The 115,343-nt window shown below is 40.6% G+C and carries 66 protein-coding genes and 1 pseudogene (1 of these 67 running past the window's edge); 40 read left to right on the plus strand and 27 right to left on the minus strand.

The annotated features are described in order from the left end of the window. Nucleotides 1–211: 211 nt before the first annotated feature. Nucleotides 212–998, plus strand: a pseudogene (locus B4U84_RS26780) (transposase); the annotation flags it as partial. A gap of 136 nt (nt 999–1,134) precedes the next feature. Here the strand turns inward: B4U84_RS26780 and B4U84_RS26785 are convergent. The 13 genes from B4U84_RS26785 to B4U84_RS26845 all read right to left on the minus strand — a co-directional run bounded on the left by B4U84_RS26785 (nt 1,135) and on the right by B4U84_RS26845 (nt 23,198). Then, on the minus strand, nt 1,135–4,716 hold the full coding sequence (locus B4U84_RS26785) for a WD40 domain-containing protein (RefSeq protein WP_510650815.1): 3,582 nt from the start codon (nt 4,714–4,716) through the stop codon (nt 1,135–1,137). A 1,049-nt stretch (nt 4,717–5,765) separates the two neighbouring features. Next, nucleotides 5,766–6,110, minus strand: coding sequence for a hypothetical protein (locus B4U84_RS26790; protein WP_017308693.1), 345 nt, complete (start codon nt 6,108–6,110; stop codon nt 5,766–5,768). Nucleotides 6,111–6,384: 274 nt separating this feature from the next. Further along, nucleotides 6,385–7,575, minus strand: coding sequence for an MFS transporter (locus tag B4U84_RS26795; RefSeq protein WP_131121207.1), 1,191 nt, complete (start codon nt 7,573–7,575; stop codon nt 6,385–6,387). Between the two features lie 359 nt (nt 7,576–7,934). Next, the gene (locus B4U84_RS26800; RefSeq protein ID WP_131121208.1) at nt 7,935–10,622 is read right to left on the minus strand and encodes an MGH1-like glycoside hydrolase domain-containing protein; all 2,688 of its coding nucleotides are present in this window, start codon (nt 10,620–10,622) and stop codon (nt 7,935–7,937) included. A gap of 261 nt (nt 10,623–10,883) precedes the next feature. After that, nucleotides 10,884–11,651: a glucose 1-dehydrogenase gene (locus tag B4U84_RS26805; protein ID WP_044450362.1), complete on the minus strand. Its 768-nt coding sequence runs from the start codon at nt 11,649–11,651 to the stop codon at nt 10,884–10,886. 138 nt (nt 11,652–11,789) lie between these two features. After that, on the minus strand, nt 11,790–12,371 hold the full coding sequence (locus tag B4U84_RS26810; RefSeq protein ID WP_017308689.1) for a flavodoxin domain-containing protein: 582 nt from the start codon (nt 12,369–12,371) through the stop codon (nt 11,790–11,792). A 35-nt stretch (nt 12,372–12,406) separates the two neighbouring features. After that, nucleotides 12,407–13,327 carry a class I fructose-bisphosphate aldolase gene (locus B4U84_RS26815; protein WP_131121209.1) on the minus strand — a complete coding sequence of 307 codons (921 nt, stop codon included), beginning with the start codon at nt 13,325–13,327 and terminating at the stop codon, nt 12,407–12,409. Continuing rightward, a complete protein-coding gene (locus B4U84_RS26820; RefSeq protein ID WP_131121210.1) occupies nt 13,327–14,256 on the minus strand; it encodes a Cof-type HAD-IIB family hydrolase in 930 nt (309 codons plus the stop codon). The genes B4U84_RS26815 and B4U84_RS26820 overlap by 1 nt, the downstream gene beginning before the upstream one ends. Before the next feature lie 60 nt (nt 14,257–14,316). Continuing rightward, nucleotides 14,317–15,831, minus strand: a complete 1,515-nt coding sequence (gene zwf, locus B4U84_RS26825; RefSeq protein WP_131121317.1) for a glucose-6-phosphate dehydrogenase — start codon at nt 15,829–15,831, stop codon at nt 14,317–14,319. Nucleotides 15,832–16,137: 306 nt separating this feature from the next. Beyond that, nucleotides 16,138–17,121 (minus strand): phosphogluconate dehydrogenase (NAD(+)-dependent, decarboxylating), encoded by a 984-nt coding sequence (gnd, locus tag B4U84_RS26830; RefSeq protein WP_131121211.1) that lies wholly within the window; start codon nt 17,119–17,121, stop codon nt 16,138–16,140. A gap of 24 nt (nt 17,122–17,145) precedes the next feature. Continuing rightward, nucleotides 17,146–20,001, minus strand: coding sequence for a bifunctional transaldolase/phosoglucose isomerase (locus B4U84_RS26835; protein WP_131121212.1), 2,856 nt, complete (start codon nt 19,999–20,001; stop codon nt 17,146–17,148). A 382-nt stretch (nt 20,002–20,383) separates the two neighbouring features. Further along, nucleotides 20,384–21,430: a hypothetical protein gene (locus B4U84_RS26840; protein WP_131121213.1), complete on the minus strand. Its 1,047-nt coding sequence runs from the start codon at nt 21,428–21,430 to the stop codon at nt 20,384–20,386. A gap of 64 nt (nt 21,431–21,494) precedes the next feature. Continuing rightward, entirely contained in the window at nt 21,495–23,198 is a 1,704-nt protein-coding gene (locus B4U84_RS26845; protein WP_242677725.1) for a multicopper oxidase domain-containing protein, read from the minus strand. Nucleotides 23,199–24,850: 1,652 nt separating this feature from the next. Here B4U84_RS26845 and B4U84_RS26850 point away from each other — a divergent pair. From B4U84_RS26850 to B4U84_RS26955, 22 genes are all read left to right on the plus strand, one after another. Further along, nucleotides 24,851–25,243, plus strand: coding sequence for a carboxymuconolactone decarboxylase family protein (locus B4U84_RS26850; RefSeq protein ID WP_131121215.1), 393 nt, complete (start codon nt 24,851–24,853; stop codon nt 25,241–25,243). 192 nt (nt 25,244–25,435) lie between these two features. Continuing rightward, nucleotides 25,436–26,002: a hypothetical protein gene (locus B4U84_RS26855; RefSeq protein ID WP_017308680.1), complete on the plus strand. Its 567-nt coding sequence runs from the start codon at nt 25,436–25,438 to the stop codon at nt 26,000–26,002. Between the two features lie 68 nt (nt 26,003–26,070). Next, on the plus strand, nt 26,071–26,700 hold the full coding sequence (locus B4U84_RS26860; RefSeq protein WP_044446591.1) for a DJ-1/PfpI family protein: 630 nt from the start codon (nt 26,071–26,073) through the stop codon (nt 26,698–26,700). Nucleotides 26,701–26,832: 132 nt separating this feature from the next. Then, the gene (locus B4U84_RS26865; protein WP_017308678.1) at nt 26,833–27,087 is read left to right on the plus strand and encodes a DUF1830 domain-containing protein; all 255 of its coding nucleotides are present in this window, start codon (nt 26,833–26,835) and stop codon (nt 27,085–27,087) included. A 224-nt stretch (nt 27,088–27,311) separates the two neighbouring features. Then, nucleotides 27,312–29,432 (plus strand): glycogen debranching protein GlgX, encoded by a 2,121-nt coding sequence (gene glgX / locus B4U84_RS26870; RefSeq protein ID WP_131121216.1) that lies wholly within the window; start codon nt 27,312–27,314, stop codon nt 29,430–29,432. A gap of 111 nt (nt 29,433–29,543) precedes the next feature. Further along, nucleotides 29,544–31,715, plus strand: coding sequence for an AGE family epimerase/isomerase (locus B4U84_RS26875; RefSeq protein ID WP_131121217.1), 2,172 nt, complete (start codon nt 29,544–29,546; stop codon nt 31,713–31,715). A gap of 284 nt (nt 31,716–31,999) precedes the next feature. Beyond that, on the plus strand, nt 32,000–33,658 hold the full coding sequence (locus B4U84_RS26880) for an FAD-dependent oxidoreductase (RefSeq protein ID WP_044446550.1): 1,659 nt from the start codon (nt 32,000–32,002) through the stop codon (nt 33,656–33,658). Between the two features lie 20 nt (nt 33,659–33,678). Next, nucleotides 33,679–35,103, plus strand: coding sequence for an ATP-binding protein (locus B4U84_RS26885; protein WP_131121218.1), 1,425 nt, complete (start codon nt 33,679–33,681; stop codon nt 35,101–35,103). Nucleotides 35,104–35,125: 22 nt separating this feature from the next. Continuing rightward, nucleotides 35,126–35,413 (plus strand): UBP-type zinc finger domain-containing protein, encoded by a 288-nt coding sequence (locus B4U84_RS26890; protein ID WP_131121219.1) that lies wholly within the window; start codon nt 35,126–35,128, stop codon nt 35,411–35,413. A 186-nt stretch (nt 35,414–35,599) separates the two neighbouring features. Then, the gene (locus B4U84_RS26895; protein WP_131121220.1) at nt 35,600–36,763 is read left to right on the plus strand and encodes a low temperature requirement protein A; all 1,164 of its coding nucleotides are present in this window, start codon (nt 35,600–35,602) and stop codon (nt 36,761–36,763) included. Nucleotides 36,764–36,823: 60 nt separating this feature from the next. After that, on the plus strand, nt 36,824–37,420 hold the full coding sequence (hxlB, locus tag B4U84_RS26900; protein WP_131121221.1) for a 6-phospho-3-hexuloisomerase: 597 nt from the start codon (nt 36,824–36,826) through the stop codon (nt 37,418–37,420). Nucleotides 37,421–37,721: 301 nt separating this feature from the next. Next, nucleotides 37,722–38,363 (plus strand): 3-hexulose-6-phosphate synthase, encoded by a 642-nt coding sequence (hxlA, locus tag B4U84_RS26905; protein ID WP_017308668.1) that lies wholly within the window; start codon nt 37,722–37,724, stop codon nt 38,361–38,363. Nucleotides 38,364–38,955: 592 nt separating this feature from the next. Beyond that, the gene (locus B4U84_RS26910; RefSeq protein WP_131121222.1) at nt 38,956–42,867 is read left to right on the plus strand and encodes an amino acid adenylation domain-containing protein; all 3,912 of its coding nucleotides are present in this window, start codon (nt 38,956–38,958) and stop codon (nt 42,865–42,867) included. 287 nt (nt 42,868–43,154) lie between these two features. Then, nucleotides 43,155–43,613, plus strand: coding sequence for a DMT family transporter (locus tag B4U84_RS26915; RefSeq protein WP_131121223.1), 459 nt, complete (start codon nt 43,155–43,157; stop codon nt 43,611–43,613). Between the two features lie 638 nt (nt 43,614–44,251). Continuing rightward, nucleotides 44,252–45,028, plus strand: coding sequence for a ParA family protein (locus tag B4U84_RS26920; protein ID WP_017308664.1), 777 nt, complete (start codon nt 44,252–44,254; stop codon nt 45,026–45,028). Continuing rightward, nucleotides 45,025–46,008, plus strand: a complete 984-nt coding sequence (locus tag B4U84_RS26925; protein ID WP_131121224.1) for a ParB/RepB/Spo0J family partition protein — start codon at nt 45,025–45,027, stop codon at nt 46,006–46,008. Before B4U84_RS26920 ends, B4U84_RS26925 begins: the two co-directional genes overlap by 4 nt. Before the next feature lie 1,300 nt (nt 46,009–47,308). Then, nucleotides 47,309–56,722 carry a non-ribosomal peptide synthetase gene (locus B4U84_RS26930; RefSeq protein WP_131121225.1) on the plus strand — a complete coding sequence of 3,138 codons (9,414 nt, stop codon included), beginning with the start codon at nt 47,309–47,311 and terminating at the stop codon, nt 56,720–56,722. Beyond that, nucleotides 56,719–70,653 carry a non-ribosomal peptide synthase/polyketide synthase gene (locus B4U84_RS26935; protein ID WP_131121226.1) on the plus strand — a complete coding sequence of 4,645 codons (13,935 nt, stop codon included), beginning with the start codon at nt 56,719–56,721 and terminating at the stop codon, nt 70,651–70,653. Before B4U84_RS26930 ends, B4U84_RS26935 begins: the two co-directional genes overlap by 4 nt. 107 nt (nt 70,654–70,760) lie before the next feature. Next, nucleotides 70,761–71,558 (plus strand): 2OG-Fe(II)-dependent halogenase WelO5 family protein, encoded by a 798-nt coding sequence (locus B4U84_RS26940; RefSeq protein ID WP_131121227.1) that lies wholly within the window; start codon nt 70,761–70,763, stop codon nt 71,556–71,558. A 55-nt stretch (nt 71,559–71,613) separates the two neighbouring features. Beyond that, on the plus strand, nt 71,614–72,720 hold the full coding sequence (locus B4U84_RS26945; protein WP_131121228.1) for a zinc-binding dehydrogenase: 1,107 nt from the start codon (nt 71,614–71,616) through the stop codon (nt 72,718–72,720). A 44-nt stretch (nt 72,721–72,764) separates the two neighbouring features. Further along, nucleotides 72,765–73,628, plus strand: coding sequence for a pyrroline-5-carboxylate reductase (gene proC / locus B4U84_RS26950; protein ID WP_131121229.1), 864 nt, complete (start codon nt 72,765–72,767; stop codon nt 73,626–73,628). Between the two features lie 212 nt (nt 73,629–73,840). Beyond that, nucleotides 73,841–75,868, plus strand: coding sequence for an ABC transporter ATP-binding protein/permease (locus B4U84_RS26955; RefSeq protein ID WP_131121230.1), 2,028 nt, complete (start codon nt 73,841–73,843; stop codon nt 75,866–75,868). A gap of 292 nt (nt 75,869–76,160) precedes the next feature. On the opposite strand, the gene B4U84_RS26960 is transcribed toward B4U84_RS26955, so the two are convergent. The 3 genes from B4U84_RS26960 to B4U84_RS26970 are packed head-to-tail and all read right to left on the minus strand — an operon-like array spanning nt 76,161 to nt 79,802. Continuing rightward, nucleotides 76,161–78,266: an acylase gene (locus B4U84_RS26960; protein ID WP_131121231.1), complete on the minus strand. Its 2,106-nt coding sequence runs from the start codon at nt 78,264–78,266 to the stop codon at nt 76,161–76,163. Nucleotides 78,267–78,309: 43 nt separating this feature from the next. Next, nucleotides 78,310–79,101: an ABC transporter permease gene (locus tag B4U84_RS26965; RefSeq protein ID WP_131121232.1), complete on the minus strand. Its 792-nt coding sequence runs from the start codon at nt 79,099–79,101 to the stop codon at nt 78,310–78,312. Then, entirely contained in the window at nt 79,101–79,802 is a 702-nt protein-coding gene (locus tag B4U84_RS26970) for an ABC transporter ATP-binding protein (RefSeq protein ID WP_131121233.1), read from the minus strand. Before B4U84_RS26970 ends, B4U84_RS26965 begins: the two co-directional genes overlap by 1 nt. Nucleotides 79,803–80,160: 358 nt before the next feature. Here B4U84_RS26970 and B4U84_RS26975 point away from each other — a divergent pair, with 358 nt between their 5' ends. The 10 genes from B4U84_RS26975 to ssuD all read left to right on the plus strand — a co-directional run bounded on the left by B4U84_RS26975 (nt 80,161) and on the right by ssuD (nt 92,011). Continuing rightward, entirely contained in the window at nt 80,161–81,192 is a 1,032-nt protein-coding gene (locus B4U84_RS26975) for a FecCD family ABC transporter permease (RefSeq protein ID WP_044446525.1), read from the plus strand. Continuing rightward, nucleotides 81,189–82,229, plus strand: a complete 1,041-nt coding sequence (locus B4U84_RS26980; protein WP_131121234.1) for a FecCD family ABC transporter permease — start codon at nt 81,189–81,191, stop codon at nt 82,227–82,229. Before B4U84_RS26975 ends, B4U84_RS26980 begins: the two co-directional genes overlap by 4 nt. A gap of 3 nt (nt 82,230–82,232) precedes the next feature. Continuing rightward, nucleotides 82,233–83,048: an ABC transporter ATP-binding protein gene (locus tag B4U84_RS26985; protein ID WP_131121235.1), complete on the plus strand. Its 816-nt coding sequence runs from the start codon at nt 82,233–82,235 to the stop codon at nt 83,046–83,048. Nucleotides 83,049–83,628: 580 nt separating this feature from the next. Then, a complete protein-coding gene (locus B4U84_RS26990; RefSeq protein ID WP_044446517.1) occupies nt 83,629–84,816 on the plus strand; it encodes an acyl-CoA dehydrogenase family protein in 1,188 nt (395 codons plus the stop codon). Nucleotides 84,817–85,208: 392 nt separating this feature from the next. Next, a complete protein-coding gene (locus B4U84_RS26995; RefSeq protein WP_044446515.1) occupies nt 85,209–86,366 on the plus strand; it encodes a sulfate ABC transporter substrate-binding protein in 1,158 nt (385 codons plus the stop codon). A 60-nt stretch (nt 86,367–86,426) separates the two neighbouring features. Next, on the plus strand, nt 86,427–87,428 hold the full coding sequence (locus tag B4U84_RS27000) for a PstS family phosphate ABC transporter substrate-binding protein (protein WP_044446514.1): 1,002 nt from the start codon (nt 86,427–86,429) through the stop codon (nt 87,426–87,428). Between the two features lie 212 nt (nt 87,429–87,640). Next, complete coding sequence (gene pstC, locus B4U84_RS27005; RefSeq protein ID WP_044446512.1) at nt 87,641–88,582, plus strand: phosphate ABC transporter permease subunit PstC; 942 nt, start codon at nt 87,641–87,643, stop codon at nt 88,580–88,582. A 6-nt stretch (nt 88,583–88,588) separates the two neighbouring features. Further along, nucleotides 88,589–89,485: a phosphate ABC transporter permease PstA gene (gene pstA / locus B4U84_RS27010; RefSeq protein ID WP_044446510.1), complete on the plus strand. Its 897-nt coding sequence runs from the start codon at nt 88,589–88,591 to the stop codon at nt 89,483–89,485. Nucleotides 89,486–89,672: 187 nt separating this feature from the next. Beyond that, complete coding sequence (pstB, locus tag B4U84_RS27015) at nt 89,673–90,500, plus strand: phosphate ABC transporter ATP-binding protein PstB (protein ID WP_044446509.1); 828 nt, start codon at nt 89,673–89,675, stop codon at nt 90,498–90,500. Nucleotides 90,501–90,850: 350 nt separating this feature from the next. Beyond that, nucleotides 90,851–92,011: an FMNH2-dependent alkanesulfonate monooxygenase gene (gene ssuD, locus B4U84_RS27020; RefSeq protein ID WP_017308644.1), complete on the plus strand. Its 1,161-nt coding sequence runs from the start codon at nt 90,851–90,853 to the stop codon at nt 92,009–92,011. 312 nt (nt 92,012–92,323) lie between these two features. Here ssuD and cax (B4U84_RS27025) read toward each other — a convergent pair whose 3' ends face one another. Further along, entirely contained in the window at nt 92,324–93,433 is a 1,110-nt protein-coding gene (gene cax, locus B4U84_RS27025) for a calcium/proton exchanger (RefSeq protein ID WP_044446574.1), read from the minus strand. Between the two features lie 40 nt (nt 93,434–93,473). Between cax (B4U84_RS27025) and B4U84_RS27030 the strand changes: the two genes are divergently transcribed. Then, nucleotides 93,474–93,692 carry a hypothetical protein gene (locus B4U84_RS27030; RefSeq protein ID WP_131121236.1) on the plus strand — a complete coding sequence of 73 codons (219 nt, stop codon included), beginning with the start codon at nt 93,474–93,476 and terminating at the stop codon, nt 93,690–93,692. 15 nt (nt 93,693–93,707) lie between these two features. Here the strand turns inward: B4U84_RS27030 and B4U84_RS27035 are convergent, their stop codons facing one another. From B4U84_RS27035 to B4U84_RS27065, 6 genes are all read right to left on the minus strand, one after another. Further along, on the minus strand, nt 93,708–94,208 hold the full coding sequence (locus tag B4U84_RS27035; protein ID WP_131121237.1) for a universal stress protein: 501 nt from the start codon (nt 94,206–94,208) through the stop codon (nt 93,708–93,710). A 135-nt stretch (nt 94,209–94,343) separates the two neighbouring features. Beyond that, nucleotides 94,344–94,781, minus strand: coding sequence for a universal stress protein (locus B4U84_RS27040; RefSeq protein ID WP_044446506.1), 438 nt, complete (start codon nt 94,779–94,781; stop codon nt 94,344–94,346). Between the two features lie 279 nt (nt 94,782–95,060). Next, nucleotides 95,061–97,859 carry a heavy metal translocating P-type ATPase gene (locus B4U84_RS27050; protein ID WP_131121238.1) on the minus strand — a complete coding sequence of 933 codons (2,799 nt, stop codon included), beginning with the start codon at nt 97,857–97,859 and terminating at the stop codon, nt 95,061–95,063. A 1,260-nt stretch (nt 97,860–99,119) separates the two neighbouring features. Then, entirely contained in the window at nt 99,120–99,347 is a 228-nt protein-coding gene (locus tag B4U84_RS27055) for a Nif11-like leader peptide family natural product precursor (protein ID WP_044446503.1), read from the minus strand. 431 nt (nt 99,348–99,778) lie between these two features. After that, nucleotides 99,779–101,080, minus strand: a complete 1,302-nt coding sequence (locus tag B4U84_RS27060) for an SUMF1/EgtB/PvdO family nonheme iron enzyme (RefSeq protein WP_242677726.1) — start codon at nt 101,078–101,080, stop codon at nt 99,779–99,781. A gap of 223 nt (nt 101,081–101,303) precedes the next feature. Then, on the minus strand, nt 101,304–103,601 hold the full coding sequence (locus B4U84_RS27065; protein WP_131121239.1) for a heavy metal translocating P-type ATPase: 2,298 nt from the start codon (nt 103,599–103,601) through the stop codon (nt 101,304–101,306). Between the two features lie 1,388 nt (nt 103,602–104,989). Between B4U84_RS27065 and B4U84_RS27070 the strand changes: the two genes are divergently transcribed. Beyond that, on the plus strand, nt 104,990–106,306 hold the full coding sequence (locus B4U84_RS27070; RefSeq protein ID WP_044446499.1) for a ParB/RepB/Spo0J family partition protein: 1,317 nt from the start codon (nt 104,990–104,992) through the stop codon (nt 106,304–106,306). A 742-nt stretch (nt 106,307–107,048) separates the two neighbouring features. Further along, entirely contained in the window at nt 107,049–107,312 is a 264-nt protein-coding gene (locus B4U84_RS27075) for a hypothetical protein (protein ID WP_044446497.1), read from the plus strand. 97 nt (nt 107,313–107,409) lie between these two features. On the opposite strand, the gene B4U84_RS27080 is transcribed toward B4U84_RS27075, so the two are convergent. Beyond that, complete coding sequence (locus B4U84_RS27080; protein ID WP_131121240.1) at nt 107,410–107,835, minus strand: DUF1345 domain-containing protein; 426 nt, start codon at nt 107,833–107,835, stop codon at nt 107,410–107,412. A gap of 558 nt (nt 107,836–108,393) precedes the next feature. Here B4U84_RS27080 and B4U84_RS27085 point away from each other — a divergent pair. After that, a complete protein-coding gene (locus B4U84_RS27085) occupies nt 108,394–108,702 on the plus strand; it encodes a DUF5132 domain-containing protein (RefSeq protein WP_131121241.1) in 309 nt (102 codons plus the stop codon). Nucleotides 108,703–109,409: 707 nt separating this feature from the next. Next, nucleotides 109,410–109,610: a hypothetical protein gene (locus B4U84_RS27090; RefSeq protein ID WP_131121242.1), complete on the plus strand. Its 201-nt coding sequence runs from the start codon at nt 109,410–109,412 to the stop codon at nt 109,608–109,610. Here the strand turns inward: B4U84_RS27090 and B4U84_RS27095 are convergent. Next, a complete protein-coding gene (locus B4U84_RS27095) occupies nt 109,589–111,562 on the minus strand; it encodes a P-type ATPase actuator domain-containing protein (protein WP_131121243.1) in 1,974 nt (657 codons plus the stop codon). The genes B4U84_RS27090 and B4U84_RS27095 overlap by 22 nt on opposite strands. A 242-nt stretch (nt 111,563–111,804) precedes the next feature. Beyond that, on the minus strand, nt 111,805–111,933 hold the full coding sequence (locus B4U84_RS31990; RefSeq protein ID WP_278248359.1) for a hypothetical protein: 129 nt from the start codon (nt 111,931–111,933) through the stop codon (nt 111,805–111,807). 697 nt (nt 111,934–112,630) lie between these two features. Between B4U84_RS31990 and cax (B4U84_RS27100) the strand changes: the two genes are divergently transcribed. Next, nucleotides 112,631–113,713, plus strand: coding sequence for a calcium/proton exchanger (gene cax / locus B4U84_RS27100; protein WP_131121244.1), 1,083 nt, complete (start codon nt 112,631–112,633; stop codon nt 113,711–113,713). Between the two features lie 178 nt (nt 113,714–113,891). Continuing rightward, on the plus strand, nt 113,892–114,884 hold the full coding sequence (locus tag B4U84_RS27105; RefSeq protein WP_131121245.1) for a hypothetical protein: 993 nt from the start codon (nt 113,892–113,894) through the stop codon (nt 114,882–114,884). A gap of 194 nt (nt 114,885–115,078) precedes the next feature. Here the strand turns inward: B4U84_RS27105 and B4U84_RS27110 are convergent, their stop codons facing one another. After that, nucleotides 115,079–115,343, minus strand: the end of a protein-coding gene (locus B4U84_RS27110) for a carbonic anhydrase (protein WP_131121246.1). 548 nt of this gene lie beyond the right edge of the window; the window shows 265 of its 813 coding nt (coding positions 549–813); its start codon lies off the right edge, out of view; its stop codon occupies nt 115,079–115,081.

Here is a 115,343-nt window from a genome sequence, read left to right on the forward strand (position 1 = left end):
GGTGGCGTGTTTTTATACAGGATTTTGGCGATGGCTTTTACGTGTGCATCTAATTCTTTTTTCTCTTCTGGGGTCATTGGCCTTTCTWCTAGGGATGGAACACAAGTCATTGTCTCTTGAAGGGGTGCTGATGTACAGTCCCCCCTTTTATTCGCGAGAAACAATCGCGAATATTTTCCCCTTCTCCCCATCTCTTTGCAAAATTGGGATGCTCCCAATTTGGTTTGAAGAAAATCCCAAGGCATCTGACACTAAACTGGAAGAAAATATTCTAAATTTAGTCACAGCAAGAACTTTACTTTTATTAGATAGAGGGTTTTATCACTTTAACTTTTGGCATCAATTAATTGAGAAAAAAGTTGATTTTATTACGAGAATAAAAAAAGGAGCAGTAATCAAGGTAGAACAGGTATTTACAGATAGCTATGGACTTAGGGATAGAAAGATATGTCTGGGTTCTGGCACAAAAAAGACTCCATTCATCACTTTACGTTTGATTGAAGTGCGGTCAGGAAAAACATGGCATTCTTATTTAACTAGTGTCCTAGAACCTCAGATTTTACCTCCTTATGTGGTAGCAGATTTATATCGGCAAAGATGGCGCATTGAAGATGCTTTTAATACAGTAAAAAGACTCTTGGGGTTAAGTTATTTATGGACGGGTTCAATTAATGGAATTAAGTTACAGATTTGGGCAACTTGGCTATTTTATGCGGTTGCGCGTAGATTTAGGTGATGCTGTAGCCGATGAACTTTCTCTCCCTTTTGACGATATTTCATTAGAAATGATTTATCGCGGTCTTTATCATTTTACAATGGCTGCTCAAAAAGGTCAGTCCACAGACCCTGTTGAGTATTTTGCTGACCCTCAAAATCGAGATTTAGGTATTATCAAACAGAAGCGAAAACCAAACGTTAAGTTAATTGTCGCTCCTTTCCCTGATCTCCAACGAGGGTCTGACCAGTTTTTTTTCAACAATTCTCTCAAAGCCTCTTGACAAAAGACTTACAGCCTTAACTTGTCACCAATGAAATGGATCTGATTGTGATCACAGCGACTCAAAACCTTCCCAGGCAAGCCTTTTTAGTACAAATACACGGGGTAACTTCAGGTTAGTGAAACATTTACCAGTTTCACATAGCTGCTTGCGAAGGCTGTTTTTCTGCAACAATTGCCCCCAAAACTTTCAGATCCGCAATAGTCGCCATAGTTAAATCTATAACTCCCATAATGTTCATCCGCTCATAGGGTTTCTCTGCTTTCAAAATTTTTAAGCATTTACCTGTTGTAATATCCCACAGTCTAATTGTCTCATCTTCACCGCTGCTTGCCAAAGTTTGATTATCCGGACAAAAGGTAACTGACCTGATCCAACCCCCTTCATGTCCTTCCAAGACTTTGAAGCATTTACCAGTCCTAACATCCCACAATCGAACTGTATGATCTTGACAACTACTCGCTAGTATTTGGTTGTCTGGACTAAAGGCAACTGAGAGTAACCACCCCGTATCTACCTGCAAAAGTCTAAGACATTCACCAGTGCTGATACTCCATAACCTTAACGTTCTATCTGTACTGCTACTCGCTAACAGATCACCATCTGGACTAAAAGCAATTGACCAAACCCAATTCGTATGCCCCTCTAGGGTCTTAAGGCACTCACCAGTGTTGACATCCCACAACCTGATTGTTTCTTCCAATGCGCTACTTGCTAGCATCATCCCTTTAGAACTAAAGGCAACTGACCAAACCTGATTTCTATGTCCTTGGCAAGTTCTCAAAGCTTTACCCGTGTTGACATCCCATAACCTAATAGTTCGATCTTCACTACCACTTGCTAGAATCTGACCGTCAGGACTAAAGGCAACTGACCGAATCGCAGCACGATGTCCTTGGAAAGTTTGCAAGGCTTGGCCCGTACTGACATCCCACAACTTCACTGTTCGATCTTCACTGCCACTTGCTAAGGTGTGACCATTAGGACTAAAGGCTACTGACTGGATCGCAGCACAATGTCCTTGGAACGTTTTCAGACATTGACCTGTGCCGACATACCACAATCTCACTGAAGAATCGTGACTGCCACTTGCCAATGTCTGCCCATCCAGACTGAAGGCGACTGAAAGCGCCTGATGAGTATACCCCTGGAGAGTTTTGAGGCATTCACCAGTGCTAACACTCCACAGTCGTACCGTCTGATCGTAACTGCCACTAGCCACTAGATCCCCTCGCGGACTAAAGACAACCGAATATACCCAACTGAAATGTCCATAGAATATTTTGAGACATTCACCAGTGCTAATGCTCCATAGCCTCACTGTCTGGTCAAAACTGCCACTGGCTAAAATATCACCTTGTGGATTGAAGGTAATTGAGTATACTTCACTGCAATGTCCTTGCAAAGTTTTAAAGCATTCACCAGTACTGACATTCCATAACTTTATTGTCTGGTCTTCACTGCCACTCGCCAGCATTTGACCGTCAGGACTGACGGTAATTGCCCGTATCCCATCATGGTGTCCACGTAAAATTTTGAGGCACTCACCACTACTGACATCCCAAACCCCGACTGTATGGTCATCACTGCCACTAAAAAGCGTTTGCCCATCTGCACTAAAAGCAACTGAACATACCCAGCTTGTGTGTTTTTGAAACGTTTTGAAACATTGACCAGTACAAACACTCCATAACTTTATTGTCTGGTCATCACTGCTACTTGCTAGCATTTGTCCGTCAGGACTAAAAGTAACTGACCAAACCTCATCATTATGTCCTTGCAAGTCTTGCAGACATTGACCTGTACTGATATGCCATAGCTTCAGAGTACAGTCAATACTCCCGCTAGCAAGAGTTTCCCGATCAGGACTAAAGGCTACTGATGTTACCCAATTACTATGACCTTTAAAGACGAGGACTTGTTTCCAATCCGAAACTTGGTACAAGCGAATCTCACCATTCGTATCACCCAAAGCCAAAAGTTTACCATCAGGGCTAAAGGCTACCGATATCACACCACCGAAGGTTTCAGCAAAAACAGACTTAGCTAAATTAGCATTTTGGAAATTCACATCGTGTAATTTCACATTCCGCAAATCCGCTTGCCAAACACTCAAATTAGAAAAATCATAGCCGGTTAAATCTACTTGTAGTTGACGAAGCAAATTGAGAATATTCCCAGCCGTATATGCTGGTTCTAGTGGAGATTCTTTTCGCTGTCTTTCTATAATTTGAGTTAATTGATTTATGAGGTTTTTTTCACTTCTAAAAACTGTGGTCAGGGCGTTAATTAGTGGTTTGACAATCAGGCGAATTTGACTTTCCATGACGTAGTCTTTCGCTGTCGCCTTCATTAAAGCATGGCATCTGAAAAGATCGATATTCCCAGTTTCTATTTCTTCACAAACCTGATCTATCAATCGATTAGTTACATACTCCATAACTACAGGTTGTAGCGTAAATAGAGGTGTACTTTTTTCAGCAATTGTAGGTATGGCTTTTTCGATGAGAGATCGTCGTGCTAAAGATTCGAGTGCTTCTAGTAATTTTTTTGACGGGATTGACGAAACAATATCTGCTTGCAATTCTGAGCGCGAAACTGGCTCACGATTAATTGCCAGCCAATACATGATATCTATTTCTAAATTTGATAAACGCTCAAATTGCTGCTCTAAAAGATCGTTAATGTCACCAAAAACGGCTGCTTCTTGTTGCAAAAATTCTGTAACATTACCATCAAATAAATCTTTAATAGATGTAGCTACTACTTTCAAAGCTAAAACATTACCTGCATAACGTTCGATGAGTTTTTTGAATTCTAACTCAGAAGCAGATATTCCTTTGACTTTAAAAATTTCTTCGCCATCTACCGATTGTAAACCTCTGACTACGAATGAGCGGACTGGTAATGCTTCTCCTTCTAATGAGACGATATCTTTAGGTTTCTCTCTACTTGTCACCATCAAGCAGCTTTGATGAGCTGTTTCTCCCACCCGTTTAAGCAGCTCCCCATACCCCTCGTATCCTTCTCGATAAATTCCAGCTCGACGACCACTGCACAAAACCGACTCCATATTATCTAGTATCAGCAAACAGCGCTGCTGACGTAGATAATCAATCAACCGCGATATTTTGTCGCCTACAGTTTCTGGTAAATAGGCTTCCGTTTCTTGACCGTCGGATAAAAACCCGATCAAGTTAGCCAGAATAGCGTTTGTAGGTGGAGCTTCTCGGAGCGATCGCCAAATGATATACTCGAAGTGATCTTTAATCTTTTCTGCAAATTTTACAGATAAGGCAGTTTTACCAATGCCTCCCATTCCCAATACTGCCACTAATCGACAGTTTTCTTCAAGTACTAATTGCTCTAAGGTAGCAATTTCTTCTGTACGTCCATAGAAAGCTGATACACAAACTGCTTCTCCCCAATCTTGGCGCTGGGATGGATCTGAATTTGTATAGCAAGTTTTATCAAGTTCTATGTTGAAAGCCTGGAAAAAAAGCTCAAGTGTTCGTTTATCAACCCCTCCTTCTCGACCTAGAACTTTGGAAATTGTAGCAGTGTTTATTCCAATCCGTTCACTTAAGTCTTCAAGGGTGTACCTATTTCCGAAATTATCGTTTGACTCAGACGCAAGCTTGGCACATTGGAGCTTTTGTAATCCCTCTGGAGTCAGGATAAGACCGCGTTTACGTTTCTGCTTTGGTTGTTTGATCACAATTACCTACTTTTTAGATGTAATTTTCACTACTGCAAATATCATAAGTAAAACTTATAATCCTTAGTTTTCAATACATCTAAGGAGTAATTCTAAAATCTCAAAAGTTAGTTTGTATTTGAAGCAACACCAAATAGGACACAAGTAAGTCAGCAACAATTGTAGAGACATGCCATGGCACGTCTGGTACTATCACCAGAGAACTCTGAGTATTTTCCTATATATAAATGAATTTGCTATGCTTTTTAATTAAGTATCAATATTTTGCAAAATATTATGGTATCATTGTAACATAAAAAGTCTCTAGTCACCGAGGTACTCGATTTTGTTGTAAAAGAAGCTTAATAATTTTGTATCGATTTTACCAAGTTAAGAGGAAAAACACTGTATACTCATTCAATAAGTGTAGCAAAAATAGCTATATTAATCATTTTAATTCCGCAATATTATCTATTTATCTGATGCAAAAATAATGGTATAAGTAATTATTGGGAGAGTAGAAAATACAATCATTGATAGATTCAAAATCAACAAAGTAATAAAACAGTACTGTGTAGTTGGCAAACATATTTGTAAATCGTGATTTATTAATGATAACTATGTTTATGACTGCATGAATCATAAAAATATAGATAAGTTATGATGTTAACAAGAATTGTGCAGTTGTGTCAGCTAAATATAATTTAGCTCACGGACTTGACCCAATTTTAAAGAGTTAGTTACTGAATTTGTAATGTAACTAATGTAACTCAAAGTCAATCTTTAATGCTCCCAGACCAAGTTTCTGGGGATTATTTATAGAGTATTGTGTTTAATCCAAAAATTGGTGAGTGCTGCGTTTTTTAGAAGTAACGCAAAGGTTGAATATTTTATTACTAAGACGGGCTTATGAAGACAACACAATTAGCGCAGCTTCTCTAAAAGAAAATCTTTAACTTAGAAATAGTGTTTTCTAACTCGATGTCGGCAAAATTATTGAGACAATATTACTTATTGATCAAAAATAAAATGCTTATGATATTAAACATTTATGCTTTTCCAAAAATCATTTAAATTCTACATCTAGATTGTTGTAAGACTGTCTCTACCCATTCCTGGATGAGTGCATACAAAACAAAGCGTATTTTGAGCCGTTTGTGTGTGCAAAGAATCTTAAACCTAAGCTTTAGGGATTTCGGAATATATCCCTTAACATCCTCTGATTCTTCGTCAAGCAAATCATCATAAAATTCAGGAACAGGCGCACCTGCTTGTATCCATTGTCTGATCAAATCTTCCAGTACGGTACTCATTTGTAATTCTTTTTGTACGCAAAGAACTTTAAACTGAAGCTTGAGAGTTTTTGGAATGGCTCCTTTAACAACAGAAAGTTCCTTATTATTTTTATTATTCACAACTTCACAGACTTTCTTTTAAAAAGTTGATATATACACAAGCAAAGCAGCGTAGAATGCAAGTCTGACAAAACAGGAGAGCTTTTAAATGCTTATTGTACGTATTTACAACGGTAACTGATAAGCATTTACAACTAATTTACAACATCAAAGCCCTTGTCGTAATGGAATGACAAGAGGGCTAAAATAAAAATACTGCTTATCCAATTGCTATTGATAATCTTGAAAAAGAATAATTGTTACCTAAGGAATATAAATTGCGGCATATTCGATATTAACGCCAGCGCCAAAATAGAACTAACACGGCTCCGGTTAAAATTAGCATTAATCCGGCAGCTAAACCATAGGTTGCACCAAGACCTACGAAATAACTGAGAGGTTGACTCAGCAGAGGTGACAAAAATTGTCCTAAAAAGAAAAACGTAGTAATACCACTGAGAACTCTGCCTCGAAAAGCGTCAGGAGTTACAGAAGTTAGGCAAAGATTCATATTAGGCATGAGTAGCCCTAATCCTAGACCCGCGATCGCTAACCCTATCAGTACTACAGTATAGTTAATCGCCCAGCTAATCAATGCATAACCAAGGGCAATATTAGCAAAAGCAATACCGTAGATAGCATTAAACCCTAAACGAGCCTTGAATTGGCGATACATGATAGAGCTAATTGCTGAAAATAAAGTTGATACAGCGATCGCCAAACCACTTTGGGAAGGGCTTGCATTAACAATTTGCTTCAAATAAAACGGTAACTGGGTGGGAATGAGGTAGAAGACTATCTGTGTGATTAAAGCAATACCGTAGGTAAGCACCACAAGATTCATGGGAAATTGCTGTGGTGTGTTGGTAGCATTGGTTGCTGCTTTGGAATCGTTCCGTTCTGGTTCTGGTATAAAAACGGCTGTGAAAGGTATAAAAACTAGCGCCATCAAGTAAATCAAAAATGGCGATCGCCAATTTTCATCAGCTAGAAAGCCACCCACAGATAGGAATAAAACTCCTCCCAAACCCATGAATCCTGCTTGTAAACCCAGGAATTGTGCTCGTGCAGGTCCACTGTAATAGTCAGCAATTAAAGTGGTTGCTGTTGTCATAATTCCGGCAACACTAATACCCAAGAAGGCTCGACCGATCAAAATTGATTCCAGGTTACTAAGCAAAAATCCTGAACTCCCTGCAATTCCGTAAAGAACTAATGCAAATAGAAGTAAAGGTTTACGTCCTAGTCGGTCAATTGCAATCCCAACAAAAGGAGCACCCAGAGCAATAAACAAAGCTGGAAGAGTCAGTGCCAATCTGACTAAGTAGTCTGCATTGGGAACTGCTGTAAAGTATTCCCGCATTGCTGGTAGAGACGGAGCAATCGTTGCTCCCGCCATCACGGTAAGCGTACTAATCAATAGTAGAGTGAGCTTTACAGGTAACAAGTTTGTTTGTTCCTGAATTGTTTTTGTCAGTCTCACCATATCTGAAGTCCTGATGGATGATATAGGTTTATAGAGTATGATATAGTTCGAGAGTTTTGACCAGTAAAGTTATTCAAGTTAAGAGATAACTTACTGACATTTTTAGCAACTTATAAGTAAGCCGTCAGGGATAAGTGTGGCTAAAAGCCTTGCTAATGACCAAATTTTAGATTTTAAATTTTAGAAAATGGAATTGAAGATTCAAAATCTAAAATCCAAAATCTAAAATCCAAAATCTAAAATCCATAGACGCGTAAGCGGCTTCTTGTAGAGTAATCCAAAATTCAAAATTGTGTGACCAATGACGACCCCGACTTGTACCAAACGCAAAATTTAGCCTCTGGTACATTTGTGTGGACTTACTTATCTGCGCCATATTCTGCGTGCTGCTGAATGAGTTTGGCTACTAAGCCCGTCCAGCCGGTTTGATGGCTAGCACCAATTCCAGCACCGTTATCGCCATGAAAATACTCATTAAAAAGAATCAGACTGCGCCAATGAGAATTTGTTTGGAATATTTCTGTACCACCATAAACAGGTCGGCGACCAGATGGTTCTGGTAAGAAAATCTGAATTAGCCTTTGAGATAACTCAGCTGCTACTTGCCATAACGTCATCATTTGACCAGAACCAGTTGGACACTCGACTTTGAAATCGTCGCCCAAGTAATGGTGGAACTTTTGCAGAGACTCAATTATCAGATAATTTATAGGGAACCAAATTGGTCCACGCCAGTTAGAATTGCCACCAAATAAACTCGTGCTAGACTCAGCAGGCTCGTAATCCACCCGGTACTCTTGACCATCTATTGCAAGGATGTAAGGATGAGATGCATGAAATTTAGAAACAGCGCGGATACCATAGAGACTTAAGAATTCCGTCTCATCCAACATTTTCTCCAGTATACGGCGGAGTTTATCTTGATAAGCGATCGCTAGCAGTCTTCTAGCACCAACACCAGGTGTCTGCATACAAGCAACATTTCGGCTCAAATCAGGACGATTGCGAATAAACCATTCCATCCGTCGTTTAAAGCCTGGAAACATCTGCAAATCTTCTGGTTCCAAGGTAGTAACAGCAAAAAGTGGAGATAACCCTACTACTGAGCGTACTTTCATGCGACAATGATGACCGTTGGGTAAATGCAGCGCATCGTAGTAAAAGCCATCAGCCTCATCCCACAAAGCGATTTCTTCTTTGCCAATGCCGTCGATAGCATCAGCAATATATAGGAAATGTTCAAAAAACTTGCTGGCGATATCTTCATAGATTGAATTATCTTTTGCTAATTCTAGAGCGATCGTCAGCATATTCAGACAATACATCCCCATCCAACTGGTGCCATCTGCCTGATTAATGTGTCCGCCTGTCGGAAGTTCAGCACTTCTGTCAAAAACACCGATATTGTCTAATCCCAAGAAGCCGCCCTGAAAAACATTCTTTCCTTCTACATCCTTTCTATTTACCCACCAAGTAAAATTGAGCAGCAACTTCTGAAACACACGCTCCAAAAATTCTTTATCAGTGCGACCATATATTTTTCTCTCTATTTGATAAATACGCATAGCAGCCCAAGCGTGAACAGGTGGGTTGACATCGCCAAAAGCCCATTCATACGCTGGAATTTGACCATTAGGATGCATGTACCATTCCCGCGTCAGTATATCCAATTGGTACTTGGCAAAATCTGGGTCAATCATTGCAAATGGAAGCAAATGAAATGCCAAATCCCAAGCTGCAAACCAGGGATATTCCCATTTGTCCGGCATAGAGAGAATATCATCGTTAAATAGATGAATCCACTCATGGTTTCTGCCACGTTTGCGTTCTAGTGGTGGTAACGGATTTTCTGGATCGCCCTTAAGCCATTCCTCAACTACGTAGTAATAAAACTGCTTGCTCCATAACATACCAGCAAATGCTTGCCGTTGCACGCTCCGCATATCTTCAGATAATTGGAAGGGACAGATGCGGTGATAAAATTCATCTGCTTGTGAGATCCGATTTTGAAAAATTTCCTCAAACTCATTACCGAACGGTTCTACACCTTCTTCTTCATAAGGACGCGATGGAGAAATGTCGCTCAACCGCAATCGCACTGTTTTGGTTTCGCCTGCACCGATTGACAATTTGTAATAAGCTGAGGTTTTAGTACCGATCAGATTGGGATTGACGGCTTCTTTTTGACCATGTATTACATAGTCGTTAATTCCATCTTTGACGTAGGGAGAAGCATTACTTACGCCAAATAATCTTTCATGATTAGTTTCATTTTCTGTGAAAAGCAATTGGGTTGTACCCTCACAGTACAGCCATCTGTCTCCTAGCGTTTGATGGGAAGCTTCTATAATGCTTAGGTCATTGTCAGATTTGAAAACTTTTAAGAAAGGCTTTGCTAGCTTGTCTTTATTGGGCTTCCAAGACCAGGTGTTGCGAAACCAGAGAGTTGGCAAAAAATCCAGTATTTTTGCTTCTGGTCCTCTATTAGTGATACTAACTTTAATTAAAATATCTTCAGGTGAATTTTTTGCGTACTCTACAATTATATCAAAGTAGCGATCATCAGCAAACACACCTGTGTCAAGCAATTCAAATTCTGGTTCATTGCGACTTCTGTTACGATTTTCTTTAATTAATTGGCTATAGGGAAAAGCAGCTTGGGGATATTTGTAAAGACATTTCATGTAGGAGTGCGTGGGAGTATTGTCTAGATAGAAGTAGTATTCTTTGACATCTTCCCCATGATTGCCTTCTGTTCCAGTCAAACCAAACATTCTCTCTTTAAGAATAGTATCTTCACCATTCCAAAGAGCGATCGCAAAACAAAGTCGTTGATGATTATCCGAAATTCCAGCAATCCCATCTTCTCCCCATCGATAAGCACGGGAGCGAGCTTGATCATGGGTGAAGTAGTCCCAAGCTTCTCCAGTCGCACTGTAATCTTCTCTGACTGTTCCCCACTGACGTTCACTTAAATAAGGACCCCACCGCTTCCAGTATGCTGTGCGATCGCGTTGGGCTGCTAATCTTGCTTCTTCTTGAGTCATTCGATTTTAGATTTTAGATTTTAGATTTTGGAATTGACTACACTCAAGTAAGTCGTCAGGAATAAACATAACTATGTGACAAAAAGTAAACATGCCTAAAAAACTTAGCAATGACAAATGACCATTTTCACCAGTAGAGACATGCGATAGCACGTCTCTACATTTGTGCCGACTTACTTAGATCATCTGGGAGGTTTATTTGTAGCAACTTACTTAATTTCTTATTTTACCTACTTCTGCACTAAAGAGAATGAAAACTGATTACTGCTCCTGATAATTCCAAAGCAGTCCACCATCTACAAAGAAAGTTGCACCTGTCACATAATCAGCATCATTAGAAGCTAGAAAAGCGACTACAGAAGCCACATCTTGTGGCTGACCTAAGCGACCCAAGGGGATGTTCTTGAGTACGGCATTCAACTTCTGTGGGTCATTTAAAAGCTTAGTATTAATTGGGGTTTCAATAGCTCCTGGTGCAACAGAGTTGATCGTGATTCCCAAAGGCCCCAACTCAATTGCTAGGTTACGCGTCATCATTTTGACGCCACCTTTGCTAGCACAATAAGAAGTAAAATGTGGGAACGGGAGTTCTTCATGCACTGAACTGATGTTAATAATTTTTCCAGTCCGTTTAGTCTCAATCAAGTGCTGGACAAAGGCTTGAGTTGCAAAAAATACACCTTTGAGGTTGACATCAAGCACTGCATCATAATCTGCTTCTGATACTGACCAAAAATCAGCGTTCTTTTCAATACCAGCGTTATTAACTAAAATATCTAGCTTACCGAAGTGTTGGATACCCGACTTAATCAAGTCATGGATTTCGCTAACTACACCTAAATCTGCCTTAATAATCAAGCCAGAGCTTCCTGTGGCTTGTACTTTGGTTAAGGTTTCCTCAGCACCTTCGCGATGGCTGCGGTAGTCAATCACGATATTTGCGCCTTCTTCAGCAAGACGCACTGCAATAGCTTGACCAATTCCTTGGCTGCTACCAGTTACCAAAGCTACTTTACCTTCAAGCTTCATCTCTATTTTCCTTTTAAAACAAGGTGATGTCTGTTTAGACACTCAGCAAAAGAAGGTTATGTAAATCTATAACCTTCTTTTTGCTTTTAACGCTTTACATTGTTGATTGCAGTCACATCTTATTGCATTGTTCTCAATTTAAACTGAAACTGGAATTGGCTTGGCAAACAAATCCTGACCTTTCAGAACAGAAGCGATTCTAGATACATTTGCTCCGTGGTATCTTGCTACTTCGAGTCTCTCTTCAGTTACACCTGTTTGCTCCATCTTCTCACCAGCGGATCGTCCATAAGGTCCCCACTGTAGTCCTGCTAAATGGTAGCCTGGGGTATTTTTCGGAAGAGGTACTATAACCATCCCCATCTGAACAAGGTTATTTAGCAGAGCCAACATGGTAAGTTCACAGCCACCTCCAGCATTTCCATAGCCTCCGCCGGTAGCAAATATTGCTCCAACTTTGCCAATCATGCTATCTTTCATCCAAACTCGACCGCACACTGTATCAATAAACTTTTTCACCCGCCAATCTGGACTTCCCATGTGAACAGGTGTTCCCACAATAAGTGCGTCACTGGCGGTTAAATCATTTGTTGTGACTTCTTCTGCTAATTTGATTGAGACTTGAGTTCCGGGAACTGACATGGCACCTGAAGCGATCGCTTCAGCCATCTTCTTTGTATTGCCGTAATCTGTTGCATATACTACTAATACATTAGTCATTTTTTTTCTCCTTAGTTTTGTTTAGAAGTGAAAAATTAAGCAACTTCTTTATAAATCTCTGTGATGGCGTTGAGTAGCTGCAACGCATCAGACTTGGAGCGTTGAAAGGAGTTGCGTCCGATAATCGAGCCAAACCCACCACCATAGTGAATAGAGCGGATTTCATCAAGTATTACTTGATCGCTTTCTGTTGGACCACCAGAGAAGATGACAATACGTCGGCCATTGAAAGTACACTGTACTACGTGACGCACTCGCTCAGTCAGTGTCCCAATCGGAATTTGCTCTTTTTCATAAACTTTGCGTGCTGCCTCTTGCTCGATATGTGCAGTCGGTAATTTGACTTTGATGATATGTGCGCCGAGTTGAGCAGCTATTTGTGCAGAATAACCAATGACATCAATAGCAGTTTCACCATTTTTGCTCAAACCAGACCCACGAGCGTAAGCCCAAATCACCACTACCAAACCACAGCGCTTGGCTTCTTCAGCGTAGGCGCGGATTTGTTGATACATCTCCATTCGATGTGTTGAGCCAGGGTAGATAGTAAAGCCAATGCCGACGCACCCCAAGCGTAGTGCATCTGCCACACTGCCAGTCAGAGCCTGTTTAGGGTCTTGCTCATCGAGCAGAACATCATGGTCGTTGACTTTGAGAAGCAGGGGAATCTCGCCAGCAAACTCCCGCGCTCCTGCTTCCAAAAAACCCAGGGGAGCAGCATAGGCATTACAACCAGCCTCGATCGCTAGCTTAAAGTGATAGTGAGGATCATAAGCAAGTGGGTTAGGGCCAAAACTACGTGCTGGTCCATGCTCAAAGCCTTGATCCACAGGCAGAATAACCAGTTTGCCAGTACCCGCAAGTTTGCCGTGATTTAGCAGTCGGGACAGATTGGTTAAGGTTCCTGGATTATCACTACCATACCAGTTCAGGATTTCTTGCACAGATTTGTTCATTATGTTTCTGCTCCCATCTGATAGAGTTCTTTTGGCGTGTAAGTTGAACTCTGGCTGCTTAAGATATAACGTTCTACTGCGTTGGCGAAGCCTTCATCGTCATTAGAGGTCGTCACATATTTAGCAGCACGCTGCACTTCAAGACTGGCATTGCCCATGGCAATGCTCAGACCGCTTTTCGAGAACATTGGCACATCGTTAGGCATATCCCCGATAGTTGCAATCTCTTGAGTGGGAATTGCCAGCATCTGTGAAAGGCGCTCGATGACAAACCCTTTATTAGCACGTGGATGGGTTACGTCCAAATAATAAGGTTGCGAGCGAGCAGCAGAGACTTGCTCTGTAACATCTGAACTTGCACCAGTTTCACAACACACCTGCTCTCTAAATTTTTGCTGGGTTTCAGCTTCACACCATGCTACTGCCTCTAGATCGTCGCTAACACCGACAATCTTTGCTACGTTGTCAAGTAAATGATCAAATCTTGGTACTACCGTTGGTGGGAACTTGATCGTCCATGCTTCGCGGTCAACATGGGGGGCGTGGCGATCGCGCACAAACCAGTCGCGATCGCTGTAGATCCAAACGTCTAGACCATGGGAATCAATAATCTCGACAACGCGCTTGGCGATCGGCGCACTTAGAAGATTTTGCTCAATAATTGAGAAATCTGGTCGCAGAAAAATTGCACCATTGAAAGCAGCAATGGGTGCTGTCAAAACCAGATCGTCGATGAGTGTTTTCATACCCAAGGGCGGACGTCCGCTTGTGATTGTAAAGACGATATCCGCCACACGCAACTTAGATACCGCACTTCGAGCACCCTCGGTAAGCACTTTTTGCTTTGTGACCAGCGTGCCGTCTACGTCAGCAACTAACAGAGAAATTTTAGGTCTTATTAGCCATAAATCGTCATTTTTTGTACTCATGAATGATTTTTTTACATCTGATAAATTTGTTGATGTGACTACAATTATTTGCTACTAGAATCATGGTTCAACCTTCCGCCACTGCCGACCGTCACGCTCTAACAAGTCGAAAGCTTCTTTAGGACCCCAAGTACCTGCCGCATAATTTGGAAAACTACGAGGGGGTAGGGCTTTCCAGACATCCAAGATTGGTGTCACCACATTCCACCCAATTTCAACATTGTCAGCTCGCTGGAATAGGGTGGCGTCACCAATCATACAGTCGTAAAGCAGCGTCTCATAGCCGGTACTTGGCTGAGTGCCAAAGTAGTCAGCATATTCAAAATTCATCTCTACCGTACCCATACGTACACTAGGGCCAGGAACCTTAGCACCAAACTGCAAACTGATGCCTTCGTTGGGATGAATACGTAAAACTAGGAAATTGGGTGTTAGTTGCTCGATGGGTGTCTGACGAAACAGTAAAAACGGGACGTGCTTGAACTGAATTGCAATTTCAGTCACTCGTTCCGGTAGAGCTTTGCCTGTCCGCAGGTAAAAAGGTACATCAGCCCAGCGCCAATTGTCAAGCATTAGCTTCAGCGCAACAAAGGTTTCAGTGCTGGAGTTATAGGCAACGCGCGGTTCAGTACGGTAAGCAGGCACTGACAAACCTTTCACCGTACCCGCACCATACTGTCCGCGTACTGTTTGGGTAAGAACTTCTTCCGGGCTAAGTGGTTGGATTGCGCGCAGCAACTTAGATTTTTCATCTCGTACTGCGTCAGCTTCAAACGAAAGTGGTGGCTCCATCGCCATGAGTGCCAGCAATTGGAACATATGGTTTTGCACCATGTCCCGCAATGCACCCGCTCCTTCATAGTAACCGCCTCTGCCCTCTACACCAACACTCTCGGCAACCGTAATTTGCACGTGATCAATGTAACGGTGGTTCCAAACTGGCTCAAATAGACCATTACCAAATCGAAAAACCAAAATGTTCTGTACCGTTTCTTTGCCGAGATAGTGATCAATGCGGTAAACTTGGCTTTCTTGCAAGACACTACTGATATTTTTATTCAGAGCGCGAGCCGACTCAAAATCATGCCCAAAAGGCTTCTCAATAATTACTCGTCGCCAACTACCTTCTTCTTCACGAACTAGCCCACTAGTCCCTAGTTGCCACACAATATCGTTAAAGAAATTGGGTGCTGTCGCTAGATAGTATAGGTAATTACCGCGTGTACCGCATTCTTGATCTACAGTTGCTAGGAGTTCCTGTAACTGCTCGTAAGTGGTGGGGTCTTGAAAATCACCCGACAAATAATATAAATGCTTTTCAAACGAATCCCAAAGGTGTGTATCGACTGAACTAGTCGCAAACTCATGAATGTCCCGACTCATTTTCTGGCGGAATTCATCGGTACTCATCTGAGCACGAGCCACTCCTACGACGGCAAACTCCTTTGGTAAGAGGTTGCTTTGTACTAAGTTGTACAGAGCTGGAATCAACTTACGCTTAGTCAGATCTCCAGCAGCACCGAAGATTACCATGACGCAGGGATCACCAGGTCGATCTAGCCATTTATCAGTCATGTTCATTGTTTTTGTGCCTTGTCATGATTTTCGGGAACTCCACAAAATAAATGATCCAACTCTTGGCTTTGTCTGTTGCAATTGAATATTTTTGACTTTAGGAGTCCCTAATTTCTCTAAATGCCTAATGGTCTGGCAACCTAGCTTTGAGGGGTTAAATAAAAAACCGCAGAGGAAGCAGGCGATCAAAGCTTTTCAACACAGAGAACGCAGAGGAAGAGGAGGAGAGGATAAGATGAGAAACTTGGTTTACTCGGCAAAGATGACTTGTCAAACCACTATTGCTAACATGGTTTTTATGGGCCTTTATGCTCTTGCATTTTGCTCTATGTGTCCACCGAATTTGTATCGCATTGCTGACAGTAATTTCTCGGCAAAAGTATGCTCCTGTCGTGAGCGGAAGCGTGTATAAAGCGATGCCGATAGCACATCAGCAGGTACGGCTGACTCTATGGCTGCCATAATTGTCCACCGTCCTTCGCCAGAGTCTTGCACAAAACCTGTATACTCAGAAAGTGTTGGGTTTTCAACCAGAGCCATCGCCGCTAAATCTAGTAGCCACGAACCCACAACACTGCCTCGACGCCAAACTTCAGCAATCTCTGCTACATTAAGGTCATAACGATAAGCTTCAGATAGTTCTGGCGAGTTGGCATTACGGAAGATATCAAAGCCTTCAGCATAGGCTTGCATCAGGGCATATTCGATACCGTTGTGAACCATTTTGACAAAATGTCCGGCGCCATTTGAGCCACAATGCAAGTAGCCGTCTTCAGCTGTGCTGCTCAGTTTTTCACGTCCTGGTGTACGGGAAATGTCACCTCGTCCAGGAGCAATAGTTTTAAAAATTGGGTCTAGATGCTTAACAATCCCTTGTTCGCCGCCAATCATTAAGCAGTAGCCTCGCTCTAATCCCCACACTCCGCCACTAGTTCCTACATCTACGTAGTTGATGCCTAGATCTTGCAAAAGTTTAGCACGGCGTACATCGTCTTTGTAGTAGGAATTGCCACCGTCGATGATGATGTCACCTGGTGCCATTTTCTGTGCTAGTTCCATGACCATCTGCTCTGTTGCCTCACCAGCTGGTACCATTACCCAAGCAACACGAGGTTGAGTCAATTGATTAACGAAATTGTCAAGGGAAGTGGTTCCTATTGCCCCTTCACTTTCTAGCTGCTTGACTTTGTCGGGAGTCCGATTGTAGACGACACACTCGTGTCCATCTTTTAGCAGACGTCGGACGATATTTGCACCCATGCGTCCTAGACCAATCATGCCCAGTTGCATATGATTCTCCTTGAGTTTGCTGATTCAGAACAAGATTTGTTTCATTGCAGTTTGCAGGGTGGTTAAACCTGCTTGTACATCTGAACCTAGATGCACTCGCAAAGCTCGTCGCGATCGCTCTGCTAATACCTGAAAGTCACCCCGTGCTTGAGCAGCTTTGACTACACCAAAGCTATACTTATGTCCAGGAACAGGTAAGTCAATACTCTCATCGCAGGTAATTTGTAAAAAGATACCGGTATTTGGTCCGCCTTTATAAGCTTGCCCCGTGGAGTGTAAGAAGCGCGGACCAAAGCCTAAACAAGTTGCTACCTGCTTGGCATCGCGAACAGCTTGCCGAATTGCTTGTAGTTGTGTTTGGTGCAATTCGTTCATCTCAATATAAGCCAGTAGTGCAAAATAATCACCGACTTGGATGCGGTCTAGGTGCGCCCGCAGATAGCCAACCAAGGAGCGATCGCTTGTTGCTTCAAACAGTGCTGCCGCATTTTTCTGATCAGTGAACAACTGGATACGCTTTTCTGTTAATATTGGTGTCTCTGGTGGAAGCGTACCCGTTTGTTCATACTTGGATGTCAATTGTCGCGTGGCAATTTTGCTTGCTTCCACATCCGGTTGATTAAAGGCGTTAATCCCAATAATTGAACCTGCAACGGCGGTGGCAAGTTCCCAACGGAAAAATTCCTGACCTAGTTGATAGGCATCTCGTATTAAGATGCGTACTACAGGTTGTCCTGCTTGTTCTAAAGCATCGACTATTGTATCTTGCTCTGGATTTGAGTTAGTCTCCAGCTTAATGTAGACAAATAGGCGATCGCTGCCGTACGTATCTGGTGTTCCCAAGGGTTCCTGGTCAATAGGAATCAATCCTTTGCCGTCTTTACCTGTTGATTCAGCTAGCAACTGCTCTAGCCACGCACCTAAATCCGAAATAGCTGGTGAAATAATTAAGGTAACTTTATCTCGACCTTGTTTGGCAAGCACCCCCAAAATTGTTCCTAATACTACACCAGGGTTATCTGTGGCTGGAACAGTCGCAGCACAAGAATGTACCATTTCTTCAGCATAGTCCAGGAACTTTGCGACATCAACACCCATAATCGCCGCAGGTACCATACCAAAATTTGACAGAGCCGAGTATCTGCCACCGATACTGGGTAAGCCCAAGAAAATGTTACGGAAGCCGTCACTTTGTGCTACTTGCTGGAGTTTCGAGCCGGGGTCGGTGATCGCAATGAAGCGTCTACCTGCTTCTTTTGCCCCCAAAGCCTGCTGTACCCGCTCGAAGAAATATTGCTTAAATATGTTCGGCTCTAAAGTACCGCCTGACTTACTAGATACAATGAACAGAGTGTTTGTCAGATCTACTTTATCTTCAACTGCTTTGATCTGGGCTGGATCTGTTGAATCCAACACGTGTAGTTCAGGGTAGCCCAGCACCTTACCAAAGGTAAGCTTCATCACTTCAGGACACAGGCTAGAGCCGCCCATTCCTAGTACGACTGCATCCTTAAAACCTCTACTCTTAACTTCTTCGGCAAGTTTTTTGAGGTGGTCAATGTGTGCTAATTGGTCTTCTGTGATCCCAAGCCAGCCTAGCCAACGGCTCTCATCCTCATTTGTCCAGAGCGACGCATCTCGCGCCCACAACCGTCGTACTTTGTGGTTGGTGAGCCAATCTTTAAGAGATGCTTCCACGCTTTTAGCTAGAGCATCTGGCAGATAGTAACTTTGCCGATCTAGGGCTGTACCTAGCACTGCTTCACGCTTTTTTTCCACAACACTTAACAATTTGTCAAATGCTTCAATGAATAACTGTACTCCCTCTGTCAATAGCTGTTGTGTGACCTCCTGTATTGAAATGTTGACTCGAGAAAGGGTTTCTATTACATCATGCGCTTCTTCTAAATGCTCTTTCAAGCTATCACGACGTGGTTGTCCATGATCGCGAAATGCGTCAAATGTTGCTGGTGGAATGGTGTTTACTGTGTCTACACCGATGAGTTCCTCTACGTAAAGTACGTCGCGATACAAGGGATTCTTGGTGCTAGTACTAGCCCATAGGAGTCGTTGCGTTTGTGCGCCCTGATCGGCTAATGATTGCCACTGAGCGCTCTGATAGATTTCTTGGTAGCGTTGATAAGTCAGTTTAGCATTGGCAATAGCAACTTTACCTATGAGGCTTTCCAAAGACGCCTGTTCACTCGAACTGGTAGCTGTCTTGATCCGATTGGTGGCGATCGCATCAATTGCAGTATCAATGCGACTGATGAAGAAGCTGGCGACGCTGGCTACCTTAGTTACGTCTCCACCTTGGGCTGCAAAGGCTTCTAAACCATTGATATAAGCATCTGCAACTAAATTGTAAGTTTCTTGAGAAAATAGCAGTGTGACGTTAACGTTAATCCCCTCACTAATCAGTTGTTTGATTGCAGGGATACCAGCAGGAGTTGCAGGAACCTTAATCATAACGTTCTCACGTCTAACTGCTTGCCAGAGTCGTTCTGCCTCGGCGATTGTGCCTTGTGTATCGTGAGCGAGGTAAGGTGATACTTCCAAACTAACGTAGCCGTCGCGCTTTTTCGTTTGCTTGTATACAGATTGCAAAATGTCAGCAGCATTTTGAATATCACTAATTGCCAATTGCTCGTAGAGCGACATGGCGTCCATATCTTTTTGCTGCTCAAGTGCCATCAGTGGATCATTGTAGTCATTGCTGCCAGCAATGGCTTTCTCGAAAATAGTGGGGTTAGATGTGACACCACACAATCCATCCTCATCGACTAAGCGTTGCAGTTCACCACTGGTAATTAAGCTGCGTCGAATGTAGTCTAACCAGACAGACTGCCCGTAATTTCGCAGAGTTTGCAGAGAGTTCATAGTTGCGTTTCCAAAGGTCTTGGTTAACTTTACTTGCATTACAGGTTCTCAACAGGTTTTGCTAATTCCGTTGTCTTCCGCAGCAACAATCTTCTGGGCGATGAAGCCAAAATTGTTCTGAGAAAGCTTCAGAGCCAATACTCGAAGGTATATATTCAAGACATGAACTATTGTTGTCGATATAGTCTCTCTAGCTAAAGGGTAAAAGCATTATTCAACACGGATCAGGGTGCTACTTGGGAGTAACACTCTGTACTAAAGTTTTCACTTAAAAAATTTTTTAACCAGTGAAGATCACTAAATTAAGAACAAACTTACTAAGAGATGGATAAGTAAGTCGGCACAAATAAATTAGCAGCGTAGACGCGCTTTGCGATCGCTACTAACACCAACAATTAGAGCCTGTTGAGACTCCATAGTTACAGACAGAGGTGAGTGTAACATTATCAACCAATAATCCAGAGTCAATAGTGTTATCTCCCACATCTACTACTCCGAGTCCCAAAGTGTATGTCCCGGTTGTTGGTATTGTAAAAGAAAAAGTTTCAAAGCCAGTCTCTGCAAAAAACTCTGTTGTGGAGGAAGTCACTAATGATGATAACGTCGTATCAAGCAATTCTGAATCAGAACTGATTGATACGAAGGCAAAATCCTTATAAGGAAACACTTGTGCGCTCTCATTTGTCAGGAAATTCCAATCGAAAGTTAAAATGTCTCCAGCGTTTGCTGTGAATGTTTGTCGAATAACTGAACCTTCAGTAACATCCCCATTGCCAAAATTATCCAGGCTTCCAGTTTCCAAACCAAGGAATGTTTCTATAATTGCGTCAGAAAATGTGACTCCCCCAGTTGACAATAAAGCCTGAGAATTGCCCTCACTCGGACCACTATTAAACGCTGCTGTTTCAATACTGGTTGCACCTAATGTTGTCCATCCAGTAAAATCACTGTTTTCAAAGCCACCGTTGATGACCGTTGGATTAGTATAGGATTCGGGAAGAGTAAAGGTGTTGAATGACAGTGTATAGCAACCAGATTCAAAGTGATCAGCTACAAGGTCAGTGTCCCCCAAGCCAGTGACTACAAAATTCAGAGTCCCATCAGTTGGTACTATTCCAGTTAGTACAGGTAGAACACTATCATCAGCTTGGTCATCATTGATTGCGAGGATATTACCGGAATTATCAACTAATCCCAGAAGTGGATCAATAAACTCTGAAGTTATTTCTGCGGTAAACAAACTTCCAGGATTAAGGCCTGAGAAAGTTAAATAGTCAATGTCATAGCTATTATTGTCAAGTTGTGCATATACAGTACTAGTATCAGATGATAGAAATTGCCTGGTCTCGAAAGAGTTATTAGGTTCACTCTCAATTGCTATTGTTTGTTGAAGTTCTTCAAATTGAGACAAAGAGGAATTTTTTGTCATGAGAACACAATGAAGACTAAATATTTAATGATTTTTGTAGAAGCAACCTGGCTCTGATATGAAGCTACGATACTACCTCAAAGGGCAACATCATTTCGTTGTCCTCATGTTCAAGCATATGGCAGTGCCACACATAGCGCCCAGTGAAAGAGTTGCCGAAAGGTAGGTTCTCAGCAGCTTGAGCACCAAATGGGACAATAAGACGAGTAACCTCGCCCGGATTTACTAGCACAGTATCTTTCCATCCAGCCTCATTTGGTGCTGGCGGTCTGGCTGGACCAATCGCAAAGGGAGTCGGGTCGGGTGGTGGGTAGCCAGCTGGCACTGTTGGTCCACCAGGTGCATGGTGTGTAAGTACTGTGCGAGGACCAGTAGCAAAGTATGCCTTCGTGTATTGGGTTGTGTTAATTTTCTGTCGATTAAGGATTTGGAAAAAGACCAGATGCAAGTGCATCGGGTGAGCGACAGGTTGAAGATTAATAATATTCCACTGTTCTACAGTGTCTACCTTTGGACGCTCCATCAGCATTTCAGGGTATTTCTCGGCTTCATCCCAGTACACGTAGTTGAGCAACACTACAAGTGGTCCAGTTGGACTGGGGATCTCTACCAGTGTCAAAAATCGCTGTTGCACTGGCGTAGTAGCAATCGGTTTAATGAGTGGTTTATGCAATCGCAGTGTCTGGGGAATGACTTTAGGAGCGGGAGCAACTGTATTGACGGTGAATTGCATAATTTCTGGTAATAGGAAATTACCTAGTACCATGTTGACTCTACCTTCAGGATACGGTGCGATCGCCTCATTTTCCAAAACGATTTTGTCTCCTGGCAGGTTTTTAGAGAAGTCGATTAGTACGTCAGCTCGTTCTCCAGAAGACAGGAGTAGTCTAGACAACGGCACTGGAGCATTTAGCAACCCTCCATCAGTACCGATTTGAATAATTGGCTGGTTCGACGACAGCTTAAGATTGTAAGTTCGGGAGCTTGAGCCATTTATAATCCGAAATCGGTACAAAGTGCGGTCAACATTGAGGTTTGGCCAAGCCTTGCCGTTAACGGTAGCCACGTCACCAAGAAACTCCACTTCCCACAATTCGGGATGATATATTGATCCATCAGGATTGAATACTCGATCCTGCAACACCAGTGGGATCTCATAAGGAGGCCCTGAAGGGAGACCAAGGGGTCCGTTGCCTCCAGCAGGATCGTCAATGTCCCTGATCAAATAGAACCCAGCGAGTCCAGCCATCACATTTTGACCCGTAATACCAAGCGCATGGTCGTGATACCACAACGTCGCCGCTTCTTGATTGTTGTTGAAATTGTATACGTAAGACTGTCCTGGTGTGAATGTATCTGTTGGATAACCATCACTTTGTGGTTCTGTATTGCTGCCATGCAGATGCAACGATATCCGTGGACTGGTTTTGTCAGATTCCAGTACGCCGTGCAACCTTGTATCAATCGGCAACGGGTGAGGACCAAGTTCATTTTTTACAGTGAGTCTAAGCGGTACACCTCTTGTAACTTCGATAGTCGGTCCAAGATAATCAGCCCCGCCGTAGCCCCATGTAGGCCCTGCTCCTAAGTTTTTATGGAACGAATGCGAGCTAGATGCTACCGTCAAACTAGTAGGTGCTCCACTAGGAAAAGGTATAGGTAGAGTCTCTGTAAATTTCGATATCTGCGGCGAAGCTGCAATGGTTCTCTTCGCCTTAAACATTGCAGGAACGAGAAATGCTGCTCCCAATCCTGCACTTGTCATCATAAATTGCCTTCTAGTAACCATTCTTTTTCATTTATAAACGTGATAATAGGCTAGGTCACACAAGTGATTTTGAGCTTGATTGATGGTATTACGGAATAAAATTTTACCAAAATTAAAACAATTCCACTGAGATATCCAAAGATATTGAATACATTTATAAGAGGTTTTGCAATATATTCAAACCAGTGCAATCTGCTATAACTACTGAAAAATTGTTTTACTTCTTTAAAATATTATTTTTCTCCAAAATTATTATTTCTAAATCAATAATTGCGAAAATAAGAGAAAGTAGAAAAGATAAAAACTTGGTTTTTATCTTTTCTTTGGATTGTGGTAATGGTATTAAAGAATAGAGAAGGTATAGTTAATTATATTGACATATCAATCTAATTTTGCTATTCAAGATATACATTTTAAGACAAAATTTAGTGCTATTGATAAGTTTTCAAAACAATAAAGCTTTAAATTATAACATAGTTTTTAAGATATGTAGATTTTTATCTATTTAAAATCGACAATTTAAGGAGAAAGTTAATTGCAATAAGAATTTGCTAAATCAACAAATTTATACGTATAAGTAAGTTGGTGCTAATATTTATAGCTATGTTAAGAAATTTAAATGTAGGGTGCGTTATGCCGTAGGCTAACGCGCGGTCAAGAATTCAAGGTGCGTTGCGCTGCGCGACAACGCACCCTACTAGCGTGTCTAGACTAAAATGCTGCAATAAATCTCTTCTTCCTTCTCTGCGTTCTCTGCGCCTCTGCGGTTTATTAATGCACTATTTTAGCCTTGACACGCCACTACAGCTAATTTATATTTCTTCATATACATTGAATTTTTCCCGCCGACTTACTTAATACCCATACAATAATTTTCACATCTACTTTACGCTACTTTGTCATAGGTACTAACCAAGCGATAATTTACGATTGCTTATTGCTTGGATATATAAGGTATGACTTTGCTTTACCGTTGTTTATTTATGAAAACACCTTTACGTTAAGTATCTCATTCATAAAATTCTGTATCCAATCCCTTAATATTGTTTTTATTAAAGGAAGCTTTTCAATGAAAATTTTTAGGGTGTTAGTCCAAAACATAAACTCACACAAAGTAAGAGTTAACAGTTACGCATACCGAAATATGAAACTTCTCTTTCAAGAAATTAAATAATGTATTTTTGGGTATTCATAGAACTTTTAGTGTATCGAAATTATAAAATTTGAGCTTAGGAATCATTCAAAACAAACCAAATTCTAACAAAACGGCTTATGTTGTTCCTTAACCTAAAGATATTCTCTGGCTAAAACTTTCCAGCCTTGAAAAACTAAAAGACGAAAAGTGTTTCATCTTTGACAAAGATGCAGTCAAAATAGGCTGATAAAAAAATCTGCATCCTTCACCTGTGATATGAATCTATAGCAAATCTAATTTATTTGTGAGAATATACGTAGATATAAACCCTTATTTCACAGGTATTACAGACTTCTTTATCTATTCTCGCGTCTCATTTATAGTTGCTATAGATTAAGTTCGTTATCAAAGTTTTTAGGTTAACTACACAAGCAGAGTTCACTTAATAACTTTGTATATTTCAAAACAATCTTCACAGTAGAATAGCAAAACTTATGTAATTAAGTGGAGAAAAACTATGGATCAAAACGATTCTGTGACAATGGTTAAAGATTATAAAGCAACAGCATACAAAAATGCTGTTTTAGATGATAAAAATCTTCAAAATGCTTTAAAAGGTATCAATTCTAAGTTTGGAGATTTTTGTACCCGCGTAGCAGGTGAAGCATGGGGTCTTCCATTAATTGACCAAAAAACCAAGGCTTTAATCACAATTGCTGTTGATGTTGTAAATCAGGATCAAACCGGAAATGGTAGTCCTTTTGCAGCACATGTAACAATGGCCATACAACAAGGAGCCACACGTGAAGAAATTGAAGAACTCCTTTTATTTATGTGCGTTTATGCGGGATTTAATAAGGCAGCAGGATGTTTTGGTGTCCTTAATGATATTCTCGGTCCTTCAGCATGATCTTCTACAAGATTGTCAAATTAATGAATAACAGAAAAATTTAGTGTAGAACTGTGGAACTAGGTGTGTTTGAATACCAATTTATGCTTTGTATTTAGTGATGAATTGTAACTCTGCACTACCCAACTACAGTCAATCAATAAAATTTACAGCCGAGTACTGCAATTTTGACTACCATCACAGAGGTTTCAGATGAAAAAGCAAACTAACTGCTACAAAGAATTGTCTGCAGATTATTCAAAACCAGGTCTAGTTGATAGTGTCTTAGCAAACAAATTAATCAACGATGCTGAGATATATGTTTCTCTTCGTGAAGAAACTTTACCTGAAATTACTCCTGAATACAACTTAACGCAAATAGAAAAGGAAAATAGGGATTGGTGGCCAACTCACTGTGAAGCACTACGACAAGGAAGGGGAGATATTCTAGCAGGTGAATACACTAATAACCTTGTCTATCTGTGCGTTGATGGGCCTTTTTACGGTAAAACTGCTGGAACAGAGAGAGAGGCTAATTGGTGGGCCATTATTGCTCAACCAGGTGTAACAATGACTTGGCCCATTGTTATGTTTCATGGTGAGGTCGTTTACTTTGAATGGAACTGTATGGATGACGATACGAATGAAGTAATTGCCAAAGGAAACGTAACCTGGCTCCGACGCGGACATAGAGGTGCGTGTTATTTAAAATGCGAGCAACTCACCTTTTATCGCAATGTTTTTGCACCAGATGAATTGTTGCAGTTGATCAAGCGTTAATGGGTAATGTAGTCAATTCCAAGGAGCAAACTGAAAATCTATTTAGCCACTATTGTGAGGTAGATAACATGGCAGCTACAACTTTTAAGAGTAAGGGAAAAATAGGTGTACTCATTGAGGAACACTTTGATGAAATAGAGTTTCGCGCATTTAACAAATTCTTCCCTGCAAATGGATATGAGCTAGAGTACATATCCCATCTTTGGAACCAAAAGGAATTAACCTTTAAGGGTATTGACTTAACGGAAGAAGTCACAGTTATAGTAGAAGTGAATGACATTGAACCGACTGATTATCAAGGTATCATTCTCATCGGTGCATATGCAATGGATCGTCTTCGTTATGAAGAGCATCATAAAGAAGGTCAACCCAATCAAGCTCCCGCCGTTAAATTTCTCCGAAAAGCTGTAAAAGCTATGGATACTGGCAGGTTAAAGATTGGAACAATCTGCCATAGTCTTTGGCTATTTTGTGCAGATCCAGAACTCCTTAAGAATCGTGAGGTCACCTGTGCCCATAACATTATTTGTGATGTCCAAAACGCCGGAGGTATCGTTGTCTTCGATGGTAATGGAACCAAGAACTTACATATTCATGGTAATTTAATCACAGCTAAGCATCCTAATGTTGTTGCGGAATTTATGGACATCTTTTTAAAGGTAATTAACGAGCAGCAATTGCAGATAGTGAACAAATAGAAAATCACGACCAAGAAATAAAGCTTTTTAGGTGTGAAAAAAATTACTCCCTTGGTTTCACTTCAAAACCTGAGTTAACGATCTAATTCTAGAGTGGCTAATTAGCAGAAGATCAGGATAAAACCTGTAGTCATGACTCAAATACTGAATTCTTTATCTTTCGGTCAGCCCAACAAAATTCTCTGCAGTTATACTAATGCCACTAGTCAGATTCAAATTGCTCGGATCGCGAACATTCCCAGTTGGTACTTTGAGCGAGTTATTTTTCCTAGACAACATCTTTTGTTTGAAGCGCCAGTGGATGGTCAACTGGAAATTCATACGGCTACGGAGATCTGTGCAATTTTATCAGATAGGATATTGTGCAAAGATCTATGCATCAACTAAGAGATTACTCTTTGACTCTTGTTTCGAGTAAAGAGTATCTAAACTGAATAAACGTAGGAGACAGAAGGAGGATACATAAATTCAGATAGATAATTTTATAGAAAGAAAGTAGTCGTTTCTCAAGGCTACTCATTCACAGAGAGTGTCACAAATAAATATTGGGTATCTTATAAATTCCCAATTATCTTTTGTTTCCAAAATACCTAGAGCTAAAAAAGAGTACAATGACTGTAACACCAGCTAAATTACACATAGAACTAGCTACGAAAAAGTACGAAGTAGAAGTGGGACGCACACATCCGTTGGGTGCAACACCTTATAAAGATGGAGTAAATTTTTCCATCTTTTCAGAACATGCAACATCTATCGAACTCTTATTGTTTGAACAGCCTAATGATCCAAAACCAATCCAGACTATTAAATTAGACCCAAGGAAAAATAAAACTTTTCACTTTTGGCATATCTATGTAAAAGGGTTAAAACCTGGAACTGGTTACGCCTATCGAGTTGATGGTCCTCAAGATTTACATCAAGTAGGACATCGTTTTAACAAAAATAAGGTATTACTTGATCCTTATTCTAGAGGAAATGCCAATGCTCTTTGGAACCGTATTGATGCTTTAGGTTCAAAAGACAATCTAAGCACCTCAATGCGTAGTGTAGTCATTGATACATCTGATTACGATTGGGAAGGCGATCGCCCTCTCAATCGCCCCATGAGTGATACTGTTATTTATGAGTTACATGTTGGCGGATTTACTAAGTCACCTTCCTCTGGCTGCCAATATAAAAATACTTTCTCTGGAGTCATTGAGAAGATTCCTTACTTGAAAAAACTAGGTATAACGGCTGTTGAACTTTTACCAATATTTGATTTTGATGAAAAGGAAGTTGTTCGAGAAGTTAACGGTATACCCTTGAAAGATTACTGGGGATACAATCCCCACAGTTTCTTTGCACCTGAAGTTTCTTATTGTTATTCTCCTGAGGAGAAAAACCCGATTAACGAGTTTCGGGATATGGTTAAGGCATTGCATAAAGCTGGGATTGAGGTGATTTTGGATGTAGTCTTTAACCACACCAGTGAAGGTAACCATCAGGGTCCAACTATTAACTTCAAAGGTATCGCAAATAGTACTTACTATCACCTCGTAGCTTGGGATAAGCAGTATTACATGGATTACTCCGGGTGCGGAAATACATTCAACTGCAATCACCCAATTGCAGAAAAGTTAATTGTGGAGTGCCTGGAATTCTGGGTTAAAGAAATGCACGTGGATGGTTTTCGGTTTGATGAAGGGTCTATCTTATCCCGTGGGCAGGATGGAGTACCTATGATTCATCCACCGGTGGTTTGGCACATTGAAACATCTGCTACCTTAGCTGAAACCAAAATTATTGCTGAAGCTTGGGATGCTGGTGGACTGTATCAAATTGGTTACTTTCCTGGCTATCGTTGGGCAGAATGGAATGGGCGCTTCCGTGATGATATTCGGGGCTTTGTTAAAGGAGATCCAGGACTGGTTGGGGCAGTTGCTGCACGTATTGCTGGAAGTGCTGATCTGTATCAAGAAACAGGGCATTTACCGATTAATAGTATTAATTTTGTAACTTGTCATGATGGATTTACCCTTAATGATTTAGTTTCGTATAACGATAAACACAATGAAGCTAATGGTGAAAATAACCAAGATGGTATCAGTGACAATTTGAGTTGGAATTGTGGTGTTGAAGGAGAGACTAATGATCCAATCATTGACAGATTGCGACAGAAACAGATTAAGAACTTTGCAGCTATTCTTATGCTTTCTCAAGGCGTTCCAATGATATTAGCTGGTGACGAAGTCAGACGCACTCAAAAGGGAAACAATAACGCCTACTGCCAAGATAACGAGATTAGTTGGTTTGACTGGAATCTTGTAGAGAAGAACGCAGATATCTTCAGATTTTTCAAGTTGATGATTGACTTTCGTCAGTGCTACTGCCATCCTGGCTTACGTCGCAGTTATTTCTTCACTGGTGAAGTTAATGAACGTGGCCTAGCAGATATTTCTTGGCATGGTTGTAAGCTATTTAGCCCTGGTTGGAACGACCCTGATGCAAGAGTACTTGCATATACTCTAGGTGGGTTTGAAGGAAATGCAGATATTCACGTCATGTTTAATATGTACTGGGAAGATATGGAATTTGAAATTCCGTCTCTTGAAGATAGAAAATGGTACAAAGTGGTGGACACTGCTCTTGTTTCTCCTTTAGATATTGTGGAAAGAGGAAAAGAGGTTCTGGTGTCAAGTGATGTATGTACTGTCACAAACCGTAGTATAGTCGTTCTCATTTCACAATAGACATCTGGTAAAAAAGACAATGAAAGCCTTGTGTAGTTAGGCTTGATACCTCATTTCTAGAGATATCTAAATAATTTCAATTAATTAGCTTCACTTTTAGGAGGAGATTTAATGAACAATATAAATTTTTCATTTTCAGATATGATTGCTGGGTATGTTACTGATTTTGACCCACATCAAGGAGCTTTTGGCACTTTTTCTCTTAAGACCTCAGATAGACGGCTCTTTGAAGTAGCATTGACTTCAACTACCTATGCCGAACTAATACGCAATCTAGGAGAACCTTACTACGATTGCACTAGCCAGATGAAAACAATGCTTGTCCCAGATCGGTATCTTTTTGCCTATGGCATTTTTTATCATGAAGCAGGCGAACATAAATTAGAAGCTAAACATATAGTTTTTCTAGGTAGAACAGAAAATGAGTATATTTTTGAGAAGCAAGATTGGTGGATTAATCAGATAGGAAGTCTTGCCAATTTTTACCTAAAAGCCCAGTTTGAAGATGGCGAAATTGATTATCGAAAATATCGTACTGGTATTGGCTTGGTTGGTTCTAAGGAAGACAGTAATCGCCAAGAAACTGATACTATTTCTCGCTTAGTTTATGGTTTTGCCACAGCTTATATGATGACCGGGGATGAACGCTACCTAGAAGCTGCGGAAAAAGGTACTGAATACCTGCGTCAACATATGCGTTTTCTGGATGAGGGTGAAGGAATTTGCTATTGGTATCATGCCATTGACGTAAAGCCTGATGGCAGCGAACAGAAAATATTTTCCTCAGAATTTGGAGATGATTACGATGCTATTCCAGCTTACGAGCAGATTTATGCCCTAGCTGGCCCTACTCAAACCTATCGAATAACTGGCGATCCTCGTATCATGAACGATATTGAGTTGACCGTTAATCTTTTTAACAAGTATTTCCTGGATAAAACGGACAAAGGAGGATTTTTCTCCCATATTGACCCAATTACTCTTAGTCCTCATTCTCAGTCTTTAGGTCATAACCGCGCCAAAAAGAATTGGAATTCGGTAGGTGATCATGCACCGGCCTATTTGATCAACCTTTGGCTAGCAACTGGTGAAGAGAAATATGCTGACTTCCTTGAGTACACATTTGATACGATTGAAAAGCATTTTCCGGATTATGACCATAGTCCATTTGTTCAAGAACGTTTTGATGAAAATTGGGGTCATGATACGACTTGGGGGTGGCAACAGAATCGAGCTGTTGTAGGTCACAACCTGAAAATTGCCTGGAACTTGATGCGGATGAACCACTTGAAACAAAAAGAAAAGTATGTTGCTCTGGCCGAAAAGATTGCAGAAATTATGCCGGCAGTTGGCAGCGACCAGCAGCGTGGTGGGTGGTACGACGTATTAGAGCGTGATTTAGAACCAGATCAGAAGATACACCGTTTTGTTTGGCATGATCGCAAAGCATGGTGGCAGCAGGAACAGGCTATTTTAGCCTATCTGATTTTGACTGGTTCACTTGAGAATCCTGAGTATCGACAGTTGGCACGTGAGTCATCGGCTTTCTATAATGCTTGGTTCCTTGACTACCAAGCTGGGGGTGTCTACTTTAATGTTTTGGCCAATGGACTTCCCTACTTACTGGGAACAGAGCGAGGCAAAGGCAGCCATTCCATGAGTGGCTACCACTCTTTTGAATTAGCCTACTTAGCTACAGTTTATACAAACTTATTAATTACTAAGCAGCCAATGGATTTGTTCTTCAAGCCAAAACCAGGTGGGTTTAAGGACAATGTTCTGCGGGTTGCACCAGATATTCTCCCGCCTGGTAGTGTACGTATTAGCGAAGTATGGATCAACGGACAAAAGCATTCTGATTTTGATGCTGAAAGTTTAGCAGTTAAACTACCATCTTCTCAAGACGAATTGAAAGTTCGAGTGAGACTTCTTCCCACACAGGTGTTCTTTGACGCAACACAATTGGAAACTATTAATGGTATTGCCAAGATATCCTTAAGTGGATTACTGGATGCAGATGGTGTAAAACGTCTTCAGGAAGAGTTTGCTAAGGTAACACAAAAGCCACTCAAACGTCTTGTCTTACTGGTACAAGATCTAGAATGTATAACTACTGCTGGTATGCGAGCGCTCATTTTCATCAAGCAAAAACTAGGTTCTGATGTGGAGTTGTATGTGGTTGGCGCACAAGTCCAGGTAGAGCATTTCCTAAGAATGAGTGCATTCTGTGAAGGTATAACACTGGTGAATGAGTATGAAGCTATCGAACTAGCTAGCGTATAGTTAATGTCCAAGTTGTGTTACCTAGCAAAGATGTCTTGCCAGACCACTAGCTTAAAAATGGGTGTGGGGTGTGAGGGTGTAGAAAAAGTTATATTTTCATGCTCTCGTTGTGTGATTTATCACATAAACTTCTAGCTTAAAAACAGAGTAAAGGTAAAAGGGCAAAGGGAAGAACTATTTTCATTCCCTCGTTGTGGGCGCGATCCTTCATAAGGACGAGCTACGCTAATGCCCCTGGGGTTCTATTTTGAAAATAGGGGAAAATTAACAAATGAGGGAATATAATGGCTAAACCTGTTCTAATTACAATAGATGACGACCCAGAAGTTTTACGGGCGATAGAGCGTGATTTACGCCGTGAATACGGCGAAAACTTTCGGGTACTACGTGCTGAATCTGGTCAGATGGCTCTAGAGACACTGAGAAAACTGAAACTACGTAACCATCCAGTAGCTTTGTTGTTAGTGGATCAGCGGATGCCAAACATGACTGGTGTAGAATTTTTGGAACAGGCTATGGAAATCTTCCCAGATGCCAAACGTGCCTTACTTACGGCCTATGCTGACACTGATGAGGCTATCCGGGCTATCAATAAGGCTAAGATTGATTACTACTTGATGAAGCCGTGGACTCCTCCGGAACAAGGTTTGTTCCCGGTACTTAACGATTTACTTGAAATTTGGAAAAAAACCTTTCTCCCATCGTTTGAAGGTGTTCGGGTAATTGGCGATCGATGGTCACCCAAAACACACCAAGTGAAAGATTTTTTGGCACGTAATCATATTCCTTACCAATGGTTGGACATTGAGTCAGAGGAAGGGCGCAAGTTGACTACAGACGTTTACTTAGGTGAACTAAAACTACCCTTGCTGCTCTTTCCTGACGGCTCACATCTTTTACAGCCAACAAACATCGAAATAGCTGAGAAAATTGGGCTGAAAATGCACGCCGAAATGCCATTTTATAATGTGATTATTGTGGGTGGTGGTCCGGCTGGTTTAGCAGCAGCAGTGTATGCTGCTTCTGAAGGATTGCACACTGTCATGGTTGAAAAAGAAGCTCCAGGCGGACAGGCGGGAACTAGTTCCAGAATTGAGAATTATTTGGGTTTTCCGGTAGGATTATCTGGAGGGGATTTGGCTAGACGTGCTGTTGCACAAGCTCAGAAGTTTGGAGCAGAAATTCTTACACCACAGGAAGTAACTGGTCTTCGTATAGATGGTCAATATCGATATGTAACCCTAGCAGATGGCTCAGAACTAAGCAGTCATACAGTAATTATTGCAACTGGTGTATCGTATCGCAGACTTAACGTGCCTGGTAGTGATATGCTAACCGGTGCTGGGGTATACTATGGAGCCGCAATGACCGAAACGATGGCTTATCAAGGTGAAGACGTATTTATTGTTGGGGCAGGTAATTCGGCTGGACAGGCTGCTATGCATCTATCTAAATATGCCCGTTCAGTTACCCTTCTAGTACGTGGGGATTCACTCAAGAAAAGTATGTCTAAGTATCTAATCGATCAGATCGAAGAGACGAAGAACATTGTGGTAAAAGTGTTCACCGAAATTACTCAAGTGTTCGGTAAAGATAAGCTTGAGGCAATAACTATTACCAATTCATTAACTCATGAGGTTGAAACTGTCTGTGCTTGCGCTCTTTTCACTTTTATCGGTGCAACACCGCGTACAAGTTGGTTACAAGATATTGTAGAGAGAGATTCAAAGGGATACATTTTAACTGGTCCTGATGTTTTGCATGGTGAAACATATCCTAGAGGATGGACACTACCTCGATCGCCATATCTTCTTGAAACTAATATACCAGGAATTTTTGCAGTAGGTGATGTGCGCTACCAGTCAGTAAAGCGAGTTGCTTCAGCAGTGGGTGAAGGGTCGATCGCTATTCAATTCATACATCAATATCTCTCATCCTTGTAAAAACACTGTAGATTTTTGTCATGCTTGATTTGTTACAAACAATACCCCTATTCAAAAACCTGACCGAAAATCAACTGATGTGTTTGATGAACGGCAGCAACATCCGGCTGAATCCAGGAGAATTACTATTTAAGCAAGGGGAACCTGCAAAATGCTTTTATGTGGTATTTGAAGGAGCAATCCGCCTAACACGAGAGATTAGTAATCAAGAAGTGATTTTAGCTACATACGAAGCGGGTACATTTTTTGGTGAAGTTCCACTTCTTGCGGGTACACTTCATCTTGCAAGTGGACAAGCTGTGGGTCAGTGTCATATATATTGTTTGCACGAGGAAGAGTTCTGGCAGATGCTTATGTTCTGCCCGTCGGTGAGAAAAGCTGTTCTCGGTTTCATGGCAAGCCGAATGCAAGAGTTACAGATGTTATCTCAGCAACACGACAAACTCATTTCTTTAGGAACACTAGCAGCAGGTTTGGCTCATGAACTAGGTAATCCAACAGCAGCAGTACGTCGCGCAGCTGGACAGTTGCACGATATGGTGAACGTCTTACATAACCTCTCGCTTGAGTCTACCGAGCAACATCTCACTCCTGTTCAATTAGAGTACCTCCTGGATCTTAAGTGTAAATCCATTGAACGGGTGATTCAAACCTGCGATTTTGATCCTTTAACTCAGCTCGATTTGGAAGATGAACTAACTGACTGGCTAGAATCATATGGTGTTGTTGATGGGTGGAAATTTGTTCCTACCCTAGTTGCGGCAGGAATTAAGGCTCAACAGTTAGAAGTAATTGGCAAACATGTAAGTGTTAATACACTCAGTAGTGCATTAACTTGGTTAGAAGCAACGCTGGCTATGGCAAGTGTATTAAATGTCCTCGACCAAGGCGTTACTCGCATCTCGGATCTTGTCAATGCTGTCAAAGCCTACTCGTATATGGATCAGTCTCCACTCAAGGAGATAACTATTCATGAAGGGATAGAGAATACGCTGACTATTTTGAGCTACAAGCTCAGGAAGCATCGTACCCAAGTGGTACGTGAGTATGAGCAAAATCTACCGACTATCGAAGCATATGGAAGCGCACTAAATCAAGTATGGACAAATTTGATTGACAATGCCATAGACGCCTTGGGTGAAGGAGGAACAATCTGGATACGTACTTTTAGCGCTCAAGATTGCATTACGGTGGAAATTGCGGATAATGGGCCTGGTATTCCTCCTGAAATTCAATCCCGAATTTTCGATCCGTTTTTCACAACTAAGAGTATTGGTGTAGGAACTGGACTAGGTCTAGAGATTGCTTATCGAATTGTAGTGGGTCAGCATAACGGGCATATTCGCTGTTTCTCAAAGCCAGGTGACACACGTTTTCAAGTTAGTTTACCTCTCCACTCCTTCCAAGAAATAAACAGATTTAAAAGTGAAGCAATTCCTGCTTAAAAGAAAACATAAAGGAGAATTAATGACTATGGGGTATACAGATTTTAATCAGTTACAAGTAGTCAGACCCAGAGCTAATGGCTGCGAGGAATGCTTGGCAAGTGGAGACACCTGGGTACACTTGCGGGTTTGCCTCATATGTGGACATGTTGGTTGTTGTGATTCCTCTAAGAACAAGCACGCTACAAAGCATTTCCACTGCACTGGTCATCCCTTGATAAAGTCCTTTGAACCTGGTGAGAACTGGGCTTGGTCTTATACCGACAAAACCTTTGTACATTTACCAGCAACTAATAAAGCTGATACTTGAGTTTTATGTTATGTCTGCATCTAGATTCATACCGCAATTAAGCAATGTCAAAAAAATTAAGTTTTTCTATCCTTTCTCCTTAGTTTTTTACCCATAACTGAATAGTGTTGTTTCAAAAACTCAGTTCTTTCTCTTTTGTTGCTCTTAGTCAAGTTCCGTTATATACAAAAATATGAGGGCTTAGACGTGAAAACCTGGTTTCAACCTCCTCGTCTACGCATTGATGCAGAAAGCGAAAAAAATGGTCATGCTACTTGGCTGGAACTTTTCTATGATTTAGTATTTGTAGTTGCGGTATCACAAGTTGCCCACAATCTTAGTGAAGATATCTCTGTATCAGGATTTTTTAATTTTGTATTTCTGTTCATTCCAATTTGGTGGGCATGGATTGGCACCACATTTTATACCAATCGATTTGATATTGATGACATAGGTCATCGCTTGCTGATTGGTGGGCAAATGGTAGCGATCACTACCTTAGCAGTAAATACACATTACGGCTTGGGAGAAAGTTCAATTGGCTTTGCTCTATCCTATGCTGTTGGAAGAGCTATGCTTGTTATTGAATATCTGCGTGCTGCAAGGCATATTCCTGTAGCGCGTCCACTAGCAATTCGTTACGCACAGGGTTTTGCGATCGCTGCTGCTCTTTGGCTGATCTCAGCATTTATACCCATTCCATTTCGTTTTGGTTTTTGGGCATTGGGGCTAATTGTAGACTTCGCCACACCTCTAACAGCCAAACACTTACAGTTAGGACTAAGCCACCATGTCGAACACTTGCCGGAGCGTTTCGGGCTATTCACCATCATTGTTCTGGGGGAAGCAATTATAGGCGTGGTTGATGGTCTCTCTAATCAAAAGTGGGATGCTAAAAGCGCACTTGCTGCAATATTCGGTTTTAGTATCGCTTTTAGTTTGTGGTGGGTCTATTTTGAAAATATTGGTAACTCAGCTCTGCGTTCTGCTAATGCAACTGGTCAAATAGGCATTTATCAAATTTGGCTATACGGGCATTTACCATTGGTTATTGGACTCACTGCTACTGGAGTTGGCGTCAAACACATTATATTAAGTGATCCTAATGTAGCACTGGCTACACCAGAGCGCGTGGTTCTCTGTGGCACGGTAGCATTATGCTTGCTAGCTCTAGCTCTTTTGCATCGTACTGGAGTTATACGCTATTGTAAAATTCGTTCTAGGTTTCGCCTTCGTTCTGCAATTATCCTTCTCATACTTGCCATAGCTGGCAAAGGTTTGTTACCTGTTGTGGTAATCGGGCTTGTAGCTATAATCTGTGCTGTTCAAGTCATTCAAGATTTGTACCAAAGCCGTCTCTTAGTCTTTTAAGAAGTACCGTGTAAATCTCACTTGAAGTTTTACATTAGTATTAGAAAGGAAATAATTATCATGGCCAATGTTTCTCAAAATCTTATTGATAGAGACATTAATACCGAGTTTAGTAAAGTCGTTGAATTGGTGTTAATCGAAAACAAACAGGTTTTAGAAAAGGTCAATTATTCATCAGTTATCCAACTTGGGCAAGCAATTCTAAATACCCAAAGAATCTTTGTGGCTGGTGAAGGTCGTAGTGGCTTAGTGATTCGTATGTTTGCTATGCGGCTGATGCATTTAGGACGACAGGTCTATGTTGTGGGTGAAACCATTACTCCAGCAATTCAACAAAGTGATTTACTAATAGATTTTTCCGGTTCAGGTACCACTGAACATGTTTTAGAGATTGCGTGTAAAGCAAAAGAAATCGGTGCATATATTGCTAGTGTCACAACTCAAATCGATTCCCCATTAGCCAAAATAGCTAATTTTTTAATTCACATAGAAGCTGCGGCTAAACAAGATCATAGTCATCAATATTCACAACAATTTAGTGGTTCTTTATTTGAGCAATCTTCTTTGTTAATATTTGATGCTTTGTTTCATTTTTTATCTCATAGTATCAATAAAAATGCTGAAACTCTTTGGGCTTTGCACGCTAATCTTGAATAATTGATACTGGTGGTCTACCACACAAAATTTGCGGAGTTTGTAATCAGGTATAAAGCCCTTAAAATAGTTATAAAAGAGGACTAAAGTCCTCACTACAAACACTTCAAAATTAGGTGAAAGACTACTAGTAATACCATTTCACGTTAATCGCGATATATATAAATAATGTAGAGACACGATATATCGCGTCTCTACAGGGTCTGTATTTGTATCAGGCTTTTCGTGAAATCGTATAAGTAATTTTCAAGCATAACTAATACAAGATCAGAGCAAATTATTTGAACAAAAAAGAGGTTGTTTAATGAAATTACAAGTTTCTGTAGATTTATTGTCATTAGAGCAAGCAATTAAATTGCTTAAAGATGTTGTTGATTATGTAGATATCATCGAAGCTGGTACTCCTTTGATTAAGCAAGAGGGATTGAAGGTTGTCGAAACTTTTAAACAATCTTTTCCAGATAAACTCATTTTTGCAGATATGAAGACGATGGATGCTGGAGGCCTAGAAGCTGAAATGGCATTCAAAGCAGGAGCAGACTTCACTACAATTCTAGCTGTATCAAATGACAGTACTATTAAAGGAGCTGTGACAGCTGCTCGTAAGTATGGGAGATATGTTACTGCTGATATGATTTCCGTTTCAGATCGTGTACAACGTGCGCGCGATTTAGAAAAGCTAGGAGTTAATTACTTGGAACTGCACTGCGGATTAGATGAGCAAGCTAATCATTTGTGTGCTTCAACTGCAAACGAACTTGCAGTTCTACGAGGTGCGGTTTCAATATCTCTCTCTGCTGCGGGGGGTATCAATGAGAATACAATTCAGGAAGTAGAAGCAGCAGGAGCTGATGTCGCAGCAGTTGGTGCTGCTATTTACAATGCTAAGTCTCCTGTTGAATCTGCACGTCGTTTACGGGAGAAGATTAATTCAAAACCTCTATAGGCTATCTACTCTGTTTTAAACTCATAACTGAGTTACCAGCAAAGACAAATTTTTAGTTCTGAGTCTAAAGTTAAGTTGGTAATTAAACTCAGAGTTAAAGCAGATAAATACTAAAAATCCCTGATTTTAATCCCACTCTTTTTACAATACGGTTCGGATAAGACAAATCGATTGACATCTAAACCTTGTAGAGACGTTATAGTGCAACGTCTCTACATGCCCAAAATTATGAGGAAAAATTTTTAACCGAACCGTATTGACTCTTTTTAGGGTGGGTTACCAAGAAAGGCAGAAGTACGAAGGCAGAGGGCAGAAGGTTATATGTATTAACAAAAACTTCAGTTGTGGGTATAAAGCCCACTTAAAAGTAAGAATTATACCGAKACTGCTGGCAGCGAGGTATAAAGCTTCCTTGTTTCAATCCCACGTTTTTAAGCGTGGGTTCCTTCAGCATAAGTGCCTCCTGCCCTCTGCCTTCTGAATTTCTGGCTTGAAAGTGGATATGAGAGCGTAAGCAGAGTTCTATTTTCATGCTTGGAGTTGAAATTTTTTTATTTTTGGACAAATTTAAAGATTAGATTGGAGATCAACTATGCAAACAGAAGATTTGCCTATACAAAAGCTAGACAATACAAAGTCACAAGATTTGATTACAAAGTCTCTGCTTGATTTATTTCTAGAGCAAGTGCAGATCCAACCTAACACAGAAGCAGTTGTCTGTGATCATTGTGATCATGAATGTCTAACTTATCAAGAACTCGCCGAAATTAGTTCGCGCTTGGGTTTTTATCTTCATTATCTTGGTGCAACTGTCGACGAATGTGTAGGTATTTTCCTTGAGCCGTCGCTTGAATTGATAGTTGGAATTTGGGGTATTTTGTTCTCAGGCAGCGCTTATTTGCCATTATCACCAGAATATCCAGAAGACCGACTGAGATATATGGTTGAGGATGCAGGCGTCAAAATTGTTTTTTCACAGGAAAAGCTGCGTACTAGGTTGGCGGAACTGGTGCCTTCAGGTACACGAATAGTTACACTCGAAGAAGCCGAGGAGTTTGAAATTCCATCGGGTATAAATGGGCAGAATGAACTCTACAAGCGTCCACGTTATGATAATTTAGCTTATGTAATTTATACCTCTGGAAGTACGGGAAAACCGAAAGGTGTGATGATTGAACACCGCAGTATCGTCAACCAGATGAATTGGATGCGAACTGTTTGTAATTTGGATCAAAACAAAGTTGTTCTGCAAAAAACACCTATGAGTTTTGACGCAGCACAATGGGAGATTCTTGCGTCCTGTTGTGGCAGTAAAATTATTATGAGCCGCCCTGGAACCTATAAAGATCCAGAACAGTTAATTGAAACTACCACCCGACATAATGTGACGACTCTGCAATGTGTTCCGACGCTGCTACAAGCGCTTCTTGACACCGACATATTCGACAATTGTAAATCACTCAGACAGATATTTAGCGGTGGCGAAATTCTGTCAAAAAAACTTGCGCTACAATGCATTGAAGTGTTGCCAAAATGCGACTTAATTAATGTTTATGGTCCGAGTGAATGCACTATCAATGCTTCTGCCTTTAAGGTTGATAAAAATGCGATCGCTGATCACCCTGAAGCAATCCCAATCGGCATTCCCGTTCACAATACTCAATTTTACATTCTTACGAGCGATCAATCGTTAGCATCGGTTGGAGAAAATGGTGAGTTATACATCGGTGGTGTTCAGCTGGCGCGCGGATACATTAATCGACCAGACTTGACTAAAGAAAGGTTTGTCAACAACCGATTTTCGGCGAGTTCTGGAAGTGCCAAACTGTACAAGACTGGGGACTTAGCCTGTTGGAATGCAGATGGTACTGTTCAATTCGTTGGCCGTGTAGACAATCAGGTAAAACTTAGAGGGTTTCGGATTGAGCTTGACGAGGTAAAGGTAGCTATTGAGAGGCATGACTGGGTTAAAAACGCAGCTGTTATAGTTAAGAAAAATTCTCGTACCGGATACTCTGATCTAATTGCATGTATTGAATTGAGTCCTAAGCAAGCTGCTGTGATGGACCAGGGTGTCCAGGGAGAACACCATCTGTCGAAGCAAAACAAGCTTCAAGTCAAAGCTCAATTGTCGAATCTCGGATATAGAGATATTGACGAAGAAAATTGTGTGCCTGGTCAGATAGAGATCGATCTTCCAGGTAAAACACCGACCGACGAACAGCGGCGGTTGGCGTTTACTCGAAAATCCTACCGTTTATTCGAGGGTGGTGCTGTCCAGAAAGCTGACATTCTGCGGTTACTGGATAAACAAATTACTGGTACCCAGACCTACAACTCTGCCGATTCTCGTGGCTTGGATGCGTTGAGCTTCACAGAATTAGGTCAGATTTTGAGATATTTCGGGCCTTTTTACAGTGATGAGCGTCTATTACCCAAGTACGGTTATGCATCACCTGGTGCATTGTATGCAACACAAATGTATCTCGAATTAGTCAACATAGTAGGTTTGAGGAGTGGTTACTACTATTACCATCCGGGACGTCATCAATTAGTACTATTAAACGAAATAGATAGTACAGAAAAAACACGAATAAAAATACACTTCATTGGAAAGAGAAAAGCTATCGAACTAGTTTATAAAAATAACATTCAAGAGGTACTCGAAATAGAAACTGGCCACATATTGGGTCTGTTTGACAAGATTCTTCCGCCATATAAGCTTACTATTGGAGATGCTGATTATACACCGGAAGTAAATGAGAAAATTCTATGTCCAGACGAACATTATTATTATCTAGGCACTTTTGATATAGTCCCTCAGGTCAAGCCATTGTCGATCGAACCAGTTGATATTTATGTGCAAAGTCATCCTGGAAAGATTGCTGATCTACCTGGGGGTCTGTACAAGTACAAAGATGGTATCTTGGAAAAAATTTCAGACGATATCATTTTGAAGAGACATGTAATAGCTATCAATCAGCTAACCTACGAACAGGGAAGTTTTGGAATTGCAATGATTGGTAGAAGCAGCTGTAAATGGGCGAATTATTTCGCAATGGGCAGGAAGCTTCAACATCTGCAAATGAACGATCTAAATCTTGGTTTATTGTCCTCTGGATACAGTTCCGAGACTGGTAATGATCTTCCTTCGGCAAAGCAGATAACAAGGATACTCAGCGCTAGTAATGAAGAACCAGGTCCTTCTTACTTCTGTATCGGTGGTCGTGTGAGTGATGAGCAGTTAACCAGCGAGGGGATGAAGGAAGACGCCGTTCAGATGAAAGGTCCAGCAGAGTTAATCAAAGAAGATCTACGCAACTTTTTGCCTGATTACATGATGCCTAACAAGATCATAGTTATGGATAAGTTACCGCTTACTGCCAATGGTAAGATCGATGTTAAAGCCCTGGAAGCGTCGGACAAAGTAAATATCGAAATGGCCCAACGGCCCATCATTATGCCTCGTACAAATACTGAACAGCGAATAGGGGAGATTTGGAAGAAGGCAATGAAGTGGGATTCCGTCTCGATATGTGACGATTTCTTTGAATCTGGCGGAAACTCACTTATTGCTGTGAGAATAATCAACGCTATCAATAAAGAATTTAATTCTACCTTGCCTTTACATGCTCTGTTTGAAGCTCCAAGTATTGAAAAGCTTGCTCGTAAGGTTGATAGTGATGAAGTTGAACATTCTTCGCGTCTAGTAAATCTATCATCCACGGGAGTAGAAAATCCTATATATTGCTGGCCTGGTCTTGGTGGCTATCCAATGAACTTGAGGTTGTTGGCAGAAAAAATAAATCTCAATCGACCCTTTTACGGTATTCAGGCCTATGGAATCAACCAAGGCGAGAAGCCATTTTCCTCCATTAGTGAGATGGCTGCTGAAGATATTAAGGAAATAAAACGTATTCAACCAGCCGGTCCCTATACGCTATGGGGATATTCCTTTGGCGCACGGATGGCCTTTGAAGTTGCTTATCAGCTTGAGCAGTCCGGCGATGATGTGGAAAATCTCTTTTTGATCGCTCCAGGATCACCAAAAGTTCGTACTGAGAACGAAGCTATTCATGGCAATCAACCAGTATTTACTAACAAAGCTTATGTGACAATTCTCTTCTCTGTTTTTGCAAGCACTATCACTGGTCCTGCATTAGAGGAGTGTTTGAAGGTTGCAAACGATGAAAACAGCTTCGCGTCATTCATTTCAAGATATAAGAAGCTGGATTTAGATCTGGTGGAACGAATAATGAGAATTGTACAGCAGACATATGAAGTCAAGTACACATTCCATGAATTAACTCAGAGGCAAATTATTGCACCTATAACTATTTTTAAGGCCGATGGTGATGATTATTCATTTATTGAGAGCCACAGTGGTTACTCCCAAAAGATTCCGACGGTCATAAATCTCAAAGCTGATCACTACAGTATGCTCAAAATTACAGGTGTCTGTGAATTAGTGAGGTCGATTCAGCTATATCTTGAGACTACTTAAGTTCTTGACATAACTCTTCAAGTGAACAGACCAATTTTCTGTACTAAAAATCTTTAACACCAAGTGTATTGCGTTAAGATTAGCAAGTTGATAATACGGTTTAGTTAGGAATACAGTCTTTTATAAAAGCCATAAATTTAGGGTTTTTATAGACATTATTTGTATGAAAAATTCTTAACATAACCGTATTGATTCATTTTGTTATAATTTTTAGTGGTTTTTATTTGATCACGTCCTACTGGATGTTCCCTACAAAGTTTTCTGTTTAGTTTTCAAAATGATATCTTATGAATGCTAGAACCATTTATTTGGTAGCAGCACTTATTGGTGGTGCTATTTTACCTGTTCAGGTTGCCCTTAACACTCTTTTAAAGAGTTATATTGGTCAGCCAATGCAAGTTACATTTATTTCATATCTTGCTGGCACTATCACATCGCTGATTATTTGTTTCTTTGCCCACTATCCACTTCCTACTTTGACTTCACTTTCTCAAACTTCATGGTGGATGTGGATAGGAGGCTGTTTAGGAACTTTATATGTCTGGTCAACTATTTTTGCTACACCTAAGATTGGGGCAGCATTGACATTAGGACTGACAATTGCAGGTCAGATGATTGCAGCACTTTTTTTAGATCATTTTGGCCTCATTGGACTTAACAAATACCCAGCTAATCCATTACGCATAATAGGAACTTTGTTTGTTATTATTGGCGTTTCTTTGGTTGCTGCTCAAAAAGGAAGATGATGCTTATTTGTTGATGAACCCCAGGAGAATGCGATCGCTCACGCTTAGTTAAAAATGCCCACTTACCATATATACAAGCTCAATGTAAATTGATAATATTAATCACAAGTTTCTACTATATTTAGTTACAGTTTAATTTCTTAGGAGCAATTTGAAACTGTATACTGCTCATCTTCCACTTTCTAGCTCTTGGGCATTCAAAACATACCCAAGAGCTTGTTGTTTTTCTCCCTAATACCATTTCACGTTAATAGCGATACATATGAATCTTGTCCCAGACGCGTTCGCTTTTAGCGTTCCCGCAGGGTAATTTCGCGTCTCTACAGGATCTGTATTGGTATCAGGGTTTTCGTGAAATGGTATAACTTTTAAATTCCTGTCGCTGTTTTAAGTGCTTTTGTATTGATGCGATCACTTATCAAGCTAAATTTGACATTAATAGCGATCTTTTGCTAGCCTCGTTTTTTGTGTCGCATCTCAAGGCAAAACATTTTATTATTAGTAAGTGTTTAATCCCGAAAATACTTAGTAATATAATACTTTTAACACGTGAAGGGTTCTAGAGGCGTGCGACTATCAACAAAAGACCGTATTATCTATTTAATAATCCAATTACGTACTTAAGAACCCAATTACATATGTACAACAGATCAAGCAAAATAATTGCTAGTTTCAACCAGTCGGGCGGAGCAGCCAAAACAACGATTACACACAATATTGGTTATCACCTTGCTCAAAAACACCGCGTACTGCTCGTAGATATGGACCCCCAAGCATCGCTAACAGCCTTTATGGGTTTAGGAGAAACCAAACTAGAAATTGATCAAACTGTATACAGTGCGATCGCGGAAGACACTCCTCTATATATATGGGAAAAACCCATTCATGGAATGCATCTGGTGCCAACAAATATCCAATTAGCAGGTGCAGAGCAAAAAATTCTTCTTGACCTCACAGTTGACAATCGCCAACGACTCAAAACCGCACTTTCAGAGGTAGTCGATCAGTATGATTACATTTTGATTGATTGTCCACCTTCTTTAGGAATACTAAGTATTATGAGCTTAGTAGCAGCTTCACATATTATCATTCCAGTTGAAACTCAATACAAGTGCTATCTTGGCACTAACCAACTACTAGAAACAGTTGCTCGAATCAAAAAAGGAGGACACAAAAAACTACAAATCGCTTGTTTGATTCCGACCAAGTACGATAATCGCAATCTTCAAGACACAGGAATACTTGAAGAGATTAAAAAGCAAATAGGAGAGCGCATACACATCACTTCTCCTATTCCCAAATCAACAGCTTTCCCTGATGCTGCCCAGTCACATCTGCCACTAGCACTACATAAGAAAAATCACCCCGCAGTTAAGATACTTGAAGAAATTACAAACTACATAACTCAATTATGAGCCAAAAACGCGAACTTGAAAAACTAACTGGACTAGATAACTTATTTGGTTCATCAGAAGAGGAATTCTCGTCTGATTCTACTTTATCTATATCCGCTATTATCCTGCCGCCCAGCCAGCCCCGTCGTTATTTTGATCCAAAAAAGCTTCAATCTCTTGCTGATAGTATAAAGCAAGAGGGTTTACTTGAACCTATTGTTGTCCGACCCATTGGCGAACCATACACTAATTCACTCAAATCTCAAAATCTCCCCACACAATATGAACTGATAGCTGGTGAACGCCGTCTTAAAGCTTGTCAACTAGCTGAAATAACAGATATTCCTGTTCGTATTATTGAATGTGACGAGAAAACAGCACTTCGTATCCGACTTGTAGAGAACCTCCAACGAGAAGACCTCAATGCTTTTGAGGAAACGATGGGTATCCTTGACTTAGTTAAAAGTGAATTAGAAGTTGAGTCAAATGTAGTTGTATCTCTGTTATATCAAATGAATAATGAAGCAAAGGGAAACTCTAACCATAACGTTATGGTTAGCGAATCAGCCCAAATTATTCAAAAAATATTCTCTCAGATAGGAAAGATATCATGGCAGTCCTTTGTTACTAACCGCCTTCCCTTGCTCAAACTCCCTCCAGATATCCAAACTGTACTAGAAGAAGGAAAAATAGAGTACACTAAGGCACAAGTGATTGCACGTGTAAAGGATGATTTCAAACGACAAGATTTATTAGATAAAGCGATTGAATCAAACCTATCACTGTCTGAAATTAAAGAGAAAGTAGGAAATATTCTTAAAACGCAAACTGGAGAGAAAACTTTAGTCTCTCGAAAACAAGAAGAAAAAGATAGAACAGACAAAATATATAAAGCATTGAGAAAGAGTAAAATTTGGGAGGATGAGAAAAAACTAAAAAAAATTAATAAACTTTTTTCTCAAATTCAAGCGCTTTTAGAAGAAAAAACAGATAATTCATGATTAATACCAATTCGCAATCAGCAATACTGCCATTGATGCATTACGCTTTACCAAGAAAGGCAGAAGTACGAAGGCAGAGGGCAGAAGGTTATATGTATTAACAAAAACTTCAGTTGTGGGTATAAAGCCCACTTAAAAGTAAGAATTATACCGAKACTGCTGGCAGCGAGGTATAAAGCTTCCTTGTTTCAATCCCACGTTTTTAAGCGTGGGTTCCTTCAGCATAAGTGCCTCCTGCCCTCTGCCTTCTGAATCCTTCTTGATAGGTTATACCATTTCACAAAAATCTTGATACAAATACAGACCCTGTAGAGACGCGATATATCGCGTCTGGGACAAAATTCATATGTATTGCTATTAACGTGAAATGGTATTAGCCGAAATTATTCCCTTGAATTAAGTCGGTACTCGCTTCGTACTGACTTCGCTCCTTATTATAAAACGTGACTTTGATAGATTTCATGAGCAACGATATACCGCCCTCAAATAAATAGCTGGCTCATAGCTAAAACCCACTTGAAGTAGGTTAAAGGGCTTATTTATTAAGTCTATTAGAAGCAGACTTGCGTTTGCACCCTTGCAGCGAGTTGATTACTTGAGCTAATAATTTTATCAAATTCACGTTAATACAATTCCTCTGTAATACCAATTTAATGTGAAGCCGCACTAAATGACTAACTCTCCAATCTTGGCGTCTTGGCGTCTTGGCGGTTAGTTTTTTATATTCTGTGCATCTTCATAAATAATTGGTATAACGACTTTATACCTCTTTTGAAGTTTGTAGTATTGTCTTACCACATTATCTTATCCTGTTTAATTTATCGTTTTGATGAAGCTTTTATACCTCAGAAAATAATAGTCGGATAGGTACTTTAACATTTTGATTTTTTGTTTTTACCCTAATTTATCGAGCAGATATTTCTTAACTGTCTTAACTGTCTTAACTGTCTTCTTAACTGTCTTAATTGGTATTGTATTTTGCTGACTAACGTGAGATAATTCACAAGTTCAAGCAAAACCTTAAATAAACATATTCACTATTCATCCAATTCAAGTCAGCACAAAAATTGATGTAAGAGTAAGCTGCTATTAAATAAAGCTTAATTTTCAAGGGTTTTATAGTAATAGAGAGGCGAACATAAAATTTCAAATATGAGTTAATTGCTTATGTTGTATGGTCAAAAATATGTGATAAAAATTATTGTTTAACTTACAAACAACCGCGTCTAGTGAGGATATTAAAAATAGCAACATTAAAGAATTATTAATTCATTGAAATTATATGGATTAGGATAAGAGCATGAATTTAGCAGAGCTTCTAGAAAATCTTTCAGCAAAGAATGTTGAACTTTGGGCTGATGGAGACAAACTGCGCTATCGATCGCCTGAAAACTTACTTACCCCTGAATTATTGGGTGAAATTGAGCAATACGAATCAGAAATTATGCTAATTTTATCCCAGAGTAGTACTCATGCTACAACTTATCCTCTTTCTCATGGTCAAAAGGCACTTTGGTTTCTGTATCAATTAGCACCCAGCAGCCCCGCTTACAACGCCACACATGCAGCAAAATTAGTTACAAATTTAGATATTCCAGTCCTCAAGCAGGCTGCCCAAGCTCTAGTTGAAAGACATCGAGTTTTAAGGACTACCTTTGCAACCATTGATGGTGAACCTGTACAAACAGTTCACGAAAATCAGCAGGTAGATTTTAGCATCCAAGAAGCTTTCGAGTTTGGTCAAGATGATATAAATAACTGGCTCTCAGAAAAAAGCGATCGCCCGTTCGACTTAGAACAGGGTCCGATATTGCGCTTTAATTTATTAATCAACCATATTAAAACTGATAAATTACCAACAAAAGAACATATACTTTTAGTCACGCTACATCAAATAGTAGGGGATTTCTGGTCTTTAGAAATTATGACCAGTGAACTCCGAGCCTTGTATAAAGCGATCGCCACAGGTGTAGCACCCCAACTATCAGCACAAAACTATCAATATCAAGACTACATCAAGTGGTCAGAGCAAATGCTCGCTAGTTCACATGGAGAAAATTTACGGACTTACTGGCACAAACAACTGTCTGGTGAATTGCCATTACTGAATTTACCAACAGATCGACGAAGACCTCAAAGCCAAACCTATAATGGTGCTTCCCGCTTTTTCACGATTAAAGAAAAACTTCTGCAAAAGCTCACAGAATTGGCAAATAGAGAACGTGCATCTCTTTATACTCTATTATTAACAGCATTACAAATATTATTACTACGTTATACTAATCAAGAAGATATTTTAATTGGCTCTCCAATAAAAAATCGCAGCCGTTCAGAATTTGAAAATATTGTTGGTCACTTTACTAATCCTGTGGTCTTGCGAGGAGACCTTTCGGGAAAACCTACCTTTCAAGAGTTGCTGGAGCGATCGCGCTCTTGTGTATCAAATGCTCTAGACCATCAAGATTATCCCTTTCCTCTGCTAGTAGAGCAACTACAACCTGTCCGCGACCTTAGTTTTTCGCCACTCTATCAAGTAGCCTTAGTCTGGAATCGCTCCCACCAGAGTATGGATAAGAATATCGATGGTCTGATTTTGGAATCAATAATTCCAGAATCTAAAGGAGCGGCCTTTGATATAACCTTAAACATTATTGAAGAGCCTGACTCACTCAAAGGTACATGGAATTATAACACTGACTTGTTTGATGACAGTGCGATCGCGCGGATGATGGGGCATTTTGTGACTCTACTTGAGGCAATTGTGGCAGATCCCCAGCAACGAATTGACCAATTACCTTTGTTGACACAATTTGAGCAACAGCAGTTATTAGTTGAGTGGAATAACACTCAAGTAGATTACGCGATCAATAAATGTATCCATCAGTTATTTGAAGAACAAGTTCAACGCACACCCGATGCTGTAGCAGTGGTGCATGTAGACGCGCCTTGCGCGGCTTCTCGAAGAGTGAATCAGCAATTAACGTATCACCAATTGAATAGTCGTGCTAATCAGTTGGCGCATTACTTGCAGTCCTTGGATGTAAAACCAGATGTATTGGTTGGCATTTGTGTAGAGCGTTCTGTTGAAATGATCGTGGGACTATTGGGAATTCTCAAAGCAGGTGGTGCTTATGTGCCACTTGATCCTCAGTATCCTAGCGATCGCCTTAGCTTTATGCTAAATGATACTCAAGTTGGGGTACTGCTGACCCAAGAGCGACTTCTAGATAAACTACCTGCAACTCCAGCAAAAGTTGTTTTTTTAGATGAAATCTGGTCACACATTAGCCAAAACAATCAGGACAATCCCGTTAGTGAAGTTACAGCATTTCATCTAGCGAATGTGATTTACACAAGCGGATCTACAGGTCAACCCAAAGGGGTAATGGTTGAGCATAGTGGATTGTACAACCTAGCTCAAGCACAAATTCAAACTTTTGGTGTACATTGTGATAGTCGAGTTCTCCAGTTTGCCTCCTTCAGTTTTGATGCCTGCATATCAGAAATCTTCATGGCTTTGGGATCGGGAGCAAGACTTTACTTAGAAACCAAAGATTCTCTTATGCCGGGTATGCCTTTAATTGAGCGATTAAACTCTAATGGTATTACCCATGTCACCCTAGCACCATCAGCCTTGGCAGTCCTGTCAACAGAAGAACTGCAAACATTGTCAACAATTATTGTCGCTGGAGAAGCCTGTAGTATTGAACTGATGCAACAATGGTCAGAAGGAAGAAACTTCTTCAACGCCTACGGTCCGACAGAAGCGAGTGTTTGTGCCACGATTGCCAAATGCACTCCCAATGACCAAAAAATTTGCATCGGTCGCCCAATTGCCAACACGCAAATCTACATATTAGACTCGCACTTACAACCAGTGCCAGTAGGTGTAGTAGGAGAGTTGTATATCGGTGGTGCAGGATTAGCACGAGGCTACCTCAACCGAAAGGAATTGACACAAGAAAAATTCATCCGCAACCCCTTCTCAGATGCTGCCTCAGAACGCCTATACAAAACAGGGGACTTAGGTCGCTACTTAAGTGACGGCAACATAGAATACCTGGGACGGATTGACAATCAAGTTAAAATCCGGGGTTTCCGCATAGAGTTAGGAGAAATAGAAGCAGCATTGAGCCAACACCCGGATGTACAAACATGTTGTGTGCTCGCCCGTGAAGACATACCAGGAGACAAACGCCTCGTCGCCTACATCGTAGCGCAGCCACAGACAACACCAAGCATAAAAGTTCTGCGTAGCTATCTCAAAGAAAAACTACCAGATTACATGATACCTGGGGCGATCGCCATCCTAGATTCCCTACCTTTAACTCCCAACGGCAAAATAGACAGACGCGCCCTACCCCAACCAGAAGCCCGCACAGGCATCGAAAGTGATATAGTACTACCGCGCACCCCTATAGAAGAAAAACTAGCCCAAATTTGGACACAAGTATTAAGAATCGAGTCAATCGGTATCCACGACAACTTCTTTGAACTAGGTGGAGACTCGATATTGAGCATTCAAATTATCAGCAGAGCCAAAATGGCTGGACTCGAACTCACAGTCAAACAACTATTTGCCAATCCCAGCATCGCCGAATTAGCCATAGTCGCCAGCACAACAACATCACACTCAATCGCACAAGAATTAGTCAGTGGCAGTTCACCCCTAACACCAATTCAACAGTGGTTCTTCGAGCAAAAGTTAGCAGAAAAACACCACTTCAATCAATCATTTTTGCTGACAGTACCATCAGACCTGAACCTGGAAATCTTACAACAAGCATGGCACAAACTAGTTATTCATCACGATGCATTAAGGCTGAGATTTAGCCAAACAGACACAACATGGCAGCAAAATCATAGCGCCCCAACTGATAACATAACGATTCCTGGTTTTGACTTATCAAAAGTTCCACAATCAGAGATCGCAACTGTGATCGAAACCACAGCCAATTCCTTACAGACGAGTTTAAATCTATCAGAAAATCTCGTGCAAGTAGCATATTTCTGGCTAGGGGTTGAGAAAAAAGCGCGACTACTCATAGTCATTCATCATCTAGTAGTAGACGGTGTATCGTGGCGAATATTGTTAGAAGATTTGCACTCATGTTACCAGCAACTAAATCAAGGTCAAACGATTCAACTACCAGCCAAAACCACATCTTTTAAAGATTGGGCGCAACAATTAACACAATATGCCCAATCGCAAATCAACAAATCAGAATTAGATTATTGGTTGAGTGCATCTTACAATGCAGTTGAGTTTATCCCACTAGACTATACCCAAGGAATTAACACAACTGCATCCGCTGTGACATTCACAGTCTCATTAAGCCAACAACAAACTCTTGCTTTGGTGCAAGATGTCCCCAAAGCTTACAAAACTCAAATTAACGATGTCTTGTTAACTGCCTTAGCCCTGGTGTTGAGTTGGTGGACGGACTCAGGTTCGGTGTTATTCAACTTAGAAGGTCATGGGCGCGAAGATATCATCGATGGTCTAGACTTATCACGAACAGTTGGTTGGTTTACCACAATTTTTCCAGTGGTTTTGGAAGTTGAAACCACAGATGATTTGGGTACTGCTTTAAAATCTGTCAAGGAACAATTACGTGCAATTCCCAATAAGGGTATTGGCTATGGCTTATTGCGTTATCTTAGCCAAGATGCACAAATTACTGCTCAATTGCAGGCATTACCCCAACCACAAATTAGCTTCAATTATCTCGGTCAATTCGATCAACTGCTCAATAAATCTTCTTGGATGCAACTGGCTAGTGAGTCTGCGGGACATATCCACGGTTTGCAGAACAACCGCACACATCTGCTAGAGATTAATAGCATTATTACTGAAGAACGGCTGCAAATAGAGTGGACTTACAGCGGCAATATCCATCAGAGCGCCACAATTGAAAGTCTGGCACAAAAATTTGTCGAAACTTTGCACAAGCTCATTGCTCATTGTTCATCCCCAGAGCATGGAGGTTATACCCCTTCAGATTTCCCACTAGTCAAGCTTAACCAGCAACAACTAGACCAACTTTTGGCGAGCTTAACGTCTAATTGGCAAAATATTGAAGATATTTATCCGCTGTCTGGTGTGCAACAGGGAATGCTGTTTGAGAGTTTGTATGCTCCAGACTCAGGAGTATATTTTCAGCAGTGGATTTGCACTTTGAATGGTCAGTTGAACGTGCCAGCATTTGAGCAAGCATGGCAGCAAGTGGTAAAACGGTATTCCATCTTACGGACAGCTTTTGTGTGGGAGCAATTGACTCAGCCACTACAAGTCGTGTATCAACAGGTGGATGTTCAGCTACAAACCCATGATTGGCAAAAGCTATCTGCACAACAGCAACAACAACAATTAGAGCAACTTTTGCAGTCACAGCGACAACAAAATTTCCAACTATCTGTGGCACCACTAATGCACCTATGTCTCATCCAATTAAGCGCAGATAGTTATCAATTTATCTTTAATCATCATCATTTATTGCTTGATGGCTGGTCAATGCCTTTGTTGATTCAAGACCTGTTGCAGTTTTATCAAGCAATTTGTCAGCGTGAAACTTTACTGTTACAACCAACTCCAAGCTACCGCAACTATATTGCTTGGCTACAGCAACAAAATTTAACCCAAGCTGAACAATTTTGGCGGCAGAAACTTCTTGGATTTAGCGCACCTACTCCTTTGGTTATCGATAAACCCTCATCAATCCAGGAGCAGCAACGCTCTAGCTACAGCGAACAAAAAATCCAACTAACAGCAAAAGCTACAGCAGAGTTACAGACTTTTGCACGACAGCATCAACTGACAGTAAATAATCTGGTGCAGGCAACTTGGGCAATACTGCTATGTCGCTATAGTCAAGAAACTGATGTAGTGTTTGGTGCGACTGTATCTGCTCGTCCACCAGCTATTGTAGGTATTGAGTCGATGGTGGGTATATTTATCAACACTTTGCCAGTGCGAGTTCAAGTGTCAGAAGATACCCAAGTGTTGGCTTTGTTGAAGGAATTACAAGCGCAACAGGTGGAGTCTGAGCAATATTCTTATAGCTCATTAGCAGATATTCAGGGGCTGAGTGATCTCCCAAGAGGAACGTCTTTGTTCGAGAGCATTGTTGTCTTCGAGAATTATCCAATTGATGAGGCAGTCCAACAGAACAATTACAGTTTCTCTCTAGATAATATCTATGCCATTGAACAAACCAATTATCCTCTGACGGTGATGGTTGTTCCCGGTGAGCAATTGTTTGTAAAGATTAGCTACGATACTAGCAGATTTGATGATGCCGCTATTACTCGTTTGTTAGGACATTTCCAAATCTTACTTGAGGGAATTGTTGCTCACCCAGAAAAGCGGATTTTGCAATTGCCAATGCTCACACAACCTGAGCAACATCAGTTATTAGTTGAATGGAACGATACTCAGGTAAATTATCCCCAAGATAAATGTATCCATCAATTGTTTGAGGAGCAGGTAGAGCGTACACCCGATGCTGTAGCAGTGGTGTTTGTAGACGCGCCTTGCGCGGCTTCTCGAAGAGTGAATCAACAATTGACGTATTACGAATTGAATTGTCGCGCTAACCAATTGGCAAATTATCTACAAACTCTGGGTGTAAAACCAGATGTGCTGGTTGGTATTTGTGTAGAACGTTCCTTAGAAATGGTCGTGGGATTATTGGGGATTCTTAAAGCTGGTGGGGTTTATGTTCCTCTTGACCCGGCTTATCCTCAAGAACGACTAAGTTATATGTTGACGGCTTCCGGTCTTGAGGTGTTGTTAACGCAACAGCATCTTGTGGAACGTTTACCCAAGCATGAAGCTGTTGTGGTTTGTTTAGATAGTGACTGGCCTAATATCGCCAAACATTGTGAGCAAAATCTGATCACCGAAACTATACCTAACAACCTAGCTTACATTATTTACACTTCTGGCTCTACAGGAAAGCCCAAAGGAGCAGGTGTATACCATCGTGGTTTTCTTAACTTGGTTAATTGGTTGGTTACAGATTTCCAATTCACCTCACTAGACAGCACGGTGGTGATTTCATCTTTGAGTTTTGACCTAACTCAAAAGAACATATTCGCGCCTTTGATCATAGGTGGGATATTATATTTACCTTCCGATGCATTTAATCCTGATTATATTCTTGAGCTTGTCTCCAAGCAGCGAGTAACTTGGGTTAATTGTACACCCAGTACTTTCTGTTCAATCCTGACATCTGACGATAATAGTTTTGCCAAAATCCAATCCCTACGGTATGTATTTCTGGGTGGAGAACCGATTTCTATACCTAGTTTGTTAAGTTGGCAAAATTCACCGTATTGTTCTGCCAAAATAGTTAACAGCTATGGCCCTACTGAATGTGCAGATGTTTGTTCCGCTTACACAGTAGAACAACCAAATGAGTTCTTAAATAAACCTGTACCCATAGGCAAACCTATACCCAATGTGAAGCTGTATATACTGGATCAAAATTTACAAATTGTTCCTGTAGGAGTAATTGGTGAGCTTTGTATAACAGGTGTAGGTGTGGGGATGGGGTATATTAATGATTTGCAGCGTACCAATGAAAAATTCATTCCCAATCCCTTCGGTGGAAGCAAGGGAACAGGGGAGCAGGGGAGCAGGTTCAAAGAACGCCTCTACAAAACAGGGGATTTAGCCCGTTATCTGTCAAACGGTAATATAGAATACTTGGGACGTATAGATAACCAAGTAAAAATCCGGGGATTCCGCATCGAACTAGGAGAAATCGAAGCCGCACTCAGTAAACATAGAGATGTGCAAGTATGTTGCGCTATTGTCCGCGAAGACAATCCAGGAGACAAGCGTCTAGTAGCCTACATAGTACCCCAGCCACAGACAACACCCATAGTTAGCAAACTGCGTAGCTTCCTCAAAGAGAAACTACCAGATTACATGGTACCTGGGGCGATCGCCATCTTAGAAGCCCTACCTTTAACCCCCAACGGCAAAATCGACCGCCGCGCCCTACCCCAACCAGAAGCACGCACAGGCATCGAAACTGAGATAGTAGCACCGCGCACCCCCATCGAAGAACAACTAGCGCAAATTTGGCAGCAAGTCTTAACAGCGCCGGAAATTGGTATCCACGATAACTTTTTTGAATTAGGTGGAGACTCCATCCTCAGCATCCAAATCATCAGCCGCGCCAAACAGGCAGGCATGAAACTGACAGTCAAACAACTATTTGCCAATCCCACCATCGCCGAATTAGGCACAGTCGTCACCACAACAACAAAAGCAAGCGCAATTCAACAAGGATTAGTCACCGGATCATCACCCCTAACACCGATTCAACAGTGGTTTTTCCAGCAGCACTTACCAGAAAAACACCACTTCAACCAATCATTTCTCCTCACAGCTCCATCAGACCTCAACCTCGAAATCTTAGAGCAAGTATGGCAGCAATTACTACTTCATCACGATGCTTTAAGGCTCAGATTTACTCAAACAGACACAACATGGCAGCAAAATCATAGCCAGCCAACGGATAAAATAAATATCCAACATTTTGACCTATCAAAAGTTCCAGAAACAGAGATAGCAAGCGTCATTCAAACCACAGCCAATGAATTACAAGCGAGTTTAAATCTTCAAGAAAATCTCGTGCAGATAGGATTTTTCGGGCTAGGGATTGACAAAAAAGCGCGATTACTCATAGTAATTCACCACCTGGTAGTAGACGGTGTATCCTGGCGGATATTGTTAGAAGATTTGCACTCATGTTACCAGCAACTGGTTGAAGGCAAAACCATTCAACTACCAGCCAAAACCACATCCTTCCAAGATTGGGCGCAACAATTAACAGAATATGCCCAATCACAAGTTTTGCAATCAGAACTAGATTATTGGTTGAGTGCAGCTTACGATGCTGTTGAATCCATCTCAGTAGATTATGCCCAAGGAGTCAACACGACCGCATCGGCTGTGACATTGACAGTCTCATTAAACCCAGACCAAACCCAAGCCCTGCTGCAAGATGTCCCCAAAGCTTACAAAACACAAATTAACGATGTTTTACTCACAGCCTTAGCGCTAGTGTTAAGTTCCTGGACTAACTCACAGTCAGTATTATTCAACTTAGAAGGTCACGGGCGCGAAGAGATCATCAATGGTGTAGACTTATCACGTACCGTGGGTTGGTTTACAACAATTTTCCCAGTGGTTATTGAATTGGGAAATACAGATGATTTTGGTACTGTTTTAAAATCTATCAAGGAACAATTACGGGCTATTCCCAATAAAGGCATTGGCTACGGCTTATTGCGTTATCTGACTCAAGATGCAGAAATTAGCGCTCGATTACAGGCTTTACCTCAAGCCCAAATCAGCTTCAATTATTTGGGTCAATTCGATCAAGTTGTAAATACATCCTTTCTCATGCAACTGACTAATGAGCCTAGCGGCAACACCGATAGTTTACAAGGTCAGCGCCCTTATTTGGTAGAGGTGAATGCCATGATTTGCAACGAACAACTGCAAATAGAGTGGACTTACAGCAGCAATATCCATCAGCAGGAAACAATTGAGGATATTGCTCAAGAATTTGTCGAAACTTTGCAAGAGTTGATTGCTCATTGTGCATCACCGGAAAATACAGGACTTACACCTACAGATTTCCCGTTAATCAACCTTAACCAATTAGAACTCGATCAAATGTTAAAAAATTTATGAAACTGGAATCTAATAAAACTAATCGGCAAAATATTGAAGATATTTATCCCTTATCTCCTATGCAAGAGGGGATGCTGTTTGAAAGTTTGTATGCTCCAGACTCAGGCGCATATTTTCAGCAGTTGAGTTGCATTTTGACGGGAAATCTAGATGTAAAAACCTTCGAGCAAGCTTGGCAGCAAGTAGTAGCAAAGCATTCCATCCTCCGCACAGCGTTTTTGTGGGAGTCATTGAGCCAGTCGATTCAAATAGTGTATCGACAGGTAAATGTAACTATCAATACCTATGACTGGCGGAAGTTATCAGTACAAAAGCAGCAACAGCAATTAGAGACTTTTCTGAATTCTGAGCGACAAAAGGGTTTCCAACTGTCGCAAGCGCCATTGATGCGCCTACATCTCATCCAGTTGGACGGGAATATTTATCAGTTTGTTTGGTGTTATCATCACTTATTACTTGATGGCTGGTCTTCATCTTTAGTCTTCAAAGACCTATTGGAAATTTATCAATTAATTTCTCAAGGTAAAACTTTACAATTACAATCAACTGTCAGCTACCGCAATTATATCGCTTGGTTAAAGCAACAGAATCAAGATTTAGCCGCAGAATTTTGGCGGCAAAAACTCCAAGGTTTTACTACACCAACTCCTTTGACAGTAGATAAATCATTGTCAATGCGAGATCAGCATTCAGGCTATAGAGAGCGGCAAATTCACCTCACAGTGCCAGCAACAGCAGCAATAGTATCATTTGTCAGACAGCATCAATTGACACTGAGTAATTTAGTGCAGGCGACTTGGGGATTGTTGCTGTCTCGCTACAGCCAAGAAACAGATGTGGTTTTTGGTGCAACTGTGTCCGGTCGTCCGCCAGAACTAGCTGGTGTAGAGTCGATGGTCGGGTTATTTATCAACACCTTACCAGTGCGGGTGCAAATTCAAGAAAATACTGAATTGCTGGTTTTGTTGAAGGATTTACAAAACCAACAGGTAGAGTCTGAGCAATATTCCTATAGTTCATTGGTAGACATTCAGGGGCTGAGTGATGTCCCAAGAGGAACGTCTTTGTTTGAGAGTATTGTTGTTTTTGAGAATTATCCTGTTGATAGTGCGGGACTACAAAGCAATAGTGATTTTACCATCTCGAATGTTCATGCGATCGAACAAACAAATTATCCTCTGGCGGTTTTAGTTGCCCCTGGTGAGCAATTATTGCTGAAGGTAATGTACGATGCTAGTCGGTTTGAAGATAGCACGATCAGCCGGATGCTGGATCATTTTGTCACAATGCTTGAAGGTATTGTTGCTAACCCAACTCAGCCAATTTCCCAGTTACCTATACTCACAGCAACAGAGAAACAACAGTTATTAGTTGACTGGAATAATACTCAGGTCGATTATCCCCAAGATAAATGTATCCATCAGTTGGTTGAGGAGCAGGTAGAGCGGACACCAGATGCAGTCGCAGTAATATTTGAGAATCAACAACTGACGTACCACGAGTTGAATTGTCGTGCTAACCAATTAGCAAATTATTTACAAACTCTGGGTGTAAAACCAGATGTGTTGGTGGGTATTTGTGTTGAGCGTTCCTTAGAGATGGTGGTGGGACTGTTGGGGATTCTCAAGGCGGGTGGGGCTTATGTACCGCTTGACAGTGATTATCCCTCTGAGCGTTTGGCTTTCATGCTGGAAGATGCAGATGTTGCGGTGCTGCTGACTCAACAGAAATTAGTTGAGAAACTACCTAAACATCAAGCTCGTCTTGTGTATTTGGATACTAATGCTCAGGAGTTAGCCCAAGCTAGTGAAATTAATCCAGCCAGCGAAGTAAAACCATCAAACCTAGCTTACGTACTCTATACCTCCGGCTCTACAGGTAGACCAAAGGCAGTAGCTATAGAGCATCACAGTCCAGTTGCTTTAGTAAATTGGGCGCAAAAAGTTTTTACACCAGAGGAGCTTGCTGGTGTCTTAGCTTCCACCTCTATCTGTTTTGACCTGTCGGTTTTTGAGTTTTTTGTGACTCTGAGCCTGCGAGGGAAAGTCATCTTAGCTCAAAATGCTCTGCATTTATCTACTATTAGCACTGCCAGCCAAGTCACTTTAATAAATACGGTTCCTTCGGCGATCACCCAGTTAATTCGAGACAATAATATACCACCACAGGTATGCACAGTGAATTTAGCTGGGGAGGCTCTGCAAGATCAACTGGTACAGCAAATCTATCAGCACAGTCAAGTCGAGCGTGTATTCAATCTTTATGGCCCTTCAGAAGACACTACTTACTCTACATTTAGCTTGATAGAAAAAGGGACAAGCGGCTCATCGACCATTGGTCGCCCAATTTCTAACACGCAAATTTACATTCTGAATAAATATTTACAGCCTGTACCCGTTGGTGTACCGGGAGAGTTACATATTAGTGGTGCAGGATTAGCAAGAGGCTACCTCAACCGTCCTGAGTTAACAAAAGAAAAATTCATCAACAACCCGTTTGATCCCTTGGGAGAGAGTAGATTATACAAAACAGGAGACTTAGCTAGGTATTTACCAGATGGAAACATAGAATACCTGGGGCGCATAGACAATCAAGTAAAAATCCGGGGCTTCAGAATAGAGTTAGGCGAAATAGAAGCAGCACTAACTCAACATAGCAATGTGCAAACCTGTTGCGTCATCGCCCGCGAAGATAACACAGGTGACAAGCGGCTAGTAGCCTACATAGTAGCGCAGCCACAGACAACATCCAACAAGAGCGAACTGCGGCAGTTCCTCTCTTCCAAGCTACCACAGTACATGGTTCCTGCGGCAATAGTCACCTTGGATGCCTTACCTTTGACCCTCAATGGCAAAGTCAACCGCCGCGCCCTACCCGCACCAGAACCAAGTAGTGAGTTATTAGCTCAATATGTTGCACCACGTACCCCAATTGAAGAAATCCTGACAGTAATTTGGCAACAAGTCTTGAAACTAGAGCGTGTAGGTAGACATGATAATTTCTTTGAGCTAGGAGGACATTCACTGCTAGCAACGCAATTAGTGTCACGTGTGCGTAGCAGCTTGAAAGTAGAATTGCCATTGCGGAGTTTATTTACCGCACCAACAATTGCTGAATTATCGTTATTGATACAGCAATTACAGCAACAAGACTCAGCACTGGTCGCACCACCTATTGTTAGCCGGACAGAGAATGCAGAACTGAGCCTGTCATTTGCTCAACAGCGTTTGTGGTTTTTAGAAAAGTTAAACCCGAATAGTGCTTCATACAACATCCCCTTTGGGTTGCGCTTAGTTGGTCATCTGAATGTCGCCGCTTTAGAACAAAGCTTCAAGGAAATTATTCAACGCCATGAAGCGTTACGCACTAACTTTGTTACTGTTGATGGAAAACCAACTCAAATTATTCAATTAGAACCCTATTGGCAACTGGCAGTTGTTGACTTGCAGCATTTATCTATTAGTGACAGGGAAAAAACTGCACAGGAATTAGTGCAACAACAAGCCGTTGAGCCTTTTGATTTAGCGTCGGATGCATTAATCAGAGCAACTTTAATAGTGCTGTCTGATACTCAACATTGGTTGAATGTATCTATGCACCATGTTATTTCTGATGGGTGGTCAATGGGTGTGTTTGTCTCTGAATTARCTGCACTTTACAATGCCTATTCAATCGGTCAACCATCACCCTTATTACCATTGACGATTCAGTACGCAGATTTTGCCATTTGGCAAAGAGAGTGGTTAGTCGGGGAAGTACTACAAAGCCAATTGAGTTACTGGAAACAACAATTGGCCAATGCGCCCACGTTCTTGGGGCTACCCACAGATAGACCGAGACCTGCTGTGCAGACTTTCAATGGTGCATATCAAGAGTTTTCCTTGTCTTTTGAGCTAACTCAAAAGTTGGAAAAACTGAGTCAACAACAAGGGGTGACTTTGTTTATGACTTTGTTGGCAGCATATAATACCCTGCTTTATCGCTACACCGGACAAGAAGATATTTTAGTCGGGACACCAATTGCCAATCGCGATCGCACTGAGTTAGAAGGGTTAATTGGCTTTTTTGTCAATACCTTAGTGATGCGTACCAACTTGGCAGAGAACCCCAGCTTTAGCGAATTACTCTCACGTATCCGGGAAATGGCACTAGGAGCCTATGCTCATCAAGATTTGCCCTTTGAAATGTTGGTGGAAGCATTGCAGCCAGAACGAGACATGAGTCATACACCACTGTTCCAAGTGATGTTCGTTCTCCAGAATACTCCTGTGTCTGAAATTGAGTTAAGTGGGTTAAGTGCCAGTGACTTGCCAATAGAAAGTTCCACGGCAAAGTTTGATATAACCCTAGTAATGGAGAACACTGCTAATGGAATAGTGGGGTGGTGGGAGTACAACACTGACTTGTTTGATAGCAGCACTATCAAACGGATGATCGGACATTTTGTAACGCTGCTAGAAGGTATTGTGGCAAATCCCGGCGAGCGGATTTCGCAATTGCCAATGCTCACAGCATCTGAGCAACAACAGTTATTAGTTGAGTGGAATAATACCCTGTCTAATTATCCCCAGGATAAATGTATTCATCAGTTGTTTGAGGAGCAGGCAGAGCTTACACCCGATAATTTAGCAGTGGTGTTTGACAATCAACAATTGACATATCGCGAATTGAACCGCCGTGCTAACCAGTTGGCGCATTATTTGCAGTATGAGGGTGTCAAACCAGATACGCTTGTAGGTATTTGTGTTGAGCGTTCCTTAGAAATGCTGGTGGGACTATTGGGAATTCTCAAGGCCGGTGGTGCTTACGTACCGATTGATCCAGAGTATCCCCAAGAGCGCCTGAGTTTTATGCTCGAAGACACTCAGCTATCAGTCATATTAACTCAGGAAAAATTAGTTAGTAAGTTGAGCGATCGCAAATTTCATGTCATCTGTTTAGACTCAAACTCGGATATCATCAATCAACAACCACTACACAACCCGGCTACCAGTGTCAAAGCTCAGGACTTAGCTTATGTAATGTACACAAGCGGTTCTACAGGTCAACCCAAAGGTGTGAGCATTATCCATCAAGGTGTAGTACGATTAGTCAAACAAACTGACTATGTAAGCTTTTGTGAGCAAGAAGTATTTCTCCAAGTTGCTCCTATCTCCTTCGACGCTGCAACTTTTGAAATTTGGGGTTGCTTACTTAACGGTGGACAACTAGTAATATATCCTTCCAACACCCCATCAATAAATGAATTAGGACAAGTTATTGAGCAATATCAAGTCACTACCCTTTGGCTAACGGCGGGTTTATTTCATTTAATGGTAGATGAAAATATAGATGCTTTAAAACCCTTACGTCAACTGTTAGCAGGTGGTGATGTTTTATCTGTAACCCATGTCCAGAAATTTCTCCAAAGTGTAGAAAATTGCCGATTGATTAATGGTTACGGCCCAACAGAAAACACAACTTTTACTTGCTGTTATCAAATACCAAAGTCACTGAGTCCAGACGTTTCCGTTCCTATTGGTCGTCCAATTGCTAATACCCAAGTTTATATTTTAGATAAAAATCTGCAACCATTACCCATTGGTGTACCAGGAGAATTGCACATCGGTGGTGTAGGGTTAGCGCACGGTTATTTTAACCGTCCAGAGTTGACACAACAGAAATTTATCCCCAATCCTTTTGACAAATCAAAAGTGAAAAGTCGAAAGTCAAAATTATATAAAACAGGGGACTTAGTACGCTATTTACCGGATGGCAATATTCAATACTTAGGGCGCATTGATAATCAGGTAAAAATTCGGGGCTTCCGGATTGAATTGGGCGAGATAGAAGCAATCTTGAGTCAACATGGTAATGTGCAGACATGTTGTGTCATCCTCCGCGAAGATATTCCAGGTGATAAACGTTTAGTTGCTTATGTGGTAGCGCATCAGGACTGTACACCGACAATCAGCGAACTGCGGCAATTTGTGAAAGCAAAGCTGCCAGAGTACATGATACCCAATGCTTTTGTCATCTTGGAGTCCTTGCCGTTTACCCCCAACGGCAAAATAGATCGCCGCGCCCTACCTGCACCAGATTTATCCACCAATTCAGACAAATATATTGCCCCACGCACTCCAATAGAAGAACTATTAGCACAAATATGGACGCAAGTGCTGAAAGTAGAGCAAATAGGTATAGATGATAACTTCTTTGAACTGGGGGGACATTCGCTACTGGCAACGCAACTAGTTTCACGCATCCGTAACATTTTCAAAGTAGAACTACCACTGCGTCAGTTATTTGCCACAGCAACAGTAGCCGAATTAGCATCCTTGATAGGGCAATTACACCAACAAAATTCACAACTGTCTGCACCACCGATTTTAAGACGAGCAGAGAATGCAGAATTGGTATTATCTCATGCTCAACAGCGTTTATGGTTTTTAGATCAATTCGAGCCAGACAGCCCTTTCTACAACATACCCTTCGGGTTGCACCTAGTTGGAACTCTAAATATAGGCGCATTAGAACAAAGCTTGCAAGAAATAATTGCTCGCCACGAAGCCTTACGCACTAATTTCATTACAGCCGATGGAAAACCAACTCAAATCATTCAAATAGCACCAAACTGGACGCTGACAGTTGTTGACTTACAGCATTTACCCTCAACCGAACAAGAAATCGCTGCACAGGAATTAGTGCAACAACAAGCAATTGAGCCTTTTGACCTAGCCAATGATGCCTTAATCAGAGCGACATTAGTAGTGCTATCCGACACAGAACACATGTTGTTCATCTGTATGCACCACATAGTTTCTGATGGCTGGTCAATGGGTGTATTTGCTCAGGAGTTAGCAGCACTATACAATGCTTATTCTGAAGGTAAGACCTCACCATTAGCACCACTGCCGATTCAATATGCAGATTTCGCACTGTGGCAAAGACAGTGGTTACAAGGGGAAGTACTGCAAAGCCAATTGAGTTATTGGAAACAACAATTAAAAGACGCACCAGCCTTATTGTCGCTCCCCACAGACCGACCAAGACCTGCGGTGCAGACTTACAACGGGACACATCAAGAATTTGCACTTTCTGTTGAACTAACTAATAAGCTGACTAAATTAAGCCAAGAGCAAGGTGTCACCTTGTTCATGACGCTGTTGGCAGCATTTGATACCTTGCTTTATCGCTACACAGGACAAGAAGATATTTTGGTGGGTTCGCCAATTGCGAATCGCGATCGCAGCGAGATAGAAGGGTTAATTGGCTTTTTTGTCAATACTTTAGTGATGCGTTCTAACCTGGGAGGAAACCCCAGCTTCACCGAATTACTGACTCGCGTCCGAGACATGGCAATGTCGGCATACTCTCATCAAAACTTGCCATTTGAGATGCTGGTGGAAGCATTACAGCCAGAACGGGATCTCAGCCATACACCACTGTTTCAGGTGATGTTTGTCCTCCAGAATGCGCCCAAATCATCTGAATTAGACTTAACTGGACTAAATCTCAGTTCATTGCCAGTCAAACTGACAACTTCCAGGTTTGATTTAACCTTAATAATGCAGAACACCCCCACAGGAATGATGGGACTGTGGGAATACAACACAGACTTGTTTGATGCTAGTACCATCGAGCGGATGACAAGTCATTTCGTCACCTTGCTCCAAGGTATTACTGCTAACCCTCAACAGCATATTTCCCAATTACCACTGCTCAGTGAAATTGAGCAACAACAATTATTAGTTGAGTGGAACAATACAAGCGTTGATTATCCGCTGCATAAATGCATCCATCAGTTATTTGAAGAGCAGGTAGAACTGACACCCAATGCAGTAGCGGTGGTGTTTGGAAATCAACAACTGACTTACAAAGAATTAAACTCCCGCGCTAACCAATTAGCACATCACTTGCACTCTTTGGGCGTAGGTGCAGATGTCCTAGTCGGTCTGTGTGTAGAGCGTTCTTTAGAAATGGTCATTGGACTGTTGGGGATACTCAAAGCGGGGGGAGCTTATGTCCCGCTTGACAGTGAGTATCCAACTGAGCGTTTGAACTTTATTTTAGAAGATACTCAAGTCAAAGTATTGCTAACGGTGCAGTCAGTTCTTGACAAACTACCTCCAAATCAAGCACAGCTTATTTGCTTAGATACTGACGCTGAAAACATTTCTCAGTGCAGCCAGAAAAATCTCATCTCTGGTGTCCAAGCGAATAACTTAGTTTACATCATTTACACTTCTGGCTCTACGGGTCAGCCCAAGGGTATAGCCATGAATCAGCTTGCCCTTTGTAATTTGATCTTATGGCATCAGGACAATCTGAAAATTGCTCGTGGAGCAAAAACCCTGCAATTTGCTTCAATTAACTTTGATGTCTCCTTCCAAGAAATATTTACTACCTGGTGTTCTGGTGGCACGTTGTTCCTAACTACGGAGGAATTACGCCACGATACGTCAGCCTTGCTAGGTTTAATCCAAGAAAAAGCAATTCAAAGAATGTTTCTCCCCGTTGTGTGCTTACAGCAACTAGCGGAAGTCGCTGTTGGTAGTGAGTTAGTAAATATTCATTTGCGGGAAATCATTACTTCTGGGGATAAGTTGCAGATTACTCCCGTTATTTATGAGTGGTTCAGCAAATTAAGTGATTGTACATTGCACAATCATTACGGGCCATCGGAGACCCATTTAGCCACAAGTTATACTCTAAATAATTCAGTCCAGACTTGGCCGCTACTGCCTCTAATTGGTCGCCCCATTGCCAACACACAAATCTACATCCTAGACAAATACTTACAGCCTGTACCCGTTGGTGTACCAGGAGAAGTGTATATTGCTGGTGTCCTTTTAGCCCAAGGCTACTTGAACCGAAGCGAGTTAACACAAGAAAAATTCATACCTAATCCGTTTGAAAAGGTGGGAGAGAGTAGATTATATAAAACCGGGGACTTAGCTCGTTATCTACCGGATGGCAACATTGAATACTTGGGTCGTATTGATAATCAGGTAAAAATACGTGGTTTCCGCATCGAATTGGGAGAAATCGAAGCAATCTTGAGCCAATATGAGCAATTACAAGCTAATTGTGTCATCGCCCGTGAAGATAATCCAGGGGATAAGCGGCTAGTAGCCTACATCGTTCCCCAAAAAGAGCAGACACTCTGTGTTAGTGAACTGCGTAGCTTCCTTAAATCCAAGCTACCAGAATACATGGTTCCTGGGGCAATAGTTACCTTGGATACCCTACCGCTTACATCTAGCGGCAAAGTCAACCGTCGTGTTCTACCGGCACCAGAGCCAAGTAGTGAATTATTAGCTCAATATGTCGCCCCACGCACTCCAATAGAAGAAATCGTGGCAGTGATTTGGCAACAAGTCCTGAAAGTAGAGCGTGTAGGCAGACATGATAACTTCTTTGAGCTAGGGGGACATTCCCTACTCGCAACGCAACTAATTTCCCGTGTGCGTAGCAGCTTGAAAGTCGAACTGCCATTGCGGAGCTTATTTGCTGCACCAACAATTGCTCAATTATCACTGTTGATTCAACAGTTGCAGCAACAAGACTTAGAACTGGCTACCTTACCGATTGTCAGACGGGCAGAGAATACACAAATACCTCTGTCTTATGCTCAACAGCGTTTGTGGTTTTTAGAAAAGTTAAACCCGAACAGTGCTTCATACAACATCCCCTTTGGGTTGCGCTTAGTCGGAACTCTTCAAGTTTCCGCCTTAGAACAAAGTTTAGAAGAAATTATTCATCGCCACGAAGCATTACGCACCAACTTCATCACAGTTGATGGAAAACCAACTCAAATTATTCAAACTCAAACTCATTGGAAACTCACAGTTGTTGACTTGCAACATTTATCCATCACAGAACAAAAAACGGCTGCACAGAAACTAGTCCAACAACAAGCAATTGAGCCTTTTGATTTAGCGTCGGATGCATTAATCAGAGCAACTTTAATAGTGCTGTCTGATACTCAACATTGGTTGAATGTATCTATGCACCATGTTATTTCTGATGGGTGGTCAATGGGTGTGTTTGTCTCTGAATTARCTGCACTTTACAATGCCTATTCAATCGGTCAACCATCACCCTTATTACCATTGACGATTCAGTACGCAGATTTTGCCATTTGGCAAAGAGAGTGGTTAGTCGGGGAAGTACTACAAAGCCAATTGAGTTACTGGAAACAACAATTGGCCAATGCGCCCACGTTCTTGGGGCTACCCACAGATAGACCGAGACCTGCTGTGCAGACTTTCAATGGTGCATATCAAGAGTTTTCCTTGTCTTTTGAGCTAACTCAAAAGTTGGAAAAACTGAGTCAACAACAAGGGGTGACTTTGTTTATGACTTTGTTGGCAGCATATAATACCCTGCTTTATCGCTACACCGGACAAGAAGATATTTTAGTCGGGACACCAATTGCCAATCGCGATCGCACTGAGTTAGAAGGGTTAATTGGCTTTTTTGTCAATACCTTAGTGATGCGTACCAACTTGGCAGAGAACCCCAGCTTTAGCGAATTACTCTCACGTATCCGGGAAATGGCACTAGGAGCCTATGCTCATCAAGATTTGCCCTTTGAAATGTTGGTGGAAGCATTGCAGCCAGAACGAGACATGAGTCATACACCACTGTTCCAAGTGATGTTCGTTCTCCAGAATACTCCTGTGTCTGAAATTGAGTTAAGTGGGTTAAGTGCCAGTGACTTGCCAATAGAAAGTTCCACGGCAAAGTTTGATATAACCCTAGTAATGGAGAACACTGCTAATGGAATAGTGGGGTGGTGGGAGTACAACACTGACTTGTTTGATAGCAGCACTATCAAACGGATGATCGGACATTTTGTAACGCTGCTAGAAGGTATTGTGGCAAATCCGAGTCAGCAAATATCGCAGTTACCAATGCTCACAGCATCTGAGCAACAACAGTTATTAGTTGAATGGAATGATACTCAGTCTAATTATCCCCAGGATAAATGTATCCATCAGTTGTTTGAGAAGCAGGCGGAGCTTACACCCGATCATGTAGCAGTGGTATTTGACAATCAACTATTGACCTACCACCAATTGAATTGTCGTGCTAACCAGTTGGCGCACTACTTGCAGTATGAGGGTGTCAGACCCGACGTGTTAGTCGGTATTTGTGTAGAGCGTTCTTTAGAGATGATCGTTGCACTGTTGGCAATTCTCAAGGCGGGTGGTGCTTATGTACCACTTGACCCTGAGTATCCAACTGAACGTTTGCGCTTTATGCTTGAAGATGCTCAAGTTTCAGTATTACTCAGTCAACAACAACTCCTTGAGCGGCTACCTGAGTATCAGGCAAAACTGATTTGTTTAGATGAAATTTGGTCAGAAATTCTGCAAAACAAACAGGATAATCCGATTGAGGTCGTAACAGCTAATAATCTCGCGAATGTGATTTACACGAGCGGGTCTACAGGTAAACCAAAAGGGGTAATGGTTGAGCATAGTGGATTGTGCAACCTAGCTCAAGCTCAAATTCAAGCTTTCAGTTTGAATAGTGAGAGTCGAATTCTCCAGTTTGCCTCCTTTAGTTTTGATGCTTGCATATCAGAAATCTTGATGGCTTTTGGATCAGGGGCAAGACTTTACTTAGGAACAAAAGACTCAATAATGCCGGGTATGCCTTTAATTGAGCGATTAAGCTCTGATGGCATTACCCATGTTATCCTACCACCATCAGCCCTAGCAGTCCTGCCAACAGCAGAACTTCCATCATTGCAAACAATCATTGTCGCTGGTGAAGCTTGTCCTGCTGAACTGATAAAAACTTGGTCTGTAGGGAGAAACTTTATAAATGCTTATGGTCCGACAGAAGCTAGCGTCTGTGCTACAACTGCCAAATGCACTCCAGAGGACAACAAAGTTACCATTGGTCGTCCCATAGCTAACGTGCAAGTCTACATTTTAGACACGCAATTAAAACCAGTACCAATTGGTGTACCCGGAGAACTGTACATTGGTGGTGCAGGAGTGGCACGAGGTTATCTCCATCAAAGAGAGTTAACACAACAGAAATTTATCCCCAATCCCTTTAACTATGAACCAGATTCCCGACTTTACAAAACAGGGGATTTGGCACGTTACTTAACAGATGGCAATATCGAATACCTGGGACGCATTGACAACCAAGTAAAAATCCGGGGTTTCCGCATTGAGTTAGGGGAAATCGAGTCAATACTGAGTCAGCATCCAGGAGTTAGGGAAAATGTGGTAGTGGCAACAGAAGATATGCCAGGAGAAAAACGCTTAGTAGCTTATTTTGTGCCGCAGTTGGAGCAAACACTAACTACTAATGAGTTACGCATTTTCTTGAAAGAAAAATTACCACAATACATGCTGCCTTCTGCTTTTGTCAGGTTAGAATTTTTACCTTTAACTCCTAATGGCAAGGTAGACCGCAAAGCCTTACCTGTTCCTGATGTGGATAATACCCAGTTGGCAGTAACTTTTGTGGCGCCACGTACCCCTGTAGAGAAGGTATTGGCAGACATTTGGGCTAATGTACTGCATCTGGAGCAGGTGGGTGTTTTGGATAATTTCTTTGATTTAGGAGGTCATTCACTGACAACAATTCAAGTAATATCTCAAGTCAATGAGACTTTCCAGATTCAGTTACCGTTGCGTCACTTATTTACTGCCCCAACTATATGTGAACTTGCCCAGACTATTGAATTTACCTCTAGGGTAGACTCTACTGTCAGTACAAATGAAATTACTACCGTCAACTTGCAGGCTGAAGTTGTCCTGGACGAGACAATTAAGCCGGGTAACCTGGTTTATCAACCTGTAAGTGAACCTGCGGCTATTTTTCTAACGGGTGCAACAGGCTTTGTCGGTGCTTTTTTGCTAGCTGAATTATTACAACAAACTCAAGCTGATATCTATTGTCTGGTGCGTGCTGCTAATTTGACCGCAGGTAAACAACGCCTCCAAGAAACCCTGAAAGCTTATTTAGTTTGGGAAGAATCTTTTAACTCGCGGATTATTCCCGTATTAGGAGATTTGTCTCAACCGCTTCTTGGTCTTTGTGATGAGCAGTTTCACCTCATGGCTCTTAAAATTGACTCAATTTACCATAATGGCGCTTTGGTGAATAATATTTATCCATACTCTTTGTTCAAAGCCGCAAATGTTCGTGGGACTGAGGAAATCTTGAGATTAGCTAGTCAAATCAAAATCAAGCCTGTGCATTTCATTTCTACTGCTAGCGTTTTCGCCTCAAATGAGTATTTCAAATTAGAAGTTGTTCTAGAAAATGATCCCTTGGAACATTGTCAAGGACTTCTTGGAGGCTATACCCAAAGTAAATGGGTTGCAGAAAAGATGATCATGATAGCACGCGATCGCGGTTTACCTTGCAGTATCTACAGGCTTGGGAGAGTAACATGGCACAGCCAAACCGGCGTTTGGAATCCAAATGACCTGTTTTACAGATTCATCAAAAGCTGCATTCAACTAAAAAGTGCGCCAGAGATAGACAGCATGGAAAAAATTACACCTGTAGACTATCTCACCAAAGCTTTAATCCACCTGTCGCAGCAGCCAGAATCTTTAGGAAAAGCTTTTCATCTAATTAGTTCTCATTCTGCTTCTTGGAGTCAATTTATGAACTGTATGCATTCTTTCGGCTACCCATTGCAACAGCTTTCCTATGAGAATTGGCAAGCTGAACTACTTCGCAGTACCCAAATTTCGACTGATAACGCTTTGTATTCATTTGTATCGCTGACTGGAGACAATACATCTTCAGAGTCAAGGGAAAATGGAACACCTAGCTTAAAATTCGATTGCCAAAATACTCTCAATGGACTTGCAAATACTACGATTCGTTGGCCGGAAGTAGATGATAAATTACTCCAAGCTTTGTTTGCCAACTTTAGCAATTGGACTTTGAATAAAAAAAAGTAATTGGGGTTTTTTGTGTCCAGTGACAAATTCAGTAGACCGAAAAGTTTTGTGATACCTTCGGGGGTGTCAAAACAATGAGTTGAAATTTAAATGTAAGGAACTGTATTATGACTGCTACTTCTAATCAGATCAAATCCAAGGTTTGGGATAATAAGCAAGAGAATCCCTTAACTACAGAGTCTTTAAGAATGCTCTTGGAAAACCGAATTCCTTTAATTCGGCTAAAAGAATTTGCCACACCCCAAGAGTGTGAGATGTTAGTTGCTCAAACTCAATTGTTCAACTTTGACTGCTATCAAGATGTGAATCCCAAGATTGAGCGAATTGGGATCACAGCGTTTGAATATAATCGCATTAGTAAAGCAGCTTATTTTGAAGCAGTAGAACGCGCAACTGAATTAAGAGACTGCATTATGGCAGCTTCTTTCAATCCATTAGAACGCTTAATGGTGAAAATTCAAGAGTGTACAGGCGCGACTGTCCGAATTGCTTCGGAACCATCCTATGGTAGTTATTATGCAGGACTGATCAGAAAAATAGAGCATGGTACTCAACTTCATATTGATTATGCCCCGTTAGAACAATCTGAATGGGAAATTGGTACAGTTATTTATCAGCTTTCCTGGAATTTATACTTGAAATTTTATCCTCACAACAATGGTCAAACACACATTTACGATCGCCAATGGCAACCAGGAAATGACCAATATAAACTCGATTCCTACGGCTATAGTGATACAGTGATTGCAGATGCAGACATGATCACCTTCAAACCTTGTGTAGGAGATGTATTCATTTTCAATACACGCAACTTTCACATTGTTGAGCCGATGAATGGACAACGTGTAACTTTTACTTGCGCGATCGGATTACTACCCAACGATGAAATTATTTTCTGGTCTTGAAGCTGATAAATAGGAGGTAGGAAGGAATTTGGTAAGTATAGTGAGGAAGTAATTTATGCCCTTAGCAGCTGTGATGACTGCACCTAACCAACCAGTTGAAGTCCAACAATTACCAGACCCGATTCTGGAAAAGGGTGGAATCATTACTGAAACCTTATATTCTGAGGTTTGTGGCACTGATGTACATTTACTACATGGACGCTTAGAGGGAATACCGTATCCGATCATCCCAGGTCACTTTTCAGTTGGTCGTGTGGTAGAAACAGGTGGACTCATTAGTGATGTCAATGGTAAATTAATTCAACCTGGAGCGATCGCCACTTTTCTGGATGTCCACGAAACCTGTTACAACTGCTGGTATTGTCTAGTAGCCAAAGCATCCACTCGTTGTCCACAACGCAAAGTCTATGGTGTCACTTACTCAGCCAAAGATGGGTTACTGGGTGGTTGGTCTGAACTGGTTTACCTCAAACCAGGGGTTAAAGTTCTAACTTTACCCGAAGAAGTCTCACCAAAGCAATTCATTGCTGGGGGATGTGCTTTACCAACTGCACTGCACGCTATTGATCGAGCGCAAATTCAAATTGGTGATATTGTTGTGGTTCAAGGTTGCGGGCCTGTGGGTTTGAGTGTGGCAATTCTCGCTTTGCTCTCAGGTGCAGGTAAAGTGATTGTCATTGATAAATTTGAGAGCCGATTAGTAGTTGCAAGATCCTTTGGTGTAGATGAAACTTTGGTAATTAACGCTGATGATCCACGACAACATATTGAGCGGGTTTTGGAATTGACGCACGGACATGGTGCTGATGTGACTATTGAAGCCACAGGTATTCCCATTGCTGTCAAAGAGGGGTTGAATATGACAAGAAATGGAGGTCGCTATGTGATTGTCGGACATTACACAAACACTGGTGAAGTTCTCATTAATCCACACTTAGAGATTAATCTCAAACATATTGATATTCGCGGAACTTGGGGAATTGATTTCAGCCATTTTTACAGAATGATTGAATTACTAAAACGCGATAATGATTCCAGAAAAAAGATTGTTTGGGAAAGCATAATTAGTCGTTCATACAGACTAGAAGAAATTAATCAAGCGCTGGCAGATGTAGAGCGAGGATCTGTATTAAAAGCTGTGATTCAGCCTAACCTATCTTGATGTCAACAAAATATTAAAGGACTTTGAATAATAGGGATAAAGATATGTTTGGAGATTTAAAAATTGCCTTTATCGGCGGTGGCACGATGGGCGAGATGATAATTACTAGATTGTTATCGACGAAAATTATTCAAAAACCCGATCTAATTATAGTCGGTGATCCACTTTCTGCGCGATGTCTGTATTTAGAAAAAGAATATGGAGTACGTACTACAAAATCTAATATAGAAGCTGTGCAAGGCGTATCCATTGTGATCTTAGCGGTGAAACCACAGATTTTAGCAGAGGTGATGTCTATGCTGAATGGTAAAATTTCACCTGATGCTTTAGTAATTAGTATTGTGGGTGGAGTGAGCATTGCATCTCTGTGCCAAGGATTGAATCATCCTGCTGTTGTTCGTACAATGCCGAATATTGCAGTACAAGTTGGTCATGGGACTACGGTATGGAGCGCATCATCAGGTGTGACAGAGATACAGCGATCGCATACCCAACTCATTTTACAAGCATTAGGCAAGGAATTTGCTACCCAAAATGAACATTACCTTGATATGGCCACAGCGTTGAGTAGCGCCGGGACTGGATTTATATTTCTGTACATCGAAGCGATGATTGATGCTGGAGTACAGATGGGTTTAACTCGGACACAATCCGAAGAACTAACATTGCATACTATTGCTGGTAGCGTAGAACTTATGTTGCAGACTCATGAACATCCAGCTGTTTTACGAAACAAGGTAACGAGTCCTGGAGGAGTAACTGCTGTTGGTCTTTACGAGTTAGAAAAAGGTGGTATGCGAACTGTTATTTCTAATGCATTGCTTGCTGCTTTGAGCCGCACTCAACAATTAGGTGATATGGCAAGCAATACTCAACAATTAGGTGATATGGCAAGCAATTCTATTTGATCTTTGAATATATTCTCGTACTTACCGAGATTTTTTAACAAAAATCCGAATATAAGGATTGCTGAAAAATTTCCATAAAGCTACTTTTTGAGAAAATCTTAATTATCTAATTTCTCATAAAATAAATGACAAAGTTACTATAAATAAATAATTATGAGCTATACTTAATCAAGTATATTTAGTTACGAATAATATTAGTATATCACCGGAATATGCCAACCCAAGTTGTTCAAGCTCAACCTTCAAAAAATGCTTTTTTAGGTTTTATTCAATTTTGGAAAGACGTAAAAGCAGTCGCCCAACCTTATTGGTATCCAAACGAAGCAGGAGGAAGAGCATTCTCAGACGTGATTCGCTCATGGGGAATGCTGATTCTCTTGATCTTATTAATAATTGCACTTGTAAGTGCAAATGTTTTTAATAGCTTTATTAATCGTTATTTACTAGATGTCATCATTAAAGATAAGGATATTTCTAAGTTTTTTGAAGTTTTACTGCTTTATGGTTTAGCTTTGCTGCTAGTAACTGTCTTGGTAGGGTTCTCCAAATTTGTGAGGAAACAAATTGCTCTCGATTGGTATCAATGGCTGAATAATAAGATTTTATCGAAATATTTAAACAGTCGAGCTTATTACAAAATTAACTTTAAATCTAATATTGATAATCCAGATCAGCGTTTATCTCAAGAAATCGAACCAATTTCTAGGAACGCTTTAAGTTTTTCAGCTACTCTCCTTGAAAAAATACTGGAGATGACAGCTTTTTTAATAATTCTTTGGTCAATCTCTCAATCTGTTGCATTAATTTTAGTTACTTATACGGTTATAGGCAATTTGATTGCTGTTTACTTAACTCAAGAATTAAATAAAATTAATGGAGAAGAACTCGAAGCGAAAGCTGACTACACTTATTGTCTAACTCATTTGCGTACTCATGCTGAATCAGTAGCTTTCTTTCGAGGAGAGAAGCAAGAATTAAATATCATTGATCGTCGATTTAATAGTTTGATAAAAACTGCTAAACGCAAAATTGATTGGGAGAGGAACAATGAAATTTTCAATCGAGGTTATCAGGCTGTAATTCAAATATTTCCATATATAGTATTTGGCCCTTTAGACATTAAAGGTGAAATGGAATTTGGAGAAATTAGCCAAGCGTCTATATGTTGCTATTTTTTTGCTAATGCTTTGGCAGATTTAATCAATGAATTTGGAACCTCCGGAAGATTTTCTAGCTATGTTGAGCGTTTATCGGAATTTTCAGAAACTTTAGAAGAAGTAACTAAACAACCACAAAATGTTAGTACCATTAAAACAATAGAAGAAAATCATCTTACTTTTGAAAATGTCACTTTACAAACGCCTAACTATGAGCAGGTAATTGTTGAAGACTTATCACTCGATGTTCAACCGGGAGAAGGTTTATTGATTGTCGGTCCCAGTGGTCGAGGTAAAAGCTCTATACTAAGAGCGATCGCTGGTTTGTGGAATGCAGGAACTGGTCGTTTAGTGCGACCTCCTCTAGAAGAAGTCTTATTTTTGCCTCAACGTCCTTACATCATCTTGGGAACTTTGCGCGAACAGTTGATTTATCCCAATACCAATCGTCAGATGAACGACGCAGAAATTAAAGATATATTGCAACAAGTTAATCTGCAAAACTTGCTAAGTCGAGTTGATGGCTTCGATACAGAAGTTCCTTGGGAAAATATATTATCGCTGGGAGAACAACAACGCCTAGCTTTTGCACGACTATTAGTTACTCGTCCTAGCTTTACGATACTAGACGAAGCAACTAGTGCTTTAGACTTGAAAAATGAAGGAAATTTATATCAACAGTTACAAGAGACAAAAACAACATATATTAGTGTAGGACATCGAGAAAGTTTATTTGATTATCATCAATGGGTTCTAGAACTTTCAGAGAATTCTAGTTGGCAACTTGTGACCGTGCAAGATTATCGAAATCAAAAACAAGTTACTAAAAATACTCCTGAAAATACTCAAATTACGATAGATATTGTTTCTAATAATGAATCTTCTTCAAGTCATTCAGAAATATTCACTCAAAAAGCTATTAATGAAGGACTTTCTCATCAGGAAATGACTGAATTAACTCACTATTCGATTAATACCATTAGAAGTAAGGCAAGTAGAGGACAGTCTATCACTACTAAGGATGGCTTTACTTACCGCTATGACAAAGACACAAAAATGTTGAAATGGGTCAGAGTTGAGTGAATTTTTAGTCAGTGCAATTTCTGAGGTCTTAGGTATTATAGGACTCAGATTTGATTTCTGAAATACACGTAGGGTGCGTTTTCACAAAAATCTTGATACAAATACAGGCGGTGTAGAGACGCGAAATTACCCTGCGGGAACGCTAAAAGCGAACGCGCCTCTACAAGATTCATATGTATCGCTATTAACGTGAAATGGTATTAGGGATTTAGGTGGGTGATAGCTACGCCATAAAACACCCTACAGATACTTAGATTTTTTCAAAAATCAAATAAAACTCCTATATATAAATTTAAAATACCTGGCGTTCTTCTAAATGGCCAAGAATTGTGGCGCGATCGCGCCACACAGGACGCAACTTTTTGTTGACGAACATCTGTAACTGGTCGCTAGTATGGCGTGATCCGGGTTGAGTTGCGTTACCGTAGGTAGTCAGTACCATTGCTCGTACTGGATTAGAAAATTCAATTGCAGCAACATAAGAATCTCCTGCAACCGCTTGAAACTGACCTTTTTCGCCCGGAGCAAAATTAATAGCACGAAAAATTCCTAAATTACCATCCCCACCATTACCAGGCAAATCCACATTACCCAACCGTAGTCGAAAAACATCCCCCCACGCTACATCCATCTTTCCATAAGTTTTTTCTAGCTGTGCTGCAACTGTTTGGAGTGTAGCAACTGCACTTTGAGGATTAGCTAAACCATCGGGTGTAGTAAGTGGAGATTTTTCACTCCAAGGTTTACTAAAAGTTTTATCTAAGTCTATCTGTTGCACCCAAAAGGCAAATAATACTCCTCCCCGACTCTCTGCATTGGCTTGGCGATCCCAAACTTCTAAGACACTAGCTGCTCGCCGTCCTAAATCATTACCATACTTGCGTGCAGCTGGGATTAAATCATCCAAAATTCGATCAGCCAATTCCATTCGGGTAGAATGCTTGTATGCAACCATTTCATCAAAAGATATTTTTTTATCCTCAGCCAACATCCTGACAGAACTTTGTGAGCGGAAATCCATAAAACGAGGAGCCATGTAAGGCGGATAATTATCAGGATTAATTGCGGCTGGAAATGTAGTTGTCCAAGGTGGGTCATTTGTATTTTGCAACCAACCACTTTTAGGATCAACTATCCGGGGTAAATCTTGATAAGGATGAATTTTTGTCCATAAGTTTTTAGATGTATCACCAGGGATCACACCTTGCCAATATGCAAAATCTCCTTGAGAACGTACCGGAACTTGACCGTTGAATAGGTGCATAATATGTCCTTCTCTGTCCGCGTACATTACCGTAAACATTGATAGTTGTAGGCGCTTGAGTGCGGTTTCAAATTGCTTGAGGTTTTGGGAACGTGCCATATCCCACCACTGCTGAAGTACACCTGGTCGGTCAAGACCTGCTACTCTCAGCGCCAAAGCTTTACCATTTTTCTCTGTGACTACAGGCCCGTGAACAGAAGTTTTCACTACTAATGGTTGCTCTTGCAAGGAGCCATCTTTCTGTTTGATCTTCAACGAGAGGGTTTTTGTATCAAAGTTACGAACTTTGTTATCAAAGCGATAACCTTTACCCGCCAATGTCAGTTCGTAAACATCCCAGCCATCGTAGGTATTAACAGTGTGAGTCCAGCCCAAGTTGTTGTTAAATGCGATCGCCAATACAGGAATACCCACAAGTGTTGCTCCGTAAGCATCAATTCCTGGGGCGGTGATTTGGGCTTCATACCACAAAAATAAATCTGACCAGGGTAGGTGTGGGTTTGCTAACAACATTGCCTTGCCACTGGTAGAATGACTTGGTGCGATCGCCCAACCATTTGACCCTGCTGGCAATTTTTCTTTGCTTAACTCTAATACTTGCTCTGGATTAGCTACAAAGGTGAAATTGAGTACCCGATGTAGGTGAGCCATGACATCTTCTGGCTTGACTGGTAACACCACCTCTACTTCATCGTCAATCAACTTCGGATTTTGGGAAGCATAAGCATTGATCCCAGCCGCAAAAGCATCAAGATAACTACGAAAAGTAGGATTTTGTGCCTTATACCAAACACGAGCGCGTTCTGGTATTCCCGTTGTCAGTACCCATTGATCTGATTTTATATATTCCTCTCCCCAATATTCGGCGGCCTGTCCTCGTGCTTGACCATAGAGACGTAAAAGCAAATTTCCATGACTTTGCATTTGCGACCAACCGAAAGCATAAAATGCGCTCTGGTTATCTTTACCGTATATATGCGGTACACCAAAAGTATCCCATAATATTTCTGTTGATTTTGTTGGTACGGCTATAGTTTGGCTGCCCACAAACAAAACCATGATTAAACTGAGTATTAACGGTAAAACGCGTCTAGATTTTCTTTGGTAGACCCTGGGTAAAATATTAATTCTCATTCACACCACCATGTGCAGATGTAACGCCTGTAATTTGTTATTTTTACTTACGTAATAAATGTGTAAGCTGGTGATTTAGATTAAACAGAACAAGAAAAGCTAAGATGACAACACCCATTGTGGCGATCGCAACTCCTGCTGCCTGTGCAAAGATAATTACAATCTGGTAACGAATGGCATCACTAGGATTTGCTCCAGCGAGAATTTGACCAGTCATCATTCCTGGTAGGCTAACTAATCCCATCACCATCATCGAATTAATAGTAGGAATCATTCCTGTCCTCAAAGCTTCTTTTATAGTTTGATGTGCAGCTTCCCAACGAGTCGCGCCAAGAGCTAGTAACGCTTCTATTTCAAAGCGCCGAGTGGTTAAATCCTCCATAAACCGATCTAAACTCAAAGATGTACCAGTCAGGGCATTACCCAAGACCATACCCAAAAGTGGAATCAAATACTGAGGCTCGTACCAAGGCTGTACACGTAGAATACCACTAACTATTATCCCAGTCACTAAAAATGAACCACTCAATAGCGAAATAAAATTGTTCCAATAAATACCAGAAAAACGTCTTTTTGTACGGTTGACACTAGATACGCCAGCAACACCTGTCATGCCCAAAGCCAAAACTATGATTAATATAGGATTGCTCAGAGTAAACACCCACTGCAATATGTAACCCACTAGTAACAACTGTATGACCATCCGTAGTGAAGCTATCCCCAGACTCCGTTCCAGTCCCAACCGCAGACTAAAAGAAAGACCTATATTGACGACAATAAACAAAGTCGCCAAAGCCAATTGTCCATAACTAATTTGGATATAATTGGTTTCCACTAGTCTTTTTCCTTTAGGGTAATTTGGCGGTTGGTAATCCGTTCCAACTGGGTAGGATCATGACTTGTCCAAAAGTATGCTCTGTAAGGTTGTTCATTTTGCCAAACTGCAACTAAAGCCTCTAAACTTTGAGCAGTGATCGCATCCAGTGAAGCAGTTGGTTCGTCTAATAGCAGTATAGAAGGTGAAAGTTGCAAAGCTCGCAAAAAGGCAACAATCTGCGCCTCACCACCAGAAAGAGCGCTCACAGGACGGTGCAAAAAATCAGGCGTTTTCTGTAAAAGATGCAGATAGTTTAGAATCAACTCGTGTTTATAAACTTGATGGCGGTGAACTGCTAACCGGTAAACTTGCTGAAGATTTTCCTCTACAGTTCCTTCCCAAAGGGCTGGTCGCTGGTGCAAATAAATGATTTGGGAACGATAAATGGGCATAAAATAGGACTGAATTGGCTTTTGGTGAAAAATAACTTGTCCTGCTTGTACTGGATCGAGACCAGCTAATGCTCGTAGCAGCAAACTTTTACCAGATCCAGAAGCACCTACCACTGCGATTTTTTCCCCTGGAAATACTTGAAAATTTAAGTTACTCCAGATCCAATTTTCCTCAACTTTTCGACCCAAGTCTTGGACACAGAGAATAGGGTTGTTGGGAGACAGTTCTAGCTCAGTGATCTGGTTTTTAGTAAGTTGATCTTTCATAGCTGTCTCCCGATAATCTTCAGAATACTTTGCGTTCTTCTAAAATGGGCAAGAATATGTGAGCGCGATCGCCCTCACACATAGCACGCAAATACAGGACGCTACTCTTTGTTAGCTAACTTTGCATTTGCCACCAACAGAAGGCATAAAATAATCTAACAATATCACTTTATTGAGAAACTATATCAAAGCTTGAACAACATGTTTGATTCCTGTTTAAAAATCGGGAAGTATCTACATGATCCCCAAAATAATGTAATCTATATATAAATTTATCAAGAAAGATTATCAATTTGACCATGATAAAGCTGTTAAATATTGAGAGTGCCGATTAAAGAAACAAATAACCAGTATCAGCATGACAAAAACAACTACAGCATTACCTCGAGGCTGGAAGACACCCCCGCTCACATCCTTCGCAGGTTTAGTTCTAGGACTAGTACTTTTACTAATTTCTTTGATGTACAGCGTCACACTGGGTGCTGCGGATATTCCTCTAAGCAAGATTTTGGAATCCTTTGTCACTTTTGATGGTTCCTATGAACATCTGGTGATCCAGACAATAAGATTACCGCGATCGCTGATTGCTATCCTTGTAGGATCAGCTCTTGCAGTAGCCGGGGCGTTAATGCAAGGTTTGACACGTAACCCCTTAGCAGATCCAGGAATTTTAGGAATTGAATCAGGAGCAGCACTGGCTGTAGTTGTAACAGTTTTTGTTTTGGGTAGTTCGTCTCTGAGTGTTTTAACCATTGTGGCTTTTTTGGGGGCAGGAGTCACAGCAATGTTAGTTTACTTGCTTGGTTCTCTAGGACGGGGAGGAGCTACCCCACTGAATTTGACAGTAGCAGGCGCAGCACTTACGGCTCTGATTTCTTCCCTAACTACTGCTATTCTCATCGTCAGTCAACGCACTTTAGAAGAAATTAGATTTTGGTTAGCAGGTTCATTAGCAGGTCGAGATACTAACATCCTCTTACAAGCATTGCCTTTTGTTTCTATTGGACTAATAGTTGCCTTTATCCTTAGTAGACAGATTACTACCATGAGTTTGGGTGAAGATGTCGCCAAAGGCTTAGGTCAACAGACAGCTTGGATTAAAATCATCACTGCGATTAGTGTTGTTCTACTAGCAGGAAGTTCAGTGTCGCTTGCAGGGCCAATTGGTTTTATTGGCTTAGTCGTTCCTCACATAGTGAGATTTTTCATTCAAGCCGATTATCGTTGGATTTTGCCTTACTCGGCAATTTTGGGCGCAATTTTAGTTCTCGTTGCAGATATTGGATCTCGTGTGTTATTCAAACCGCAGGAATTACCTGTAGGTGTAATGACAGCACTGTTTGGCGCTCCTTTTTTTGTGTACTTGGCTAAGTCAAAGGTGAAAAAATGAGTTTTGATTGGCTAGTCATCCGTTCCCAGGCGATATCTTTCCGTATCGACCGACGTGTACCACTAATACTGTTATGTTTGGCAGTAGCGATCGCATTAGCAATGGTGATGAATTTAGGTCGGGGTGAATATCCAATTTCACCTTTGGATATTGTCAAAGCTGTATTAGGTATAGATACAGGGAACCCAGACCATGCTTTTGTGATTCATAATTTGCGTCTACCTCGTACCCTTGTCGCTTTTATGGTAGGAGTGGCGCTGGCAATTTCTGGTACTATTTTTCAAGGATTAACACGTAATCCATTAGCTGATCCTGGTATTATTGGCATCAATGCTGGAGCGAGTTTGGCAGCAGTGACAGTAATTACTTTACTTCCATCACTACCCTTTTACACATTGCCCCTTTCAGCCTTTGTAGGCGCTTGTTTGATGGCTGCTTTAATTTACTGGCTAGCTTGGAACAATGGTAGTTCACCTCTTCTATTTATTTTGATGGGAGTTGGCTTATCTGCGATCGCCACTGCTTTCACTAACTTGATGATTACCTTTGGAAATATGTACGACGTTAGTGCTGCTTTGGTTTGGTTGGCTGGAAGTGTTTATGGACGCACAAGTGAACAAGTATTTTCTTTATTAACGTGGTTAATTATTTTTGTACCATTGGCTTTGACACAAGCCAGACATTTAAACGCTTTAAATTTAGGAGATGATGTCGCCAAAGGTTTAGGTAGTCAGGTAGAGTGGCAACGTGGTTTATTAGTCCTAGTAGGTGTAGCCTTAGCAGGTGCATCAGTCGCCACCGCTGGAAATATTAGTTTTGTTGGTTTAATCGCACCCCATATAGGAAGACAGCTAGTAGGTTCAAACCATGAAGGGTTGATTCCTACCGCAGCGCTTTTGGGAGGAGTGATTGTTGTGATGGCAGATTTTTTCGGACGAACATTGTTTGCACCTATCGAACTTCCTTGTGGAGTGGTAACTGCTGCTGTTGGCGCTCCTTATTTTCTTTATTTATTAATTCGTAATCGTAAAAATTAACTTATGAAAGGACTGTCAGCCAAAAACCTATGTTTAGGTTACGATAGTGCGGCGATTATCCGTGACCTGAATTTGGCAATTCCCGTCGGACAAATTAGTGCTTTAGTTGGTGCTAATGGTTGTGGTAAATCAACTTTACTGCGGGGTTTAGCAAGATTGCTTAAACCCCACAGCGGTACTGTATACCTTGAAGGAACATCTATTTTTAATCTTTCCACCAAAGAAGTAGCACAGCAGTTGGGTATTTTGCCACAAAGTCCGGTAGCACCAGAAGGGTTAACAGTGCGAGATTTGGTAGCACAAGGACGTTACCCTTATCAAAATTGGTTACAGCAATGGTCAGTTAAGGATGAAAAAATCGTACAGCAGGCGCTAGAAATTACAAATTTGTTGAAATTGGCAGATAGAGCATTAGATACTTTATCTGGTGGACAACGACAGCGAGCTTGGATTGCAATGGCGCTGGCACAGGATACAGATATTTTACTTTTGGATGAGCCAACTACTTTTTTGGATTTGGCGCACCAGATAGAAATTTTAGATTTGTTATACGAGTTAAACCAAACTCAAGGACGAACAATCGTAATGGTGTTACATGATTTAAATCAGGCGTGTCGTTATGCTGATTACTTAGTTGCTGTCAAAGATGGTCGCATTTTTGCTGCTGGAGAACCAACCCTAGTCATGACTCAAGAAATGGTTCAAGAGGTTTTTGGTTTAGAATGTCGTATTGTTCTTGATCCTGTTGTAGAAACGCCCATGTGTGTACCAATAGGACGCAAAGGGAAAGACAATTATAAATCAATACGGTTCAGATAAGACCACAATCTCTTGTAGAGACGCGCCATGGCGCGTCTCTACAGGTCAAATTTTTGCACTAAAAATCCTTAACTGAACCGTATTGAATTATAAATAGCGATCGCAACACCTGTAATCGCTAATCAAGTAGAACTAGCCCTTTCAAGGTGGGTAAAAATCTTCCAAAAATTGCCGAATTTAGGTCTTTTCACCTTTGTGTCTTAGTGTCTACCCTGCGGGTAGGCGCGTAGCGACTTCTGCAAAGCCGCTAGCGCGTCTATGTACTCTGTCAACTTGACTTTTAAAATTTGCATTTTTTTACAAAATATCCTTGTCTTTTTTCTTTATCTGTGTAACACTACTATCAATTAAATACGGTTTGTCTACCAACTTGCAGTATTTTCTTTCAAAAGAAATCAATAAAGCATACAAGCTCGTTTGCTAAATTAGGCTTTTGTTTAACAAACACATAGTTTACAAAGGAGAAAAATGTCATCCTACATCCAGAATCCAGAGGAGATAATACGACCAAGCATCAACAACCAACCATTAACAACCAACCATTAACAACCAACCATTAACAACCAACCGTTAACCAACTATGGTGCAGCTATTACTTAAAGAAGAATCTAAAGATTGGATTGCGATCGCTTCTTCAGTATCTGCGGATCTGACTACCACAGCAGTAGAAAGAGATAGCAAAGCTGGACTCCCAGATGTAGAAATCCAACTACTACGAGAAAGTGGTTTGTTACCTTTAGTAGTACCAAAAGAATACGGTGGGACTGGTGCAACTTGGATCGAAGCTTTAAAAATTGTTCAAGAACTCTCGAAAGCAGATGGTTCCATTGGACAGTTGTATGGAAATCACCTAAATTTAGTAGCTTTGGGTCATGTTTCTGGCACAAGTGAGCAAAAACAAAGATACTATCGCCAAACTGCCGAACATAATTTATTCTGGGCAAATGCGATCAACACACGCGATACTAGATTGAAAATTACCCCAGATGGTGAGCATTTCCGTGTTAATGGAATAAAAAGTTTTGGTACGGGTGTTGCGCTCGCAGATTTGCGTGTCTTTTCTGCTCTTCAAGATGGTGTAGAAGTACCTTGGATATTTATCATTCCTCAAGACAGGACTGGTGTCGTTTCTAACCAAGATTGGGACAATATTGGTCAGCGACGGACTGATAGCGACACCTTTATTTTTCACGATGTTTTGGTAAAAAAAGATGAAGTCCTTGGATATCCTTATCCTCCTGATAGCGCTTTTGCTACATTTTTGGGAATCATCGCTCAATTAACCAAAACTTACGTGTATTTGGGTATTGTGGAAGGGGCGCTAGTAGCAGCTAAAGAATATACCATCAATCAAACAAAACCGTGGATTACATCTGGGGTAGATAGTGCGAAAAAAGACCCATATATTCTGTATCATTACGGTGAACTGTGGACAGAACTACAAGCAGCTATTGCATTGAGCGATCGCACCCTTAGCCAAGTTCAACAAGCGTGGGAAAAAGAAGCTAACCTAACTATTAAAGAAAGAGGAGAAGTCGCGATCGCAGTCTTCACCGCTAAAACCTTTGCTACTCGTATCGGGTTAAATATCACCAACCGTATCTTTGAAGTTATGGGAACCCGTTCTACAGCTAGCAAATATGGCTTTGATCGTTACTGGCGGGATTTGCGTACCTTTACCCTCCATGATCCTGTAGATTACAAGTTGCGCGATATCGGTAATTGGGTACTCAATCAAGAATTACCTCTAGTAACTCAATATTCTTAAATTCAGTTAGGGACTCTCAAATCAAACTGATCACTGAAAATATTTCACAAGTTTTAGCCACAGTAGCCTCCTCTCAATTTAAGGTGGGAATTTACCCACCTTATTTCCTTTGCTATTGAATTAACCAAGGCGTTCTGATCGAAGATAATAGCATTATTTACCTGGATAATTATCTAAAGATAGCTTGTCATTCCATATTTCAAGAGCAGATTACTAAGTAGGAATATTTTTTCTGTAAACTATTTTACTATTTAAGCAAATAATTTTATTATGAATTGCTCAAATAGTAACAAAAGATAAAGGTAGGTAATAACCTACTGTTTTTATGTCATATAATACATTTTGACCACGGTAGCTTGGCCAAGATACCGTAGTTTTATGGAGAAAGTTTGATGAGTAAATCGCAACATCCAGTAAAGTTAGGAGCTTATCACATTGCTCAAATACAAAATTATATTGTGACAGCTTGGCAGGCTGTACAGCTTTGGTATCAAGGAATATTTAAAAGGCGATCGCAATGGCAATCTGTACAAAGATTTGCGTGTTTATTTTTAGTAGGTATAGTCTTAAGTATGGCAGTTGCTGCCTGTTCAGGAAGCAGTTCAGCTATCAAACCTGATATCAAGCTCAGGCTCGTTTCCTACTCTGTAACCAAAGCTGCTCATGATCAAATTATTCCTAAATTTGTTGAAAAATGGAAAAAAGAACACAATCAAAACGTCACATTTGAACAGAGTTATGGAGGTTCTGGTGCTCAAACTGCTGCTGTCATTTCAGGTACTCAAGAAGCAGATATAGTACACTTGGCACTTTCTTTAGATGTGAATAAAATTCAGCAAGCAGGTTTGATTAAATCAGGTTGGGAAATCAAAGCTCCAAGAAATGGTGTTGTCACTAGATCCGTAGCTACAATAGTAACCCGTGAAGGCAACCCCAAAGGCATCAAGACTTGGGAAGACTTAGCAAAAAATGACGTGAAACTAATTGCTGCAAATCCAAAAACTTCTGGTATTGCTATCTGGGAATTCTTGGCTTTGTGGGGATCGGTAACTCAAACAGGAGGTGACGAAGCGACAGCACTAGATTATGTCACCAGAGTTTATAAAAACACGTCTGTATTAACAAAAGATGCTCGTGAAGCTAGTGATTTATTTTTCCAAAAAGGTCAGGGAGATGTCTTAATTAACTACGAGAATGAGGTAATTTTAGCGGAACAGAATGGAGCAAAATTACCTTACGTAGTACCACAAGTAAATATTTCCATTGATAATCCTGTAACTGTAGTTGATAAATACGTTGATCAGCACGGTACAAGAGAAGTTGCACAAGCATTTGTTGATTTTCTTTACTCTACAGAAGCTCAACAAGAATTTGCCAAATTAGGATATCGTTCTGTTAATCCTACCGTTAGTCAAAAAGTGGTCAAACAATATCCTCAAATCAAAACTTTATTCACAGTTCTAGATTTAGGTGGCTGGAATAATATCCAGAAAAAGTTTTTTGGAGATGGAGCAATTTTTGATCAAGTTCAAGCTGTCCAGAAAGCATGAAGGTAGAGTAAACATCGAACAAATTTGTTTAAGAAATTAGAATAGCAGAATATTTAGTCTATGAGCCTTTGTAAGCGATTTCAGGGTAGATTTTTCCTCGCATTTTTGATGCTTGTTAGCTATAGTGTCACTGGTTGCGATCGCACCCAGGAAGAAAAAAGCCAAGTGAGTATTGATGGTGCAGCAGTGGGTTTTCCTATTTCTCTAGCAGTTGCAGAAGAATACGGAAAAGTTAAACCAGAAGCTAAAGTTAGCGTTGCTTCAAGTGGTACTGGCGGTGGAATTAGTAAGTTTTGTGCCGGCGACATTGATATTGTTGGTGCTTCTCGTACCATTAAAGATGAAGAAATCACTAGGTGTAAAACTAAGAATATCGAATTTATTGAATTGCCTATAGCCTTAGATGGAATTGCTGTAATTGCTAATTCTCAAAATAACTTTGCTAAATGTCTAACTATTAAAGAACTAGACAAGATGTGGAGTGCTAAATCAGATAGTACAGTATTGAGTTGGAATCAAATTAATTCCAAATTTCCTGACAAACCACTCAAACTTTATGCTCCTGCTTCTGATACGGGAACGTTTGATTATTTTACCCAAGCTATTACCAAAAAAGCCAAAAATGGTCGTACAGACTACACTCCTAGCCACAATCAAAATCTCCTTGTTCAAGGAGTTGCAGGTGAAGCGTCTGCTTTAGGATATGTCGGGATATCTTACTATATTCAAAATCAAGACAAACTAAATTTAGTTGCTGTCAAAAGCCCGACAGGAAAGTGTGAAAAACCAGTTCCCATAGATAATGTTGTTAAAAATATCTATACACCATTGTCTCGTCCCCTTTTCATTTATGTCAGTAAAAAGTCCATGGATACCAAGCCAGCAGTAAAAGAATTTGTGGATTTTTATCTAGAAAATTCTTGGAAGTGGGTAGATAGCGTTGGTTATGTAGCACTACCAGATGAAGCTTACGTCAAAACTAAACAAAAATTTGCTGCTGGTGAAACTGGCACAAAATTCAAAAAAGCAAAACCAGGTCAACCAATCACAAACTTTATCTAGAAAACAGAAGGTATATCAAAAACTTCAAATTTCATAGGTAAGTAGGCGCAAATAAATTGCTTTTAATTCCCCACTCCTAACCCCCTATTTGGAAAAATGGGTGCTGTGGGACCAATTCAAAATCCATAGGGAAGCCGCAAGGCGTCTATGGATGGCTTCTTGTTCACTTAGTCTTCCCCGCAGGGGTAGAGTAATCTAAAATCTAAAATCGGATGACAAGCATCAATTCTCAAAACGGTTTTGATCACAACTCCAAACAATCACTAGAGAAAAAAGCATCTGAAGATATCCAGGACAAAATTGTTGCAACAATTTTATTCTGTTGTGCTTTAGTTTCGGTGCTGACTACTTTTGGAATTATCGTAATTATCTTTCAAGTAGCATTTGAGTTTTTCCAAAAAGTTTCCCTCGCTCAATTCTTTCTTGACACTAGATGGACACCTCTATTTGCAAAACAGCATTTTGGCATTTGGCCTCTGATTAATGGCACTTTTTTGACTACTGCTATTGCAATGGCAGTTGCTATTCCTTTGGGTTTATCTTCTGCTATTTACTTAAGTGAATATGCTCAACCAAAAGTAGCCGCAGTTTTACGCCCAGCCGTAGAACTTTTAGCAGGAATACCCACAGTAGTCTATGGTTACTTTGCATTGTTATTTGTCACACCATTACTGCGGAACTTGATCCCCCTAGAAATTTTCAATGCTTTGAGCGCGGGGTTGATGATGGGGATCATGATTACTCCTACAGTTGGTTCTATCAGCTTAGATGCGATTCGCTCAGTTCCACGTTCTTTGCGAGAAGGGGCTTACGCTTTGGGGATAACCAAACTGGAATCAATTTTTAAAGTAGTTCTCCCAGCTGCTCTTTCTGGAATTACAGCCTCGATTATTTTAGGTATTTCTCGTGCTGTTGGTGAAACTATGACTGTTCTCATCGCCGCTGGACAACAGCCAAAACTGACTGTTAATTTTGCAGAGTCAGTAGAAACGATGACAGCTTACATGGCCCAAATTTCTGGTGGTGATAGTCCTCGTGGTAGTCTCAATTTCCAGACTTTATATGCTGTAGGTGCTGTTTTGTTTCTGATTACCTTAATTTTGAACATTGTTAGTTACTGGATTTCTAATCGCTTTAAAGAAAAATACGAGTAAATAGGCATGGCTACAATTTATCCAAGAGATGATTCTCAAATTACTGCAACAGATTTTACTGATAATGTTGACAAAAGAGAACAAATAGGAAAAATATTTGAAATACTTTTTTTGTTAGGATTGCTAATAGGTTTATTTGTTTTGGCGTTGCTACTTTTTGATGTCTTAAAAGATGGATTAGGTAGATTTTTGACACCTGGCTTTCTGAACGAAACTCCATCCCGCTTTCCCGAACAAGGTGGTATTCGTCCTGCTATTGTTAGTAGCATTCTTTTAGGAATTGTGGTAATTTTGATAACTGTACCTATTGGTGTAGGGGCAGCTTTATATCTCGAAGAATATGCACCCAAAACTTGGTGGTCAGCAATCATTGAAATTAATATCAGTAACCTAGCAGGAGTACCTTCTATTGTTTATGGATTATTGGGTTTAGGAGTTTTCAATTATTTACTTGGGTTTGGTCCTACTTTGATTTCTGGAGCATTGACTTTATCTTTGTTGTCTTTACCAGTCATTATTGTGACAGCAACAGAAGCAATTCGCGCAGTTCCAGATTCGCTCAGATTTGCTTCTTATGGTTTAGGTGTAACGAAATGGCAAACAATTAGCAATCATGTCTTACCTTATGCTGTTCCAGGTATTCTTACAGGAGTGATTATTTCTGTATCCCGTGCTATTGGTGATGCCGCATCTTTGATTGTAGTAGGTGCTGTGGCTTTCCTTACCTTTGACCCTGGTTTGTTCCAAAGATTTATGGCATTACCAATTCAAATTTACAGTTACATCACTCGTCCAGAACCAGGTTTTGAAAATGCAGCAGCAGCAACAATTATTGTTTTAATACTCTTGGTTCTGGTGTTAAATGGTTTAGCAATTTATATTCGGCAACGCTTTTATCATTAGGTATGGGTAAAAGGGTAAAAAAACAGTTAAGTTTGGCGAGAATAAACAAACAGAACGTGACTTACGAAATGTAAATTCTATTGCAACCCTTAGCAGCGCTGTTAGATTTATTTGTGCCGATATAGTTCCTTAGATAATGAGAAATATCTCGATCCAGTTTTGATAAATAATTTAGGGATCAATGAAGATGACTTATCACAACAGTAAGAGTAAATTAGACACCACATTTCACCAACAAGATCATGCTGTGTTTGATGTTGAAGGTGTGAAGGTCTATTATGGTGGCTTTTTGGCTCTTTTGGATGTCTATCTGAGAATTCCTCAAAAACAAATAACTGCTTTTATTGGTCCTTCAGGATGTGGCAAAAGTACTCTTCTACGTTGCTTCAATCGCATGAATGATTTAATTCCTGGAGCTAAGGTAGATGGTAGACTGATTTATCGCGATCGCAATATTTACGATTCCAAAATCAATTCTGTAAAATTACGCCGACAAGTGGGAATGGTTTTTCAAAGACCAAATCCTTTTCCCAAATCAATCTATGAAAATATTGCTTTTGGACCACGTGCTAATGGTTACAAAGGTAATATTGATGAATTAGTGGAAAATTCCCTCAAACGGGCTGCGATTTGGGATGAAGTCAAAGACAAACTCAAACAAAAGGGTACAGCTTTATCTGGCGGACAACAACAACGGCTTTGCATTGCACGAGCGATCGCTATGAAGCCAGATGTATTATTAATGGATGAACCATGTTCTGCTCTTGATCCTATTTCTACTCGTCAAGTTGAAGAACTCTGTTTAGAACTCAAAGAACAATACACCATCATCATGGTGACTCACAATATGCAACAAGCTTCCAGAGTTGCAGATTGGACAGCATTTTTCAACACAGAAATTGACAAGTATGGTAAACGTCGCGGGAAATTAGTCGAGTTCAGCCGTACAGAAGAAATGTTTAATTCCCCTAAAACTGTAGAAGCTATGGAATATATCAGTGGACGCTTTGGTTAAAAAGCTATATTTCCTTTTAGTATCTTAGTGTCTTGGTAAGTCCACTTACCGCTCTTAAGGGTTTATCTTTTGCAGGACTTACGCAAAACATAACGCGCATTTGCGGTAATTCATGAATTACCGCTACGCAAGAATAAGGTTTTCGGTCACATCTTGCGTAAGTCTTGTTTTGAAGATAATCAGATTTTTAATTACGGTAGGCTAATAAGTTTACCGTATTTTTTTGCCAAGGTATTGCTTGATCAAAGTTATGTGTGTAATACTTTAAAAGTAAAAATAATACGGTAAACCGATAGATTTATCGTAAATAAAGCTTTAACAAGTTTTTGTACTAATCCTCAATAGATATCATGCAGCTACTTTGGTTTATTCCAACTCACGGCGAAGGGCGATATCTTGGTACTGCCATTGGCGGGCGGGCGGTCAATTTTGATTACTGGCGGCAGATTGCCCAAGCAGTAGATCATCTAGGTTTTACAGGGGCATTATTACCAACAGGTCGTTATTGTGAAGATGCTTGGATTTTGGCATCAACTCTGGTGACACACACCAAACAGATGAAATTTTTGGTGGCGATTCGTCCAGGATTGATGTCACCAGGAGTCGCAGCACGGATGGCAGCAACTTTTGATCGGATTTCTGGTGGCAGGTTGCTGATTAATGTCGTGACTGGTGGTGATCCGGTGGAATTGGCGGGGGATGGTTTGCATCTTTCCCATGACGATCGCTACGAATTAACAGATGAATTTTTGACGGTGTGGCGGCAGATTGCAGCAGGGGAAATTAGTGACTTTCAAGGAGATTATCTTAATATTCAAGGTGGTAAGCTGCTATTTCCACCAGTGCAGAAACCTCATCCACCACTGTGGTTTGGCGGTTCTTCACCCATTGCCCAGCGGATTGCAGCTAAACATGTAGATGCGTATTTAACTTGGGGTGAATCACCACAACAAGTTCGCGAAAAGATTGCTTCAGTGCGCCAACTAGCAGAAGCCGAAGGCAGAACTTTGCGCTTTGGCATTCGTCTCCACGTGATTGTCAGGGAAACAGAAAGCCAAGCATGGGATGCAGCCAATGATTTAATTCGCTATGTAGATGAGCAGGCGATCGCCAACGCCCAACAAGCTTACTTACGCATGGACTCGGAAGGACAACGCCGAATGCAACAATTACATAACGGCAGTCGGCAAGCTTTAGAAATCAGTCCAAATTTGTGGGCAGGAATTGGTTTAGTGCGGGGTGGCGCAGGGACTGCTTTAGTCGGTGATCCTGATACTGTTGCCAAGAGAATGCTGGAGTATACCGAGTTGGGTATTGACACTTTTATCTTTTCTGGGTATCCTCACTTAGAAGAAGCATATCGAGTAGCAGAATTACTATTCCCACTTTTACCTCTAGAGAATCAACAAACTTTGGAACCACAAGTATTAAGCCCCTTTGGCGAGATTGTGGCTCATCAAGAATTCCCCCAACAGCAGGTTAAGAAAAAGACTATTGCAACTGTAGATTAAATTTGCATAGTTTAACACCACAGGATGAAAAACTCCAAAAACAAAACGTGTGTGCTAGACAATTAACCCAAAGTATCCGTACAGCCAGAAATGGTCGAGGCGGGTAGGACTGTTTGAACCAGTCAAAGCCCCTTTGGGGCAAGACAACCTTACGCAGTGTGGCTTTAGCCCACGAAGTAACATCCGTTCAGAATCCTGGTTTTTCAAATCCAGGAGAGTTCAACTTTTCACTCTTTTGTTACAAAATATCTGACTAAAGGATTGGGTTTTGTAGCCGAGTCAGGAGGGTGACTTCCTGGCTTAGCCATCCAACTAGCCTACTAAAGAAGGATGCAGGAAAAAAGCAGTAGATAGCATAGCATAAGTTATTAAAAGTAATATTCCTTCCAGCCAGTTAGCGCGTCTGTCGGTTTTGACAGAGTTCGTCATTAAGACTGCAATGCCTAACCCCAAAACTGTAAAGTTATCAAAATCCAAGTTCATTGGTTTACCCATAATCAAACCAGCAAAAACTAAAATAGGAGTCACAAACATTGCAATCTGTAAGCTGGAACCGATCGCGACTGAGGACGCTAACTCGACCTTATTTTTGGTACCGCAAATACCGCAGGTAATGATTTCGACTGCTGCTCCAAACATAGGAATAAGAATGACTCCAGTAAAAAGCTCTGTCAAACCTGTGGTGGCGATCGCTTCTCCTAAACTACTTACAAGTACTTCAGAGACAAATAGTAGAACTATTGTTGTTCCCAAAAGTAGTCCTATATGGAGCTTTAATTTATACAATCCTCTAGCTTCACTGCCGTAGCTTTCAGGTTCAGCATCTTCATCTAATCCATAAAGATAACTGTGGGTTTTCATTGAGAACAACAGCATCAAAATGTAACAGATGAGCATGAGTGCTGATGCAATATAGGAAAAATCATTCGTTGTTTCTAGGTGTAAAGAAATAGAAGTCAACTCAATTGCAGTCGGTGCTAGCAAGAAAACAACCACCAAGTTAAGCAGAGAGGCATTAACCCGAGCAACAGTACCAAGGTTTTCTGCATTCAATTGAAAAGGTTGCTTCGGCATATGCAATCCACCTAAGAAGAGAGCAAAACCCAAACCTAATAATAGATTTGCGATCATTGATCCCATCAAACTAGCTTTGACTACTTCTATAAGTCCAGCTTGCAGGGCAACTACAGAAACAATCATTTCAGTCGCATTGCCAAAGGTTGCATTGAGTAAACCGCCAAAGGTGGGGCCAATACGAGTAGAAATCGCTTCTGTAAAGTTGGCAATCCAGGCTGCTAAGGGGATAATTGCCAAACCCGCCATGATAAAGACAATCAATGGATTGACATCCAGTTTGCTCAAAATCAGGCAGATGGGTACAAAAATCAGCATCCGTAAAAGTAGTGCATCTTTACGGGACATGAAGCGATTGGTTGAGCTCAATGTCTCTTGATTAGATTTAGTGACTGACATATATTACTCTAAAGTTTTATTGTTTGACCAACAAGAGGGTCTAAGAGTGCAAGAGGAAGAATTAGATTTGATTTCAACAAACGAGTCAGAAGCGTTAGTGCTAATTCCTCTACACTCTCACACCCCTAGTTTTTTAATTTTTCCCAATCTAAAAAATCCTGTAACAGAAGCAGCATCTCAAGATAATATACAAACACTATGGGGATAATATTTGATTTTTGAATTAAAAAGTATTTACTAATTGACTTTCTTTAAGATTTTCAACTTTAGTTGAAGTTGAAGATTGCACTATTAGTATTGAACAAGGTGCATGATGAGTGACATAGTTGCTAACACTACCCAAAATCAATTCACTAAGTCCAGAAATTCCCCGACGTCCCATTATGATTAAATCCGCTTCCCAAGTTTTAGCTGTTTCGCAAATAATGCGGCTAGGACTACCTAAACTTTGAGAATACTCAGTTGGTACGCCAGCTGCAATTGCTTGATTTGCAAAAGATTTGAGTAGATCCAAACCGGGCTTCTCAAACTTTTCCCAGTGTTTCTTACTTTCTGGAGTATTCATTAATAACAATATACCGGGGGTATCTTTGTCGTCCAAAGATAGAACATGTAGTAGCCTCAGGTTTGCCCTAGTTACTTTTGCTAGGTCGAGTGCTTCCTGAAAAAGGCACTTACCAACGGTGTCAGAACTAGCAATCGGAACCAATATTCTGTGTAGCATAATAATCTCCCAAGTTATGAAATATAAAAGGGAACGGAGAACAGGGAATAGGGAATGGGCTTGAAACTTTTACCCATGACCAATGGCTAATGACGACAGTTTTATTTATGGCGATCTACTTAGCACTATTGATTGCTATGTTGTTTGTATGGTTAATACCGAACATGGTGCGTAGTGCATTACGTAGTTGCTAACACTTCCCAAAACTAGGTCTTGCAGAGGAGACATTCCTTGATGTCCAACTACAATTAGGTCAGCCTTCCAAGATTTAGCAAGCTTGCAGATAGTGGAGGGAGCAGATCCAGGAATTTGAGTGAAACCAGTACTAACACCTGTGTAAGCGGCAATATTCTGACGGGTTTGTAATAGTTCTAGTCCCTTTTTACTGTACTCTTCCCATTTATCTAAATGTTCATCTAGATTTTTGACATTTGGATAGCCAATCTCTAAATCCGACAAAACATGTAGTAGCATCAAACGTGCCTGGGTTACTTTAGCAATAGACAGTGCTTCTTCAAAGACATACTGACTCATTGCTGAATGATCTAACGCCACTAAAATTCTTTGGAACATACAAATATTTGATTAAGCTCATTCTTTTCTAGGTATGAGTTCATTGCAAATTTGCAATTGCAGGGTTCTAAGTTGATTTTGCTAAACTCATTGTTTGCTATATATGAGTTCATTTTGAATATAAAACTGTAGAATCCTAATTTAGCTTGATCAAGCTTATTGTTTTCAGAGTGTAAGTTCATTCTTAGATCCTATAAGTAGGGTCAATCCAAAATCTAAAATCCAAAATTGTTTTATACGAGAAAGGGACACCCTATGGATATCCCATGCTCTCTCTAGCTAAACTAAACTCTCAGCAGGTGATTGTGTTCCGTAGATTACGGAATCAACTACATAGAAAGACTTAGTTGTTGGTTCGTATGCCCAAGCAACATCTTCTGGGTCTTGGATTCTGCTCCACTCAATGAAACCAGGTCTAGAACGATGACGTGTTAGTGATTGCGGAGATAATCCTAAACGTTTTGCTAATTCACTTTGCTTTAGTTGTACTGTCTTATTTTCAGAAGGTTTTGCAGCCTTAACTGTGGTTGGTTGGCTCTTGACTTGAGAACCATTTACTCCGTTTAAAGTGATGGCAGCATTTTCCTGATAAACATTGCCATTGCTATTTTCGTAGTTACTATGTCCGTTTGCTCCATTTAGAGCGATCGCAGCATTTTCTTTATGACCATTGCTATTTTCAGAGTTGCTATGTCCGTTGGTATTAGCTAGCTTGTCTTTCACCTCAGATTGCAATTGAGAAGAAACAAGAACCTCTTCAACTTTCACATCATAGGTTGGTAAAACTTGGTTAGATGTGGATGTGGGTTGATGCTGCTGAAGCCGATCTTCTTCTTGGGCTATTTCGGCAGCACTGAGTGTATGTCCTAATGGAGTGACATCACCCGGCCCCATGAGTGGACGCAGACCGTTGAGTTCTGCCAAAATAGCAGTACCATTATTAATGACGACTGCCAAAATTGGATCGAGAGCAAAGAAAATGCCTGAAAGTAGAGCGCCGAGGTTAGGAATTGCCACAATCGCTGTATTCTGCCAGATAATATCCATTGCTTGGCGAGCACATTTAATTGCCATGATTAAGCCGCGTAGGTCGTCTTCCATCAACACCACATCAGCGGTTTCTCGTGCAATATCTGTTGCACCCGCAAAGGAGATGGAAACATCGGCGTATGCTAAAGCTGCTGAGTCGTTGATGCCGTCTCCGCAGAAAGCAACGGTTTTACCACTGTCGTGCAATCCTTTGACGACTTCGACTTTTTTCTCTGGGAAAGCTTCTGCATAGATGTTATCAGGATTCATGCCCAAGTTGCCTGCGATCGCTCTGGCGACTCGTGTGACATCGCCGCTTAACATATAAGCATTGATGCCCATTTCCTTTAGTTCCTTGATCACTGCCTTACTTTCTTCCCGTGGTGGATCACTATAGCGAATCACACCTATAAGTTTGCCATCACCTGCCACATATACCAGAGATTGTCCTCCAGACTTGGCATCTGGATAACAGCGATCATATTCATTTAGATCGACGTTTTCCTGAGTCATGAACCGGGGACTACCGACAATGATCTGCATTCCATCGATTTTTGCTGCTGCACCCAGACCAACTTTGTACTCCCACTCTTCACATTCCTTGAAAACAAGTCCCTTGTCTCTGGCATTGTGAACTATCGCTTCAGCAATGGGGTGAGTCAGCCCTTGTTCAGCAGTAGCAGCTAGACACAATACCTCATCCTTGGTGAAACGGTCATCCATGATATCAATGTCATTGACACCTGCATGTCCGATGGTCAATGTTCCTGTCTTGTCAAAGACAACGGTGTCGATGGTTGCCAAGATTTCAATAGCTCGACCACTGCGGATGAGGACGCCATTACGAGCGGCGTAAGTAAGTACAGAGAGGATGGTTGTGGGGACGGAAACGCGAATGCCAGTACCAAAGTCTAGTGTCAACAGAGCAACAGCCCGATTCATATTGGCTGAAGCAAGTCCAACACCACCAGCAATTAACAAGGTAGGTAGCACAAACTGATTTGCCACCGTCGCCGCATAGTTTTCTACGCGGGTATCATGTACGGGAGCAGCTTGCATCAAGTTGACAATCACACCAGCACGGGTGTTGTTGCCAGTCCGCTCTGCCAATATCATCAAATTACCATCCACTAGCAGTGTTGAGGCAAACACCTCATCACCTTCTCGACGAGCCACAGGAACCGATTCTCCAGTCAACTTACACTGGTCAAGAATACCAGTACCCGTCAAGATGATGCCGTCAACGGGAACCTGATCGCCGGGGTACACCAGGACATGATCACCTGGTACCACATCTTTTGTGTCGATTTCTACTTCCTGACCATCGCGAATGACGATGGTGGTTTTATTCAAACAAGACATCAAGTCGAGATTTGCCCGTTCACTACCGCGAGCAGTCATATCCCGAACCGCTTCACCGCCTTCCACTAAACCCAACATAAACGAAGGTGCAAAGTAGTGTCCTTGGAGGGTATGTAAGGAGATTGCCAAACCATCAAGGAAATCAATAGTCAGTTGACGGTCTTGTTGAATTGCTTCCCATGCTCGTTTAAAGACTGGCATGGCACCAATAAATACAACACCTGCAATCACAAAACTAGGGATTGGCAAGCCGGCCAGTGCTCCTACACTCAACACCAAACCAGCAATCGGAAATCCTAATCGTTCTACAAAGTCAACCTCATTATCAGCTTTTTTCTCTTCATCTTCTCCTGTCCATCCAAGGGGAACTTCAACCTCAGATGCTCGTTGAATAGCAGTGAATAGCTTTTCTTGAACTATGGCAATGGCAGTTGCAGTTGATTGATGTTTGTAACCGACTATTAGGGAACTAGCTGGGGCGTTGATTTCGATTTCCGTCACAAATTCAATTGTGTCAAGAACGTACTTAAGTTTGTTGGTGTATTCTTCATCTTCATGTAGCCGAGGAATTCGGATGCGAAAACGTCCTGGTATCCAATGCACAACCTGGTAATGGATATTTTCTGCCTGACTGGAGTGAGCCTCTACTGATATAACAAATCTATCCGCAACTGCTGTAACCGTCATAAAGCACTCCTAAATTGAGTTGTTGTCCGAGGTACAAATTTTAAGACAATAACTTGCTGTACATTTTTGCAAGTCTTTATAGCTTGTACCTACATATTCAGGAACCTTGAATTAGTTTCCTGAATAATCATGAATACATCAAAGTTTGGTGGGATTTTTAACCAAGCTTTGAACTATTAACTATTGAAAAATTTAAGTCATTTTTTAATTTAATTGACGTTTTTATTTTACGATAAAAGAAGTTGATGACTCTTTATAGTTAGACAATCATCTAATTACCAAAACCTAAGCAATATAGAAGTTTTAGCAACCTTCCTTTTTTGAGACGAGTTAAACAGTCGTCTCAGTAGTGAACCAACCATTTCACAAGAAATGATTTACGCGTAGAAGTGTGATGTGTGTTTCTACTTTTTAGATTATCTCTCATTAAATAAGAGTTTACATAAAAAATCAAATATAAAGATAGGAAGTTTTGTTAACTTTATTTTAAGTAATTCATCGATTTTAAAAGAAAATTTAAATTTAACACATTATGCTATGAATTAGTATAGTTTTTCTTATACAAGAAATTTGATTCCATATAGTAGTTATAGAAAGCATTAGAAACTATTTGCTGAGATTAGCAGATAAATGCTGGCAAAAATAGATTATTTCAAGATAAATATACTAATTTCTGAAAATATAATGATTTTTAAGATTTTTGTTCATACATAGTCGTAGGAAGGCAAGTTTTTCTGCACCTATAGTGTAATATTTCTCTTGCATAACTATTATTTTTTCTTATGCTCCAAGCGCTAAGTAGATCTCATATCTTGCAGCTAATACCAATTCCCAAAATGATTGATATAGATTGATAGAAGTCGGGTACAGACAGCAAGTGTCAATTCGATTTTCCAAAATCTAAAATGGTATAACTGGGTAAACACATAAAAAGCTAATAAAGAGCGCAAAATATTACAGTAGTTGAAAAAGTGTGATTAAATATATGTTTGTAGCTAAATAGACTAAGTAATTTATTTTTAATATTTATTTAGTTATAACCTTGCACTTACTTGATGTAAAAAGAGTTTAACCCCTTATCTGGATTACCTTACACTTTTATTCAGCAAGCCCTATATAGCATTCCTAAATCATTTGTGAAAGACAAGATTCCCGACTTCTTGGAAGAAGTCGAGGATCTGGGCTTTGCGATTCTCACAAATTAAATAGGATTGCTATAAATAAATAGCTATGGTTCCGAAAACATGTGAATTGATGATATTAGAATAAAAATTGCCTCATCAAAGTTAATATATTTTTGTCAATATATGCTTCGACTTCTTGGTAGGTAAAGCTATAACCCAGTTCAGTTCCTAACTGCACTGCTATGCTCACAAGACTGGCTTGGTCTGTCGCTACTCTTAAACGCTCTTTTAGGGAAGAATCTTGAAGAACTAGTTGATGAAATTGTTTTAGTTGATGGAATTGTTTTACTTGTTGTGGCGACACGTTGATCCTCACTTTTCTCTATTGAAAAACAGAAAATACAAGTTCATCATCCTTTGATTTAAGCTTAGGTAAACAGATGATCAACCTTAAAAAATCAATATCTAAGTTGCATGAATATATATTTCGATAACTTAGATATTGTTTATGTAAAGATACAAACTACTAAATAGGTTAATTGCTAGACAAAAATTGAAAATGTACAAAAGAAAACCAACCATTTAGCTGCTTCTGCAACTGATTTCTGAAAACTTGAGTTTTACAGTTTTACTCTCAATTTTTCTTATATCATAAATTAAGGATAAATAACTATAGCAATCCGATTTGATGTGGTGAACTTACTCGTGAAGATAGGGGATTAGGGATCGGGAAGAAGTGTACTAAGTTTTTTGCAAACATCAAATCGGAGTCCTATATATTGAATCATTAATGATTTAGATTGTAAAACAGGCTACTCGAAAACCAATACCACTACCTGAATGGTCTGCTTGATCCCAGTGGCGTTGGGCTGAACGACAAAGGGCAGGAAGACAATACCACGCTCCACCTCGCAATACACGACAGTTATTAAACTTATTCAACTCCCAAATACTGCCATCAGAAGGTGCATCTTGATAGTTTTCATGCCAAGAATCAGCACACCATTCCCAGACATTGCCGTGTAAGTCAGATAGTCCAAAAGCATTGGCTATTTGAAAATACCCAACAGGGGTAGTCTGTTGGCGGTATGGCCCTTCTGTTTCAGAACCGTAAGTATAGCTACCGTCATAATTAGCGAGGTTAGAGCTTATGGTTTCACCAAAGTGGAAAGGAGTGGTTGTTCCAGCACGACAGGCGAATTCCCATTCTGCTTCACTTGGTAGTCGATAATTATGCCCTGTGAGTTGGGAAAGCCTTGCACAAAACTCAACGGCATCATACCAGCAGACTTTCTCGACAGGAGTATCTGGATGTTTGAAATTCGAGGGATCTGGATTGAGGTATCTGTTGATTTGGGGAAGTTGGGAAATTATTTGCCACTGGGCTTGAGTGATAGGAAATCTGCTTATATGGAAAGGTTGAAGGGCAACTGGATGTTGGGGTTCTTCATTGCTCTCTCGACCTAATTCATCCTCAGGAGATCCCATCAAAAATGTTCCTCCTGGGATGTAAACCATGTCCAAAAAGACGCTATTTTTAAGATGTTCTTGAAAATATTGTGCCTTGTTGATAGAGCAGTTGATTGGTCGTCCCAAGTTGTTTAAGGTCACAACTTCAAAGCTAAACTCTTGTAATTTGACTGATGAAGAAACTTTCTGTAATTGGAAGTGGGGTACTATTGTGTGTTTGTGCTTGCGCTCTTGTTTAATGCTATCTAGTTCAGTTCGCAGTTGGGCCATCTGTTGAGTCGATTGCTGCAACTGCTCCTGCAATAGTGTAAGTTTGGCTTCTTGTTTGTGCAAGGCTTCAGTAAGAGCAGCTCGTTCTTGATAGCTTTGTTCAAACTGCAAACGAATTTTTGATGCATGTTGATTTGTTTGCTCAAGCTGGATCTGTGCTTGCTTTAATCGTTCTTGGGCTAACTTAAAGGCTGTCCATATTTGTTTTGCCCAAGCCAATCTAGTGTTTTCTTTTTGGACTATTTCTGGAATCCACCCCATAGGAAATGGATAAGATGGCAGATTCCAATTACAGCAAGGACAGTAATCGTCCTTGTTTTGAATGTACTTGCTTTGGCAGATGGGGCAGCGAGGCATGATGATCACCTCTTTACCTGAATTAAATTTTGACGGTGCTCTGAAATCTAAAATTGATTGACTTGCTTATACCATTTCTATATTTAAGTTGAGCTTAATTCTATTCCCCTGTAGTCCTCTCGATGTTTTGGGAAGACACCTGAGGTCGGGGTAATTATTAAGTACATCGTTACAATGAGTTGGTATTAAGAGTCGATATTACGATTGTCACATATTTTATGTGTTAAGTAGGCAATAAATCATAAATAGTGGTTGTCTTTTTTTTGGTGTTGCTGGAAGTACTGACTTCGTTAGAATTAGCAAACGTAGAGATTGAGGATTCGTCTACCATATATGAGTTGGGATCTGTGTCTGGCTCAAACAGAGGTCGGAAGCTGTTTAGTTCTGCTAGTAAGGCTGAACCATTGCTGATAATTACTCCTAACACTGGATCTAGAGCGAATAAAACTCCTGCGAGGACAACGCTAATATTAGGAATTGCAGCGATCGCTGTATTCTGATAAATAATTTCCATTGCCCGTTTAGCAATGGCAATGGCATGGGTGATGCCTCGCAGATCGTTATCCAAAAGGATGACATCAGCGGTTTCTCGAGCAATATCACTACCTTCCAGAAAAGATATTGAGACATCGGCATGAGCAAGGGCAGCAGCATCATTAATACCTTCACCAACAAATGCCACCCTCCGCTCTCTGTCTTTTAAGCTACAGATAACTTCAACTTTTTTGTCAGGGAATACTTCGGCATAAGTGTGATCCTGGCTGATGCCTAATTGAGTGCCGACATGATTTGCTACACGTTGATTATCTCCTGTTAACATGTAAGTTGTCATACCCTGAGATTGTAAAGATTTAACAACTTTTGTGCTTTCTAAACGCAGAGGATCGGTAAACAAAATAGCCCCCAGTAGTTGATTATTCTTAGCCACATAAACAACAGAGTAAGTGCTTGTTTTCAAGCTTGGATATTTTTTGTGGATGGCATCTAAATTAATACCTTCTTGTTGTAGGAGCAATTCGCTACCCACTAAAACCTTTGTATCCTCGATCAGGGCAACAATCCCTAACCCAATACGATAGTCTTTGATAGTAGAAGCTTTAATTTCAACTCCATTTTCTTCAGCGCAGCGAATAATGGCATCAGCAACGGGGTGGGAATTACCTTGTTCGGCAGAAGCGGCAAGCGCTAGAATTTCCTGGGATGAATTTTGCTCCTGTGCAGTTTCAATCGCCACGACTGCTGCATTTCCTTGAGTTAAGGTTCCAGTTTTGTCAAAAACAACGGTATCTAGCCGTGCTAGCATTTCCAAAGCTCGACCACTGCGGATGTAAATTCCGTGACGAGCAGCATAGGTGACGGCTGCAAGTGCAGTTGTGGGAACTGCAATCCGAATGGCGTGTCCAAAGTCAAGGTGGAGGGGAGCAAGCGCTCGTGATACATCTTGTGTAAAGGCAAAAATGGCTCCACTTAATAATAGGGTAGGTGCAATTAGGGCATTGGCAATTTTAGAGGCGTAATCTTCCACGCGAGTATCATGTACTGGTGCAGATTGCATCAGCTGCACTGCTAGGCCGAGGCGAGTATTCTTGCCAGTGCGTTTTGTGAGGACACAAATTTTACCTTGTAATACTAGGGTTGAAGCATGTACGACTTGTCCCTCTGAGCGAGAAACTAGCTTAGATTCACCCGTTAACTTATGTTCATCGATCAGAGCATTACCCCTAAAGACTCGGCCACTGACGGGAATTGTCTCACCTGCATAAACAACAATGCGATCGCCTTTTTTCACCTCATTTAATTGAATACGTTCCTCTTGTCCATTCCGTTCTATCCTGACGTACTTATCTACTCCTTGCAGCAAATCTAACATTTGTTGTTCATTGGCACGGGCAGTAGCATCTCTGAGTACATCTCCTGACTCTATGAGGCTGACCATTAATGCCGGACCGACAAAGTCACCTTTGATTGTATAAAAACTCATCCAGAGGATATCCAGAATATCCGCATCTAAACGACGCTCCTTAAGCATCATTTCGAGTGTTCGATTAATAAACGGAATTGCTGCAACAGCTACCACTCCTGCTAAAAGTAAAGGTGGAACAGGCAGGAGTTGCTGGGCCAGGAGTGCTAATCCCAAACTAAAGATAGGCATCCCAACTCTCTCTACTACCCATTCGATTGCTGATTTTAATTCTGTTTTAGTCTGTGTAATTGTTGACGAAGTTTCAGCTAATGCTGCCTGCTGAATAATTGTCAGGAGGCTTTCTTGAATTGTAGTGCTAGAAACGAGGTTTTCTTGATAGTGGATGATTAATGATTCTGCTGCTGGATTGATGCGAACATTAATGATGAAGTCAAAGGACTCAATCAACCAACTTAGTTGGTTGGCATATTGTAGATCATGAGATAATCGAGGAATTTTAATCCGGAAGCGACCGCTAGTAGTATGGATGATTTGGTAATCTATTTCTCCAATCTGCTTCTCTAAAGAAAGAGATTCTGTTTCTGTAACTAATTTCATATTGTTCTACCCTTGATATGAATCGGGTTTAAAGAATTTTAATAAATTTACTAACATCTTGGCAGAAGTAGCCTTTTGTTACAACTATCTTAGGAACGATTGCTTCCTGATTGAGTCTCAAATTACCGATTAAATATATAAGTTTTACTGAGTTTCAACAATTAGTGTTTAGTAACACAGCAGAACTATAGCAATCTGATTTGATTTGGTGAACCTACTCGTGAAGATGGGAATCGGGGATTAGGGGCCAAGGGGCAATGGAGATGGGGGAAGAAGTGTACTGAGTTTTTTCAAAAATCAAATAGGAAGCCGATATATTAGACATCTCATTTGTATCTTAAGAGAGATAGAAATATTACAAATATCTACCAATGAGAGTATATTATTTTTGAATGAATTATATTTAAATAGATTATATAGCAATCCTAAATCATTCGTGAGAGGCAAGATCCCCGACTTCTTTGAGGATACAGCTGGCGAATCAGGGGTGACACCCCTCATCGACGATTTTTCGTCATTCCACCAGATGTAGAGACGCGCCATGGCGCGTCTCTACAACCAATTTGTGGGCGAACGAGGGGTTTGACCCCCTATTCGCCAGCTGCATCCTCAAAGAAGTCGGGGATCTGGGATTCCGTATTTTCTCACAACTCAATTAGGATTGCTATAGTATAAAAACTAGTTCTTCAGTACGTAATATGCCAAATTGTTAGTTAACGCTCTTCCATCACTTTGCTGGGAGAAAAATCAAGCCCAATTTTTAAACTTTAGATGGGACAAGGGTTTGAGAGTTTATTTTCTAACTAAATGGCTGAAATTAATGTTTTTGGTAAAAGTCTTGTACCACAAGGGTTTTAAATTATCCTCTCATGAGAGTGATGGAAGAGCGTTAAACATTAAAATTTGGGTTTTAAATCTAGGTTTAAACGCCTAAATCTCTATCAATGCCCGAAATGTTAAAAATAATGCCTGTTTTTATTGTACAGCAGTATTTTCAGGCTTTTAGCGGATTGATTTAGCATAACAAGTACTGAAGGGCCGAAAAACTGAAGCTATCAAAATACTTTAACAAAGCTAATACAAGAAGGCTGCTATGGAGTCGGCAGTAAAGAATTTTGATGAAAAACGAGGCTTTTTAAGCGTTTTCAACTAGATACTTACTTTTTGCTCTGCTGTACTAGTTGGAAAATTATCTCTCTTTGCTTTCAGTGCATAAAGCACTTGCTCAAAGAATTAGTTTGTGATCCGAACTTAATCTAGATACAAAGTTCTATATTTTAACTTTTTCTTAAGTTTTTGGGCGAGTTTTGCTAATGATACAATGCGATCGCGTATATTTTTACCAATCACACTTCGATTAAACTTTGGATTAATAGAGAAAGAATGTTATGTCCTTCATTGACATTAATCGTGTCAATATTCTCCCTAACAGGCGTCCTCTCAATGACCAAAAAGTCGCTGATTTGATGGAGTCTATCAAAGCTAGTGGACTTTTAAACCCTATAACTTTAGATCAAAACTTCAATCTAGTTGCAGGTTTGCACCGTCTCACTGCCTGTAAGTTAATTGGTTTTCAAGAGATTGAGTGTCATATTATTACTTGCGAAGACAAAGACCATACTCGTCTAGCGGAAATCGATGAAAATTTGATTCGTAGCGAATTAGATGCTCTAGAACGGTCTGAATTATGGTTAGAACGTGAGCGGATTCTAGAACGGATGGGTCTGAGGGCAAAGGTAGGGGATAATCAGTTTACTCAAAAAGGTGGTGAAAATATTTCACCACCACCGAAAACTACATTGGAGTTGGCACAAGAAATAGGTTATACAGAGCGCACTTTACAGTATGGTAAACAAATTGCTAGAAACATCGTTCCAGAAGTTAAAGAAATGATTAAAGCGACGCCAATTGCTAGGAATAGTTCAGCGTTACTGAAAATAGCTAGGGCGGGTGGTAAAGAACGACAAGAGGCAGAACAAGCAGAAATCGCAGCAGAAGAAGCTAAAGCACAACAAAAAAGAGCCGAACTAGAAAGGCAAAAAAAGCTAGCAGCACAGGCAAGAGAGAAACAAAAACAACTTCAATTACTTGCTTTTCAAAATGCTATGGCTCAAAAGGAAGCCAAAGAGTCTAGCAAGCCAACTCAACGGGTATCAAAAAATATTAAAACCGATGAAATTCAAATACAGACTGACGAAGTCTGGATTCTAGACCGACACATGGTTTATTGCGGAGAGACCACTGATGAAGATTTTATTCAACTATTACCATCCAATGCTGCATTAGCGATCGCTCCTCCTTGTTGTTCTTGGAAACATGACTACTTAGTAGATGAAGCTCGCGTTGTAGCTGTGATGTGTACTCAGGGGTCTATCTACAATCTTTGCAAATACAGTCAAATGCCCTTTAGATTTGAATTAGTTATAGGAAATATATACACTGCTATTTTCTCCCAAGAATCTTTGCTCAAACCAAATCATAATCCTAACATTGAGGGTGTTGAAGGTATCGTTTCTTATTTAGTAAGCTTTTTCACCAAACCCGGTAGTTTTGTCATCACCCCTTCTATAGGATATGGTGAAGTGCTAATTTCCTGTGAACGTTTAAAACGGATTTGTTTTGCTGGAGACAAAAATCCTAAGCGAGTCAATGAGGCGATTGTGCGTTGGCAGCGATGGACAGGGAAACAAGCGGTGAGAGCCTAAGCAAAAGTTGCGTTCCAAGATATTATTCACCCAAGAGACAAGGGAAGGAGGACAAGGATAATTACCAATCCTCAATCCCCAATCCCCAAAAAAATGGAGTGTAAAGGTGTAGCTATACAGCCATAGCTAGTTGTCTGCTTTGTTTTGGTTAGTTGGGACTAACCAATAACAAACAACAATGGATTTATACCATTTCACAAAAAATCTGATACAAATACAGACCCTGTACCAGATGCGATATATCGCGTCTGGTACAAAATTTATGTGTATCGTGATTAACGTGAAATGGTATTACACCTTTACATCCCCGATTTTGCTAAATGCTGCTCCTGTTAAGGATGGTAATATGGCAATTCTCAGTAAGCTGTGAATCCCTCGCGAAAGTTACTTAGAGCATATAAAAACATGACACTTGCATCTTTAACAAAGTCCGGCTTGGTTTTTAACTCTGTAAAGGATGTAATGTTTTATGCTCCTACTAGCTCCTCTCACAAAGTTTTTAGAATGCAAACGAGACTGCCACACACATTTTAAATTAATTTCTATCATAATTCTCATCAAGTCCCATTAGTATCTCCTAGCGTTAAGTTAGAAATTACTAAACTATCATTCTTTCAATATAGTAAGTTTTATAGATTACAATTTTGTAAACACATACAGATTTAAAAGTATTGCATTTAATAAACATTAAATGACATTGTCGCATAGGGTTCAAATCAACTTATTTTGCGCTAACAAAACTATGGCATTCATCAAAATTGATAATATTGTGGTAAACACAAACTATATTGCCGCTATTCGATTACAAGATCGAGTCCGATCTGAAGAAGAATGTGTTTGTTTGTTGATTGCAATTCCCACTGCAACGTTGTTTCAACAAGATAGTATCTCATCTAATCTCTACCACTATGAATGGATAGAATTTACAGGTGCTGCTGCTAGGGCAATACGAGACTATTTCACAAGCTTTAATAATGTCATTGATTTGCTCCCGTTATGTCATTAATTAACGATAACGTAAAATGATTGGCGGTTAGTGATTAATTAAAACTACTTTTATAGTCTAAAACATTTCTTAATCATTAACCGCTTGCTACGCTACCTCAAATGACAAAGTATTCGTATATTCCTGTAGCAATCATTATGAATCCAGAGATAGTTCCAGCCCACAATCCAGGTAGTTTTGTGGTGAAGCGATCGCCTAAAACTAAGTCATTCGCATAGTGCAATGTAAGCATTGTGTGCATCAGAACCCAGAAGCTAAAAATTGCCACAATAGACAATCCAACTGAGAGAGTAAAGGAATCCTTATGTTTCGCTAACACGACTGCGATCGCAAAGAGTTTCCTAAAAGCAATAAATATAACTAGTAAAAAGACAGCGAGATGATCGGCTTCTTGGTGCTGGGCGCGATCGAGAGTTTTACCAGGAGTAGTATTAAACATCATAAACCAAGTTAGAGCTACAAACCAGAGAACCCCAGCACTCCAAGTTGAAAGGATGCGTACTTCTATCGTAAAAGATAGCATTGTATGAAAACAAGAAGTTCCATCAGATAATTCAGAGCAAGCGTTTCTTAGAATTACTAAATAGCTGACAGCTAATAGCTAACAGTTTGACCAAATTAGCAACTAGCAATTGGCTACTAATAGCCTTAATCAATATTTTTCCTGAGTTGTCTGCATACTTATTTGTGATTAATTATGAGTCAGTTTGATCGGAAACTGAAATATTATTGCTCTAAAAGATACAATAATTTGCTAAAAGTCGAAAAAATATTTCATCATATCTACTATTGTAACAAAAACTTAATGTTGTTTCTAGTACCTTATTTTCCTGATACGATGTAACATGGACTGATAAAGGTAGAAACAATATAGAAAGTTTAGCTACCTGTTTTCCTACAGTTTTTACTCTCACTATTTCAGCCTTCTTGTAATTCCTTGATGTAGCTATTGAAAATTCGTTTCTACTTTTTCATTCAATATTTGAGGTGACATACCTTCAATAACTTCAGATTCGAGTTGTCTAAATAGCTACAACCTGAAGCAAGTAGGTTTTTCTATTATTTTGGAGGACAAGTAAATATGGAACTTGAGGCTCTTTTGCTAGGTCTTGAACCAATGACTGCTGCCGTAATTGGAGTTGGAGCATTGGTTTTAGTACCTGTTGTTAGTGCTCTTGATTCTGCAACCGGTCACAATGTTTCAGAATCTGCAAGGGGTGCAGCTAAGACTGGATTAATTTGGACTTTTGAGGCCATTGATAAGGCTCAATCTACTTTCGCCGAAGCAAGTGAATCCTTCAAGGATTTAGTTGCTGAAGCAAAAGCAGAGCGTTCAACTTCCAAAAACGGAACAAGCGAAAGTACTCCCCGTGAGGTAAGTATCGGCTAATTTCTGCAAAGCATGGAAGTGAACACCTAACGTCTTGCCAGAGACTGATAGCCTCTTGGTTGTCAGTCTTTATTGCCAATTTACTAGTAATTTGAGAACAAATTTTGTCAACAATCACTCGATAGTGCGATTCCCCAATTTATATTAACCTGACAAAGAAAGGCAGAGGGTCGTAGACGCAGAGCGGCTTGGTGTCGGTGGGCAGAAGGCACTTAATGTTTTAGAGTATTAATTAATACTTTAGTTCTGAGCCTAAAGCCCAGTTGAAAAAAAGATGTTTTACTCTACGAGAAGCCGCTCTGCGTCTACGAGACGCGTAGCGCGAGGAAAAACGGCGTCCTTGCTTCAATCCCACAGTTTTAAGTGTGGTTCCTTCTGCCTTCTACCTTCTGAAGTCTTGACCATTGAAGAAGGCAGATAACCTAAATCTCACTAAACAAGACTATTTTCTTCTTTGTGTCTTGGTGTTTCACAAAAGATTTTTTTCACCACTCTCTGGGTTCGCCACCTTGCCAACCCATCTCTGCATGTCAAAGGTGAAGTTAAAAGATTCATATCAAGTTCGGTTAAAAAACTTCACCCCGCCTTCGGTACCCCTCTTTTTGGTAAGGAGAGGGAAATTACGAGTAATCATGCAAACTTGACATTACTTCTGCTGATTTCTAATCAGGAGAAAAAAACCTTCTCTCTATTGGAGATTTTTTACCATGCCTCAATATCCAGAGTTTTTTAACTTACGCAAGCTAGCGATTACCCTTGCTGTTGGTCCATTTGGTTTTCTTTTGCTGGTCGTTCTCACTGATTTATCAGCCCATCTGTTTGTAACTCAACAAACAGCAGACGCTCGATGTGCAAATGCATATCCTCAAGAGAATCCTATAAAACTTCAAGCGGGTGAATGTCGATAGCGCTTGGCTACTGGATCAAAATCCCATGCTATTCCTTCTGGATCTCTAGCCTGAGTCCATATAGGAAACTCAGGCTTTAATCTTTTGTTGGTAAGAGACTGGGGTGAAACCCCTAACCGCTTTGCCAATTCACCTTGTTTGAGTGCTTTACCATTTGATGAACTGTATTCTTCAATATTTCCCCGATTGCTTCTAAGAGGAGGTAAGAAGTTTGTCTCAAAAAGTGGGCGCGAACCATTTATGAATTCAGCTACAAAGGCAGTACTATTATTTACAATCACATTGTACACAGGATTTACACCCAATACCATTCCACCGCCTATTTGCATAAATAGGTTAGGAATGACGATGGTTGCGGTATTTTGGTAAATCATTTCCATTGCTCGTTTAGCGATCGCAATGGCATGTGTAACTCCGCGTAAGTCATCTTCTAAAATGACAACATCAGTTGTGGTGTGGGGAATTTCACTCGTCTTGGCAAATGAAATGGAGACATTAGCATGAGCAAGCCCTGCTGCATCATCTTTCTCATCTCCCACAAAGGCAACAGTTTTACCTTGATGTCGTAATCCACGAATCAGATTAATTTTTTGGGTTAAAGGTTCTGTACAGACCTGATAGGGATGAATTCCTAACTGAGTTGCAACATCAACAGCCATCGATTCAGGAGCATCACACACTAAGTAAATTTCTATGTTTTGACGCTGAAGAATAGTAATAGCTTCCAAAGTCTCAGGAGAATCTAGAGCCAATGCTTTTATATCAAAGACAATAGCATCGATTTCGGCTAATGCTTCCAAAATGGCACCACTGCGAATGTAGATTCCGTGTCGTACAGCATAGATCAGTGCTTGCAGGACTGTTGTCGAAATCGAAATCGGAATACCACTGCCGAAATCAAATTGGTAGGGTGAGATAGCAGCGCCAATATTACCCGTCATTAAATAGATCGTGCCACCTAAAGCCAGAGTTGGTAAAATTGCATTTTTTACGAATTCTGCTTGGAAAGCACCAATTTTTGTATCATGAACAGGTGCTAATTCAGCCAGCAGAGTGGCTAAACCAGCACGGGTATTAATTCCAATTCTTTTCACCAAAACACACAACTCACCTTCAAGCAATATTGTAGAGGCGTAGATATCGTGTCCTGGGGAGCAAACAACAGGTGTAGAGCTACCTGTTAAATTTTGGCAATCAACCAAGCCATAACCATAAAGAACGATCCCATCTACCAAAATCATTTCACCTGATTTAATGATGATGCGATCGCCTTGGTGTAAATTGCTTATATGGATATGTTGTTCTTTTCCATCTAACTCTACCCAAACATATTGATCTAATTGATTTAACAAATTTAAAGACTGTTCTTCTATAGTCTGGGTTGTATTTCCCCTGAGAGTTCTCCTCACTTCTACTAAAACTGTCTTGAGTGAAGGTGCAATAAATTGACCTTGGACAGCCTGCATAGTCATCCATGCTGAATCTAGCAAATCAATATTAGGCTGACGTTGATTGAGCAGACTATCAGTAGCACGGTTAAACCAAGGTGTTGCAGCTCCAGCAATTGCTAACACTACAATCAATGGTGGTAACTCCAAAGGAGCTGCTAGCAAAGCCAAACTAAGGCTAAGGACAGGAAATCCTAAATCCTTCCATTGATTAACTTCCGGTTTAAGGTCTTCTCCTTCAGGTAGAGATTCTGTCAAGGGAATTTCAACACAGTCTACCACTTGGATACAGCCAACAAACTTTTCCAACGCCATTGTGCTGCAAACATCATCTTGATAACTGACAATCAGTGAACTTGCTTTTGCATTAATACGAACCTCAGTCACAAATGCCAGGGATTCAACTAGTGTCTTTAGTTTGCTAGCAAAGTCTGAATCACGAGCAAGTTGAGGTATACGAATACGATAACGTCCAAAAGTAGAGTGAACGACCTGATAGCTCATTACATTGAGATAATCTTAATGAAAAGGTTTTGACTTTCGTATTACTCAACATCATAAGCTACAACTGAAACAAGTAAAAAGCTTTTGTTGTAAAACTATGTGAGAATTGTTCAGTGTTTTGAAGACAACGTCCAGTAATCCTATTTGATTTGTGAGGAATCATATTGCCCAGATCCCCGACTTTTTATAAAAAGTCGGGGATCTGGTTTTCATGAATCATTTATACTTGCTATATACTCAAATTATTTGCTTGTCCTGCGATATTCAGCCAAAATCGCCCTTCTTTCGATACTAAACTCCTCCATCACCAACAATGTCATTCCAAATAAAATCACAAAACCAAGAATAGAAACTAATAAAATCTCATCCATAAAACCTAATCCTCATATAGCTCTTTATTTTGATAGAATATATAAAAAATCATTATGGCTTCTCTTTCTAAGTAGGTAAGACTTACTCTCCAAAAGGTATAATTTCCACAAACATTTTAAATCAAGATTATTATCTCAACTATGCTGGGTTCGTAGTGAGCGCTTAAGCGCTCACTACGAACCTCTCAAACTTAGGTTGCCAGACCACTAGCTATTTTGTACCACTTGATGAAAATCAATATAGTTTTTTGTTTTATATTTAGTATTTATGTATGTTAAAGATAATTAATTTTTTAGTTAGAAGATTTTAAATGTGATAATTTTTCGTTTAGGCAAGCTATGATCTCAGTCAATTAAAATATTGTCAAATACACTCTACTACGACAATCGTAATTAATAGTTTTTCGCAGCAGTTTATGCAGGTGTTTAAAGCAATTTAGAGTATATATAAATACACTCTAATAGTTAGATAATAGTTTTGATTCTTCTAATTCAATGTTTTTTACTTGAGAGAATTTTGTCAATTTTTCTACTAATCAGCTCATTAACTTAAATGAACATATTTCTTTTACTTCCTTCCCGCCATTATTAGAGACGTAGCAATTCTACGTTTCTACACATCCGTGAATTGTAAATTCATATTTTGATTCAGCAACGCCTGTGTTCTTTTTGGCATTTTTATTTAGGAGTCTCAAAAATGACTCAAAAACAGGTAATTCTGCTACGAATGTTGGTTTTTGTGCCAATTGCATTCATAGCAGAATGGCTAGATTTTCCCGCCATCATTGTTTTTATTGCCTCTGGCTTGGCGATCATTCCCTTAGCAGCATTTATTGCTGACTCTACAGAAGCGATCGCGGAAGTTATTGGTCCATCTTTGGGAGGTTTACTTAACTCTACTTTCGGCAACGCTACAGAGTTAATTATCGCGATTGTCGCACTTCGAGCTGGATTGGTAGATGTAGTCAAAGCGAGCATTACAGGTACAATCGTTGCCAATCTTCTCTTAGCACTAGGAGCTGCAATTCTGTTAGGAGGATTGCGGTTTAAAGAACAAAGCTTTCAACCAACAGTTGCTCGGATCAACGCCTCTTCGTTGAATTTAGCATTAGTAGTGCTGCTTTCGCCAACAGCTATTAATTTCACATCTAAAGGCTTGCAACTTGCAACAATTAATCATTTTTCAATTGTTGCTGCTTTGTTGTTGTTACTTTTCTATGGGTTGACCTTGGTTTTTTCCATGAAAACCCACAAATCTATCTATCAACTCACAGAGCTAGAAGAAACTGACCAAGATACACTTGCATCTGAGAGTCATAAGGCTGGTTTATGGAAGTCAATTGGAATTCTGCTCATTTGCACGATTATTCTGGTCTTTGTATCTGATACTCTAGTAGCAAGCTTACAAGAAGCTATTTCTACATTAGGTTTAACTGACCTTTTTACAGGTGTCATTCTCATTCCCATTTTTGGGGGAGCAGTGGAATATATTACCACTGCCACCTTTGCGATGAAAAACAAAATGGATTTAGCGGTTGCAGTAGCAATGGGATCGAGTTTGCAAATAGCAATGTTTATTGCTCCTGTTTTAGTGTTGGTGGGTCAGTTAATGGGGCAATCAATGAATCTAGACTTCAACCCCTTTGAAGTACTGGCAGTGGCAATCGCAGTTTTAATTACCAATTCCATCAGCACCGATGGTCAATCCAATTGGTTAGAAGGAGCTTTGCTTCTCATTACCTATGCTGTTGTTGGAACAGCATTCTACTTTCACCCCTAGAACTTACGCAATAAACGCAATAAAGGTTAATTGTTGAGATTGGATGTAAGGGTGTAGGGGTGTAACAGAAGGGTTTTGCTCACTTACACCTCACACCCCTAAACTCCTAAACCCTTTGTCCAAACCCTTAATTAACAGTGCTAAATCTCCCATCCCAATTTTTATTGAGGTCATCTCCATGTCAAGTGAAGCAAGAATTAAAGCTCAATCCTCAGACATTGAAGTCAAAGCAGAGGTAATCGAAGTTTATTCCCAATCTTCCAGTATTCAGTTAGCTAGAATTTCGACTCAAAAAGCTCCTTGTTTAGGATTTTTTGCCACAGTCGCCTATGGCATCGGACAAGCAATCAGCGATGTAGCATGGCAAGCTGGAAAAGCTGTGACTGAAACTACGGCTGGTATGGCAGAAGTGATTAATGGCATGGCATACCAGGCTGGAAAAGCGGTACTAGAAACTGCTGCTAATGTTGGAGATGTTCTTGATAGCGTCACACCTCCTGGTTTAGCATATTTGTCTGCAACAGCCAATAATATGGGTGAGGTAATCGGAAGTGCTGCTTTTTTGACTGGAAAAATGGTCGCAGGAACAACTGCTGGTTTTGGCGAAGCGATCGGCAATGCTACCTCTCAAGCAGGCCAAGCTGTTGCTCAGACGGTATCTGAAGCCATAGAAAATATTCCCTCGCCTGCATCCAAGGCCACGATTCAAGAATTCGGAGGCAGCTTAATTGGAGCTACTGTCGGAGAAACAGTAGGGGGAACAGTTGGAGCAGTTGTAGTTGGGATAGCAATGGGACCAGCAGGAATGATTGTTGGTACTCAAGTAGGTAGTGTTGTTGGTTTTACTATTGGAGCACAGCTTGGTGAGGATGCTGTGCGACAAGTCAATCAGAGCACTCAAAAAAATTCTGAAATTGTTTCTAATGTAAAACCATTATCTTCTCAACAGCAGAAAGGAAGTTGGTTAGGCAATACTACCTGCAATTTCTTAGGCGAAACTGGTACAGCTGTGATCGGTGGAGTGATTGGGGGTACAGTACTGGGGCCAAAAGGCAAAGAAGTTGGCAAAAAAATTGGCATGTTTGTAGGTAGGCGAACAGAATGGAACTCTAACACCAAAATCGCAGATCATGTCGAAGTTGGAGGTGAAGGAGAAAAACAACAACCTTAATGATGAAACTGCTGTGCTGGCGATCAAAAATGTCTTGAAAGTGAACTTTCAAGACAATCAATCACCAGAAAATTCAAGAACGAGGGCATGAAAATTTGACCGTGCCAATTTAAAATCTTCAAGCCCTGCACCCAAGGAGTGGTCGGGGTCAATCTAAAATCGCAAATCTAAAATCCAAAATCGTTTGACTCTTCCTACACCCCCACACCCCCACACCCATTTTCAAGATAAGTTGCTGCTTCATGTTGCTGAGATGAACCATTTGAGCCATTGCCATTGTGGGAGGCAATGACATAATGCTGGGGTAGTTCTAAAGCAACTGGAGGAGCGCTGGTATTGGCAAATTGTCCTGGGGTTGGTCCTGTTTGAGAATCGTAGTCACTCAGTTGACTCTGAGGGTATACATAGGCATGACTTACGGGGTCATATGCTAGTACTTCACCTGTTTCAATATGATAA

Source organism: Westiellopsis prolifica IICB1 (genome assembly GCF_004323185.1).
GTDB classification, from domain to species: Bacteria; Cyanobacteriota; Cyanobacteriia; order Cyanobacteriales; family Nostocaceae; genus Pelatocladus; species Pelatocladus prolificus_A.

Excerpts from the sequence above, each read along its gene's own strand:
- B4U84_RS26925 (WP_131121224.1), top strand. The coding sequence starts at position 45,025 with ATGAGCCAAAAACGCGAACTTGAAAAACTAACTGGACTAGATAACTTA.
- B4U84_RS26850 (WP_131121215.1), top strand. The coding sequence starts at position 24,851 with ATGGATCAAAACGATTCTGTGACAATGGTTAAAGATTATAAAGCAACA.
- B4U84_RS26835 (WP_131121212.1), bottom strand. The coding sequence starts at position 20,001 with ATGAACTCTCTGCAAACTCTGCGAAATTACGGGCAGTCTGTCTGGTTA.
- B4U84_RS27105 (WP_131121245.1), top strand. The coding sequence starts at position 113,892 with ATGTCAAGTGAAGCAAGAATTAAAGCTCAATCCTCAGACATTGAAGTC.
- B4U84_RS26860 (WP_044446591.1), top strand. The coding sequence starts at position 26,071 with ATGGCAGCTACAACTTTTAAGAGTAAGGGAAAAATAGGTGTACTCATT.
- B4U84_RS27035 (WP_131121237.1), bottom strand. The coding sequence starts at position 94,208 with ATGCTACACAGAATATTGGTTCCGATTGCTAGTTCTGACACCGTTGGT.
- B4U84_RS27070 (WP_044446499.1), top strand. The coding sequence starts at position 104,990 with ATGTCCTTCATTGACATTAATCGTGTCAATATTCTCCCTAACAGGCGT.
- B4U84_RS26995 (WP_044446515.1), top strand. The coding sequence starts at position 85,209 with ATGAGTAAATCGCAACATCCAGTAAAGTTAGGAGCTTATCACATTGCT.
- B4U84_RS27060 (WP_242677726.1), bottom strand. The coding sequence starts at position 101,080 with ATGCCTCGCTGCCCCATCTGCCAAAGCAAGTACATTCAAAACAAGGAC.
- B4U84_RS26875 (WP_131121217.1), top strand. The coding sequence starts at position 29,544 with ATGAACAATATAAATTTTTCATTTTCAGATATGATTGCTGGGTATGTT.
- glgX (WP_131121216.1), top strand. The coding sequence starts at position 27,312 with ATGACTGTAACACCAGCTAAATTACACATAGAACTAGCTACGAAAAAG.
- B4U84_RS27085 (WP_131121241.1), top strand. The coding sequence starts at position 108,394 with ATGGAACTTGAGGCTCTTTTGCTAGGTCTTGAACCAATGACTGCTGCC.
- B4U84_RS26845 (WP_242677725.1), bottom strand. The coding sequence starts at position 23,198 with ATGATGACAAGTGCAGGATTGGGAGCAGCATTTCTCGTTCCTGCAATG.
- B4U84_RS26920 (WP_017308664.1), top strand. The coding sequence starts at position 44,252 with ATGTACAACAGATCAAGCAAAATAATTGCTAGTTTCAACCAGTCGGGC.
- ssuD (WP_017308644.1), top strand. The coding sequence starts at position 90,851 with ATGCAGCTACTTTGGTTTATTCCAACTCACGGCGAAGGGCGATATCTT.
- B4U84_RS27090 (WP_131121242.1), top strand. The coding sequence starts at position 109,410 with ATGCCTCAATATCCAGAGTTTTTTAACTTACGCAAGCTAGCGATTACC.
- cax (WP_131121244.1), top strand. The coding sequence starts at position 112,631 with ATGACTCAAAAACAGGTAATTCTGCTACGAATGTTGGTTTTTGTGCCA.
- B4U84_RS26805 (WP_044450362.1), bottom strand. The coding sequence starts at position 11,651 with ATGAAGCTTGAAGGTAAAGTAGCTTTGGTAACTGGTAGCAGCCAAGGA.
- B4U84_RS26815 (WP_131121209.1), bottom strand. The coding sequence starts at position 13,327 with ATGAACAAATCTGTGCAAGAAATCCTGAACTGGTATGGTAGTGATAAT.
- B4U84_RS26930 (WP_131121225.1), top strand. The coding sequence starts at position 47,309 with ATGAATTTAGCAGAGCTTCTAGAAAATCTTTCAGCAAAGAATGTTGAA.
- B4U84_RS26810 (WP_017308689.1), bottom strand. The coding sequence starts at position 12,371 with ATGACTAATGTATTAGTAGTATATGCAACAGATTACGGCAATACAAAG.
- B4U84_RS26960 (WP_131121231.1), bottom strand. The coding sequence starts at position 78,266 with ATGAGAATTAATATTTTACCCAGGGTCTACCAAAGAAAATCTAGACGC.
- B4U84_RS26940 (WP_131121227.1), top strand. The coding sequence starts at position 70,761 with ATGACTGCTACTTCTAATCAGATCAAATCCAAGGTTTGGGATAATAAG.
- B4U84_RS26990 (WP_044446517.1), top strand. The coding sequence starts at position 83,629 with ATGGTGCAGCTATTACTTAAAGAAGAATCTAAAGATTGGATTGCGATC.
- B4U84_RS26880 (WP_044446550.1), top strand. The coding sequence starts at position 32,000 with ATGGCTAAACCTGTTCTAATTACAATAGATGACGACCCAGAAGTTTTA.
- B4U84_RS26985 (WP_131121235.1), top strand. The coding sequence starts at position 82,233 with ATGAAAGGACTGTCAGCCAAAAACCTATGTTTAGGTTACGATAGTGCG.
- B4U84_RS27040 (WP_044446506.1), bottom strand. The coding sequence starts at position 94,781 with ATGTTCCAAAGAATTTTAGTGGCGTTAGATCATTCAGCAATGAGTCAG.
- B4U84_RS26945 (WP_131121228.1), top strand. The coding sequence starts at position 71,614 with ATGCCCTTAGCAGCTGTGATGACTGCACCTAACCAACCAGTTGAAGTC.
- B4U84_RS27095 (WP_131121243.1), bottom strand. The coding sequence starts at position 111,562 with ATGAGCTATCAGGTCGTTCACTCTACTTTTGGACGTTATCGTATTCGT.
- B4U84_RS26980 (WP_131121234.1), top strand. The coding sequence starts at position 81,189 with ATGAGTTTTGATTGGCTAGTCATCCGTTCCCAGGCGATATCTTTCCGT.
- B4U84_RS27065 (WP_131121239.1), bottom strand. The coding sequence starts at position 103,601 with ATGAAATTAGTTACAGAAACAGAATCTCTTTCTTTAGAGAAGCAGATT.
- B4U84_RS26820 (WP_131121210.1), bottom strand. The coding sequence starts at position 14,256 with ATGAGTACAAAAAATGACGATTTATGGCTAATAAGACCTAAAATTTCT.
- B4U84_RS26795 (WP_131121207.1), bottom strand. The coding sequence starts at position 7,575 with ATGGTGAGACTGACAAAAACAATTCAGGAACAAACAAACTTGTTACCT.
- B4U84_RS26915 (WP_131121223.1), top strand. The coding sequence starts at position 43,155 with ATGAATGCTAGAACCATTTATTTGGTAGCAGCACTTATTGGTGGTGCT.
- B4U84_RS26970 (WP_131121233.1), bottom strand. The coding sequence starts at position 79,802 with ATGAAAGATCAACTTACTAAAAACCAGATCACTGAGCTAGAACTGTCT.
- pstA (WP_044446510.1), top strand. The coding sequence starts at position 88,589 with ATGGCTACAATTTATCCAAGAGATGATTCTCAAATTACTGCAACAGAT.
- B4U84_RS26955 (WP_131121230.1), top strand. The coding sequence starts at position 73,841 with ATGCCAACCCAAGTTGTTCAAGCTCAACCTTCAAAAAATGCTTTTTTA.
- B4U84_RS27000 (WP_044446514.1), top strand. The coding sequence starts at position 86,427 with ATGAGCCTTTGTAAGCGATTTCAGGGTAGATTTTTCCTCGCATTTTTG.
- proC (WP_131121229.1), top strand. The coding sequence starts at position 72,765 with ATGTTTGGAGATTTAAAAATTGCCTTTATCGGCGGTGGCACGATGGGC.
- B4U84_RS26855 (WP_017308680.1), top strand. The coding sequence starts at position 25,436 with ATGAAAAAGCAAACTAACTGCTACAAAGAATTGTCTGCAGATTATTCA.
- B4U84_RS27050 (WP_131121238.1), bottom strand. The coding sequence starts at position 97,859 with ATGACGGTTACAGCAGTTGCGGATAGATTTGTTATATCAGTAGAGGCT.
- zwf (WP_131121317.1), bottom strand. The coding sequence starts at position 15,831 with ATGACTGATAAATGGCTAGATCGACCTGGTGATCCCTGCGTCATGGTA.
- B4U84_RS27075 (WP_044446497.1), top strand. The coding sequence starts at position 107,049 with ATGGCATTCATCAAAATTGATAATATTGTGGTAAACACAAACTATATT.
- B4U84_RS26800 (WP_131121208.1), bottom strand. The coding sequence starts at position 10,622 with ATGACTCAAGAAGAAGCAAGATTAGCAGCCCAACGCGATCGCACAGCA.
- B4U84_RS26865 (WP_017308678.1), top strand. The coding sequence starts at position 26,833 with ATGACTCAAATACTGAATTCTTTATCTTTCGGTCAGCCCAACAAAATT.
- B4U84_RS26885 (WP_131121218.1), top strand. The coding sequence starts at position 33,679 with ATGCTTGATTTGTTACAAACAATACCCCTATTCAAAAACCTGACCGAA.
- hxlB (WP_131121221.1), top strand. The coding sequence starts at position 36,824 with ATGGCCAATGTTTCTCAAAATCTTATTGATAGAGACATTAATACCGAG.
- B4U84_RS26910 (WP_131121222.1), top strand. The coding sequence starts at position 38,956 with ATGCAAACAGAAGATTTGCCTATACAAAAGCTAGACAATACAAAGTCA.
- gnd (WP_131121211.1), bottom strand. The coding sequence starts at position 17,121 with ATGCAACTGGGCATGATTGGTCTAGGACGCATGGGTGCAAATATCGTC.
- B4U84_RS31990 (WP_278248359.1), bottom strand. The coding sequence starts at position 111,933 with ATGGATGAGATTTTATTAGTTTCTATTCTTGGTTTTGTGATTTTATTT.
- pstB (WP_044446509.1), top strand. The coding sequence starts at position 89,673 with ATGACTTATCACAACAGTAAGAGTAAATTAGACACCACATTTCACCAA.
- pstC (WP_044446512.1), top strand. The coding sequence starts at position 87,641 with ATGACAAGCATCAATTCTCAAAACGGTTTTGATCACAACTCCAAACAA.
- B4U84_RS26890 (WP_131121219.1), top strand. The coding sequence starts at position 35,126 with ATGACTATGGGGTATACAGATTTTAATCAGTTACAAGTAGTCAGACCC.
- hxlA (WP_017308668.1), top strand. The coding sequence starts at position 37,722 with ATGAAATTACAAGTTTCTGTAGATTTATTGTCATTAGAGCAAGCAATT.
- B4U84_RS26840 (WP_131121213.1), bottom strand. The coding sequence starts at position 21,430 with ATGACAAAAAATTCCTCTTTGTCTCAATTTGAAGAACTTCAACAAACA.
- B4U84_RS27080 (WP_131121240.1), bottom strand. The coding sequence starts at position 107,835 with ATGCTATCTTTTACGATAGAAGTACGCATCCTTTCAACTTGGAGTGCT.
- B4U84_RS26975 (WP_044446525.1), top strand. The coding sequence starts at position 80,161 with ATGACAAAAACAACTACAGCATTACCTCGAGGCTGGAAGACACCCCCG.
- cax (WP_044446574.1), bottom strand. The coding sequence starts at position 93,433 with ATGTCCCGTAAAGATGCACTACTTTTACGGATGCTGATTTTTGTACCC.